Source organism: Vibrio tasmaniensis (genome assembly GCF_024347635.1).
GTDB classification, from domain to species: domain Bacteria; phylum Pseudomonadota; class Gammaproteobacteria; order Enterobacterales; family Vibrionaceae; genus Vibrio; species Vibrio tasmaniensis.
In genome coordinates this window covers 1,152,618-1,267,960 of the sequence record NZ_AP025510.1, presented here as the reverse complement: position 1 = coordinate 1,267,960, position 115,343 = coordinate 1,152,618, and the positions used below count along the sequence as shown (strand labels likewise).

The window sequence follows — 115,343 nt, the reverse complement described above, 5'->3', positions numbered from 1 at the left end:
ACGCAGAGTCTGTGTACCTTGCTAGTTTCTGTGACAGCTTATTAAAGGTTGTCGCTTGCGAAGGCAACACATCAGCACCGCGACTCGCTTCAACTTGAAGTTCAGAAGAAATTTGACGCGCAAAATCGAGAGCTTGCTCATCTTCCATCACGACAGCAGCTTCGAACTGTTGCTTCACGTTAGGTAAAAGAGAATATATTTTCGTCGCATGCTCAAGTGCAGGGTAGTAACTTGACTCTAACTGCTTTAGGCGCTGACTATTATCATTATGAATAAAGACATTTATCGAGATAATGGCAGCTAGGCTAAGAGATATTATTGAGAGCAGTACAATAAACTGTACTTTGATGTTGATGTAGCGAGACAATAGCATAAGGTTTTTTCATTAGCGCTGGTTGTGGCTGATGTTAACGTTTGTTCATATTTAATAGCGAACACATTCACTAAACAAATTTACCGTTATGTTCAAAGCCCGCTTATTTAATTTATTTAATTAAGTTCAGCTCTTTAATTCTTCTGTCCCACTCATCTTTCCACTCTAAAAGCTTATCCGCAGGCATTGGGCGAGCAATAAAATACCCCTGAACCAATGTGTCGACATTACTAATTTCACGTATGTCCACCCAAAGTGAATGATCTTCAACCCCTTCAGCGACCGTACTCAGCTCTAGTAAGTGAGCTAAATAGAGAGTAGCGCGGACAATGGCATGGCTAGAACGACTGCTTTGCATATTCTTCACAAAGTCTATATCCAGTTTTAGCGCTGAAAATGGCAGGTCATCGAGTTGCTTAAGTGAAGAGTAACCCGTTCCAAAGTCGTCGATCGCGAGGGGAATCCCACGCATGCATATCCGAGTAGTAGACGCCAAAGCAAGAGCGACACTTTCAACCAAGTCAGATTCTGTTAATTCCAATTTTATCTGTTCAGCCCCAAGTTCACCTTGGTCAATCAAAGCGAAGATATAATCAACAATATCACCGTCAATAATATCTTTAGCTGTTAAGTTTATTGCAAATCTCCGCTCTCCGAGAAATGACTTCTCATTGATCGCTTGATTGATTAAATACTTCATCACCTCTCCCATTTTTCCTGACTCAAGTAACCGAGACAAAAAGAAAAATGGACTGAGCACACCATAGCGAGGGTGCTGCCATCGAATTAACGATTCACTTTCTCGCCATTCACCACTATGGATACACACTATCGGCTGGTAATGAAACATGAACTCTTGATTGCTTACCGCTTTTGTTATGTCTTCGTCCGTAATAACGATTTCGCTGTTAGGATTAGCCGTTGCTACTTCTTTTGTAGAGTTAAGGTTAATTAACTTTGACAAAGAATCTTTTGCTATTGGCTTTTCAAGAACACCAAGTAGATTCAAGTTAAACGCTTTACACATCTTTCTTGCGGCATCGAGTACTGTTTTGCTTTCCGCACTCGTGATGATGATATTGCCTTGAAAGTCTGACTCTGCAAGGCGTTTTAGGAGTTCGATGCCATCGATCATCGGCATATTCAGATCACATAAGATCAAATCGACAGAAGAGGCCTCGATAAACTCTAGAGCCTTACACCCACATTCAAAGGGCTGGACATTCTCCATGCCTAAACTCTTTAAAACCATCACCATTACATTCAATTGAAAAGGGTGGTCTTCTATCACTACAACATGTTGGCTCATGATAGCTCCTTAACTGGTTTGATTGATTCTGAACAATAAGCTTTTAATTGGTTCGTCAACTCTTCGAGTCTGTTGTAATGCGCTTGAATACCATCTAAGTCACTTAAGGAGACCAATTCCATTGTTTGCAATTGATTGGCAATGTCCTCTGTCCCTACCATTTTTGCCGCTCCCTTCATCTTATGGGCTACCTGTTTAATGGCCTCGAGCTCTCTCTGCTCACATGCCGCATGAAGCAAAGGCATGTCGGCTGAATGGCTTTTGATAAAGTCTGCGATGATCTGAGCGACGAGATCTTGGTCACCAAACAATTCGGTTAAATTGGCTAGATCAATCGGGGCTAAGTCCTGGTCATCCTTAGGTTCCGAAATGCCAGTACAAGGCTTATCGACAACTGATTGCACCTTGTCAAGATGCTTGATAATAGTGTCGCCGATCACCCTTAATTTGGTTGGTTTTGATAAGAAGTCATCCATACCAATCTCAAAACACTTATCGTTCTCACCTTGTACAGCGTTCGCGGTCAACGCAATGATCGGAAGCCGAGGTTGGTTTTGGCTCTGCTCTTTGGCTCGGATCTGCCTTGTTAACTCGTACCCATCCATTTCAGGCATGTGACAATCGGTAATCAGCAGTCCATAATCTTCATTATCTAAGGCAATTAATGCTTCCTTGCCGTTATCTACCATATCGGCATGAAAACCTAACTGCTCAATTTGTTGAAGAATGATCTGTTGATTGATCGGGTGATCCTCCGCAATTAGGATAAGCCTTTGATTTTGCTTGGCCGACTCGCGAGACTCAGTGCTCAGTTTGACGTTGCTATCATCTTTGACAACATCCTCCACAAACGCTGGACTGTTGTGCAAACAGTGCGTCAACTGTGAAGGCAGCAATGGGTTTGCAGATAAATTCCAACCCAATTTACATGGCGCAGGTGAAAGCATTCCTTGTTCACTGACACAAATAAACCGTACGTTTTCGGTGAACGAGTCAATACTCTGATCGAGTTCATGAGCAACAAACACGAAATCAGGCTCAATGGTGTCGATCCAATGTGCGAGCTCTTTAGTCGCATGAACATTCTTTGAGATAACCTTAATACCCCAAGACGTTAGGTAATTCTCTAACTCGCTTTGCTGCATGAAAGTTTTGGTTAGTAGTGCCACTTTTCCATTCATGCCCACTTTGTTATTTTCAGCTAACGTTTTAAGCGGCAGTGAAATAGAGAACGTTGAACCGATATTGATCTTACTCGTGACATTGAGGCTGCCACCCATTTGCTCAATAAGTTGTTTAGAGATAGTCAAACCAAGACCTGAACCACCATATTTCCTCGTGGTTCCTTCGTCAGCTTGAACAAAAGGTTGGAACAGATTTCGAATATGTTCTTCACTGATACCGATACCACTGTCAAACACTTCAAAACAAATTTGTTGCTGATCACCTTTTAGACTGATCAGCTTTGCCGTTAAACCAACGGTTCCATATTCAGTAAATTTAATGGCGTTACTCAACAAGTTATTTAAAACCTGTCCAATACGAATATCATCCATTAGCACCGAATCAATCAACTCTGGGTCTAACCAAAATTTAAACTGTAACCCTTTGGCATGAGCTTGCCTTGCCTGTAACTGAGTCACTCTAAGCGTCAATGTATCAAGGCTTGCAGGCTGATAATCTAGTGTCAACTTGCCTGCTTCAATTTTTGAGAAATCGAGAATGTCGTTAACAATATGCAGTAGGTTATTTGCAGATTGACTCAGCGTTGTATGGATTTTTTGAACTTCATAACCCACTTCATATTGCTCAGACAATTCCAACAAGCTAACAATCCCCCCCAGTGGAGTGCGGATTTCATGACTCATATTTGCCAAAAATCGAGACTTTGCCTCAGTGGCTGCGATAGCACTTTGTCTTGCTTGTGTTAACTCTTCTTGCTGCAATTTGAGTTCGGTAATATCAGTCAGTACCGAATCCCATTCATAATATTCACCCAAATCAGAAATCTTACTCTGCAAGTTGAGCCATCGATTCTGGTTATCAATATTCACACCGATATCGAGGCTCAGTTTCCCCTCTTTATTACCACTACGAACTTTCTTAATTAAGGTTCGACGATCTTGAGCATTAAGCGGTGAGAAAAAACTAATTGGAGAGCGGCGCAGTTGCGCAGGCGTAAGGCCTAAAAGCTCCTCTACCCCATTACTAATAAACACGAATTCAATGTCATGAAGACTTCGTTTAGGCTGAATATGCTGTATAACTGCGCCATGCAAATTGTTTGCAAGTTTCTGAACTCGGTCATCGGCACTTTTAGCAATTTTTTTCGCTTCGTAAAGCTCAGTAAGATCATCCAGAATGGTCACTGAACCTTCGATATTCCCATTAGAGATATACGGACATTTCCAATACGCGTAGTGTTTACTGCCTTGTGGCGAAGCGACTTCTTTTTCTAAGCGAGGTAAAACAACCCCGTGGTGGATCATTGTATCTTCATCGGAGTTATTAACGATGGTTCTTTCGATCAGCTCAAAACCAGTAAGCTGCTGCGCGGCACTGTTCAAGCTGATTATCTGGTTATCTAAGTTACGCACAACAATAGGAAACGGCATTGCGTCTAACAATGAACGCTCGAACTCCACTTGATATTTGAGGGCGGATTCAGCTCGCTTTCGATCTTCAACTTCACGTCTTAGTTTCCAGCTCCACGCCATCACAAGCATAATAAGAACCGATGCTACAGAGATTAAGATTGCAGCACCCAAGATAACATCTACCGTATCGACACCTGACTCATAAGACACATCTAACCAGTGCTTCTTAATCTGCTGATACTTGTGATGAGGTATGGCGAACAGTGCTTTATTGATAATATTGTTCAGCACTTCTTGGTCTGCTTCAACACTGTAAGCTACAGGTACATCGTTGTCTTTGGACAGTAAGCTGGTTACACGTAGATACCCAGAATACTGCCCTTGTAACAGAGGTGATGCTAAATAAAGCGAAAGCATCGCTGAATCTATCTCGCCTTTATCCACTGCATCTAATAAAAGTAAATCAGAGCCATAAGTCTTGATTGGACACGCCTCGCAATAACGCTTCACAAGCTGTATGCCGACACTGTCGTTGATGGTTCCAATAATAGAGCTCTTCGTTAATTCACCGAACACCGCCAATTTGCTCGTATCACTTTTGCCAATCAGAGCCCACGGCTCAACCATGTAAGGTTTAGAATAGAGGTGATGCTCGTCGTCACCAGCTGAAGGCGTCGCCTTAGTATGAATGACTGGTAGAGAGACAGGGTGAGCTTGGTTGCCCTGTAAATCGAGGTCGTTTTCGTAAATAAAGTTTAACCCCGTAAGTCGGGATATTTCGTTCAGTATGTCAATTGAAATACCATCAGGCTGGTCTTTAGTGTTCACGAAGGAAATAGGTTTAGAATCGACCGTGGGTGATACATATATGTTCGGATTGAGAAGGAGGAACTGCTGTTCTTTTTCAGTTAATAGCAGCTTATTTTTACTCACAACTAAAAGCAGACGTCTTTGTATTTCATTCAGCCACTTCTTGCGGATATTAACCAGTTTGTTTGAGTTATCTTGGCTTATAGCTGTGTTGATACTACCTAATAACTTCCTATTTTTAGGCGTATCCAACAAGGCAATAACATAATTATTTAACGGTAAACCGTCATGCAAGTTAACGGACAAAAATAATTCATACGGACTATTCATTAGCTTGCTGTGTAGCAATACCCCATCGTCAACAATAGCTAGCGCTTTCTCTCTAGCAACATCAGCAATTGCACTTTGATAAGATGAATATGACTCAAAAGAAGAGAATGGCAGGAGTGATTTTACAGAGGTAGCGTTACTTGAGTCCTCAAAATAAGCGAGATCTCGCCCCTTCATTAATAAGTGACTTTCAATAGGCTCACTACTTAGGCTAACCATTCGACTCGATAAGATAGGTTTGGAATAAATAACACCGCTACTAGCAACATTTTGCTCTGCCGTAATGATGGCATCAACTTGCTCAGTATTAAGTACGTTGTTTAGATCAGACGGCGAATGAAAACCGACAAACTCCAAGTCATTCAGTTCATCTTTTGCATAGAAATTGGTTAATTCAGGTAACAGTCCCGAAACCTCCCCGCCCTGCACAACTACATACGGAGAAAAGTCTGAGGTTTGAACTCCGATTGTAATAGAGCCGCTGGCCTTAGCGTAAAGGGATACGGTAAAAGCAACAATAAGGAGAGAAAGTAGATTAAAAGCGCGGAACATGAATAACCTAGAGTTTTATTAATTAATGCACCTTATATCTTATTCACAGTCTCGACTCACCAATTTGCACTGAACAATATTGAATTTCTGTTTAACGCAATCGGTTGCCCCATTTCGGCAGTATGAATTATAAAATGAATTGTAAGCAGTTGATACAAAGCTTAATAACCCAATCAGCTACTAGGTTGGTCTCCCCGATGTTATATGAGGTTCCATAACAATGATTAAATTTCTACATATCAGCGCAATTATATTACCCATAGCATTAATCGGTTGTGGAGGGGATAGTTCTAATAAATCAACAACCACTTCAAAGCCTAAGACCCAACAAGTGACTGCGACTAAATCTACTCTAGATCAAAAACTGGGCAAGGTTGATTTGCAATCCAAAAAGCTTAGCTCTGAGGGCGTTGACACGATTATGAACTTGCCTGTCGGAAAGACGAGCCTATCTATTTCTACACCGACTAAATTCAGTCAAGTTAAACAATAGATCTTGAAGGATTAGTATTATGAAAAAAACAGTTTTAGCTTCAACCATTTGTATAAGCCTATTCTCTTCATCTATCGTTAACGCCCACTACAATGGTGCACATGAAGTCGGCAAGAACATGCGTGATAGCGTAGATGAGATGATTACAACTAAGCTTAAAGCCTCATTTTTTGACTCTGCTGCACTGTATATGGACGCAACAAATGTTAAGCAATTAAAAACATCCCCAACTGCGTTGCTGACTTCTTTGACTACGGGCTCCCAGAACACTCAACTGCCACTGGAAACAAGACAAGAGTTGATCGACGCATCTCAAGAAGTCGGCTTTGTCGTTGACTACTTGAAGAAAAATCCTAAGACGCAAGGTGTCGATAAAGAGGTGATGGATTTTTGTATTGCCGAAAACATAGAAGCAAAAAATTGGCCGGGTATTGATTACGTTATCGATCAATACGGCTCAACGAACGGTATTTCCACATTACCGGTCTCTATTATCTATTTTGCTCAGAAAGGGGTATGCCAAGACCCAAGTGACTGGGCAACAAAATTAACTAAAGACACAACAAAAACTGAGTTTGAATCTTCTATCCCTTCCGAAATTATTGCTTACAGCTCTAGCGTAGGTAATAGTGGTGGCGAGTTAGTCTACATTCTTGAAAACAGTTATAACTTTACTGATGAACCTGAAGAACAATATGAGTCTTTTACTTTCTATCAAACATCAAGTGACGACACTCCAGGGACAGGCCTGTTTAGACGTGCTCAAGTTAAAAAAGATTCCTCAGATCCTGCGCAAGCGTATTCAAAATTTGTCAACGTAGTATGTCAGGACTGCAATAGTGATAACGAGAAATTTAAAGTTGAGAGCAAATTAGAGTTAGGTCACGGCGCAATTTCAGTCGCTTCAAGTGCGGTGGAATCCGGTGGTAAGTTAATCCCTGGCTTTGTGAGCGAAGATTCAAAAGAAGCCGAGTTTTTTGTTCAAGTAAACTACCAAGCAAAGACTCCCGATACAGTTTCATCTTTGTATATTGATGCTTTCAAATTCGAAGACTCGTTGATCCATGGTCGTTATTATCATGATGGGATTAAAGGAATTAAATTCAGCGCAGACCAACTAAAAGCAACAAACCTAGTTGGCGAATTTTCTCTTTCAAAATCACTGTATCAAAATAACGTCTATTCATCTCTGGAAGTTAAAGCAACTTTAACCAATGATTCCTACGCAATACACAAACAAGGTGACAACTCAGAAGTTATTGCCCCTATCACAGTAACAGATGCAGAAGACATTCAACTGTTAGATGAAATATCTAAGGTTACTGCAGAAGCTATCAATTACGACAATAGCGATGTGACTCTTTCTGATTGGAATAAAATATACTAATCCAGTCATCGAATACGATTAATCGCAAGACACTGCCTTAAAGTCCTGCCCCAAGCCACTCATTAGAGTGGCTTTTTTTGTACGTCTGTAACTGCGCACTTAAATACCCAATCACCCATACGCGTATAGACCCAAGCACCTAAGGAATAGTCCTGTGGAGCTAATAAAAATCCGAGAGCCTCACAGCCCTCGGATTTCTCAGTGTTCGATTTTGACTCTAAGTCGACTACAAATCGCTGCCATAGATATCAAAAGTGAAGTACTTAGAGGCAATCTTGTCGTAGGTACCGTTTGCTCTGATCTCTTCAATCGCAGCATTGAATTTTTTCGCCAGCTTTGAATCCTGCTTTCTTAGTGCTAAAGCCGTACCCTCACCAATGTAGGTTTTGTCTGTTACCGCTTTACCTTTAAATTCAAAGCCCTCTCCTTCTTTCTTGTCTAAGAAAGCGAGTGACAATTGATCCGAGTTGCCAAACGTTAAATCTAAACGACCATTCTGCATATCAAGGTAGACTTCGTCTTGTCCTGTGTAACGCTTGATGTCTACGATATCGCCAAACTTATCAGTGACGTAACGGTCGTGAATCGTGCCTTGCTGAACACCAATGGTTTTGCCTGCTAAGCCTTTTTCATCAACGCTGAACTTCGCGCTTTTGGCAGCAACAAACACAGCTGGGGTTTGGTAGTACTTATCAGTAAACAAAATCTTGCGCTTACGCTCTTCGGTGATACGCATTGACGCCATGATCACATCTGACTTTCTCGCCAATAGACTTGGAATCAACGAATCCCAGCTTTGTGATACCCAAGTACAATCCAACTTCGCTTGCTCACACAAGGCGTCTGCTATCTCAATATCAAATCCAACCGGTTTACCTTCGCTGTTTTTGTAGTTGAATGGCGGATAGGTAAAGTCTGACGCTAGACGGATTTCTTTCGCCTGTACTGTGGTACCAAGTAAAGCAGCTGCACAAGCGAGTCCTAGTATTATCTTTTTCATCATTGCCATCCTAGATATGATTTTTATCGAGTTGAGATTGAGTTTCTTTATGTTGAGATTGTTGAATTTGTTTGTCTTGTTGATTCTTTTCTAATTCGGTTTGGTAGCGTGAAAGTGACGCTATCACTTCCGCCATACTCTCTTGGCTACCAATACTGATGCGCACGCAATTACGCAAAGCAGGCTCATGGCTCTGATTTCTGGTCACAATGCCATCTTTCGTCAATACGCTAAACAGTTCATGCCCCGATTTTTGACGCAGCAAAATAAAGTTGGTCGATGACGGATAAACATGTTCAATGAAGTCGAACTGGGTTAACGAAGCTGCAAACTGATTACGAATCTCCACCAGTTTAGCGGTCGCCTGTTTCATCACCGCAATACGCTCATCAGATAACGCTTCTAACACAATCTGAGAAGAACAATCTGGCATTGGGTATGGAGGAATCAACTTAGATACGTATTGCATCACGTTGGGGCTAGCCAAGATAAAGCCACAGCGTACAGCCGCTAGTCCAAACGCTTTAGATAAAGTACGAATCACGACTAGATGCGGATAACGCTCAATAAGGTTCACAGCCGATGTTTGAGGTTCAAATTCAATATACGCTTCATCGACCACGACTAGCGATTTACCCACCGTTCCTTCCAGTACCTCAATGAGCTCAGCTTTTGGAATCACGTTGCCCGTAGGGTTGTTTGGTGAGCAAAGAAACACGATATTAGCCAATTCCGCTTTATTCACTATATCAGCGACGTTAAGGCTGAAGTCTTCCTGCAATTGGGAGTCCAAGGTATTTATCGCCAATGCATCGGCGCAAAACTCATACATAGCATACGTTGGAGAACAGATAAGTATGTTGTCGCTCGCCGGCTTACAGAATGTTCTAATCAGCAAATCAATCGCTTCATCTGCACCACGGACAGCAACCGTCGCGGCATCAGTGCCACAGTAACCTTGGTAAGCCTTAGCAATATCTTGTGGTAAGAAGTCTGGGTATCGATTGTGACTCGCTTCTCCTTGAAACAACGAGCTTTCCAATTCATTGGCGTTTAGCCAGACACGTCCATCACCACCAATTCTTCTTGCCGATTGATAAGGTATTAATTTTTTTACAGCCTGAGGTACTAAGCTATCAATAAAAGATGTCAAGAAGCTATCCCTTTCACAAAATCATAATGCATTCACCATTGCGTTCATATTCAAAAAATACAGCATATAAACATATTAAATCACAAATGATGACTAAGTATTTACATTCAAACAGAACACTGTTGGTAAATGAATCGAAATAATCGCATAATAGCCATGATAAAAAATCATGGGTATAGATATGAATCGCACACTTCCTTCAACCAAAACCTTGCTCGCGTTCTTGTCGACGGCGAGGCATCTCAACTTTACACGAGCGGCACATGAGCTCAATGTTACGCAAGGCGCAGTGAGTCGTCAGGTATTGTCGTTTGAAGAAAACCTTGGTTGTGATCTCTTCTATCGCCATGCTCGTGGTTTGTCATTAACGCCTAAAGGCGAAGAACTGGTTCCTCTGATACAAGGAACGATTAATCAACTGCAATCGGCTCTCAATCAAGTCGCAAGTTCTCCCTCTAAGATCAAACTCAACGCGCCCAGCTGTATTACCTCTTGGCTGCTACCCAAGTTGATGTCTTTTCAGCAAGCCTACCCTGAAATTGATGTCGAGCTCACATCGACCATTAAGCACGTTTTTGAACCTAGCTTTGACCCGTTTGACGCCGTAATTACCTATGGTAAGAAGCCAAACCAGCAATCGATTATCAGCCAATTATTGTTTAACGAGCAGCTAGCGCCCGTTTGCCAAGCGCAAAGCATTATGCAGAGTCATCTTGTCAAAGAGGCGTCGAGCATCATCAAGCCACACAAGCTTGCTCGATACACTTGGTTGCACGCCAACAATGAACAAAGTGACTGGCGACTTTGGTTAGAACACATCGGCAGCCATGATCTTTCAAGTAAGAACAACCAGCAATTCGCCACGCTTGATCAGGCCATGAATGCGGCCATTCAAGGGTTTGGAATAGCGATCGGCGATATCACGCTGGCCAAGCAAGATATCGATTTGGGTAGATTGGTGAAAGTGAGTGAAGGTAGTGTCTTTTCTGGGAATGGATACTTCCTATTACAACCCAAGAACCGTCAGAATGCCTCGCTATCAACCTTAGTCGATTGGCTTATCGATTAACTGATTTCAAAATGAGAATCTCGTCATTCCTAAAATGATGCCGAAAATTCATTCTCAAAATAAAACTATTCTTCGATTGGTACGTATTGTTTTAGTGAAAATAGAACGGGCTGCCTTTTAACTAATTGAAAATACAATTGATTGTTTTTTTGAGTTAGAAGTTCTACTCCGAGGGAATAAATGGCATTCGAATTGCTTTGTCATAGATAACCCAACCAATATACAGCAAGTTGCACTAGTTTCACTGCAGCTTGTTACGGAGGATAGGCTATGACCTTACAAAGACATACGTATTACGGCTTGATTCACCATGGCATTAAAACTCTTTTAATGGACAGAATAGGCCACTTCACAGAGCGTGAATACCACGAGTATCTCGACCTAACGACCGGAAAATCAACTTGTTTCGCCATGAGCGAGCAAGAACTCGAGAACACTTTGGACAGTTTAAAGAGCGAAGGTTACCTTGAAGATATCAAGAAGCTAATACCTCGCTACCAAACCACATCAATGCGATAACGATCTTGAACTCGATTAAGCGCTTCAATTCTTTAATGGGTTAAATTCGATAAGCGGTCAGATTCGCCAAAACGGTTAGATGTAATTAATTAGCACCCAATTGTCTCGGGCTATTTAGCATCGAGACAGTTTTGGTTAGACTGTCTGCAACTCAACTAACTGGATAGTCAGTGTCTCATGAAGCAAATCCTTGATTTCATTCCTCTCATTATTTTCTTTGCGCTTTATAAGATGTACGACATCTATACCGCGACCGGTGCTTTGATCGTTGCCTCTGCGGTTCAAATTATTTTGACTTATTTCATCTACAAGAAAGTCGAAAAAATGCAGGTCATCACCTTTCTAATGGTTGCCGTATTTGGTGGCATGACCATCTTTTTGCATGATGACAACTTCATAAAATGGAAAGTAACCATCGTTTATGCATTGTTCGCGATCGGCCTGACTGTCAGTCACCTAATGGGCAAATCAGCGATTAAAGGCATGTTGGGTAAAGAGATCTCTCTTCCTGAAGCGGTATGGGGCAAGATCAACTGGGCATGGACTCTGTTCTTTATTCTATGTGCCATTCTCAACGTTTACGTTGCTTTCAGCCTACCGTTGGATGTGTGGGTTAACTTCAAAGTGTTTGGCCTTCTCATCGCAACCTTTGCATTTACCTTGCTAACGGGCGTTTATATCTATAAACATTTACCAAAAGACACGCTTCCGTCAAAAGATCAAGAAACACAAGACGATAAGCAACAAGAGCTCTCAGGTAAAAATACCGACGAGAAATAACTCTTAGGGATGAGTCCTCATCCCCTATTTGATACAATTATTATCAATATGCGATTGGCCAATGATACTCGAGATCATGGGCCACTGATTATTTGTGTTCGGTGGCGACATTAAAAATTCGACCGCCGCGAGTCTCGTAAACACATCTATTTTTATATAAAACAATCAATACCATTAAGAGTACGACAATGACTATTCAATCAACTTTGAACCCGATTGGTTCTTTACTTCTTCGCACTTTAGCGATGCCTTCTGATACCAATGCGGCAGGGCAAATATTCGGTGGTTGGATAATGTCTCAGCTTGACCTTGCTGGCGGCATACTGGCGAAAGAGATCTCTAACGGCAAGATAGTCACTGTTTCAGTATCGAGTATCGAGTTCAAACAGCCTGTTTCAGTGGGCGATGTGGTGTGTGTTTATGGTGACTGTACTAAGATTGGTCGTAGCTCGATGAATATCGATCTAGAAGTATGGGTTAAGCCTGTACTTGATCATGGTATCGGAGATCGTTACAAAGTTTGTGGCGCGACATTCAACTACGTTGCCGTTGATGAAAGTGGTAAGCCTCGCCAAATCAACAAATAGCACCTTTATTAAGCGTGTGGTATCGATGGTCTTTAGTTTGTATAAATGAAATTACTAGGGCGCGTTGATCTTTCGAGCTGATTTTTGCAGCGAGTTGCTGGGTATTTATACAAGGCAGAGGCGTCGATGTGTAGCTAGCCTACATGAGAAGCCGATAACGTAGTAGAAATGACCAGCAAACGCTGCCCGAAGGGTTCGGCTAAAAGCGTTTTACTCTTTGTTGAGGGAGATTTGCTTAGAATGACTAGGCGACTTCCCCCTCGCCGCGATTAAAACGCTTTTATCTCGAACAAAATTTAACCACGAAAGGTCAACACGCCCTAACGACCATACAATCCTCTCGCACCAATTCACAATTTCTTATCATTGGCTCTTCCAATACCGATTAGTTCGCGTAAATTAGCAAGATAGCGAATTAAAACGCCCTCAATTTAGTGAAGTAAAATAAGGATATCTCAACATGTGGTACGTGATTTTTTCTCAAGACGTCGAAAACTCATTAGAAAAACGCCTAAGTGTTCGCCCACAACATCTAGAACGCCTACAAACACTTCACGACGAAGGCCGACTGTTAACAGCAGGTCCAATGCCAGCCATTGATTCAGATAACCCTGGTGAAGCGGGGTTCACAGGTTCTACTGTAATTGCTGAGTTTAATTCTTTAGAAGATGCACAAGCATGGGCAGACGCAGACCCGTACATTGATGCTGGTGTCTACCAGAATGTGATTGTTAAACCATTCAAGAAAGTATTTTAACGTGAAAAAATGGATTATTGGGTCACTGGCTATTGCCCTACTCGCAGGCTGTAGCTCATCAAGTGAACAAGACAAACAAAGACAGTTAGAGATGATGGCTCACCATCGAGCCGGTGTACTTTCAGCTGGCTTGCCTATTGAGTATGGGCCTCTGTCCATCATGCGTGTGCTCGCAAAAAATACTGTCGTCGAAATCATGATGATCTACAACCAAGATGCCAAAGGTGCTAAGCCTTTAAACCAAGTTGTAGATATGAGTGTAAATAGCTACTGCACCAACTCTGAAGTAAGAGCTAACCTTGATATGGGCTTAGCTTACAACATCAAGATTCGCAATACGCGCGGGCAACTGATGGTTGAAAAGCTGATCAGCAAAGAGACGTGTCAGAGCAGCTAGATTCGAGATTCGAGATTCGAGATTCGAGATTCGAACAAGTATAAAACTAGAAGGCCTCGTAAATGCGAGGCCTTTTTTGTGGTTCATCGTGGATTGACCAATCAATCAAATCTTAGACTGAATTATGCCTCAGCTGATTCCCACTCTTTACGCAGTGTCTTCGTCGCCGAAACTAAATTAGTGAGTGCCGCTTCTGTCTCAGCCCAGTTACGCGTCTTCAACCCACAATCAGGGTTTGCCCACAAACGTTCTGCCGGAATTTTCTCTGCCGCTTTCTTGAGTAAATCAACTATCCACTCTTCTGAAGGGATGTTTGGCGAGTGAATGTCATAGACACCGGGGCCGATCGCATTCGGATAGTTAAAGTCTTCAAACGCTTTCAGTAGCTCCATGTTCGAGCGAGAAGTCTCAATGGTAATCACATCGGCATCTAGCGCCGCCACTGAATCAATGATCTCATTGAATTCGCTGTAACACATGTGAGTATGAATCTGAGTTTCCGGTTTAGCGCTCGCCGCTGAAATCTTAAAGGCATCCACTGCCCACTCTAAGTATTCTGCATGGTCACGTTTTTTCAGAGGTAAACCTTCGCGAATAGCAGGTTCATCGATTTGGATAATATTGATGCCAGCGTCTTGTAAATCAGATACCTCATCACGCAAAGCAAATGCCAGCTGGTTGGTGATCTCTTTACGCGAGATATCTTCACGCGGGAACGTCCAACACAGAATTGTCACAGGCCCAGTCAACATGCCTTTCATCTGCTTTGAAGTTAGAGATTGAGCATAAGTCGACCATTCTACTGTCATCGGTTTTTCACGCTCAATATCCGCAACCACAATCGCCGGTTTCACGCAACGAGAGCCATAGCTTTGTACCCAACCAAACTTAGTGGTTTGGAAGCCTGCTAGGTTTTCTGCAAAGTACTCCACCATGTCGTTACGCTCGGCTTCACCATGCACAAGTACATCCAAATCTAGCGCTTCTTGTCGTTTAACGGCATCTGCGATGTGGCCTTTCAATGCGGTTGTGTATTCCGCTTCATTCAGTTTACCAGTTCGGTAAGCACTACGCTGAAGACGAATCTCCCCTGTCTGTGGGAACGAACCAATGGTTGTCGTTGGTAACAGCGGTAACCCGAGAACTTCAGACTGATGCGCTGCGCGCTCTGCGTATGGAGCACTTCGCTCTGCCAGTGCTTTGGTAATGGTATTGAGTCGAGCCTGAACTTGCGGCTTGTTTACATGAGTCGCGCTCTTACGAGCAACAATAGGTTGGCTGTAAGTCTCACACGCTAAAATGGCATTTTGATCGCCGTCTAACGCCGCCCCCAACAAGCTCACCTCGGTCACTTTCTGTTTTGCGAAGGCAAACCAACTTTTCACTTCTTCGCTGAGCGTTTCTTCTAACTCCAAATCAACAGGGCTATGCAGCAATGAACATGAACTTGCGATCCAAAGCTTATCTCCTAGCTTGTCTTTCACAGGTTGCAGTAACTCAAGCTGCGCGGCTAAGTCAGCTCGCCACACATTGCGTCCATTGATTGCGCCTGCCGAAAGCACCCAGTCTTGTGGTAGCTTGTTCACCACTTCATTGAGTTGCTGCGGTGCTGCAGCCAAGTCGATGTGTAAACCGTTGACAGGCAGTTCTACGATTTTGTCTAACGTGTCTGTTACCGAATCAAAGTAAGTGGTAAGCAATAGTTTCACATCGCCTTGAATCACTTGATACGCCAGTTTGAATGCATCTGCCCATGTTTTTTCAAGTTCCAGAGAAAGGATAGGTTCATCGATTTGAACCCACTCAACACCCAACTTGGATAGCTTTGCCAGAATCGCTTGGTAAGCGGTAAGAAGGCGCGGAAGTAAAGATAAGCGGTCAAAGCCCTCTTCTACTTCTTTGCCTAAGTATAAGTAAGACAGAGGGCCTAATAGAACTGGCTTCACCTTATGCCCGGCTTTAATCGCTTCACTCACTTCGTCAAACAGCTGCGGCCAACTTACTTCGAATGAATCATCTTTACTGAATTCAGGCACAATGTAGTGGTAGTTAGTGTTGAACCACTTGGTCATATCAGACGCAGCTGTACTGTCTTTAGTGCCATCATTAGCAGTATGCGTACGACCGCAGCAAGTAGATTGAACTTGAGACTGGCCGCGACCGACACGGAATAAGGTATCTAAATCAGGAAAGGCTTTTTCATCTTCAGAGCCACCAGCATGGCGCTTGGGAACGTGGCCTAGAAGTAGAGTCGTAGTTAGTACATGGTCATACCATGCGAAGTCACCCGCAGTTGCAAAGCTTAGATTCGCCTCAGCTTGTACATTCCAGTTACGATTTCTTAGCTCGCTACCGAGCTGCTTAAGTTCTGATTGGTCAATCTCACCACGCCAGTATTTCTCTAGTGTAAATTTGAGTTCGCGTTTTTCACCGATACGTGGGTAGCCAAGAATATGCGTTGTTGTCGTCATGAGTCTGTTCCTTATTCGATAATTTTAATTTCCGGTCAGGCTACCTTTGGTGATTTTGCTCTCTCACAAAGGCGTCTGGATGGCTAAACTATCTACCCAATCTGTTCGATGAACAAGGTCCAAATATTCATCTTGTTTATTAATAATTTTCATCTTTAATAATCTAGTCGCTAATTTATCAAATCCATCTGGACATCTAGACGTTTACAAACGAAAGAAAACACCGTAGGGTGATTATTAAGAAATATTGAATTGGCTTAGGGAATATGAGGAATACTCATGATAGAGCTTAAACACCTTCGAACATTGACCACCTTGAGAGATAGCGGCTCGCTGACGGCGACCGCAACTTCTCTTCATCTGACGCAGTCGGCACTTTCTCACCAGTTGAAAGACCTTGAGGCCCGTATTGGCGGTCAGCTTTTTTTGCGTAAAACAAGGCCGGTTAAATTTACCTCGGAAGGCGAAATCTTGTTAAAACTGGCTGATGAGATACAGCCACAAATCGCCAAAGCTGAAAACGAACTCGCAAGCCTAAAAGAAGATGTGAATGGTCGATTGCACATGGCGATCGAGTGTCACTCATGCTTCCAATGGTTAATGCCCGCTTTGAAGGAGTACCAAGTTGCTTGGCCAAGTGTAACCCTTGATTTCTCATCAGGGTTTGGCTTCGAACCCCTACCCGCACTCATGGCTGGCGAACTCGACTTAGTGATCACCTCAGACATTCAGCCGCGTTCAGAGGTTCACTACGAACCACTCTTTGATTTTGAGATGCGTTTGATCACCGCAATCAACTCACCTTTGGCAGAAAAACAGAGCATCGAACCGCAAGATCTTAGCGATATCACCATGCTCTCTTACCCGGTTCAAAAACAGCGCCTCGATGTAGTGAAGCACTTTTTGCAACCCGCAGGCGTTGAACCAAAGAAATGGAAACAAGCAGACAACACATTGATGCTGGTGCAAATGGTGTCGGCAGGACTTGGGGTTGCTGCGTTACCAAACTGGGCAATCAGTGAGTTCTCGAGACAAGGCTTGATAGCCAGCAAACCGTTAGGTAAAGGGCTTTCAAGAAGACTGTTTGCAGCGGTAAGAAACTCTGAGAAAGACAAACGTTATCTGCAGGCTTTCTTTAGTACGGCAAGGCAACAGAGTAAGAGCCACCTAGATGGGATTGAGGTTGTTTAAGAGACTCGTTGTTGGGTTAATTTATGCATGCGTTGAACCTGATATGTATGCGCCAGAAACAAAAAAGTCACAGATTATCTGTGACTTTTTTATTACCAAGACCGACAACAGGCAATGAGTATTAATTCGCGATAGAAGAAACTCTCATTGTGAGCTTATCTTGGGTAAGACTTGAACTGATTAGTCAATGGGTCGTATTGATAGCCCAACATATCAAGCTTGCCCACGACACTTTCTATATCCATTTCATACATACTGATCAGCTCTTCAAAGCTATCGCACTCTAGGCGAAGTTTTTCATTCACGATTCCAAGCAAGATAATGCTATCGAAACCTTTGACGTTGCTTAAATCCATCTCGTACTCCTTACGAACACACCGACTAGAATTAAGTTTAGAACGCTTACCAACGCCATGCTAAAAAACTGATCACACTTCTTAATGAGAGTTACTGATAAATGAAAGTACATGATTAATGAGCGTACGTAATGAATGAAAGTGCACGACTAAAGCGCCCAAACTGGCATTAAACCAACAGCCGCCGCCAATAACATCAACAGTGAAATCGTTAGCTGAAGCTTTTCTGGGGTTTTAACGAACAACAAATGCCAACACCACACCACGATAGCTGAGATTAGCAAAGCAAAGCTAAACAGCAGAGTTGAAATCATTGGCTCTAATTGAGCTTCAGACAGAGAGTAAACATTGATGACCGTCGCCAAAACCACCAGCATGCCGGTTAATACGCCCACAACGGGCAGAACACGGTGAAACGCCTGTAAGCGCGTTCTTGCAATCGTCAGTAGTAAATGACCAAACGCAGCCCCCAATAAGGCCACTAATAATAAAGTAGTAATAATACCGACAGTGGTTACTTGTTCCGTCGCTTGAATAGCAACGTATGACAGCGCTAAACCACTAGCTAAGTACATCACCCAAATAGGGCCAGAATCTCGAGTCTTCTTGGTTTGAACTTGAGAGTAGAAATAAAAGATCGCGAACACGACCAGAAAGGCTTCAATTCTTAATGAGGCAACAGCAAGCCAAAGCACGCCAATCGCAGGCAACATCTTGTGAATGCGGCCACGTTGTCCCGGGCAAATATCCCCTTTCACTAAGATGAGGGTTAAGATCAGTTGGGCTCCTAATAGCATAGGAGCAAATTGTACTAATAACGTTTCGACCATTGTGGATCTACTTCTTCAGACTTATTTTCGCGAATAATATCAAAAACTGGTGCGAACACTAATCAAAATCACAAATTAGCAACGTTATTCGAGGCTTCAACTATGCTGTTGTATGGCTCTTTTGTCAGTTGTATGGTCAAAATGACGAAAGACATCAAAACTAACAGGGGCATGTTCTACTGGCTAGTCTAGTCTCATGTCGCTATAATTCCCGCCTCAAAAATCAGAGGTTGAAATATGTACAGCGATATCACTCCTATTCACGAACACAAAAAATACTGGGCCGAGTGCTACGGAACTGCACCCTTTTTGCCTACCAGTAGAAAGGAGATGGATGCTCTTGGATGGGATAGCTGTGACATTATTATTGTAACTGGTGACGCTTATGTCGATCACCCGAGCTTTGGTATGGCTATCATTGGCCGCCTTCTTGAAGCTCAGGGTTTCCGCGTGGGCATTATTGCGCAACCAAAGTGGGACAATAAAGATGCCTTCATGAAGCTAGGTAAACCTAACCTATTCTTCGGCATTACAGCGGGTAACATGGACTCCATGATCAACCGCTACACCTCTGATCGCAAATTGCGTCACGATGATGCTTATACGCCAAATAACGAAGGTGGTAAGCGTCCTGACCGTGCAACTCTGATTTATTCTCAACGTTGTCGTGAAGCCTACAAAGGCACACCAATTGTTCTTGGTGGTATTGAAGCGAGCTTGCGTCGCGTTGCGCACTACGATTACTGGTCTGATAAAGTTCGTCGCTCTGTACTGTTTGATGCAAAAGCAGACATTCTTCTATTCGGTAACGCTGAGCGCGCACTGGTTGAAGTCGCACACCGCCTTGCTGATGGTGAAGAGATCAAAAATCTAACTAACATTCGTGGTACCGCAATTAACTTGCCAGCGGCACCCGAAGGTTTCAAGATCATTGACTCTTCTCGTATTGAAAAACCGAATAAAGCGTATGTTCCGGTTAACCCATACGAAATTGAAACGCAGTGTGAGACAAAGAAAGACGAGGAGCCAAAAGCAGAACCAATCGTCATTCGTCCATCTCGCCACGATTCAAAAACAACCGCTATTCGTATACCTGCGTTTGAAAAGCTAAACAATGACCGTATTTTGTACGCTCATGCTAGCCGTATTTTACACCTAGAAACGAACCCACACTCAGGACGCGCACTTATCCAGCGCCATGGCGACCGTGAGTTATGGGTGAACCAAGCACCAATCCCTCTTGCAACAGAAGAGATGGACTACGTATTTGGCCTACCTTACGCTCGAGTTCCGCACCCTATGTACGGCAAAGCGAAAATTCCTGCGTACGACATGATCAAAACATCAATTAACATCATGCGTGGTTGTTTTGGTGGGTGCTCATTCTGTTCAATCACAGAGCACGAAGGTCGTATCATTCAAAACCGTTCGAAAGAATCGATTTTAGAAGAGATTGAGGACATCAAAGAGAAAGTGCCAGGATTCACCGGTACAATTTCTGATCTTGGTGGTCCAACCGCAAACATGTATCGCTTAGGTTGTTCGATCCCTAAAGCAGAAGCAACGTGCCGTCGACCTTCATGTGTATTCCCTAAGATTTGTGACAAATTAAACACCGATCATAAACACACGATCGACCTGTACCGCTCAGCGAGAAAAGTACCGGGCGTTAAGAAGATCATGATCGCTTCTGGTGTTCGTTACGACCTCGCGATTGAATCTCCAGAATACGTTCGTGAGCTTGTGACTCACCACGTTGGTGGTTACTTAAAGATTGCTCCAGAGCATACTGAAAAAGGCCCACTGGATCTGATGATGAAACCAGGTATGGGCACGTACGATCGTTTCAAAGAGATGTTCGAGAAGTACAGCGCTGAAGCCGGTAAGAAACAGTACCTAATTCCTTACTTCATCTCAGCTCACCCGGGTACAGAAGATGAAGACATGCTTAACCTTGCTATGTGGCTGAAAAAGCACAACTACGAGTGTGACCAAGTACAGAACTTCTACCCATCGCCAATGTGTAATGCAACGTCGATGTACTACTCAGAGACTAACCCTCTGAAACGCGTGAAATATAAAAAGCGTGAAGATGTTCCAGTGCCTAAAGGCGATCGTCAACGTCGTCTGCATAAAGCATTGCTTCGTTACCATGATCCGGAAAACTGGAAGATCATCCGTGAAGCGCTGATAAGCATGGGTAAAAAGCACCTAATTGGTGACAAAGCAAACTGTCTAGTCCCAGAAGAAGATTTTGAAGCTCAGACACCGGCACAGCGTCGTAAATCTGGCCGTCACGGTTCACAGCGCTTTGCGACTAAACACAGTAAGTCTCAACCGGGCCTTGGCGGCGAAAGCCCACGTAACCATTCTAAGCCAGGTGGCAATAAACCAGGTAGCAATAAGCCTAAACCGGGTGGTAAGAAGCCAACAGGTAGCCAAAGCAACGGCAATCAGGGCAACGGAAAGCAGAACGGTAATGGTAATAAACCAGCAACTGGCTTCATCAAAAAAGCCCCTGCTAGCCAGCAATCGCAAGGCAATGGCGGCGGAAATGGCAAGCCAAACCGCAGCAAAGCGGGCAATGGTCAAGGTGGTAAACCTGCGGCTAACGGAAAGAATCGCCAACGCGCAGCACAACGTTAATATAGCGAGCCCATTGACTTCGCTATGGTAAAGACACAAAGCGCAGCTATTTAGCTGCGCTTTTTTGTGTCTGCTATTAATGACTAATCAAAGTTTTCACTTGGTTGTGTGATTACAAGGGAGTCTAACGCGTAAACACCCAATACTGACTAAATAGGTAATTGGTGACCATTCCGACCAGAGTTCCCACTGCCATTGCGATAAAAACAGCTCCTATAAATATAGGGAGCACTTCCGTCATCAGCTTAAAGCACAGTAAATTAGGTATCGCAGATATCGATGCGGAAAACATAAACTTTTGCCACTGAATCAACTTGTCACTCCAGTGACCTAGCCCTTTGAACTCAAAGGTCAGCACTCGATTGCCAAACCAGGTTGTCGTTGCAGCAGCAATGAAGGAGCCAATTCGCGCAGTCATTAAAGGCAGTCCAATAACGTAATGCAGCAATGCAAACACTAAGCAATCAACAACAAACCCAACAACACCAACCACAGCAAATCTAATCAGCTTGTGATGAGATTGAAGCCTTTGGCTGTGTGTCTGAATCTTATCGTTGAACATTCGTAGCCTTGAGTTAACGTTGAACATCATTTTCACTTTGAATATGACTCAACGAAAAATTAGGTGTGATACTGAGGTTATGACAGCTGAACAGAGCACGCTTAATCTTGACCGTCGGTTCCAGAATGCACGTTAACGCGTTCTCTTTAATCTTAGTTTCTACTTCCGCTTTATGGCCGATCAAATAGAACTTATCGATGCCATTTAGCTGCTCGATATCAAGAAGCTTTTTCGCTTGCCCATGACTATAAAACTGCCCAGAGAATGGTCGTTTACCCACATAAAAGCTTGGCGCAGAATCTGTAATCTGTTCAAAGATAATACGGTCACTCTTCTCATTCGCTTTACCTAGGTTCAGGTATACCATCGCAATCATCAGCAATACAGGCAGAACCAAAGCCACGCTTGAGAACCACTTTTTATCTTTTTCCACTACGAGTATAGCAATCAACAGGCCAAGCGCTGGGATACCTGGGAGCACATAAGCTGGAAGAATATTACCCGCCATAGTGAAAAGAATCAGTGGTGAAATCAACCAACAAACAAGAAATGAAAACAACCCGCGATTTTCGGCGTTAACTTCTAAGATTTTCTTACGACGGGCGATAGCCAAAATAGGCAACACAATCGACCAAGGCGCAGCGGCTTGAATCCAGAACACCCAAATCATACCTCTGGTTTCATCATGAGCAGATCCGTAAAGATCCCCTTCCCAACCGCTCACAACAAAACGGTTAAAGTGCTCGCCTACGATGAAGTAATCAATAAATCCCGGCGTTGCCATTTCAGCCATCATGTACCAAGGCAAGGCAATCGCCAGCATCACACCTAAGCCCGACAGCAGTGGAAAGCGTTGCCACAACACTTTAAAAGCGCCAAAGAAGCCATGCTGTAAGATTAACCAAGGGAAAACGGCAATCCCCATGATCACAATCGCAACGGGTCCTTTTGCAAGTAACCCCAGAGCTAAGCCAATAAAACCGATGTACCCCCAGTTTCTGTTCGTCTTAACACTTCCTTCAGCTTGCCAGCATAAGTAAAAGCCTAACATGGCGATTGTCATAGCTAAGGTCAACGCCATGTCAGTCATCACGGCACCCGCCGCGATAGAAAAAATACCGCACGTCGCTAATACAACAGCCGCCACTAAGGCACTTTGCCCCGTGCGCTTCGCCATATACGCGACCAATAGAATCGTCACAAAGCCTGCTAGCCAATGTGGCGCACGCACCGCAAATTCACTCAAACCAAACAGCTCAATCCCCGCTGCACTCATCCATGTAAACAACGGCGGTTTACCCCAAAAAGGAACGCCATAATCAAACTGAGGAGTTAACCAGTTCCCCGTTTCCACCATCAAGCGTGCCATTTCTCCGTAGCGCGCTTCAGTGGTGTCCATTAATGGGTAACTCGCCAAAGATAAGAGCCTTAAAACCAATGCAAAAGCCAGCAAATACCATAGGTGCGTTCTGTTCAGGCTCATGCTGACTCCTCTAATTTAAAATGTGTTTTCAATGCGGGTGTATCGACGACTGATTGGATCAGATACAGAGGCCGATTCTTGGTTTCTATGAAAATCCGACCTATGTACTCACCCATCAAACCAATACTTAAAAGTTGGATGCCACCAAGGGCAAGTTGAACGACCATCATTGACGGGTAACCCGTGATAGGCTCACCGAACATCATGGTTTTGAACACGATAAAAATGCCATACACGAAGGCACTAAAAGCCACTAAACCACCCATGGCCGTCGCAATACGCAGTGGCCGAATCGAGAACGAGGTAATGCCATCCATCGCCAATCCAATGAGTTTGAGGTAATTCCACTTGGTCTCACCACAGAAACGAGCGTCACGCTTAAATTGGAGTGTCGCTTGTCTAAAACCCGGCCATGAAAATATGCCTTTCATGTAACGGTTACGTTCCGGTAATTGATTGATATGGTCGACAACTTCTCGGCTTAACAGTCTAAAATCGCCGACATTTTCAGGGACATCTATCTTCGCAGCCAGGTTCATGACTTTGTAAAAGCTTGCCGCTGAAAATTTCTTGAACCATGTTTCACCATCACGTTGGCTGCGCTGCATGTTGATCACGTCATAACCTTCGCGCCACTTAGCGATCATTTGCGGGATAAGCTCGGGGGGATCTTGTAAGTCAGCGTCTAACAAGATCACAGCTTGTCCACGACAATGCTCGAGGCCTGCGCTCATGGCTGACTCTTTACCAAAGTTGCGACTTAAACCAATAACAGAAATTGAGCTATTAATTGAAGTGAATGAGCTCACCAAATCCAAGCTGTGATCTTTGCTGCCATCGTCAACATAAATAATCTCACTGGTGATAGATAAGCTATCTAGCACCTTAGTGAGGCGAGAGTGAAACTCTTCTAAAACCTCTTGTTCATCGTAAAAAGGCACAATGATAGATAATGAGATAGCGGGATTGATCCGCGCTGTGGAGACTTTAGGTCGGCTAATATGAAGTTCGGACATAATATGTTCTTCTATTTTTTATCTGAATCCAATCTACCTCCCCATAAGTGAAAGTTATGTTGTTGACATATTTTTCACGCTCAATCAGGATAATGTTAGCGTCTATTTCTGTATGAGAATCAAAATGAAACGAGTTCTATTAGTCGAAGATAATCGTGAAATCGCAGGTGTCTTATTTGATTATTTTGAGTGTATTGGCATGGAACTCGATTATGCGGACAACGGTGAGCTTGGCCTGCAGCTCGCATTGGAAAACTCATTTGATATCATCATATTGGATCTTATGTTGCCACGAATGGACGGCTTAACGGTTTGTAATAAACTACGAGACCAAGGCAACACAACGCCTATTTTGATGCTGACGGCGCTAGATAGCCGCGAAGATATGTTGAAAGGCTTTGAGCATGGTGCTGACGATTACCTAACTAAGCCTTTTGATTTTGATATATTAGAAGCGAGAATGAATGCACTTATTCGTCGTTACCGCGGAAAAGTGGCATCCTCTAATCTTCAGTTTGATGAACTCACCATCGACCAAAAAACGCGTAAAGCCTACCGTAAAGATAAACTTCTCGCGCTAAACCCAACCACTTACACCATACTAGAGATGCTTTGCCAAAATGCGCCTGAAGTGGTTACGCGTGAAGATATTTCCTACAAATTATGGGAAGAAGACGAACCCAACAATGATGTGTTACGCAGTCATATATATCAATTACGAAATCAACTCGACAAGCCTTTTGACAGCCAGATGTTGATTACGGTTCCTAAAATAGGATTCCGCTTGGAGTCATCAAATTGATTTTAAATGTGCTTACCAGTACCAAAACCTTAACCGGTCGCTTAGCCGTTTTCTTTGGACTAATGGCCGTGATTGTGTCTGCGTTCGTCTATGTCGTTTTTGTTGCCGCGCTCTACATGTCTGAAGACCGAGTAGGTGAAAGACGCATCCTGATTGACCGCAATTACGCCATCGGATTATTCCAAGCAGGAGAAAGTGGTGAGCTAAGAATTGATGACCTGACCGTCGCCTATAACAACCTGTCATTCGTACCTCCCGAATATTATAAACTCATTGCAAATAAAGAGAGCTTTCTCGGAGAGATCGGCGAAGAGCCAGAGTCACGAATGGTCTATGTAGGCGAGTATTCTGACAAAGGGAAAACCCACCCAATCATCCTACTTTCCGAAATAGACCGTGTTGAATTTGCTATTTCCGAACTGGTGTACGCGACCGCCTTTGTGCTCACGTTGCTTTCAATCTTAATTTTTAGCTTTGGTGCTCTGCTCTATCGACTGTCAAAACGACTGATTGAACCTTTCAACTCTCTATCTGAGCAGCTTGAGTCAAATAAGCTCAACCTCAATGAAGAGTTTGGTGTGAGTGATGATGCGGCAATTGAATTTCGTCAGCTAACAGATCAACTGAATCAGTATCGTCGAGAAATCAATTCCTTGGTCAAGCGAGAACAAGCCTTTGCTCGGTACTCAAGTCATGAGTTAAGAACGCCACTAACGGTTGCTCGAGGTGCGAATAAGTTACTATTAAGAAGCGAAACAACCGAGTTTCAGTCTCGTCAGATTGAGCGTATTGATGAAGCTATTGTTCAGATGTCGGAGATGGTCGATGCCTTGCTTGGCCTAGTGCGTTATGAACGAAACAGTGACGATGCGCCACTACGCCTTTTCAGCCAGCAAGAATTAGAGGCCATCGTTTCAAAAAATGCGTTACAGGCGGATGAGAAAGATGTCGAAATATCCGTGCTCGTCCAGTCAGAGCCAATCATTCAAGCCACCAGCGCGATAATGAACATGTTGGTTGGCAACTTATTGAGGAATGCGATTGCAGCGACCAACAGTGGCACTGTTACGGTTACTCTGTCTCAAGACAGTATTGTGATTGAAGACCAAGGTGAAGGTCTTCAGGAACAATACAATCCGAATGGTCATGGATTAGGTCTATTGATTGTCGATGACTTATGCCAGCGCTTTCAGTGGAGTTTTGAATTAGAGAATCGCAACTGTGGCGGATGTAGCGCCCAAATCATCTTTCAGACAGATTCAGCTTAACCTATATAAACACCAACAAGATCAGAGTCTAATAAACTCGTCACTCTGAGGGCAATATCCGATGAAAAGTTGATTTAGTTGGTTTACAGCACTGGCTAGCTACTAGATACTCGGTAGTCCTATTTGATTTGAAAATGCTGGCTCTTGAGTCAGCATTTTGTCTAAGTGCGATGAAACTAAATAATAGCCCTGTAACTCAGCATCAATACAACGATCACACCTTTTTTTTAAAGCGAGACGATCAGCTTCACTCCCACTTTTGCGGCAATAAAGCCAGAAAATTCATGAAGCTACTGGAAGACGATCACCCAAACACCACCACTCTAATAAGCTATGGGTCCGCTCAAGCTAACTCCTTGTTCTCGCTCGCAGCACTTGCAAAAATCAAAGGCTGGACGATGGAATTTTACGTCGATCACCTGCCTCAATGGTTGCAAGAGCGCCCAATCGGAAATTACCGTGGCGCCATCGACCTCGGCGCTAAGGTGATCTCAGTAAAAGAGACAGGTTCTGAACTTCATCCACAACAATATATCGAGCAAGTAAGACAGCCTGACTCTCAGTGCATTGTGTTACCAGAAGGTGGACGTTCTCAGCTTTCTGAATATGGCGTAAAACAACTGGCTATGGAGATACTCAGCTGGACTCGCTTCGAAAATAAACACGATTTTGTGGTTGCACTGCCCGCAGGTACAGGCAGCACAGCGCTGTATCTTCATAAGTACTTAAAGTTACACAACATCCCGGTTTTAACCTGTGCGTGTGTTGGTGGTAATGACTACCTAACGCAACAGTTCAATGAACTTGGTGAAACCGATCACCCGCAGATTTTACCACTCAAAACCAAGCACCACTTTGGTAAGCTATATCAGCAGGACTATCAGACTTGGTTGAGGCTACAAGAGCAAACAGACATTGAATTTGACCTGCTGTATGACCCATTGATGTGGCAATGCCTAGAGCAATGGCAAGAAGACAACCCCACTAAAACCATCATCTATATCCATCAAGGCGGCATCTTGGGTAATGAGTCGATGTTGCCGCGCTATCAACGTAAATACCCAGATATGTGTATCAGCAAAACCAACGCATCTTGGTAATCGCCAATTTCAATATAGAACCTTAACTTCAAATCAAACAAAGGAATCTGGCGAGAATCATCACGTTATCTATACTTTCGATTGAAACTCAATTGTCATCGAAAGGAACAACGCATGCGAAAACTCACTACACTCGGCCTGTTTTCAGTTTTACTGCCCTTCTCTGCGATTTCAGGAGAAAACGTCACTTACCAAGTCGACGGTGTGGATTACGAAGGTTACTGGAGTGAAGCTAGCGACCAAGCGCCGTTAGTGCTACTAGTACATGATTGGGATGGCTTAACCGATTACGAGAAGAAACGTTCTGAGATGCTCAACGAACTCGGTTACAACGTGTTCGCCATCGACCTATTTGGTAAAGGCATTCGCCCGACCGAAGTGAAAGACAAAAAACAGCACACAGGCGAGTTGTATAAAGACAGAGAAAAAATGCGTGCACTACTTAATGCGGGAGCAATGGAAGCGAAAAGGCTTGGTGGTAACTTAGATAACAACGTAATGATGGGTTACTGCTTTGGCGGCGCAGCCGTTTTAGAGGCCGCTCGTGCGGGCATCCCTTCGAAAGCTTATGTTACCTTCCATGGCGGTTTATCGACACCGAATGGGCAAGACTACGCTGAGACTAAAGCCCCGGTTGTCGTGTTCCATGGTACAGCCGACGCAATGATCTCAATGGAAGATTTTGGCAGCCTTGCCGCTCAACTGGAAACAACCAAGGTTCCGCATGAGATGATCACCTATAGTGGTGCGCCACATGCCTTTACCGTATTCGGCTCAAACAACTACCAACAAGAAGCAGACCAAAAATCCTGGGATAGATTTACCCATGTGTTAGAAACCACTACCCGATAAGCAGCAACCCTAAACTCAATCAGCCCATGCTTAATGATAAACATGGGCTGATTTATATGAACAAGCATTTTGATGAGCTACATGTAGCGATGAATACTCAAGTCGTCTGATTTAATATCACTATCAGAGCCACTAACCACACTCGCTAACAGCTTTCCTGACCCACAAGCCATCGTCCAACCCAATGTTCCATGACCCGTATTAATAAAGAGGTTCTTGATTGGTGTCTTACCGATTATAGGCGTGCCATCGGGAGTCATTGGCCTTAACCCAGTCCAGTATTCAGCTTTTGAAAAGTCACCGCCCTGTGGGAATAGATCTTTTATCACCATATCAATCGTGGCTTTACGTTTTTCTGGGATTAGGAAGTCAAAACCAGCGAGCTCTGCCGTACCGGCAATACGAATACGATCATCAAAACGTGTCATCGCCACTTTGTAAGTCTCATCCATAACAGTTGAGGTTGGTGACTTATCTGCATTCACAATCGGCAGTGTTAGCGAATACCCTTTCACTGGGTACACAGGAATAGACAAGTCCACTTGCTTGAGCAAGTCTCTAGAATAGCTACCCGATGCGACCACGTAAGCATCCGCTTTGAATTCACCTTGAGTCGTTGTAATACTCTCGATGGTTTGATTCTGATGATTCAAACTGACCACTTCAGTATCAAACACGAACCTAACACCGAGTTGCTTGGCTTTCTCAGTCAAGGTTAAACAGAACTGATAGCAATCACCGGTTTCATCATGAGGTAAGTAGAGCCCACCCACCAACTTCTCTTTGACGTCAGCTAAACCGGGTTCAATGGATAGGCACTGCTCAACGTCAAACAACGAGTGCTCGATCCCACTCTCTTTCAACAGCTTCATATCTTGCTGAATAAAATCCAATTGCTTCTCGCTTCGAAACACTTGTAGCGTCCCTTTCTGCCTACCTTCATAAGCCAATTGCTCACGGGTTCTTAGCTCAGTCAGGCAATCTCGGCTATAGTTTGCGATTCTCAACATACGCGATTTGTTCTTTGCATATTTGGCTTCATTGCAGTTGGCGAGCATCTTAGTCGCCCAAGACACCAATTCAGGAGAAAGTGAAGGCTTCACTTTAAGTGGCGCATGCTCTTGGGTTAACCATTTCATCGCTTTTAATGGAATACCCGGTGCTGCCCATGGTGAGGAATAGCCGTAAGAAATCTGCCCTGCATTCGCAAAACTGGTTTCTTTGCCACTGTTGTCTTGACGATCAATAACCGTCACTGAATGACCTTCTTTCGCCAGATACCAAGCGCTGGTCAACCCAATAACACCGCTGCCAATTACAATAACTTCCATTCTCTTCTCCTAATGCCCGACAAAGCCAAACCTATCGAACACAGCTGTCAGTCAAAATTCGTTTCGTTAATGATTTGTAACTTATTCTGCACGTGTTGACTTAACAATAACGAGAGCGTTGATAAAAAATCAATTCAAGTTAGAAACGAATTCGGAAGTTTGGAACTGTGATATTGGCGGTATTTGGAAGCTTGGGAGGGATGGTTAGATAAACCGATTAAGCCTAGATATTGTAGGCGTCATGACTCAAGAAAGTGGCATTTTCAAGTAAGAAATCTAACAAGGTTTCTGCCTGTAGCGTGAGTGCACGACCTTTCAAAGATTGAACCTTAACCGTCGCCTTCGATAGCATCTCCAACTCGGTCGCAACCACTTCGATCTGTCCTGACTTTATCTCATCAATCACGGTGAGTTTGGGCATAAAGGTCACGCCTAATCCTGCTGAGACAAAGTTAGTAAGTGCGGTTACCGAATTGGTTTGAAGCTTTGGCTGCAAGATAAGATGGGAAATTTGTTCGGCCTGCTTTACCAGCCTCCCCATCCCGGTCGAGTTATCGATTAAGGCGAGAGAAGCGCCTTTAATATCTCGCAGTGTCACTGGTGCACTTTTCATCGTAAGGAAGTGCCCTTTGGGAGCAATCAATTCCAGCGGATGGCTGCGTTCAACGTGGGAGTGTAGTTTGGGGTGCGGTGCTGAAGCATAGGTTATTGCAAAGTCTATCTGTTGATCTTCCAACATCTTGACCGCGTCCAATGCACCAGCAATCTCTATAGATAGGTTAATATCAGGATAACGTGCCATGAAGGTTTGCATCGGCTTTGACACCAAGTTGGTAATAAACCCTTCACCGATGGCAATACTAACATTGCCTCCTTTAAGGTTTTTGAGCTTGGTTAGCCGAGCAAGCACTACGGCTTCTCCACGAACAATAGAACGGTAGTAATTCAACAGCTCATTACCCGCTTCAGTTAACAGTGATTGGCGGTTGTTACGCTCCCACACTTTCATTTCCGCTTGCGCTTCGAGCTGTGTCAGCATTCTACTCATCGCAGCAGGGTCAACATTCATCATCTTGGATGCCTTACGCAGTGAGCCATACTTAGACAACGCGTTTAAATACTCAAGAGCGCGGATATTAAAGTGATGCATTCAACTTCCTTGTGATTCGACTGACACTAAATCAAGCGTCTCACAAATTGGCGGTTAACATGTATCCCAATTTATCAAGAACGTGCTTACACTCGCTAACTTGTGCACCGAGTCACTTCAAGGCTGTTGAAGGCTCATGCTCGTTCATTCGATCTACTCTTGATAAACAGATGGAAAGAGCTTACAGAATCCTAATTTATACCAAGCGCAGTAAGTAACCAGAAATAGCCAAAAGACTTTGGGATAGAGATAGAGATAGAGATAGAGATAGAGATAAAATATAGATGCTCTTAAACGAGAAAACCCCAGCATTTCTGCTAGGGTTTTGAATAGTGGTGGAAGGATGGGGATTTGAACCCCAGATACGCTATAAACGTATACTCGCTTTCCAGGCGAGCGCCTTAAGCCACTCAGCCATCCTTCCACAAATTTTGTGTTGAGCTTGTCACTCAACGAGGCGCTACTTTATTGATTCTGCTTGCTTTGGTCAAGAGGCATTATCAAAAAAAGTGCCTTTTTCAGTTTGTTCGATTACAAATTAACTCATTAGATCAAAAACAAACCACATTTCATTATTTCGCTGTATTTATGCTTGTTGGTAATAGCCCGGAACTCGGAACCATTTTCGGCACATATCTAAGAAGTAACCGTACAGCACGCCCATACCGCATGAGATAACCGCATTACTAGTTACAGCCGTAACAATCTGGTCGCTTGAAGCACCAACCGCCAATAAGATACCGGCATACACAGGTGACTGGAATAACACGTACGCCACCAAGTCAGACAAGTTTTTCATCAATGAGCTTTGTGAAAGCTTTGCACCATTGCGCAGGAACCAATCACGAAAGACTCCATAAGGCCATGCGATAGCGATGTTTACCGGAATAGATAACGTTCGAGAGGCAAGAGACTGCTCAAATGTCATACCAGAAATAAACACTTCTACGATCATGCCAGAAATAAAACAGAAAACGACCATAGCAAATGTATCCGCAGCGGCGTTTCGAATACAAAATGGACCACGAGACTTCATTGATGATAAACCTAAAATATATCACTGCTTAATTAGTGATTTAACAACACATAAACAAGGCACATAAGCACCTTGCCAGATAATATCGCTATTAAATCACAAGATTAGTAGTCATACATTCCAAATTAAAAATAAAGTCGTAAATTAACAACCAAAAACCACTTTGAAAGCAGTCATTTCCACCAAAAAAACACACACCGGTCAAATTTCAATCATATAGCCACTGCATTTATGTAATTAAACAACACCTATGCCATAGGAAGATTTACAGTAATGGTATTAATGATCTCTTGTTCAGGAGTAGAACCTAAAGAAACCTGTTCTAAGGCTTTATCAACTTGAGATGTAAGTTCTGCGTTATTCATAGGTTCAGCATGAACACGCAAGCTCTCTAAGGCAGACTTAATCAGCGATAGGTTATTATCTTCGAGCGCTACGTACAGCGTGACAAGTAGCTCTTCGGTGTTATCTTTGTTTCGCAGATCAGGTTTAGGTAATGACTCGCTGTTACTTTTCGAATCATGTTTTTCAACATCCGGGCTATCAAGATCATGAGCTTTAACTTCATGGTATTGGTAAAGCTTGTTCGAATAGCGGAACAACGCATCATCCAACTCACGCTCATCAATCGGCTTGGCAATAATATAATCCACCCCCGCACCAAGCATACGTTCGCGAGTCTCTTTAAAAACATCAGCCGTACAACCAAACACCAGTACCGATGATATCTCGCCGATCAAAGCACGAATAGCCGTGGTTGATTCAACACCGTCCATCACTGGCATATGGTTATCCATCAGAATCAAATCAAAGCGTTCGGCCACCACGGCTTGTATCGCAAGTTCACCATTTTCGACACTCTTACAAGTAAAGCCTTTACTGCTCATAAAGGTTTCAATGATGACGGTATTGGTTCTGTTATCCTCGACAATCAGTACCTTCAAGCCAGAGTAATCTAACTTCTTATGTGGCAAGCTCTCTATTTCGCCAGGCTGGCAAGGCTTAATCTTCAAGCGAACATCGAAGCTGGTACCTATCCCTTCTTCGCTGGTGACGCTAATACTGCCCTCCATCAACTGGGCAATTTTCTTCACAATCGCTAACCCGAGACCAGTACCGCCGAAGCGCCTCGTGGTCGAAGACTCCGCTTGTTCAAACGGTTTAAAAATACGTTTTTGTGCTTCTTTAGATATACCAATACCTGTGTCGCGAACTCGAATACTAAGGTAGGTATCACTCCCTTCTACGACTTCTTTAAGGTACACCTCGACAAAGCCTCGAGAGGTGAACTTAACGGCGTTGTTTAAGAGGTTAAACAGAATTTGGCGAAGACGTGCTTTGTCTGAGAAGTACCAACGGTCAGAAGGCACTTCGGAGTAAACTTTGAATTGAAGCCCTTTCTCGGAAGACAAGGTGTAATAGACACTGTTGATACTACCTATGATTGAATCAAGCGGGAATCGAGTCTCATCCAGATCTAACCTGCCTTGCTCTATCTTTGAAAAATCCAAGATCTCATTGAGTAACGTCATCATATGATCACCCGAATCATACAGGCTCTTTAGATGCTTCTCTTGCTCAGTGCTCAAAGGGGTTTTCAGTAAGATCTGGGCCGTCCCTAATACACCATTCATCGGGGTACGAATTTCGTGTGACAAGGTCGCAAGAAAGGCCGTTTTGGCATTGGTTGATGCTTGAGCTTTAACCTTCTCAGCTTCGAGATAGATGGTTTTTTCGTTGAAGGTTTTGATTAAGTGACCAATTTCATCATCACTTGAGTAGTCAACATCGATGATCTCACCCGCTTTAGAACTATCAACTTGGGCGGCAATCGTTGTGATTGGGCTTATCAAATAGCGGTTCAATAAGTAATAACCGGCCATCACACACAATAACAACAGCGGCACAATACCGCCTTCAACGCTCATTACCTGACGAAACACTTCGTCAGCGACCCGTGATTTTGAGTTGACGACATCCACTTGCCACCCAAACTCTCCAAATTGATTACTACTAATATAGATCCCTTCAACGAGATTGAAGTTATGAGAAACCAACACTTGGTTGAGTTTGTCTCTTAGAGTAATACCAAGGTTGTACACTTCCGCATGGTTCTTAATAAAGCCAAGCAACTCTTCAAGCGAGAGGTCCACCGTCGCAACACCTGCAAAGGTGCCATCGTAATAGTAAGGTGAAGATGCGGTGATCATTTGAACATGTGTATATGGGTCAATATACACATTGCTCCATGCAATAGTTCCCTGTTCTTTATTTACTACCGATGTATACCAATATTCGTTTTGATAAGGCGCATTTTTGGGGTTGTTATAAGAAAAGAGCTGGTCAATCTCACCATCATCAGCTTTGTTGAAAAAATAACTGTTTAGAATTTTATTCGAATCCAATGTATGCGGTTCTGGCCAAATACCTGCGCTGACGATCGTATCATCACTCGCCGCCAACATTGACTTAATAAATAACGGTATAACATCAGTATCGCGACGTTGTGCCTGAGCGAAGCCAACCAAGCTATCTACAAAACCTTGAGAGCTACTGAGGGGCTCTGTAATCAATTCCGATAACAGTTGTGTACGTAAGTCGAGGTTTTGTTGCAGCTTAGCGCGTACAGGAGATTCTACGACGTAATACGTCACACTACCGACAATGGCAATGAACATCGCGAGGTACACACCAAGCGCTACCATACTTTTTTTCTTAAGAGACGACCGTATTTGCATAATTATCTTGTTATTTTCTTTTGTGTTTAACCTAGTGTTTATTACTAATGACATCAAGCGTTTTTAGATTGAAGCTTGATTGGCGCAAGTTCATTGGTACTATAAGCGCAAATATGTTCCCTTTTACGGTACCTCACTTTGACTTTACAAGATATTCTTGCGCTTCCAGAGTTGGAAGGAAAGCTAATCACAGAACACAAAACCATGGGCTTTGTCACTGCAATGGCAGCCGCTCCAAATGTGTTAACCCCTCATGAATGGCTTCCGTTCCTTTGGGGTGGCGAAGAAGTCGCGCCTTTTACCGACGGTGAACAACTGGAAAGCTACATTGAAGTTATCATCGCGCTTTGGAACAAAACCCGCCCAGAGCTGATCGAAGGTACGTGGGTATGGCCTGAAGCTTGCCAATTAGATGATGCAGAAGTTGTAAATACAGCAGCTCGCGATTTTTGTGAAGGCTTACTTCAAGGCTGGCAGATTGCCCGTGATGATTGGGAAACACTGATGCCAGAAGACAGCGAAGACAACGCACTGGTCGGCGGCGTGTTGCTTTCACTAAGCATGCTTTACGATCCAGAAACGTCCATTGCTACGCTTGCAGAACAAGGCATCGAAGGCCTTGAGCAATTTGAAGAGATCTTTAACGCTGTGCCTGTGATGCTTTGCGGGTTAACGCAACGCGGTATCGCATTAGCCGAAGCTCAATAATTTTCTATTATCTTTAATGCTAGAGATATAAAAGAAATAAGAGAAATAAGCTACGCTATATCGAACGATAGTAAGAAGGCCTCACAATGAGGCCTTCTTTCGTTTCAGGTGACACAAACTAACCGTCTAAAAGCCTTTCCAATCGAAATGATCAATTCGCTCATCGGCAATGTAAAACAACTTAGTGCCGCTGCTGACAACTTGATCTAACTCCGGATTAAGCTCTATACCACTTCCCGTATCAATCGCGATCAGCGTTGCTTTGTACTTCTCTTTAAATACAGAGAAAATAGGTGCGACGGTTACAGGTTCGGCATCTTTAGGGTAATACGTCGAATACTGTGTCATACCTCTGGTTGAGCTTAAGAGCTCTTGATGAAGCGCACTTGAGCCAGGGTCAACCGCAGCTTTTGCTAGCATTTCGGCACCCACTGCCGGAATACATTCAGAATTTGGGCAATGTTGATGCAATAAATCGCTCAACGCCTCGTCTTTAAAGTAAACCAAAAGGTGGGCTTTAGGGTTTCGGTTCGCACAATAGAGCGCTGCTGATAGCGTGATGTCGTCTTCTGGGTTATCAATCAGAATACAGCTGGCTGACTCAATACCCGTTTTCTCCATCTCTTTGCCATCGGTGTAGCTGTTTACCTTAACGAAATTGATCTCACCGGGTAACGGATTTTCGATATCAGAACGCGTACATAATACGATTGGTCGCTTGCCCGTTTCTTCATGTTGCAGCATACGGATAAGATGAATTGTTCTTTGTTCATTCCACCCCAACATCAAAATGTGGTTTTCCACTCTCACTCTCCTTTTACCTAACAAGCCCGCTCGCCAATATTCAACACCTTCTGTTGCCACTTTACCCAGTAAAGCAGCGAAAAGGCTGAGTCCTCCTGGAATAACAAACAGAATAACAATCCATCGCCCCGCTTCCGTCGTCGGTGACAAATCGCCATAACCAACTGTAGAAGCCGTCACGACTAAATAGTATGCAAATGTAGTAAACGAGTTAGTTAAGTCCGTCTCACCCGCTAAATACAATGTCGACCACGATAAAAACACGTAGCCGAGGAAAGTAAACAGTAGGTTTTTACCATTCAAAACAAAGATATTCGCTTTGACCCAACGTTTGAGTTGTAACCAGATTATCATTAGAGCCTCTAATCCATTTCTCTTAGTTACATGCTAAAAAAAATAAATGATATCAACAAGATGTATCTTAAGAAAAAGGCACATGAACCCAAAATAATACCAATAGTCGACAATTAGGTGCAAAAAGACTTAGAAATATATGCAAACAATTTCCACGGATTTAATCAAGCCTGACAAAAAAGTCATGTTAGTGACTTCCCCAGAGGCACAATCAATGGAGTATGACTTACAGGATCATCAATAATAACGCTATCTAAGCCAAAGACTTGCTTAACGAGTTTGGCGTCAATTAAAGACTTAGGTTCGCCTTGTGCGACAATTTCGCCACCAGCAAATGCAATCAGGTGATCCGCATAGCGACAGGCTTGATTCAAATCATGCAGCACGGCAACAATAGTGTGTTTGTTTTTTCGATTAAGACGACGAAACAACTCCAACAAATCGATCTGGTGTGCGACGTCCAAATAAGTTGTCGGCTCATCAAGCAATACTATCGGTGTCTTTTGTGCTAATACCATGGCGATCCAAACTCGTTGTTTCTGACCTCCTGAGAGTTCATCGACCTGCCTCTCGGCCAAATCGGTGACACCAGTATCCTCCATCGCTTGGAAGACCGCTTCTTGGTCATCTAAGCTCCACTGCTTAAACAGTTTTTGATGCGGGTAGCGACCTCTTGCCACCAAATCAACAACTCGAATCCCTTCTGGAGCTTGTGAACTTTGCGGAAGTAACCCCAACTCTCTCGCCAACTCTTTAGCCGGTACCTTTTGAATATTCTGACCATCTAGACAAATTTGGCCTTTATAAGGTTTCAACAAACGGCATAAGCTTCTCAATAAGGTCGACTTTCCGCATCCATTAGGTCCGACAATGACCGTAAATTTACCTTCAGGAATATGAAGTTCTAGATTTTCACAAATAACGCGATTCTCGTACGCAAGTTTAAGATGACTTCCATTTAGTCGAGAGGTAATGTTGGATTCAACCGGTGTCGATAGGTTCATAAACTTCTGATTTCATTTAAGTTAAACAATATCCCCTAAGTAACCTGTAGCTATTTTCTTATTTTGCTATTTACTTATTTAGCTCTTTGATTACTTAGCTAATTAGCTCTAGCTATTCAGTTACTTGGGAAAGCGCAGCATCAAGAATAGACTTATTGCTGCTCAAGGTTACGTTTGGTTTCTTCGGGGCTAACATAGGTAGCGTTACACGATTTCAAGTTCAGCTGAGTACCCCATAACCAATTGGATCAACTTGTCACTTTTTAGGTACTGAACCCACTCTGTAAAAGGAGTCTCGGTGGATCACCCAAACCATGGACAAACTTAAGACGTATCGCTCTCATTAGTCATGTGTGTATCTATGCTTAAAACTGACGAGATCGGGTCAATAGCCAAATTAAATATATGCCACCAACAATACCCGTCATCCTGCCTATGGGCACGCTTGCTTGAAAAGGCAACCATTGAATTAAAACGTCCGCAGTTAAGACCAACAACGCGCCCATAAGAGCCGAAGAGAACAAGGATAATGCTCGCGACTTTCTCAATCGACCGACTAATTGAGGAGCAGCAAGGGCAATAAAGGCAATAGGCCCAGCAGCACCTGTCGCGAATGCGGCTAACACCACAGCAAAGAAAATCATAGAAAGACGGACTTGCTCGACTCGAATACCCAGCTGGGTTGCGATGTCATCCCCCATCTCGATCATGGCAAGTGCGCGCTTTAACATCATCATAAAAGGAAGGAGAATAAATACCCCAATGAGTACAGGATAAACATGTGTCCATGTTCTAGCATGCAGTGATCCTGCAAGCCATAGATTCGCCAAAATGGCATTGTCCAAATTACCCTTAACTAACATCAGGCTGTTCAGCGCACTCAAAATGGACCCGATCCCAATACCAGTGAGTATTAAGCGATACCCTCCAACCACTCCTGCTTTTACCGCAAGTAAGTAAACGATAACGGCCGTGATTACTCCGCCGACTATCGCTGCGATTGCAACTTCTATTGCCCCTTGCTCAAACAAAACTATTTGAGCAATTGCACCGGTCGCAGCCCCCGTAGTGAAACCAATGACATCTGGAGAACCAAGAGCATTTCTTGATACCGATTGAAATACCGCACCGGAAATGCCTAACGCCGCCCCAACAAAGACCGCAGTAAGAACCTTAGGTAGCCTTATGTTAAGAATTATTCGATCTTTTACGCCCCCCTCTCCAATCCCAAGAATGATATCGACGACTTGAGGCAACGAGATATTAAACTTACCCAATGTCATGGAATAAGTTGCAATAGCACAAACTGATATCAACAAAATCGAAGCGACAAGTATATGAGATGGTTGATAACAGAAAGAGAACTGGCCGAAGCGTACAACACTTCCCGAGCCAGAGTTTTGAAGAGTGTAAGGCTCTATCATCATAGGAGAGATATCTTCCAACGTTTCACTAAGAATACAAAGAATGGCCCACCGATTAGAGCAATCATAATGCCTACACTGATCTCATTGGGATACCCAACGATCCGGCCTAGAACATCAGCGACAACGGCCAGAATAGATGCAATCAGTAAAGAGAAAGGCATCAACCATTTATGATCCGGCCCCGCCACCATTCTCGCAATATGAGGGGCAGTAAGACCAACAAAGCTGATGGGACCAGCCGCCGCAGTTGACGTCCCGGCTAAAACAACAATAGCGATAGAAGCAAAACACCATATTTTGATCGGGTTAACACCTAAGGCGTGACCAATATCGTCCCCTAACGAGACAGTATCTAAGGCTTTACTTAATGAAAATGCGATAGCTAATCCAATGGCTATTAACACGGTAGCAGGAATCAAAACATCGTAGCCTCGTCCTTGAAATGACCCCACAGCCCAGTGTCTATATTGTTCGAACACCATTTCGTCGCTGTTTATTGTGATCATATGAGTCAGTGCAAGCAACACTACCGACAAAGCTGTTCCCGCCAATACAACTCTTACAGGGTTAACCCCTTTATTTACCCCTGCTAGGGCAAAAACGCCCGCTCCGGAAACAGCAGCCCCAAGTAAGCCAAACCACATCACATAGGCCATATCATGGATACCCAGAAAGGCTATCGCTGAGACTATGGCAACTGTCGCCCCCGCATTAACACCGAGTATCCCAGGGTCTGCTAATGGGTTACGAGTTAAGCCTTGCATGATAACGCCTGCAACACCAAGCGCACCGCCAACAACTAAAGCTAACAAGGTGCGTGGAATTCGAAGATGGACAACCAATAGATGATCACTGTTGGTTGAATCAAAAGAAAAAATCGCATCCAAAGTAACTACCGGCGATATGTAATGCGTGCCGATGAAAAGGCTAAAACACGAGGCCAAAAATAACAGCACGACTCCCGCCATCAACCATCGTCGTCTTTGTTCATGTCTTATCTGTTCAAGTGCTTCTGCAGGACCAGCAATACTTGTCATCATGGACATCCTTTACCTATTTACCGTAACCATTAACCATTAACCATTGGCATTAGCCATTAACCATTGGCATTAGCCATTAGCCATTAGCCATTAGCCATTAGCCTGCGTTTGTATCGCGCTCAAAAAGCTGAACAATGTCGTTAACGATTTCAGTGGCACTATACATATCGATACGAAAGGAATTCTCACCTAGGCCAAAGACTTGTTTATTCTGGACGGACGGAAGGTTGATCAAGATTGGGTCATGCATGAATCGATTAGCGCTGTCGTCACCCGCTTCTAGCAAAAATGTCGTATCGGCTTTAAGTTGAGTCAGCAGTTCAAAGTGGACGCGCATAAAGTCTGATAAAGGCACTGTGTTGTCATGCCACTGACGATTTTGCACTTCCATTTTGAAACCGAGGTCAGTGAGCAAATTCGCATGGACACCGTCCTCTAAAGCGATAGCATTGGTAGCTCCAGGTCCAAAATACGCCACAATATTGGTTTCGCCTTCTGGTATCTGTAGCTTGTTTTTACTCTGGTTAACGAACAACTCAAACTGGCTAATTTTTTGTTGGGCTTGTTCTTCTAACCCTGTCGCCTGTCCAAGCCTCAAAGCCAAGTCTTGCCATGATTGTGCGGTGTAATCCAAAATAATGGTTGGTGCTATTTGCTTAAATTCAGCGATTTGATCTCTCGCCGAATCACCACCGCGCCATGCTACAACAATCAAATCAGGTTCATAGATATAGGCAGACTCTAAATCAACGCTGCCGGCAGGCCATGCCTTTTCCACGCTTCTCTGTTCAGCAATATCTGCCCATTGACTAAAAAACTTCCCTTCATAAGTGAGTGCTGTTGCGGCTAAAGGAGCATCAATAGCCAGTAGCGTCCCACTAATTGTCACCGAGGTAGACAGGATTCGAGTCGGTTTAGATGGGATCACTGTCTGTGACCCATCCGCATTGACGAAAGTCTTGGGATAAGTATTTTGAGATGTCATTTCGGTTTCTGCGAAAACAGAAGTCGAAGCTGAAACCAAAAAAATAATAATGATTTTAAAAATCATATTGATTCTCATATATTTGTTGCACTTCATTTAGTCTAGGTTTAGTAAATTGAAATGGACTTACCGTGGTAATTGCTAAGCCAGTAAAATCATGGCCGAAACATCTGTCGAATAAATTCAATAAAACCAGCCTCTGTGAGGCCGGCTTTTAGTCAACAAAGCGGATTAGTACTCTTCATCCATAACTTCATGACGTTCATCATGATATGCTTCTTCATCCTTACCTCGTTTCCAGTAAGGAATCGCATACATATCTTTTCTAGACAGCTTGTACTCTTGTTTAAGTACTTTCCTACACGCAATCACGCTTTCATTTTCACCAGCAATGAAAGCAGAAAGCGAGTGAGACTCATTAGGTGCAATTAAGCCGGAGATGGCTTTACTCAATAGGTATTGCTCGCTCGTATCGTCTCTCACTAGCCACTTCAAAACCATACCTTGCGGATGCTGAATGTTATGTTCATCAGCAGCATCATCTATCTCGATAAATACATAGCCTTGAGTGTCAGAGGGAAGGTCCTCCAAAATCGCACTAATTGCAGGCACTGCTGTTAGGTCTCCCGCAATAATATGCCAACCTGCGGGTTCAATTAACGGCTCAGGCCCTGCAGGCCCGACAAGACCAATTTGGAAACCTTGCTCAGCTTTGATCGCCCACCCACTGCCGGGGGAACCGGTACCGTGGGTCACGAAATCAATATCAAGCTCATTCACATCGGCTCGATACTTTCTGACGGTATAGGCTCGAGGGACAGGTTTATGCTCAGGCCAAATAACAGTTTCACCTTCTCGGTAAGGTAACTGCAAAATCCCACTTTCCCGATTGGGGAAAAACACTTTTATGTGGCTACCATTTTGGTCTTCAGGAAACCCTATTAAAGAGTCACCTGTAACGGTAACTCGCAGTAGATGCTTTGAAATCTGCTCCTTACGAACAAAGTCCAACAGCATTGGATGTAAACGTACCGGTTGATCGTTCATCAATTTACCTCTTAAAGAGATCGACAGTATTGAATAGAAGCATGACTTTGATGGGAGTCTCTCCCAATGATCAGAAGGTTAGAATTAATACCTTCCCCACTTTCCATGCCAATGAATTTCAAAATAAACGCCTCGCTTTGAGCAAGGCGTTTTATTCTATCTAACCGATTAGAAGTACAATTCCACTGAACCACCAATTTGGCGAGGTGCTTGCTTCGTAATATCGTCTCCACCGAAATTGAATGTTTCTTTCTGAGAATCAAACAAGTTTGTAGCAAATAGAGACATACGTCCGTTAGTAAACACGTAGGCAACTTGGGCATTTGCAACCCAGTAAGCATCAATACTCTGATTCGCTGAGTTTTCAACGTCACTGAAGTAATCTCCAGTGTAATTCGCATTACCACTCAATTCGAAATTCTCAGCAAACATGTATAAAGCACCGAAGCTTGCCGTCAAAGAAGGGGCACGAGCGAGTTCTTTTGAGCTATTAGCATGATCTTTGTAGCTTGTTTTCAACAAACCAAGTGAAGCCAATAGCTCTAGGTTAGATGTGGCTAACCAACGGCTTCCTAGTTCTGCACCGTAAGTATATGCTTCATCAACATTATCAACTTTCACATCGCCTTTTGATGAAGTCTCCAATACTTGGAAATTATCATAGTCGTTGTAGAAGACGTTGGTTGTTAACTCAAGCTCATTATCTAGCAGGCTATGGCGGGTGAAGAATTCATAGTTCCAAACGTATTCGTCTTCATACGTATATGAAGAAAATGCCCACGTTTTGTTATTGAAGCCAACACCGCCACCTCCGGAGTTAAAGCCCTTAGCGGCTCGGATACCCACGGTTTGATCGGATTGAGGTTTATAGGCAACTTCAAGCTTAGGAAGGAATACATTTGATGTTTCATCATAATCTAAGCCGAAACGACCTGGGGCAACATAGCGTTTTTTGTTTTCGCGTTCGAATCGCCCTGCCGCTACCACTTCGATGCTCGGCATCACCAAGTAAGTCACTTCAGCGAATGCCGACATAGCGCGGTTTTTGCCTTCCATCGGTATAGATGAGCCAGTCTGTTCAAATACGTCATCATCTTCAGATTTGAAGTAGCGCAAACCGAACAAACCAGACAGATCTTCACTGAGGGAATTAAATCGAACTAAAGGCTCTATTTGGAACTCGTTACCCTTCGATTTGAAGTCCTGTTTTCTTCCTGCTGGATCTGTGCTTCGGTCGTAAGTACGGTCGGTATAAATCAAATTATTTTCAAACACTAACGTATCTGAGATGTCATAAGATACATCCCAAATGCCGCTTGTTGACTGAGTTTCATAAACAGCTCTATTGATCTTTGTTTGCTGAGATTCAGATTGAGGTCCAACGGTATCCATATGGGCAATCGTTAACGTGGTTTTGAATCCAGGAAGGCCTGCTGGCTCTAGCAAAAATTTACCACGAGCTGTCGTCATCTCAATGCGATTAGGGTCACCGACAGGTTCATAAGCAGTAAGGTCTGCATAACTACTGCGCTTTTGTTGATCAACACTCAATCTAAAGGCCAATTGATCTTCAAGTATTGGCGCCGAGATAACCGCTGCGGTTTGAGAGTAGTCTTGCTGACCAATAGCAGCCTTAACTTTGGTCTCAAAATCGTAAGTCGGATCATTGGATTTTAAAACGATAGCACCCGCAGACGCATTTCGACCTTGAACATAGCTTTGTGGTCCAAGATAAATTTCTGCTTGCTGCATATCCCATAAAGAACGGGGGCCGAACGCGACTTCAGAATAGCTGAGTGAACGTCCATCAATTGAAAGGTTCAACCTTGGCACGGAGCCACCAAAGGCAGCAAGACCACCGAATGAAGGACCTGAACCATCAACACCACGAATCGATGGTAGGTTATTACCCTGACCTGAATCCACAATGTTTGGTGTTAGCTGCAGCAAGTCATCGACCTCAGATGCGCCAGGAGTAGTCGCGATACGATCTTCATCATACACATGCACGCTTGAGCCCGTATCATAAATTGAACGCTCTATTTTCTCGCCATACACGGTGACTTCAAAAGTAGTTTTGGCTTCGTTAGCGGTAGTTTCATTATTATTTGTCGCTGCAAAAGCTTGACCACTTACGCAAAGTCCCATGATGATTGCAGATAAAGTGCGTAGTTTGAATCTGCTATTTCCTAGCTCATTCACTGCCGCGGGGCGTAATGCTGTCATTTAAAATTCTCCTTGATTAAGCATTAACTTTAGGTGGGCTCATGTAACGGCGTTTATAAGGAAAACGAGGGAAGACATTCAAAAGGTGTTGAAACGCGACAACTCAAAACGAGTATAGGCTGTGCTTCCTTAGCCCCTTATTGACCACTGCTTTATACATGAGCCAAAATTCCGACTGAAAACCGTCACATTGAACAAACCCTAAAATCACTCAACGAATAAATTGAAAAATGATCTTCCTTTCAATGACCTGACGAATTTTCAACCGTACCTTATCGGTTGCATATTTAAATGTAAAGCATTCTCATTTAATATTGATAATGATTATCAATATTAATAGTTACTTAAATTTGGCACTCTGATTTTTTGACAGTAAGAGCACCTAACGAGATGCCCTATTCATGAAGGTAGGTTGAAACAAAAATTTAAAAAATAAGACAGGGCTAAGAACTTTAGAGAGGGACTTTAGTTAATGATGAGCGTGCTGATTAAGAAACCCTACTCGGCTCTTGAACAACTAAGCGATAACCTACAATACTGCCTTCACTGGAATCACGTCGGGCATGAAGCTAATCTTCAGATACAAAAAAACCAGCACTGCGGCTGGTTTTTTAATGATGATAAATGCACCACGTTATAAAGACTGCAGAGTTATAAATATTGGATTATTTATAACCTCACATCATTAAATTAAGCGTTGCCTTTCACTTGAACGTTAAGCTGCTCAGCAAAATCTAGCATGCGGTTCAATGGGATAAGGGACTTCACACGAAGCTCGTCAGAAACGAAGATCTCGTGTTGCTCGCCACCATTCTCAAGCGCATTTTCAATCGCTTCAAGGCCGTTCATTGCCATCCAAGGGCAATGCGCGCAGCTACGACAAGTTGCACCAGCACCTGCTGTCGGCGCTTCAATTAGCTCTTTTTCAGGAACCAATTGTTGCATCTTGAAGAAGATACCTTTGTCAGTCGCGACAATCATCTGTGGATGAGGCAACTCTTTTGCTTTCTTGATCAGTTGACTTGTTGAACCTACAGCATCAGCCAGTTCTACCACACTTGCTGGTGATTCTGGGTGAACCAAAATAGCCGCTTCTGGGTAGACCGATTTCATTTTTTTCAAAGCATCAGCTGAGAACTCATCATGAACGATACACTCACCTTGCCAAAGCAACATGTCAGCGCCCGTTTGATTTGCAATGTAAGAACCTAAGTGACGATCTGGGCCCCAAATAATCGGTTTGCCTTCAGCGTCTAGGCTTTCAACGATCTCTAGAGCGATACTCGACGTAACTACCCAGTCTGCACGAGCCTTAACAGCCGCAGAGGTATTCGCGTAGACAACCACTGTGTGATCAGGGTGAGCATCACAAAACTCTGTGAATTTGTCTGCAGGACAGCCAAGATCAAGAGAACATTCGGCTTCTAGTGTTGGCATTAGAATGCGTTTTTCGGGAGTAAGAATCTTTGCAGACTCACCCATAAAACGAACACCAGCGATGATCAAAGTGCTTGCCGAGTGGCGGTTACCAAACTTAGCCATTTCTAATGAATCGCCAACAAAACCACCAGTTGCTTCAGCCAGAGCCTGAATTTCAGGATCCGTATAGTAGTGTGCAATTAGAACTGCATCTTTTTCTTGAAGTAGTGTTTTGATGTTTGCGATGTGGGCCTGCTTCTGAGCGTCGCTCAATGGAACTGGCTTAGGCGGAAACGGGTAAACTGTATCGATTTTATCTAGTATATGACTCATTGCTCTTGCTCTACGCAACTTCTTCCGAGAATTAGAGCATTCTACACAGGACAGCGATTGGGATCAAAAAGGATTGGTTGCAAACGATGACTAACTAATGCTTAAAACGCATAAACAAAGCGATGCGTTGACATCACGAAGAAGATAAGTCGACACTAAACTGAAGTTATCAGGTATAAAAAAGAGGTACCTGAGCACCCCTATTTTGTTTTACAAGTGGGTTTTAGCCACTTTAGCCGAAGCACTGTTTGGGTACTCGGTTACGACTTGTTGGTAATATTTCTTAGCTTGCGTCGCGTTATTGTTACGCGTAGCTATGTCACCAAGCTTAACCAGAGCATCAGAGCGCTTGTTAGAGTCTTTGTATGACACAACAGCGGCAAAGCTCTTCACAGCTTCCTTATCTTGCTTTTTAGCGAAATAAAGCTGACCTAACCAATAATGGGTGTTAGGCGTGAAGGTAGAATCTGGGAAGTCTTTTTGAAACTTTTGGAATGCTGCGATCGCACCCGTATAGTCTCGCTGCTTTAGAATCATATCTACAGCATTTTGATAAGCGGTTTGCTCATCAACATCAGTACTGAACGTACCAGAAGCGTCTTTTGAGCCTTCGCTCGCTGCTACTGCTACCGTTGCTGTTCCTGCTGCTTTCACCTCGCCTCTCACACGATCCAGTTCAATGAACAGTTCACGCTGGCGCTCTAGCATTTGTTTCATATCGTAGCTGTTTCGTTCCAACTCACCACGAAGCTCACTGATCTCCAGTGCCATGTCGTCGATTTGCTGCTGCATTTGAAGCTGAACGAGATTACGATTTTGAAGCAAGCGCTCTAAACGCTCAATATCTGATTCGTTAGATGCTGAACGAGAGGAAGATGTTGAATTTGTTGCGGTGCTATTGAGATCGGATACTGGAGCTGGTGCAGCGAACGTAGTGTTCGCTGCACTTGCCAGTAACGAAAGCAAAATGACTCGCTTTGTGTTACTGAACATGAGGCAATTCCTCAATTATATAGCCTACTAAAATTAGTAAACTAGTACTGCACGACGGTTTTTAGCGTACACATCTTCAGATTGACCTAGAAGAAGTGGCTTCTCTTCACCGTAGCTTACGATAGAGATTTGGTCTGCTTGAACACCTAGAGCTTGTAGGTATTTCGCTACAGCTTGTGCACGACGCTCACCAAGTGCGATGTTGTACTCAGGAGTACCGCGCTCATCAGCGTGACCTTCAACAGTAACGTTCATATCAACGTTCTTAACTAGGTATGCTGCGTGAGCTGCAAGCATTTCTTCGTAGTCGCCTGCGATAGTAGAGTTATCGAATGCGAAGTAGATTGTTTGAGTTTCGCGTAGCGCTTGCTCTTTAAGCTCTTGCTCAGACAGTTGACCGTTAGCGTCAATTGGCGTTACAACAGTTGTATCTACGTTGCCTTCTGAACCAGAAGTAGTTTGGTTGCTTTCTGTGCCAGATGTTGCAGAAGTTGCTTCATCAGTTGAGCTACATGCCGTTACTGCCATCACTGGTAGTGCAATCATCAAGCCTTTAAGAACTTTGTTAAGTTGCATCTTTTTTTCCTTACGTTATCAAACTTAGTTTCTACAGCGACTAAGTGCTATAGATAGTTATACGCCACAATAGTTAATACTATCAATAGCTAAAAGAATGTATCAAATAAACTAGAGAAACGGTGACCACGAAGGTGCTCTTACGCGCCCGTTCGTTGCCGGTAATCTAGCTTTAAAACGACCATCGATAGAAACCATCGATAGTACATTTGTTTTGTTGTAAATAGAGCTATAGATAACCATACCTCCATTCGGTGCAATACTTGGAGATTCATCTAACAATGTTTTTGTTAGCACCTGAACCGCACCGGTTTCCAAATCTTGTTTAGCCAAGTTAAAACCCGAGTTGCTACGATTGACCATGATCAGGAATCGTCCGTCAGGGGTGATCTGGCCACCTAAGTTTTGGCTACCTTGCCAAGTAATACGAGATGTCGAATTATTTGACAAATTTACATTATAAATCTGTGGTTTACCACCACGATCCGATGTGAAAATAAGAGACTTGCCATCTGGGTGCCAGAACGGTTCAGTATTATTAGAACGGCCGCGGGTAATTTGAGTCAACTTACGGCTAGCAAGGTCAAGTGTGTACACCTGAAGGCTGCCTGTTTTCGACAATACCAACGCCAATGTTTTACCATCTGGCGAGAATCTTGGCGCACCATTATGACGAGGGTATGACGTCACTTTCTCGCGCTCACCCGTGTAAATATTCATAATGAATATTTCAGCTTGGCCATTTTGGAAACTCACATACGCAAGCTTCTTACCATCCGGAGACCATGCCGGTGACATAAGTGGTTGCTTAGAACGAAGCACCAAGCGCTCGTTAAAGCCATCGTAGTCAGCAACGCGAAGCTGGTACGGGTACTTGTCTTTGTCGTTCACAACTACGTAAGAGATACGCGTTAGAAACGCCCCTTTTTCACCCGTTAGCTCTTCATACACTAAGTCAGAGATGCGGTGAGCATATTCTCTCAAGCGTTTACCAGGCACTGTCGCTTTCTTGTTGAACAGCACATGATCTTTAGAAAGTACCAATTGGCCTTCATCGCTTAATGCACGGCTTTGACCTTTAGTCAGTTGACCACGAACAATGTCGATCAGTTGGTAGTTCACCACATACTGCCCTTCGGCATTTTTAGTGATGCTACCTGTTAGCAAGGAATCAACGCCTAGGTTAGTCCAAGCATCAAAGTTCACCTCGGTTTCACTGTAAGGCGTTTGAGGCATTTTACTTGTCGCTACTGGGCTGAATTTACCACTGCGTTGCAAGTCAGAAGCGATAACTGCTGATACATCGTGTGGCAATGGTCCTGCGCCTTCCCAACGGAAAGGGACAATAGCGATAGGTCGTGCAGAGTTAATACCGTCTGTAATAACAATTTCTAATTTTGCAAAAGCAGAGCTAGAAAAAAGACATGCCATAACAAACAGGCTCTTGAAGAAGTTACCTTTAAGCATAAGTTATCCATTTCTCATTATGGGATGAACCGAAAGTCAAAATCTCGGAATATTTGTTGTAACGATGAGTCTTGAGGAAAATCGAACTCTCTCGCTTTCACTGTAGCAGCCTGTGCTGCTGAGCAAAGCTGGCGATTTCCGCTAACTACCGAGACCCTTCTCACTACAGCTTTGTTACCACCAGTTGGTGTCAACTGAATGTTAAGAACACACTCTTGACCACGGAAGGAGTCTTCCATCAAGAGGTTTCGTTGCACAGTTTGTTGGTAAATTGATATATATCGAGCCTTTTCATCTTCTAAATGCTGATTCAAAGCAGTATTGTTATTACTTTGTTCAGTTTCAAGCCCAGCAAAGATATCGTTCAATGCCGCCTCTTGTTGTTTGCGCTCTTTCTCGGCTCTTGCTGCAGCTTCTTTTGCTTTACGGGCTTTCTCCGCTGCGGCTGCCGCTTCTTTCTCTTTCGCTATACGTTGTTTCTCAGCACGCTCAGCGGCTTCTTTTTCTTTACGGGCTTTTTCAGCGGCCTCTTTCGCGGCTTTTTCTTTCGCCACGCGTTCTTGTTCAGCTTTAGCAATGGCCGCTTCTTTTGCCTTGCGTTCTTTCTCTGCTTTCACAACTGCGGCTTCTTTCAATTTACGATCAGCTTCTGCTTTAGCGGCTTTCTTTTGTTCTTGCTTTAAACGAGCCTCTTCAACTTTACGTTGTTTTTCATTCTCAACTCGACGCTTTTCCGCTTCGCGAGCGGCTTTCGCTTCTTTAGCCTGCTTTTCTTTCAGCTTTCGAATGTTCTCTTCTTCAGCTTTACGATTTTTTTCAAGTCGTTCGCTTTCACGTCTTAGTTTGTCTAGACGCTCTTGCTCTTTTTTGCTCGCCGCTTCTCTTTGTTGACGAATCTGTTGAGCTTGCTGGCGAACCAACTGAGGATCAATCACCACAGCTTGAACCATCTGCCCTGTCGGCTTTGGTTCTGACATAGTGAAATCCGCTCCCCAAATGAGCGCAACGAATAGCATGACGTGCAGCCCAAGAGAAATAAGAAGCGGTGACCTAAAATTATTGGATTTTTTATTATTCGCTTTCATGAATGCTACGGAGCTATTCCCTTATATCCGTTAAAAGGCCAACCTTTGGCACACCTGCACGGCTTAATTCATCAAGTAATATAACCACTTCAGCGTAAGGCGTTGCGGCATCACCGCCAACTGCCACTGGAGAATTTGGCTTTAGAGACAGTTCAGCTTTCACTCGGACGATAATATCTTCCAGAGACAAGCCTCGCTGAACCTCTTCGTTATTCACACTCAAACCAAGTTCGCCGTCTTTGTTCACTTCAACGATAATGAAACTCGCGTTGTCGTCACCTAAGAGATCTTGTGCCGACTTAGCCGTTGAAGCCTGAGGCAATTCAACATCTACGCCTTGAGTGACAAACGGAGAAGTCACCATAAAAATGATCAGCAAAACAAGCATAACGTCGATGTAAGGTACAACGTTAATCTCTGCTGTCATTTTGCGTTTTTTAGGTTGGTATCCGGCCATCGGTTATTCCCTGCCAGCCATCGCTTGACGGTGAAGAATGCTATGGAACTCTTCAGAGAAAGTCGCGTAATTATGCTCTAACTTACCCACACGGCTGCTAAAACGGTTATACGCCATTACAGCTGGAATAGCAGCAAACAGGCCCATTGCTGTCGCGATCAGTGCTTCTGCAATACCAGGAGCAACCATTGCTAATGTCGCTTGCTTAACTTCACCTAATGCGATGAATGAGTGCATGATGCCCCAAACCGTACCAAACAATCCGATGTATGGACTGATAGAACCGACCGTTGCTAGGAAAGGTAAGTTGGTTTCTAGCTCGTCTACTTCACGGGCAACCGCTACGCGCATTGCACGTCCAGTGCCTTCCATAATGAAGTCTGGAGACGCTGCATTTGATTTACGTAGGCGAGCGAACTCAGTAAAGCCTGCGTAGAAAATCTCTTCAGTACCAGAGAGTTCGTCTTTGCGCTTGTTGCTCTCTTGATACAATTTAGCGAGATCAACGCCTGACCAGAACTTATCTTCAAACACGTCAGTTTGTTTAGTAGCTTGAGATAATACTTTGCTTCGTTTAATTATCATCGCCCAAGATACAACAGACATGCCCATGAGAATTAGCATGACCATCTTAACTAGTAAGCTAGCTTCTAAAATTAGGCCTAAGATTGAGATTTCAGCAGTCACTATTCGTTAGCTCCGTGAGAATAAATGTTGGCATTGCTTTGGGTTTCATTTTTTGATTGTCGATACATGCTACCTTAACCATTGCTTTACACAATGCTTTGCCATCAGGATTTACGATCTCTTGACAGAAGACCAAGGTAGCTCGCTTCAACTCGTAAATATTTGTAATGACTTGTAAAGAATCATCCAGGCGCGCACCTTGAATAAAATCGATGTCCATATGTCGGACTACAAAACCGATATTTTGTTCTAACAAGACTTGCTGAGAGACGCCAATTGAGCGCAACATCTCAGTTCGAGCGCGTTCGAAAAACTTAAGATAGTTTGAATGGTATACAACACCACCGGCATCGGTGTCTTCGTAATACACTGTCACTGGCCACGTAAATAGCTTAGATAATCCCTGCAATTTGATACCACAATTCAAAACGATAAAGATCTCACTATAACCTAACTCCTTATCATTAATAGTATATCGCTGTGAATTTTTTGATTTAACAGACGAAAAAAAAGGCCATCTGTATAAGATGACCTCTTTTTGGCTAAAAACCCAACAAGCATAAAGGTTCACGTCGTTCTGAACCTAAATCCTTTGCCTTTTATAAAAGGCGCAGCACCGTTAGGTAGAGCAAAATTGAGAGTGAAACATACGGACTAAACAGTAGCTGCCACATCCAAGCTCTTGGTTTAAATCCAATACCGTAAACCATGCTTGAGCATACTGCCCAAATGAACATAGGCCCGATGATCGCGTTAAAGCCACCGATGCTTGTCGCATACGCTTCAGGTTCCCACATCACTAAACCTACATGCATGAAACCCAATACTAGAGATAAAGCTCTTAAAAGAGTTTTATCCATTGGTTGATGCAGTTTAGCGATTTGCTCTGCGAGATTACTCACTGTCTTTATCCATCATTTCTGAATGCTCTAACCATAGAGCATTAATGATGCCGAATGCACATGCTAGAAGTACACCCAAAATCCATGCGAAATACCACATAAAATTTCTCCTAAGTTATTTAACTTCTAGCTTAGTAAGCTGAAACGTCGTTATCTTCGATGTGTTTCTTATCTAGACGACCGAACATTTTGTAGTATGTCCACGTTGTGTAGCCAAGAATCACAGGAACCATTACCGCCGCAACTCCAGTCATAAGACCAAGCGTTAGCTCACTTGCTGTTGAATCCCACATAGTCAAACTATGGTTAGGGTTCAGGCTTGATGGCATTACGAATGGGAACATTGCAAAACCAGCCGTTAAAATAACACCAGCGTTAGATAGGCTTGAGAACAAGAATGCGAAACCACCACGCTCAAAGCGAGATGCAATTACAGCAAGCAGTGGCATTGCTACACCAAGAATCGGCGCAGCCCACATTGCTGGATACGTTTCGAAGTTTGTCATCCAAGCACCAACTTGAAGTGATACTTCTTTGTTTAGTGGGTTTGAATCAGCAAACGTGTCTATCGTGCTTGTGATTACATAGCCTTCAATAGACTGAACCCAGAAGCCACCGATAACGAATAGAGCAATAGCAATTAGGCCAGTGATCTGAGCAACGTTTCGAGCGCGACTATGTAGCTCTTCTGTTGTCTTCATTTGAAGCCATGTTGCACCTTGCATCACGAACAACATCAGCGCCAACACACCACAAAGCAATGCAAATGGGTTAAGCAAAGCGAAGAACGTACCATGGTACTTAGACATCATCAGGTAGTTCAGTTCGAATGGAACACCTTGCAGTAAGTTACCAAATGCTACACCAAAGATGATTGGTGGTACTGTGCCACTAAAGCAAAGTGCGTAGTCCCAAGCTTTACGCCATTTTGGCTCTTCAATCTTAGAGCGGTAATCAAGAGCAAGCGGACGTAACCAAAGTGCAGCTAACGTCACGTACATTGCAAAGTAGAAACCAGAAAACGACGTCGCGTAAACCAAAGGCCATGCAGCAAACAATGCACCACCCGCAGTGATAAGCCAAACTTGGTTGCCATCCCAGTGAGGGGCAATCGTGTTTAGCATAATACGACGTTCAGTGTCGCTCTTACCGATAACAGGTGAAAGGGCTGCAACACCCATATCGAAGCCATCAGTTACGGCGAAACCAACCAGTAGAACACCGATCAATACCCACCAAATAAGTCGTAAGCTTTCGTAATCAAACATAATATTCCCTCACTTATACTTCGACTGAACGGCTAACTTTGTCTTCAACAGAGTTATCGTTTTGTTCGAAGTGGTAACGGCCTGTCTTTAAGCTACTTGGACCTTTACGTGCGAATTTCAGCATTAGGTAAACTTCAGCAATCAAGAACACTGTGTACAGTGCCAGAATCGCGAATAGAGAAGTCCAAAGCTGTTCAATAGTCAGTGCTGATGCAGCAACGTTAACCGGTAGGATTTCACCAACCGCCCATGGTTGACGACCAAATTCAGCAACGAACCAACCAGCTTCAATCGCAATCCAAGGTAGTGGGATTGAGAATAGCGCCGCTTTAAGTACCCATGGTTTCTGTTCGATCTTCTGACGACACGTTTGAACAAACGCCGCACCGAATACAAACAGCATGATGAAGCCACAAGCAACCATCAAACGGAATGACCAGAATAGAGGCCAAACTGTTGGGATAGAATCATCCGCAGCCATTTGGATTTGGTCTTCTGTTGCATCTACAACGTCGTCTGTATAGCGCTTAAGAAGCAGTCCGTAACCTAGATCACCTTTTACTTCATCAAATGCTGCTTTGTTCTCTTCTGAACGATCACCACCACGTAGCTTTTCAAGCAACTCATACGCATACATACCGGTACGAATACGATCAACGTGATCGTCGCGCAAGTCACGTAGTCCTGTTACTTCTGTATCAAAAGAACGTGTCGCAATAATACCCATAACGTAAGGGATCTTAATTGCGTAGTCTGTGTGCATGGTTTCTTGGTTTGGAACACCAAATACAGTGAACGCGGCCGGGGCTTCTTCAGTGTGCCACTCAGCTTCAATAGCTGCTAGCTTCACTTTTTGGACTTCACCAAGCTCGTAACCAGATTCATCACCTAGCACGATTACTGACAAGATTGCCGCCATGCCGAAAGATGCTGCAATCGCAAAAGAGCGACGAGCAAAGGCAAGGTCACGACCTTTAAGAATGTAGTATGAGCTGATACCAAGGATGAACATTGCACCCGTTGTGTAACCAGACGCTACTGTGTGTACGAATTTAACCTGTGCTACTGGATTTAGTACAACTTCAGCGAAGCTCACCATTTCCATACGCATAGTTTCAAAGTTAAATTCCGCACCCACTGGGTTTTGCATCCAGCCGTTAGCTACCAAGATCCAAAGCGCAGAGAAGTTAGAACCAAGTGCTACTAACCACGTTACCGCTAAGTGTTGACGCTTTGACAATCTGTCCCAACCGAAGAAGAAAAGACCAACAAAAGTAGACTCTAGGAAGAATGCAACAAGCGCTTCGATAGCCAGCGGAGCACCAAAGATGTCGCCAACATAGTGAGAATAGTATGACCAGTTAGTACCGAACTGGAACTCCATGGTTAAGCCTGTCGCTACACCAAGAGCAAAGTTAATACCAAACAATTTACCCCAGAACTTAGTCATGTCCTTGTAAATTTGCTTGCCAGTCATTACATAAACTGACTCCATAATGGCAAGTAGAAATGCCATACCTAAAGTCAGTGGAACAAATAGGAAGTGATACATCGCTGTAAATGCAAATTGCAATCGCGACAGATCAACAACATCAATCATGGTAACTCCTTTGTGTCGGCTGAATGACACTTGTGTGATTATTCACCGCAAAGATCCGTGTTAAAACAATTCGTGAGATTGTTATTACAAATTGAAACTTGTAGTAAAAACGTACCGTTATAGTTAGATTATTGTTAAGCATGAGCTAATATAGCTGCCGCTAATATTACTGGTAAAATCAGTATGTTTCAAAAGGTTTATAGGAGAACCTTGCGTTGATTTGTATCAATTTTATTCAAGCAAATTAGAGTTATTTTTGAACAGTTATGATTAAAATCACACCAATTATGTCTCTATTAATAGCAGCATATGATATCTGTGACAAAAGCTCAGCACCGCATCAACATATGAATTACAACTACCCATAAAGTATTAACAAAAAACATGACAGCTTATTTCATTTTTTGTTACTCAATTCAAACATGAAATCAAAGTTTTCATTTTTGAGGGAGCCATTCAGCTTTTTTATCGACTCGCTCAAAGAGTTGTTATTCAATAGAAAGCAAAAAATCCCAGCGCTTATGCAACTGGGATCTTTAAAAATGAATAAATTAACGATTAGATGGTTTATCGATGCCGAAGTGTAAATACGCTCTGTCGGTCGCGATTCGACCTCTTGGCGTTCTTTGTAGATAACCTTGCTGAATCAAGTAAGGCTCTAACACATCTTCAATGGTATCTCTCTCTTCACCAATCGCCGCAGCCATGTTGTCTATACCAACCGGGCCACCACCAAACTTCTCCATAATCGCAAGCAAAAGCTTCCTATCCATGTAGTCGAAACCTTTAGCATCGACATCCAACATGTTTAGCGCTTTATCAGCAACCTCTGGGCAAATATGTCCATCGCCTTTCACTTCCGCATAGTCACGAACACGGCGCAGTAAACGGTTAGCAATACGTGGCGTACCACGAGCTCGACGAGCAACTTCTAACGCCCCTTGCGATTCCATAGAAAGACCAAGACAATCAGCACTTCGTTGAACGATGTTTTGTAAATCTTCAACTTTGTAATACTCAAGACGCTGAGTAATACCGAAACGGTCACGCAACGGTGATGTCAGTGAACCAGCTCGAGTGGTTGCACCAATCAAAGTGAAAGGAGGAAGGTCGATCTTGATAGAACGTGCCGCTGGGCCTTCGCCAATCATGATATCTAGTTGGTAGTCTTCCATTGCTGGATACAACACCTCTTCAACCACAGGGCTTAGACGGTGAATCTCATCAATGAATAGAACATCATTTTCTTCAAGGTTGGTCAGCAGCGCCGCTAGGTCACCTGCTTTTTCTAATACTGGCCCTGAAGTGGTACGAATGTTCACATCCATTTCATTGGCAACAATGTTTGCCAATGTGGTTTTACCCAAGCCTGGAGGACCAAATATCAACAGATGATCGAGCGCCTCATTACGCATTTGTGCTGCTTTGATGAAAATTTCCATCTGACCACGAACGTGATCCTGACCTTGATAGTCAGCCAGTGCTTTTGGGCGTATTGCACGATCAATGACATCTTCATCTTTGAATACTGGGTTGTCCGGTGCAATAAGGCGATCGGCTTCAATCATAAATTCTGATATTCCTAACTATGCGCTTCTTGACTCTGCGCTTCTCGACTCTGTGTAAGGGCAAAGTGAATGAATCTGTTTTGTAGAACAAGTATATGAGGTATTAAACCATCGATTTCAGAGCTTCGCGAATCAACTGTTCGCTAGTCATGCCATCTTTAGCCACTTGAGAAACCACCTTAGAAGCTTGCGTCGGCTTGTAACCTAATGCAAGTAGTGCACTTACCGCTTCTTCTTCAGCGTCGTGGACTGTCGGCATAGAGTCAATAGGTGCAGCATCTGTCGCTGGAGTAAACAGGTCACCTGCGCCCCATCCTTTCAGACGGTCTTTCATTTCAACAACCAAACGCTCAGCCGTTTTCTTACCTACACCCGGCAGTTTAACCAATGTTGAGATATCTTCACGTTCAACACTCTGAACAAACTGGCTAGCCGTCATGCCTGAAAGTATGCCAAGTCCGAGCTTAGGACCCACACCGTTTGCTTTGATGACTTCACGGAACAAGGCACGCTCTTTAACTGTATTGAAACCATAAAGCAGCTGCGCATCTTCACGAACGACAAAGTGAGTGTAGATGATCGCCTCTTCGCCCACGTTTGGTAATTCATAAAAACAGCTCATTGGCATTTGAACTTCATAGCCAACACCACTCACTTCTATTAGTAACTCTGGTGGCTGTTTTTCTATTAATGTACCGCGTAAACGTCCGATCACAATTCACTCTCTTGATGGAATATTATTTGGGGAACAGAATATAAAAGAACTGGATACTTATCCAGTTCTTTGTGTTTTTTGAAGTGAATTATTTGGGCTTGGGGAGCTACATGCTTGGAAAACTATAAGCTTGGAAAACACATGGCCCAGGGTTTTAGAAAACGCCACGACCTAGATTAACGGTAACGCCCTTTTCTTGCGCCAGTTGCTTTACCTGCCAATGCAACCAAGGTTTTATTGGTGTTAGCGTGAGTGATCGCTACGCCTAGCGCATCGGCAGCATCAGCCTGTGGTTTGGCAGGTAACTTAAGCATGCTCATCACCATGTTCTGAACCATCGACTTATCAGCACCGCCATTTCCTGTCACAGCTTGCTTAATTAAACGAGCCGCATATTCATGTACAGGTAAATCCGCATTCACCGCTGCCACTATCGCGCTACCACGAGCTTGTCCAAGCTTAAGTGCAGAGTCAGCGTTCTTCGACATGAAAACTTGCTCGATCGCAAACACATCCGGCTGAAACTGGGTGATGATTTCGCTTACGCCGGCGTAAATCTGTTTTAGTCGACCCGGTAGCTCTTTTTCTGACATACGAATACAGCCGCTACCTAAATAATATAGGTGGCGACCATTTTGACGAATCACGCCATAGCCGGTAATACGCGAGCCAGGGTCAATCCCTAAGATAATAGACATAACTTCAATACTGATTATTTATACATGCTTTTCAGCTTAGTATATCGAACGCAAAAAAAAATGCCCGTCAAATTAACGGGCATTTTCTAATTTAATCACAAATCTTGGCTAATTAATTCAGAGCTCTCTATCAACTAGGAGCTCTTCATCAACGATGAAAAATAACAGGCTTACGCTTGCTCTTTCTTCTCTGCCAATTTAACAGCGATTGCTAGCTCTTCCAGTGATGCTGGGTTTGCTAGGCTTGGCGCGTCTGTTAGTAGACATGCTGCAGCTGTTGTTTTCGGGAATGCGATAACGTCACGGATGTTCTCTGTACCACAAAGAAGCATAGCTAGACGGTCAAGACCGAATGCTAGACCTGCGTGTGGTGGCGTACCGTACTTAAGCGCTTCAAGTAGGAAACCGAACTTCTCTTGTTGTTCTTTAGCTTCGATACCTAGGATACCGAATACAGCCGTTTGCATTTCTGCGCTGTGGATTCGTACAGAACCGCCGCCTACTTCGTAGCCGTTGATTACCATGTCGTATGCATCAGAGTTAGCTGCTGCTGGGTTCGCTTTTAGCTCTTCTGCGCTCACACCAAGTGGTGATGTGAATGGATGGTGCATAGCGTGTAGGTTGCCTTCGCCATCTTCTTCGAACATTGGGAAATCAATAACCCAAAGTGGAGCCCACGCTTTCTTGTCCGTTAGCTCTAGGTCATCGCCTAGCTTAATACGAAGTGCGCCCATTGCTTCAGCAACGATGCCCGCTTTGTCTGCGCCGAATAGAATGATATCGCCAGATTCAGCTTGAGTGCGCTCAAGAATACCGTTGATTACGTCTTCGCTTAGGAACTTAGCAACTGGAGATTGAATACCTTCCATGCCTGCAGCACGGTCGTTCACCTTCATCCAAGCTAGGCCTTTCGCGCCGTAGATGTTTACGTGTTCAGCGTAACCGTCGATTTGCTTACGAGTTAGCTTAGCACCACCTGGGACACGGATAACCGCTACGCGACCTTTTTCGTCGTTAGCTGGGCCAGAGAATACTTTGAACTCAACGTCTTTAACCAAGTCAGCAACGTCAACTAGCTCTAGTGGGTTACGTAGATCTGGCTTATCAGAACCGAAACGACGAATCGCTTCAGAGAAAGGCATTACTGGGAATTGACCTAATTCAACATCTAGAAGTTCTTTCCACATATCGTGAACAAGCTTCTCAGTCACGTTACGCACTTCTTGAGAAGTCATGAAAGATGTTTCGATATCGATTTGAGTAAATTCAGGCTGACGGTCAGCACGTAAATCTTCATCACGGAAACATTTAACGATTTGGTAGTAACGGTCAAAACCAGACATCATCAGCAGTTGCTTGAACAGCTGAGGAGATTGAGGAAGTGCGTAGAAGCTACCTTTGTGAACACGGCTTGGTACTAGGTAGTCACGAGCGCCTTCAGGTGTCGCTTTCGTTAGTACTGGCGTTTCGATGTCTAGGAATAGGTTCTCGTCTAGGAAACGACGAACGAAGCTAGAAGCACGCGCACGAAGCTTGATACGGTCGCTCATTTCTGGACGACGAAGATCGATGTAACGGTACTTAAGACGCTGCTCTTCAGAGTTCGTTTGGTTGAAGTCTAGTGGAAGCGCTTCTGAACGGTTGATGATCTCTAGACCAGTCGCGTAAAGTTCTACTTCACCCGTTGCCATATCTTTATTTACTTGGCTGTCCGGACGAACGCGTACTTCACCAGTAAACTTGATACAGAATTCATTACGCAGTTGGTTAGCGATCGGGAAGATATCTTTCATATCTGGATCGACAACAACCTGAACGACGCCTTCACGATCTCGCATATCGATAAAGATAAGACCGCCTAAATCACGGCGACGGTTTACCCAGCCGCACAATTCTACAGTTTGTCCCGCCAGGGACTTGTTCAGGTTACCACAGTAATGGGTACGCATAATGAATTTCCCAATCTCTTAATTATTTACTAATTTCCAAGCTGTCAGTGGTCATTCCACACAACAGAGCAAAGGAACATTTATACGCGGAAACTCGCTTAAAATCGACCTTCCACATTCGAATTTATTGTGTTTTATCTGGCTTTGCTGCTTTTTAGCCCATCAAGTGCGCAAAGATTCATCAAAACCGAAAAAATTGCGCTAATTATATCTCGAAAGTACCTTAATCAGCAAAACTCTCGTAAAGTAGATTTTCGTTTCAACTTAAAAACTTTTTGTGATGACTAGTGGCGTAACGACTAACGGTGTAATGACGATGGAAACTTTACCTTTAAGACTTGGATTAACCATGTGGTCTCACTCTGAGTGGCAAAGTCAGTTCTATGGCAGAGGCACCAAGCCTGCTGAACGCTTAGAAAGGTATACACAAGTTTTTCATACCGTTGAGGGCAACACGACCTTTTACGCTACGCCAAGTATGTCGACAGTTCATAACTGGAAAGCCGCCAGTCACGATGATTTCAGGTTCACTTTTAAGTTACCCAAGTTCATCACCCACCAGCAACAACTCAGACATTGCCAAGGGGAACTCAAAGAGTTCTTGATGACTATGTCTCCACTGCATAGCCGTATTGGTCAATGGACAATTCAATTGCCCCATAGCTTCGAACCCAGCATGCTCCCTGCCCTGCAAAAATTTTGTACATTATTCCCGAAAGATATGCAGCTTGGCGTCGAAGTTCGACACTTGGGTTTCTTTGATAAAGGCGATGCTGAAAAGCGCTTCAACCAATGGCTTATTGAGGAAGGCATTAATCGTATTATCATGGATAGTCGCCCTGTTTTCTCTGCACCACCAACCACAGAAGCGGTGATCGATGCGCATCAGAAAAAGCCGCGCGTTCCCGTTCATGCCATTGCGACGGCAAACAATCCGATGGTTCGTTTTATTGGTCATCCAGATCAAGAACCCAATCTGGCCTTCTTTAAACCTTGGTTCGCGAAATTACCAACTTGGTTAAATGAAGGTAAGCAGCCTTATTTAATGATTCACACACCAGACAACAATCACGCCCCTGAGTTGGCTATTGCTATCTATAAGCAGCTGCAAAAGCAAGTGTCTGAAAATACGTCATTATTTTTACCCGATCTGGCTCAGTTTCCGGCACAAAAAGGCAATCACCAAATCTCGATGTTTTAATCCCTCATCGATAAGTAACTTCGAACCTTGAGCTAAATCTCAGTTTTCGTGACAGCCGCACTTTTTTTACGTAAAATACGTCCCCTTTTATTTGGTACGAATTTTGTGCCAATTACGCTGACTGTCGAGAGAAAATGCCATGAGCAACACAGACAATATCTTTTCCGCTCCTATTGATAAAATTGGAGACTTCACCTTTGACGCAAGGGTTGCTGAAGTATTTCCGGATATGATTCAACGCTCAGTGCCTGGCTATAGCAATATCATCTCTGCAATCGGCATGTTAGCTGAACGCTTTGTAAAACCGCATTCCAATATTTATGACCTTGGTTGCTCTCTTGGCGCGGCTACGCTTTCAATGCGTCGTCACATTCAACAAGAAGGCTGCACGATTTTCGCTATCGATAATTCAGAAGCCATGGTTGAGCGCTGCAAATTACATGTTAACGCTTACCGCAGTGACACTCCGGTAGAGGTGATTGAAGCCGACATCCGTGAAGTGGAAATCAAAGACGCCTCTGTTGTGGTGCTTAACTTTACGCTGCAATTTCTGTCTCCTGACGACCGATACGCATTACTTGAAAAAATTCATGCCGGCTTACGCCCGGGCGGCATCTTAATCCTTTCTGAAAAGTACGTATTCGAAGACGAAAGCTCAAATGAACTGCTTATCGACCTGCACCATGATTTCAAACGTGCGAACGGATACAGCGAATTAGAAGTGAGCCAAAAGCGTAGCGCGATTGAAAACGTGATGCGTCCTGACTCCATCTCTGTTCATAAAGAACGCTTTAATAAGATTGGATTCTCAAGCAGCGAAGTGTGGTTCCAATGCTTCAACTTTGGTTCGATGTTTGCGATAAAGTAGATATTTTCGATTAAGTAACAGTCGCCACACAGTTAGCACGTACTAGAACGTCATCCTCAGAGTGAGGAACACGCAAGTTGGGAAACTCTTATCAAACACGATAAACCGAGATTCTCTACCATGTTCGTCCCTCACTGCAGGGAATGACAAATTTAATTTTTATTTTAGGGTTTAGTGACCCTATTAACTCAGTGAAAAACTATGTTTAATTTTGCCAATTTTTATCAACTCATTGCCCAAGACACTCGCCTTCAGCCTTGGCTCAATGTTCTTCCTCAACAGCTGACAGATTGGCAAAATGCAGAGCATGGTGACTTCGACCGTTGGATACGTGCACTAAACAAGATCCCAGAAAGTGTGCCAGACCAAGTTGACCTGAAAAACTCAGTAACGATTGGCAGCTCTACACCGTTTCACACTGGCGAGCTTAAAAAACTAGAAAGCTTACTGAAGACTTTCCACCCTTGGAGAAAAGGCCCTTACACCGTTCACGACATTCACATCGATACAGAATGGCGCAGTGACTGGAAATGGGACCGTGTACTTCCACATATCTCTCCATTGAAAAACCGTTCGGTTCTCGATGTAGGTTGTGGCAACGGCTACCACATGTGGCGCATGCTAGGTGAAGGCGCTCGCTTGACGGTGGGTATCGACCCTTCTCACTTATTCTTGGTTCAGTTTGAAGCCATTCGTAAATTGATGGGCGACGACCAACGCGCTCACCTATTACCTCTAGGTATTGAGCAACTACCAAAACTGGAAGCTTACGACACTGTATTCAGCATGGGCGTGCTTTACCACCGCCGTTCACCGCTTGATCATTTGATTCAACTAAAAGACCAATTGGTCTCTGGTGGCGAACTGGTACTTGAAACGTTAGTGATTGAAGGTGACGAAAACGCTGTACTTGTGCCTGTGGATCGCTACGCGCAAATGAGAAACGTGTACTTCTTCCCATCTGCACGCGCACTGAAACGCTGGCTTGAACAGGTCGGCTTTGAAGACGTGCGTATCGTTGATGAAAATGTCACAACGATTGGCGAACAACGCACAACAGAATGGATGACACACAACTCTCTGCCAGATTACTTAGACCCGAATGATCCAAGTAAAACCGTAGAAGGTCACCCAGCACCAAGACGTGCGATTCTAGTAGCGACAAAGCCTTAAGCTCTGCTACACAAAACCATAAGCTCTGTCGTCATCCAGCCACCGTTATTTATATGTGGGAGTTTTTATAAAAAAGAGAATGAATTGTACAAAAGTCGCGCTCACGCTTAATAAGTGAGCGTCCTTAAGTGGCAATAATTTTCGTAGCGCTCACATTGCGATTCAATATGACCAGACTCTTACAATAGGATGCTTCACGCATCCTTTTTTGTGGGATAAACTTCTAAATAGTCTGAACTATTCTCTAATTTTCAAAGGTTTTTATATGTTTAAGCGATTATCGCCTATCGTGGCGGTTGGTTTGCTCTCTGGTTGCACCCTCACGAGCGGTGCTACCTACCATCAAGAAACTCTCGACGCTATTTCCCGCTCAGAGACAAACATCGCAAACAAGGTTCAAAATCTTGAACTGCAGCTAAGTAATCAAAGTGACTATATTGAAAGCTTAGAAGACGAAATCACGAACCTTTCTAGCCAATTAGATGTCCACCTAACCAGCATGGAACACAGAGTTATTGATGAACTAAAAGAAGCTGACCCTGTTGCAGTTGTAGCCGCACCTATCGCTCCAACCTCACAACCAACTATTCTGGGCGGTATTGAAAAAGTATCGATCGACTCTATCAAGCAAAGCTTCGATGCTCGTGTTGATACTGGCGCAACCACCTCTTCTTTAAATGCTGTCGACATCAAAGAATTCGAACGTAATGGTAAAGATTGGGTTAAGTTTCATTTGGCAGATAAAGCACAAGCAAAAGAAGACCAAAAATGGATTGAAGCACCCGTTGTACGTTTTGTGAAAATTCGCCAATCAACCAATGATCAGACAGAACGTAGAGCTGTGATTGAATTATGGGTGAAAGTTGGAAAAATCCATGAAAAAGCGCAATTTACATTGGCGGATCGCTCTCAAATGAGTCACCCTGTATTACTAGGGCGCGAATTTATCAAAGACATAGCGCTAGTAGATGTAAGTAAAAAATACGTACAAACGGAAGTTAAATAACAATAGTAGGGTAAGCTATGACGTCAAGAATTCCATTTTATATCTCAATTTTCCTGCTCATCGTAGCGGGTATAACACTGAGTATGTTCAGACATACAACCTACGGTGTACCCTGGACTCCAGGTGAAACTAATCAGGTTTGGGACATTGAAGCTCGTATCGAATTCAATGCAGTGGGCAAAGAAGCAAAAATTTCACTAGCCGCACCTCACACACAGTCTAACTTTACTCTTATCGGCGAATCAGCTTCATCACCAGGCTACGGCATTTCATACTTGAATACAGATTCAGGTCGCCGAGCTGAATGGTCAATTCGTCATGCAGATGGTCCGCAAACTATCTACTACAAAACACAATTCTTAGTCGATAGCCAAGCGAACGTTACCTCAATACCTCCAGAAGGCGATGTGACTCAACCAAGCTTTGACGGCCCTGAAGAGGCTGCAGCCCTTGCTTTGATTGACAGAGCAACCAAGCGCTCGGCAGACAACATCACCTTTACTCGTGAGTTAATTAAAACGCTTAACGATCCAGACAGCCAAAACTCAGCGCTGATTCTGAATAACATGACCAAAGTGGAAGCGACACACAAGCTACTTTCTGCCGCTAACATCCACAACAAAGTCGTCGGTGTTATTGAACTGGAAGACGGACGTCGTCGCCAATCAATCCAGCATATGAACCAAATTTGGGATAATAACCACTGGGTTCTATTCTCTCCTGAATCTAGCGAGCAGCAAGTTCAACCAAACCTACTCATCTGGGACGAATCAAATGTCTCTCTATTAGATGTAGTGGGGGGTCAGAACAGTAAAGTGCACTTCTCGATGATAGCTCAGGAAATCTCACCGACAGAAGCAACCAGCAGTAAAGTCTCTGCCGATCAACTATTGAACCTTTCGATCCACAGCCTACCGTTAGAAGAGCAAGCGATGTTTAAAACCATCATGCTGATTCCAATTGGTGCGCTTATCGTTGTGTTCCTACGAGTTATCATAGGTCTGAAAACGTCAGGTACATTCATGCCCGTTCTGATTGCGGTGGCATTCGTTCAAACGCAGTTGGTGACTGGTATTGTTGGCTTCCTATTGATTGTTGGTACTGGTCTTGTAATTCGAAGTTACTTGTCCAAACTCAACTTGTTACTGGTCGCCAGGATATCTGCCGTAATTATTACAGTAATTATGATTATTTCGATATTTACTGTAGTCGCATTTAAAATCGGACTTACAGAAGGCCTATCAATTACGTTCTTCCCAATGATTATCTTGTCTTGGACTATCGAACGTATGTCTATCCTTTGGGAAGAAGAAGGCGCGAAAGAAGTTGTACTTCAAGGTGGCGGCTCTCTATTTACCGCAGTGCTTGTTTACTTAGGTATGACTAACCCGTTCATTCAACACTTAACGTTCAACTTTATTGGTTTACAGCTTGTTATTCTAGCGACCATCTTGTTACTAGGTAACTACACAGGCTACCGTCTAACCGAGCTTCGTCGCTTTAAACCGCTAGCGGAGGACTAAGTTATGTTTGATCAATTTACTTCACCGTTTAAGTTGAAAGACAAAGGCATAATGGGGATGAACAAGCGTAACCATAGTTATATTGGTCGCTATAATGATCGTTCCAAGTATCCACTCGTTGATGACAAGCTTAAGACTAAGATTATTGCTGAACAGGCTGGTGCAACCGTACCAAAATTGATTGGCGTAATTGGTCACCAAGCTGAAGTAAAAACAATCCATAAAATGGTTAAAGAGTGGCCTGGCTTTGTTATTAAGCCAGCGCAAGGAAGTGGCGGTAAAGGCATCCTTGTTGTGGTCTCGCATAAAGATGGGGTTTACACCAAACCATCGGGCTCAACCATTAACGAAGAAGACGTAGAGCGTCACATCAGTAATGCTCTAGCCGGTCTTTTCTCACTAGGTGGTAAGAACGACGTAGCTGTAGTTGAAAACCTCATCAAGTTTGACGAGTGTTTCGAAGGCTTCAGTTACGAAGGCGTGCCAGATGTACGAATCATCGTATTTAAAGGCTACCCTGTGATGGCGATGATGCGTCTGTCCACTTCAGATTCAGATGGTAAAGCTAACTTGCACCAAGGTGCTGTTGGTGTGGGTATAGACATTGCGACAGGTAAAGCGGTTCGAGCGGTTCAGTTCGATCAGCCTGTTACACACCATCCAGATACAGGTAAAGAACTCGCGTTATTACAAGTTCCTCACTGGGAAAAGCTGTTAACTCTAGCATCAAGTGCTTGGGAAATGACGGGCTTAGGCTATATGGGTACTGACATGGTATTAGACCAAGAAGAAGGCCCTATGGTACTAGAACTTAATGCTCGACCTGGTTTAGCTATCCAAATCGCGAACGGCGCGGGGCTACTTCCTAGACTGCATCATATTGAAAACCTTGGCACGCCTGCTGAATATCCAAAACCTGCGGAGCGTGTTGCTTACGCTGCAAAACAGTTCGGTCACAACTAGTCAAAATTTTGTCACTCAAATTTTAGGCCAAAATTTGGGGTGTTTGGGGTTATCTCCCCTTACATCCCAATCCTTTCTATACGCTTACTTCAGCAACATATTCACGCCAGAAATCGATTGAAAGGTACTTATTTGTGCTAATTTCGCCTAGGAAGTAGAAAAATACGCACCATCAAAATCAATTAAAACCCATCAAATTTGTGTAGATACCCTACTCACTGTAAATCCCACGCATAAGTATTCACACAGCCTATTTGTAACGACTTTCCCTTACAAAACGACCAACAAATAAATTGTAACCCTATGTTAGCATACAGATAATTTAGTCAATAAAATAAGCAACAACTGTTAAGGAAATGCTCTGATGACCGTCAAAAATAAGATTATGCTAACAATTAGCGGCCTAATCTGTTTAACGATTTTAGTTATATCTACGATAGGATATTTCGAATTTAAGTCTGCCACCACGGATGACTACCGTCATAACTTGTCTACGAAATCGTTTCTTGTAGCCAAAGCTGTCGAAGGGAAAATGGAAGCGTATTTCGGCGCTTTGGAAAGCATTTCAACCAGTATCCATACTGATAGATCCGGTAACATCATGATCAACCCGATGCTGTTGAAAATGATGACGAACAGTAAAGAATCTCTTGGTGTTCTTAATATTTACATCGGTCTTCCTGATGGCAAAACTTACGACGTTAAAAATCAAGGTATCATTCCCAACTTTAATGCTAAACAAAAACAGCGTGAGTGGTTCAATCTCGGCTTTTCTGGCGCAAAGCGCTCAGTAACCAACCCTTACCTAGCAACAACAGGGCATTTAACTATGTCAGTTGTTATCCCTTTCAAAGCCAGAGGTGAAACAAAAGCTGTTATTGGTCTTAGTCTTAAAATGAGTGACATCACAGACTACATAAACGAGTTATCTGATGTTCCAAATTTATTTGTCTCTCGCCAAGATGGTTTCCTTGTTGCCGCTAGCTATGAAGATTTTATTGGTAAAAATATCTACGATCTTCGACCATCATACCGTGAACACGGTAGTAAGATGACCAGTGAGCACTCTTACAATGTTCCAGATAAAGGCGACTTTTATGTCGTTTCGTCTCAAATTGAGTCATTAGGTTGGAATATTTGGGCTTGGGCAAGTTGGGACGACATTGAAGCGCCTTCAAATGCCATGGTGAAAATCAATACCATCGTTGGTCTGATTTTCGCGGTTCTGGCAACCGGAATAACATTCTTGTTAGTCACCCGATTGATGTATCGCCCTATTGGTGGAGAGCCACAATACATAGAAGCACTTGTTAGCCGAATTTCGGCAGGAGACCTAACAAACATCCCTAAGTTAGCTGGTAATGAAACGGGTATCTACCGTTCGACTCTTGAAATGGCAGGGAACCTACAAGGTATTATTGGTAATATTGAGAAATCTTCAAACTCTCTCTCATCGCAGTCTTCTTCTCTTGAGACGTCCTCAAATCAGTTGAGCACTTCATCAGAAGAGCAAATGATGCAGCTGGAACAAGTTGCAACAGCAATGAATCAGATGACCGCTACTGTTGCAGAAGTGGCTCAAAATGCGATGCAGGCATCATCATCATCCAATGAGGCAAGCCTTTCGTCTCAGTCAGGTCTTGAGACTGTGGGTAACATGAACCAACAAATCAGCTTACTTGTAACGAATATTGAGCAGGTTCAAGATTCGATTCTTGGTGTTGAAAAAGAAACTCAAAATGTAGGTAGCATACTTGATGTTATCCGAGGTATTGCTGAGCAAACAAACTTGCTGGCATTAAACGCAGCAATTGAAGCTGCTCGAGCGGGTGAACAAGGTCGCGGCTTCGCCGTCGTGGCTGACGAGGTGCGCAACCTCGCTAACAAGACACAAGAAAGCACGAACGAAATACAAACCATGATTTCATCACTTCAAACTCAAGCGAAACAATCTGTTGAACTAATGGTTGAAAACGCAGAGACAGCTAAAGCGACCCGTGAGAAGTCAGATCAAGCGAGTGAAATGCTTAATACGATTCAGCTCGAAATTGGCAACATTCAAGATATGAACAACCAGATTGCCGCTGCTGCAGAAGAACAATCGCAAGTGGCTGTTGAAATCAACGAGAATGTAGTGAATGTAAATGATTTGGCGCGAGCGACTGTCGATGACGTCCAGCAAAATGTTCAAACAGCGCAAAATGTTAATAATGTTTCGGACGAACTGCATCAAACGATAAAGATGTTTAAAATCTAATCTTAGATAAGCTAAACGTACCGACAACTCATACGTTAAAGCCCAAGTATCAAAACCTTCGGCTTAAAAAAAGATAACGTAAGTAAAAACCGCCTTCTCTTCTGAGAAGGCGGTTTTTTATATGGTAATAAGCTCTGTTTGAATCATGCCAATCACAGTCAGTGATTATAAATAGCTCAGGAATACACCCTCACCCTCACCCTCACCCTCACCCTCACCCTCACCCTCACCAAAAGAATACGAGATCCGAGAAGCTGCCAAACAAAAAAAGCCCCGAAGTGTATACTTCGAGGCCATTAATTTACGGTAGATAGATCACGCTTCTAAGGTGTTTCAATCAACTCTTGAACTGGAGATACCGGTTTGTTTTGAGCAAAACCACGCAGACCAACAACGTGTACGTGTTCGTGGTCTTTGAAGACCTTACGTACCAGTTTGTAGGTTGTACCTTTCTCTGGGCTAATGTTCTCTGGCGCAGCAATCAAAAGTTGCATACCTAAACGGTCACACAGTTCAAACAGCGTAGAGATCGACTTAGAATCCAGACGTGCGGCTTCATCAAGGAACAACAAACGACATGGAACAATGTCTTTACTACGAAGTCGACGTGATTCCTCTTCCCAGCTCTGGATAACCATCAATAGGATTGATTGACCAGTACCGATCGCCTCACCCGTAGACAATGCGCCCGATTCCGCTTGTAACCAACCGTCTGAACCACGGTTAACTTCAACACTTAACTCTAGATAGTTGCGGTAATCCAGTAACTCTTCACCAAGAACTTGCGGAGAACGTTGACCCATATCGATATGTGGGTTCACTCGTTGGAACAACTTCGCCATTGCTTCAGAGAAGGTAAAGCGCGTTGATTCGAACAAGTCTTTATGCTGCTCTTGTTGAGTCGCTAAGCCTGATAGTAAAATCTCGTGGCTTTCACGGATCTTAACGTTCAGACGTACGCCTTTAACCTGACCAAAGTAAATGTTAGACAAACCTTGGTTGAGCATACGAATACGGTTCTGCTCGCGCTGAATCGTCTTCTTGATGATGCTTGCTACCGATTCAGAGCTGATCGCTAAGCGGTTTTCACGCTGCGTCAGTTCTTCTGTAAGACGAGCAAGCTCAACTTCCATCTCTTCGATCGCTTCAACCGGATCATCCGTATGAATGATATCTTGGCGAATACGCTCACGAAGGTGTTGGTAAACCGCAATGTAGAACAGAACTTTACGCTCTGGATGCGCGTTATCTTCAGATAGACGCAGCGAATCACGTAGGTCTTCATTATCAGACACAGCCAAACGCAGTGCACCCAGTGATTTATCCGACATAGAGCGAAGCTCGCCTGCCGTTAGGTAAGCCAACTCACGCTTATGAAGACGACGTTCAACGTCATTTTCACGAGCCAAGCGAAGTACTGAACACCAACCTGCTTTTGCTGCAACCACGAAGGTACGAAGCTCTGTGTACTCTTTCTGAACTTTCTTAAGACGCTTAGCTAGGGCTTTCATCTCAAGTTCTGTTGACGTAATCGTACGCTCGTATTCACTTTTACGGCTGCGAGATGTGTGTAGACGCTCTTGAAGCTCGTCACGACGACGCACAGCGCGCTCTTCAGCGCCTTCATCAGCATTTACGCCAAACTCTTGTAGCTCTTGTTTGAACTCTTGAACCGTTTCCTGTTTCGCTTGATGTGAGCTCTTCAGTGCTGCCAATACTTGGTTGTACTGGTTCATCTGTTCACGAGCTTGCTTCAAGCCATCACGGCCTTTGGTTCTTGCTTGTTCTGCTTGAACCAACTTCGCTTTCAATTGCTCGCTTAGTTCGCTGCTCTTGTTGAGCAAATCAACAGAGTCTGCGTAAGCAAAATAGTGACGACGCTCAATCAAATCAGACAGCGCGAACACTTTGCCTTTTAGGCTTTGTAGCGCGTTGTCTGCTTGACGATATTCGGCTTCCAAAGCTTCGAACTGCTCTGGATCAGCGTCTAGTGCAGATACGATTTGCTCTAGAGAAGTAAGCGCTTTGCCATGAGTATTCAAGTAAGACTTGGCTTCACTTAAACGCTCTAGTTGCGCTTCCAATTCAGCTAAGCGCTCAGCTAATGTTTCGTCTTCAAGAATACGAACCATTGGTGCCAGTTTGTCCAGTGCACCAAGTGCCTGCTTACTTTGCAGAAGTTGGCTACGTTGCTGCTGCTCTTTAGAGTCAAGCTCAGCCAGAGAACGAACAATTTGATTACGCTTATCACGAACAGCAACCAGTGCTTGCTCTGGGTCTGCGTTAAACGCAACATGCAGGTGCTTAGCAACAAAACTGTTGAATGCTTGGTATAGGCGATTCAGTTTCTGAGAATCGAACGCGGCTTTGGCGTGGTTTTCCACAACAACATCACGCTCTTCACGCAATATCTCTAGGCGCTGTTCACGAGCCGCACGGCCAAACAATGGAATCTCTGGGAAACGAGAATAACGCATTTGACGATCGTTCAACTGAACACAGACCGCACCTTCAAGCTCATCGGCATTGAATGAGCTGTCATCAAACGCGTCTACATCGCCTTCAAGGATGTAAAGGTCTTCTGGACAATCATCAAGATCCACCAGCTTCTCTTTAATGCCATCAAGGTCCGAAACCACAATTGCGTGACGAGCTGGGCCATACATCGCACTAAAGTACGGTGCATCACCAATGGTAATGTCATCGTAGATCTCAGAAAGCAGCACGCCACCCAGTGTATCCGCTAAGCCTTTCAAGCGAGGATCGTTAGAACCACCTGGAGACGCTAAACGTTCAATTTCTTGCTCAAGTTCAGCTCGGCGCGTTGCCAACTGATCTTTTGCTACCGCTTGAGATTTCTCGTTTTCAAGCACTTGCTGCATTTGAGTCATAACTGCTTGGCTATCTTCTAGCTCAGCGTCTGTTTGATCTCTGAGTGCTTCAAGTGCGTCATTAGCTGTAATCCACGCAGGAGCAATAGCCTCGAGTTTTTGAATCTCTTGGTCATGGTTTTGTTGCACACGACGTTGCTCACTCTTCGCTTCACGCAGCTCTTCTTGAGCGTACTCAAGAGACTCGATCTGCATAGCATGGCGTTCACGTTCTTCATCGAAAACCGCTTCGTCAGTCAGTGAGATGTTGTGTTGCTTTTGGTATTCAGTCGCCAGCTCTTTTGCTTGACGCTGCTGCGCCACATCACGAGCCATGTCGCGGTGTTGAGCACGCCACTGTTGTTCGTTTTCAACAACGTGTTTTGCGTTACGGCCTTTCTCTAACGCTTGTTTAGCGCTGTGAGAAGCGTCTTTACGCTCAACATCGCCAACAATACTTTTAACAAGAGACAGCGCTTTGTCGAACTGCGCAGAGGCAGCAGAAGACATGTCGAGCTTATGTTTAGTAGACAGTAGCGTTTGAGTGCTTGATTCTTCTTGTGCTTTTAGCTCAGAAACCAGAGTTAATGCGCTCTCTGCGGTAATAGATTCATCACCGAGTAGCTGCTTAGTTTTCTCTAATGCTTGAACCGCTTGCTGGTATTGAAGCGCACGAGTCTGCTGAACATCCAACGCTTGTTGGTAGTCAGCAAGCTGAGTTTTCAGGCTATCCACTTCTTCTTCAGTAATGGTTGCCTGCTCTTCAGCAAGAAGTACTCGCTCTTGAGCTTCTTCAACCACCATCATCTGCTCTTCTAGACGCTCATTAAGCTCTTCTAGGTCTTCGCTGTAGCGAGCAATTTTCTCTTGCTGACGAAGTGCAGTTTGAACCAATTGAAGGTGATCCGAAGCCGCTTGGTAATCTTGCTCCAGTGCCGATTCTTGATCGACCAACAGCTCAAGCTCTTCTTGAACGCGGTTCAACAAGTTGTTTTGATCAAGCAAGGTTTCACGAGAACCAAACAGTTCGCCACGGAACTTCATGGTTTGATCAAGCTTGTTACGACGATCGTTGGCATGGCGCATGTAATCTGCTGCCACGTAATTCGTAGATTCAGTGATCAAGTGCTTGAACAGGTCACGATCCGACTGAGTCGTTTTGATCGCTTCTAGCGTCATGCGGTTTTCACGCAGTGCTGATTCCATATCTTGGAATGCTTTCTTCACACCGCCATTTTGCGGCAGAAGGTAATCACGCAGAGAACGTGTAATCGCACTTGAGATACCGCCGTAAAGTGATGCTTCAATCAAACGGTAGAACTTAGAACGGTCACTGCTGTTACGCAGTTTCTTTGGAACCACACCGTATTCAAACATCTGTGAGTGGTAATCAACAATCGAAGAAAAGGCTTTAAAATGCGCGCCTTCGTATTGTGCAACCGCCGCTTTCACGTCGCTCAACTGACATACACGTGCGTGGCTGTCTGAAACGTTCTGAATCAATACATCCGTTGGTTTCACGTGGCTTGGTAGGCCTTGGATAACAAATGGTTTGATGTCTACTTTCTTATCACGACCCGCAACTTGCTGCAGTTTTACCGCAAACAGTAGGCGTTGATTACGAGAGTTCACCACATCTAGCGCGGCATAACATGCGCCAGGTTGAAGCTTACCGTAAAGACCTTTGTCACGAGAAGACTGCGAACTACCCGCTTCCGTTGTGTTACGGAAGTGCAGAAGGCTTTGGTCAGGAATAAGTGCGGTGATGAATGCCGCCATTGTGGTCGACTTACCCGCACCGTTACCGCCAGAAAGCGTTGTAACCAATCCATCGATATCAAAAGTACGTGCAAAGAAGCCGTTCCAGTTGATCATGGTTAATGATTGATACTTACCTCTTTCAATCATACTTCACCTTCTACTTTTGTTTGTTCGCCATCGTTTGACTCAAGGTCAAAGTCAGCTTGATCGTTAAATATGTCTTGTTGACCGTTTTCGTCTACGTCTAGCTCTACTTCTAATGCGGCTTCCGCTTGTTCTTCATTCAACAAGCTACCTTGATTAGGTTCTTGGGTATGAACAACCGCTTCACCATCACGAATAAGACGTAATTGCGCTTCTTTCATATCGTCGCCAACACGAACGTCCGCACCAAAACGGAACACCGCTTCACTGATACGGAATTTACCTGTTTCACCAATCACAATCAGCATGCCGATACGACGTAAACGACGTAAAGAAGTACGTACTTTTTCAAACAGCTTTTCTTTGTCTAAGTCAGAACCAGACGCACGGTTGGTCGCTAGCTTCATGAGTTTTTTCTCATCCGCTAACGACATCAGTTCATCAAACAGCTCTTGATTAGTAAAGATACCTTCATGAGCCAAACGCTCTGGGCTTAGATATAAGAAACACAATACTTTGCCAACCAGCATATCTAGCTCAGACAACACACTACGACCTATCAGAGACGTAGAACGTGGACGCAAGTAAAAGAAACCTTCAGGCGCTTTTACCAGTTCCGTATTGTAGCGTTGGTAAAAATGCTGAAGCTCAACTTCGAAATCAGAAAGCAACGCATGGTTATCTAGGTCTTCTGTTGAAACATGCTTGCCTGAACGCAGCATGCTGTCTAGCGCAGGGAACAATGGGTTCGCTATCGCTTTTACCAGTTTCTCTGGCATGTAATCATCAGTACTTGTTAATGACATTTGCTTGTACCTTTGCACCGAAATCGTTGATTGCCTGCCAATCTGGCTGAATAGCCTGATAGTCAGACTCTGAGTAACCTAAGCGAACGGCTTGGTCGACAACAATTCTGGCTAAATCAAAATGGTGTGTGCGAGGGTGCGCTGCGAGGTAATCACGCAGCACAAGGCCAAGATCAATTGGCGCGCCTTGCTGTTTGTGAGCTTTCAACATATCTGCGATTCGTTCTGAAAGTAGATCGTTCACTTGCTCAAACTCTTCGTATTCTACGTCGATTGGGGCTTGCCCCATCACTTCGTCATCACGGAGCACAAGTGCTTCATCGCGAAGATCCGTGAGTTTTTCTGCGTCTGCGTAGGTCAATAACCAAGGCGCATCAAAGTAGTCAGTGACTGACTGACGCAAGCGTTGGCTAAAGGCACGGTTTTTATCCATATCGATCGCGGTACGGATAAATTTATGCACGTGGCGGTCGTAACCGATCCACAAATCAATCGCTTGTTGGCCCCAACTGGTGATTCGGTCTAGCTTCATCTGCAAACCAAATAGGGTTTCACCTACAAACTCGAGTTCATCGTCACCGTAAACAATTTCTTGAATATCAAGTATCTGGGTTTGCAGTTCATCACCCGCCGCTTGCAAGGTGTCTTGCAACTCTTTTAGCGTGGCTGAGGTTTCCGATAGCAAAGACTCACAGTTATTAATTGCTTCTCGCCAATCTTTATTTAAAAGATCCGCAATTTGCTGTTTGACGGTTTGTTGCTGCTCATCCATAACACGTTGGTTAAGATCGATCTGATCAAAAATTTCACCAACAGAATATTTGAGCACGCCGTAAACATTCCTTCTCCAATGTCCCGGAGTTCCACCTTTCTGAGCGGCTTCAATGGCTTTTGCCATCTCATCTGCAACCATAGAAAGCTGGATAGACAGTTTCAATTTGGAAAACTGGCGGTGACGTAAGTAATAATCTGAGATACCAATCGCCAATGGAGATAAGCGATAAATGCTTGCACCATCCGTGATTTCGCTGGTAAAGCGGCTGATCAACTTCTGTTTAACCAACTCATTGATAGCATTGTTGGCACGAAACGCAGAGGCTTCGCCAGTATCTTCAAACAGTCGAGTGACAATGGTAAATGCATCGTGCAGTTCACCCTCGCCCAACTCTTCATCGAACCGTTCATTGCTTAGTACTGCGATAGCAATCAAAAATGCTAAGCGCTCTGGTGGCAAGTTTAATGAAAAATCATGCTGCTTGACCCAGCCCACCAACTCATCAATTGGCTGCTCTTCGGCAGTTTGAGTCATTTCACTCATTGTGGTTCCTGTTACTGTTCTTCGTCATATCAAATGTATTAGATATGAAGCCTATTTCTTTATAACGCGGGCTTGTTACGATTGCGCAGCGCATGTTGTGGCTTCTTTTACCACATTCATCGCTGTTATTGCGCAGGTTTTTGAGCCCAAACGTGAATATAACGACCTAGCGACAGATATGGCTCTTGGCGACATAGCTGTTTCTCTAGTTCCAACACATCTTCGAACTGGTAATCGCCCATGTACTCCATATTACCTATGTAGTCACTGAAAGAGCGAATGCCTGATTTACCACAGATATCTAAACCAGCGTCTTCTATCCATTGATAAACCTCTTCAGGCCTCAAGCCTTTTTGTGGTTGCAGCTTAAACCTTTTTCGATGTGGCATCCCATTCAATACATGAGGAATGTTGCCACAAATCACATTTTTCAGGACTAAACCATGGTGGTTGTAAAACATTATCGAGGCAATGCCACCGGGTTTTACTTGTCCCAACAACAAATCAAGAGCCTGTTTAGGGTCTGCTAACCATTCCATTACGGCATGAAACATCACAAAATCGACTTTCTCTTCGAGATGCTCTGCCACTTTTTGTACCGGAGAATGGATAAAACGATACTGCTCGAGTAAACCTGCTTCTGCGATGCTTTCTTCCGCTAGCTTCAACATTTCAGAAGAGAGGTCGCACAGAGAAACGTTGTGCCCTAGTGTCGCAATTTTTTGCGACATTTGAGCAAGCCCACCTCCGGCATCAAGTATATGCAGCGGCGAAGCGGATTGTTCAAATTTGCTCAAAGCTTGTTCTAAATCTTCCCATACGATGCACTGACGGATCTCTCCTTTGTCAGAGCCGTATATGTTTTTTGCAAATTTGTGGGCAATATCGTCGAAATTACGGTCTTCAGTCACGGCTACTTGAGTTATTATGTCCTATCGTGCCTGCTATTCTGTCACAGGAATTTCAGGAATAAAGAGGCGATGTCTCTTTTTACTACTAAGTGATGTTTTTTCGGACTATTCGGATATGTTTGAGCTGAAAAAAGTAGTGTCTTCGTTACTGATGCCACTGCCAGCAATGTTAATTCTCGCTTTTCTGGGTTTAGCCCTAGTGATGTTTACTGCAAAAAGGAAGACAGGTTGCCTAATTACCCTTTCAGCCCTCTGTGGTATTTTCCTAATCGCTTTCCAGCCTGTTTCTAGTCAACTTTTAATGCCAATGGAAAGGCAACACACCGCTTTTTTACCTATCGATGATACCGTCGATTACATTATGGTTCTTGGAAGTGGTCACGTTGTTGATGACCAAATCCCACCAACATCAGAACTTAGCCGCACCGGTCTGATGCGCTTAAGTGAAGGGATTCGTATCTTACGTCTTTACCCCGGAGCTAAACTCATTTTGTCTGGTTATGGCGCAGGCACTGAGGTGAGCAACGCAAAAATGATGGCTAAAGTAGCGCTAGCACTCGGCGTGGCAAAACCCGATATCATTCTGCTTGAAACTGCGAAAGATACGTGGGAAGAAGCTCGCCAAGCCGCTGCATTCGTTAAGAATAAGAAAATGGTGCTCGTGACATCAGCGAGCCATATGACTCGCGCCCTTAATGAATTCAATGCCGCGGGCATGAAACCATTACCAGCACCAACCAACTACCTTGCACAAGAAGGCATTGTTGAACCATGGAATAAGTATATGCCTAAGGCTATCTATCTCGAGCAGACTGAGCGCTATTGGCATGAGACGATGGGATTAGTTTGGCAAAGCTTGCGAGATTGGCTAGACACAAGTAATGACCCTGTCGAGAGCAGTACTCCGATGATAAACAATTAAAAAGTTCAGTAACAAAAAAACCGAGGCATCATTGATGTCTCGGTTTTTTTTACTTTCAAGTATCGTTACTGACTATAGTCGGTATCCAAAGGAAAGTTAGTCACCAGCGAACATGTAACCTTCACCGTGAACCGTCACAAAAATTTGTGGGTTCTTAGGATCAAACTCCATTTTTGCACGCATACGGCGAATTAATACATCGATAGTGCGGTCATTCGGCGCGTCCACTCGATGGCTGATCATATTCAAGATACGTTCACGACTTAAAACTTGGTTAGGGTAAGAAGAGAGCGCAACCAACAGTTCATATTCCGCTTTGGTCAATTTCACCGGCTCGTTATTCTTACTTAATGCACGGCGAGGTATATCAAACGTCCACTCACCAAAACGAACCACAGATTCGTCTCCTGCTTCTTCTACCGCAACCGCTGCTGTCTTACGAGCCGCCGAAATGCGCCACAAGAGGTTTTTAACTCGAACCAACAACTCGCGAAGTTCGAAAGGTTTAGTAACGTAATCATCAGCGCCCATTTCAAGGCCAACGATCTTGTCAATGCTATCCGTGCGTCCAGTAACTAAAATTATGCCAATGTCTGATTGACTGCGTAATTCGCGAGTTAGCATCAATCCATCTTCGCCTGGCAAGTTGATGTCTAACATAATGAGGTCAACGTTATTTTCTTCTAACATTTTTCTCATTTGAGCACCGCTTTCAGCTTCGCTCACTGTGTAACCTTCATTCTGGAAATATCCAACCAGTTTACTGCGGGTTACCACATCATCTTCTACGACTAATACGTGATAGCTCATCTACACCACTTTTCTTATTTAATAGTTTCATTGACCATTCTATTCATAACTCGTAACAATTCTAGTACTACAGAAGATAAAAGCCAGAAACATGATTTTTTTTTGATACAAGACAATCTTAAACCTTGCTATTTGTCGCCCATCGCAATTCAATATAGGTATTACTACTAACGAGTCACTTTGCGTTTCGCAAATAACCTTGTTATTCAGCCTTGGTGTACCTATACCCAAATCACTTGACGATGCTCGGTATACACACACCACAAGACTCAATCAGGATCTAAGAAATGAAAGATACGAAAGCGTTCAACGAGCAAAGAGCAGAAATATACTGGTGGCTATCACGCTTGTTCGCTAAAGAGCTCACTCAAGAAGAACTTGATCACTACCACTCTGTTGAAATTCGTTCTTTCCTTACAGGCTTAGGCGAAAATGAAACACTAAAGCCGGCGATTGATAGCTTAGTGGATGCACTAAACCGTCTACAAACACGTGAAGATGCTCAATTAGAATTGTCTGCTGACTTCTGTGACTTGTTCTTAAAAACAGATAAACATGGCGCACTTCCTTACGCTTCTATGTATATCGGCAAGACTGGCCTTTTAAACGATAAGCCAGCAAAAGATATGGAAGAGATCATGGCTAAACACAACTTAGTGGTTAACCAAGACCTAAAAGAGCCAGCTGATCACATTGCTATCGAACTCGACTTTCTAGGTAATCTCATCATTCGTTCGAACGAAACCGAGCTTGAAGAAGAACTAGAAAAATCCTTCGCAGTTCAACAACAATTTATCGAACAGCAACTGCTTACTTGGGTACCAAAGTTCAACGTTAAATGTCATGACGTTGACCCATTCGGTTTCTACGCTTCAGTCTCATCTCTGCTATTGGCATTCTGTAAACTGGACACTCAATACCTAGCTGGCGAATAAGCTTTTTTGACGAATCGATAAATAAATTCAATAGAATTGTGACCATTCACCCGGATTTCTGGGTGAATTTTATTGCGAGTAATTTCTAGTCAGTCTAAAATTGTGACCGCAAACGATAAAATATGAAACATTCACGAAATGCTACACTTAGTAAAGTTCAGAGCATTTTGGTGTTAATACAAGCCGCTCAATAGCGGTTTTTTGTTTTTTAGCACTTTAGTACCCAAAGAGCCCTACAAATTTAAGCTCTTAGTTAGGTAGCTTAACGGCTACTTCATTCCGTACTTTGGGAAAGTAGCTTCTAATTAGGATAAAAACATGGCCACTATAAAAGATGTCGCACGCTTAGCCGGCGTATCAACAACAACCGTTTCTCACGTAATCAACAAAACTCGCTTTGTTGCTGAAGCGACTCAAGAAAAAGTTAATAAAGCCGTAGACGAACTTAACTATGCGCCAAGTGCCGTTGCTCGTAGTCTGAAGTGCAATACAACACGCACTATCGGTATGTTAGTGACTCAATCAACCAATCTGTTCTTCTCTGAAGTTATTGATGGTGTTGAGAGCTACTGCTACCGTCAAGGTTACACTTTGATTTTGTGTAATACGGGCGGTATCTACGAAAAGCAACGTGACTACATTCGCATGCTTGCAGAGAAACGTGTAGATGGCATCTTAGTTATGTGTTCTGACCTAACTGAAGAACTAAGAGAGATGTTAGACCGTCACGCAGACATCCCTAAAGTTATCATGGACTGGGGCCCTGAAAGCTCTCAGGCTGATAAGATCATCGATAACTCTGAAGAAGGTGGCTACCTAGCAACCAAATACCTTATTGAGCGCGGTCACTCCAAGATCGCATGTTTAAGTGGCCACTTAGACAAAGCAGCATGTGTTGAGCGCATCGCCGGTTACAAACGCGCACTCAATGAAGCAAAGATTGCCGGTGATGATAATATGATCATTGAAGGCAACTTTGAGTGTGACACAGCTGTAATTGCTGCCGACCAAATCATCGAGATGGAAGATCGCCCTACTGCTGTATTCTGTTTTAACGACACCATGGCATTAGGCTTGATGAGCCGATTGCAAGAAAAAGGAATTCGTATTCCTGAAGATATCTCAGTGATCGGTTACGACAACATAGAATTGGCTGAATACTTCTCTCCACCGTTAACGACGGTTCACCAACCTAAGCGCCGTGTTGGTAAAAATGCATTCGAAATACTACTAGAGCGTATAAAAGACAAAGACCACGAAAAACGCGTCTTCGAAATGCACCCTGAAATTGTTGAGCGAAGTACAGTTAAAACGTTAAATTAATTGATGTAATGAGTTTAGTTTAATCAAGCGCACCTTTAGGTGCGTTTTTTTTCTCAACAAACAAAGTGCACTTGCATGCATAATTCAAAGATCATTAATTGAAGCAACGTCACATTTTGAAATAAGAAGTGTGAGCCTAATTCAACAAAAACTTTATTCTAATAACCCAGTCACGCACAGGGCAAACCACTTGAAAAAGTGGGACGCAAAGCTTCCGGCCTAAACCACTCGTTGGTATGGTAGCGGGGTTACCGATGGCAAAATGCAGTAACTACTAATACTTTAGTAATTTACAGCCTATTGACAATTTAATTGCAACATTTTGCTAATCTCTCGGACCTGCTTATTTGGTGGCGTAGTTCAAATACACCGAGATAAATAACATGGATAAACCGATACTAAAGGACTCAATGAAATTATTTGAGCCCCTAGGAAAAATTAAGTCACGCTCAATGTTTGGTGGATTCGGGCTTTTTGCTGATGACACAATGTTTGCCCTGGTTGTGAATGACCAGTTGCATATACGAGCTGACAAATGCACAACACAACAATTCGAACAACAAGGGTTTCAACCTTACGTCTACAAAAAACGTGGTTTCCCTGTCGTTACTAAATATTTCGCTTTACCTGAGAGCTTATGGCAAGACCAAGAAAAAATCTTGCAGCTTGCGACTACGTCTCTAGGTTTTGCTAAAGAAGAGAAAGCTGAACAATCTTCTGCTAAACCAACTCGACTCAAAGATCTGCCTAATCTTCGACTCGCCACTGAGCGGATGTTGAAAAAGGCAGGAATTGATTCTGTAGAACGTTTATATGAATCTGGCTCTGTAAACGCATTTAACGCCATCAAAGAATCGCATGCGTCTTCTGTCAGTATTGAACTGCTGTGGGCACTAGAAGGCGCGATCAATGGTACACATTGGTCTGTTATACCGCAGCAACGTCGTGAAGAGCTTATCAATAGCGTCAACTAACATTGTCAGTGCAAATTATCTAGATAACTAAGCCGCATTTTTGCGGCTTTTTTTATATCTGGTGAAAGTTATCCTATGCTTTGCCTGTCTATCTATACTAATGGTATACATTGAAAAACTAATGGTATGCATTGAAAATTTAGAGGAAGTACCAATGAGTAAGAAAATGATATTGGGTGTTGTGTTGGTCATAACCATCGTCTTGTTAGGCGTCAATTTTGGCCAGTACCTCACGCTTGAAAATGCAAAAGCCCAACAAGCTGTTTTAAATGACTACATCGAGAGCAATTTCATTGCCGCTGCCGCTATTTACTTTGTCGCGTATGTCATGATTACGGCTTTCTCAATTCCTGGCGCTGCCGTTGTTACGCTGTTAGGGGCTGCGCTGTTTGGTTTCTGGAACAGCTTACTACTGGTGTCTTTCGCGAGTGCCATTGGTGCAACCCTCGCCTTCTTAAGTAGCCGTTACTTGTTACGTGACTGGATCCAAACCAAGTTTGGTGACAAGCTAGCCACCATCAATAAAGGCGTTGAAAAAGACGGCGCATTTTACTTGTTTTCTCTGCGTCTAATTCCCGTATTCCCATTCTTCCTTATTAATCTGTTGATGGGTCTAACACCGATGTCGGTGAGTCGTTACTACATTACAAGTCAAATCGGGATGTTGCCGGGTACTGCCGTTTTCTTGAATGCCGGAACTCAACTCGCAGAAATTGATTCACTTTCGGGTATCGTGTCTCCCTCAGTACTGTTGTCATTTGCCTTGCTGGGTGTGTTCCCAATTATTGCCAAATGGTTGATGAATAAATTTCGCTCAGCACCTGTCGCTGAGTAGCGAATATAACTAAATAACTTATATAGCTAAATAATGCATGCAGCCAAATAAGGTTCTATTTCAATGAAAATCTTCAGTGCATCGAATCCGACAGAAGCTCATATCATCTGTGGATTGTTAGAAAGTGAGAATATTGCGTGTGAAGTCCGTGGTGAGGGTTTGTTTGGTTTAAAAGGGGAAATCCCATTTACTGAGGATACAGACCCTTACGTATGGTTATATGAGCCAGAGCTCGCTAGCAAAGCCCGTACGATCGTCAATGACTACCAAAAACAGCAAGATTCGATCATCTATGAAGAGTGGCGTTGTGGAAAGTGTCATGAAGTTAATGAAGCCCAATTTGGCTCTTGTTGGCAGTGTGGTGCTGCTTCACCTGAATAGGGAAGCTCTAAAGACCATAAACCATTCGGTTAGATACCTCCTCCTACAAAAAACGGGAAGCTATTATTAGCTTCCCGTTTTTATTTCAATTCTATTCAAGTATGTTCTGATCAAGGACCTAGAGAATCACTGAATTTGCTTTTGAATAAAAGCGATAGATTGTTGATTGAATTCTTCAGGGTTTTCTACATTACATACATGCCCACAGTTGGCAATTTCTACCAACTCGCTCGACTCGTGCGCTTCGACCATTTCTTTAACCGGCTTGATGAACATGTAATCGCGCTCCCCCATCAAATACAAAGTCGGAATCGGCAACTCTCTGTCTTTAAAATACTTCATCAATGGATTGACATCAGCCGTGAGAATAAACCAGCGTTTAAATTCTTTTTGGCACAGCTTTTTAGCTTCGCGGATAAATAGGTGACGTGATTCTTTCTGACTTTTTTGCGGCATCACAACATAAGCAAAAAGGCTATATAACCACATATAAGGAATGATGTGCTTACTCAAGTTTCCTAATTTGATTAAGACTTGAGAACGAGTGTTAAGTTTAGTAACGGCACCACCAAGCACCATAGAACGTACTCGGCTTGCCGCCAATTCAGCCACGTTGCGAACGATAATCGTACCCAAAGACATGCCTACAAAGTGTGCGGATCGGATTTTTAGATGATCTAACACTTTAAGTATATCGAGCGTTACTGATTTGAACGTATAACGGTTCGAAATCAGATCTTTAAGTATATTGTCTGATTTACCATGCCCTCTCAAGTCAATGAGAAGCAAGTTGAAATGCTGTTTATAGGCTTTGATCTGCTTAAACCAAATGGAGGAACTGCCTCCGGCGCCATGCACAAACACAACCCACTCATCGCTCGTAGGGTGAGTAAATGTTTTATGAAATAATAAACTCTCAGACATACCTATCGCTTAATTTATTTATGGAGCTAAGCCTCATCACAAGGCGATGACTAAGGATATCACGCAATGAAGAATTTTAAGTGATAATAGTGTCAAACCCAACACTAGTCATGTGAATACCTGACCACATTTTCTACCTGACTAAAATGAGTTTGCAAGCTTTCTCTTCGTAAACGTGATGTGATCTGACCAGGAAACAAAAAGGCACTCTACAATTAGAGCGCCTTCATTTATTACGAGCTGTTGTTGTCCGCCAGCTAATTTTAAAGCTAAGTCAACAAGTTAAAATGCTGAATGGTACATGGCCAAGTATTCTTTGGCCGCATCTTCCCAACTAAAGTCTTGTTGCATCGCGTAAAGTTGAACCCGCTTAATTTCAGATGGATTTTGAGCATAAAGTAGTAATGAACGATGCAATACCGATAGCAATGCTTGCGGTGTTGGCTCTTCAAAAGCAAACCCAGTCGCGACTTCTGGATCCTGATCGTAATCATTCACACTGTCTTTTAAACCGCCAACAGAGCGCACAATAGGCAAAGTGCCGTAAGCCATGCTGTAGATTTGGTTCAAGCCACAAGGCTCAAATTCAGAAGGCATCAAGAAGAAATCAGAACCCGCTTCAACCAAATGCGCCAACTCATTATTGTAGGCTTCTACGAATGAGAACTTGTCTGAATGAAGTGCGGATAGCTCTTTCAATTGACTCGCCAAAACCGGGTCACCAGTACCGACAATCACGATCTGCAATTCGTTTTTCAAGAACTGCTCGATGATAGGCAGTAAGTAATGAACGCCTTTTTGGTTGGTCAGACGACAAACCATGCCATAAACCGCACAATCGGTAACGGGTAAGCCAACATCTTGTTGCAGTTTTTGCTTACAAGCTGATTTCCCACGAGTCATGCTGTGTTTCGTCGCTTTGAATTTACGAGGAAGGAAAGCGTCTGTTTCCGGGTTCCAAGCTCCATAATCACAACCGTTGAGAATACCAAATAAGTCTGCCGAACGATGTTGGAACTCTGCTGCCATGCCATGGCTACCTAACTCCGTTTTCAGCTCTTCTGCATACGTTGGGCTTACTGCATTGATCTTATCGGCACACATCACCCCTGCTTTTAGCATGGTGACATGCGTGTCACTTACAGATGCTTCAGGCACATTGTAATTGTGCATCTCTGGCAGACATTGCAGTTCATCGTATGCGAACACCCCTTTGAAAACTGCATTGTGAACCGAGAGAACACTGCGCGTATTTTCAAAGAAATCGTGTTGTTGATAACGTGATTTCAGCAAGAAAGGCACAAACCCTGTGTGCCAGTCATTTGCATGAATGATATCAGGTTGGAACGTGAGCTTAGGAAGCATATCCAAACAAGCCGTACTGAAGAACGAGAAGCGCTCTCCGTTATCGGCATACGCTTGATTGTTCTCTGCGTACATTTCAGGGCGATCGAAATACTTGGAACATTCAATAGCGAAGATTTGAACACCTTCGACACTCAACTTTTTGACTTGATAAGCAGTATGAGGCCAATGATCGAGCTCGGTCGACAAAATAACTTCAGCAGAACCAATGTTCGGAATGTTTCTATAAGCAGGGATGGTCACTCGAACATCTTGTTCGAGTGTTTGTAACGCTTTTGGCAGTGCCTTGGCTACGTCAGCCAAGCCACCACTTTTAATCAAGCCTTCAACTTCAGACGCTACAAAAAGTACCGAGAGAGTCTTAGTAACCAACTCGAGCTCCTTTGGAAATAACTACTACACCATCGTCAGAGACATGGTAATGCTTTTTATCTTCTTTCAGATTTACGCCAATCTGTGTTCCAGGTGCGATATCTGCATCTTTATCGACGATAACACGACGAAGTACGCAACCTTCACCCACTTTCACGTCGCCGAGTAAGATACTCTCACTAATATCACACGCTGATGCGATATTACTGCGGAAACCCAATACACACTTCTCAATGCGAGAACCACGTACATAGCTGCCGTTACACACTAAGCTATCGATGATCTGAACACGGCCGTTTGCCGAATCAGTAAACGTAGCCGGCGGTAATGGCGGGTAGTAGGTATGTAGTGGCCACTTGCGGTTGTATAGCGAGAATGGCGCATCTTTCTCAAGAAGGTCCATATGAGCTTGCCAGTACGCGTCAATCGTACCTACATCGCGCCAATAAACTTCTTCTTTCTCACCAGTAATACGGTTCGTACTGAAGTCATAAACAAACACATCACCACGCGGAACCATGTTTGGAATGATGTCTTTACCGAAATCATGAGTTGAATCTTCTTTATCTGCATCTTCGACAAGTTCTGCGAACAGCTCGTTAGCTTCAAATACGTAGTTACCCATAGACACAAGCGCAGACTCCGGGTCACCTGGAATTGGTTTCGGGTTAGCAGGTTTCTCTTCAAAACCAATCATACGTCCTTCAGCATCCACTTCGATAACGCCGAAATCAGATGCTTCAGCAAGCGGCATACGCAATGCAGAAACGGTCAGAGCCGCTTTCTTCTCTTTATGGAAATTAAGCATCTGCTTAATGTCCATTTTGTAAATATGATCTGAGCCAAAAATACAAACTTGATCAGGTTCTTCCAACTGCATGAAGCGAAGATTTTGATAGATGGCATCTGCAGTACCTTCATACCAACGCTTACCTGTACGCATTTGTGCAGGAATTGGGTCGATAAAGCGGTCTGTTATGCCACTGATATTCCAACCCTTTTTCATGTGGTGGAACAGTGATTGTGACTTAAACTGTGTTAATACGTAGATCTTCATTAGATCAGCATTAACGAAGTTGTTCAAAGCGAAATCAATTAAGCGGTAGCTACCACCGAAAGGAACCGAGGGTTTGCTGCGAGATTCAGTTAAAGGTCTTAAGCGAGAGCCTTCACCACCAGCAAGAATCATTCCTAATACACCAGCCATTTTATTCTCCATATATTTATAGCTTGTCGATGTCAGTGCTCTTAGAGGTATCTTCCTCTGGGGGATGAGCACCAACACTTATTTCGGTACTTAACGAATATCCATTCACATGCAGTGATAATATCCTAAGCCAAACGTTGTTAGGTGTGCACTATTCTTTGCACTTGTTTTTATATACGTTATCGACTTTCCGGCCGATTTCAATTTTTAATACGCCATTCTGTGTTACGTAAGCCGATTGCTTTCCTAAGACTTAAAGCAGCTCACATTACACTGTTTTTGCGAAACATTACGTTAACACTCCGCACACATCGGATATACAACTAAAACTCAATCTGTAACTTACAATATTTTAATTAAGTTACAATCACGTTAAAGTTGCATAATTAGAAATTATTATCCATCTCATTTATTTCATGACCTGAATTTAACAAATTGACACGGGAAAGGCTGACGTTCGAGAAATCGCATAATTAGTCATATTTAGATCAAAAAAAGCAGCCTAATGGCTGCTTTTTAGTCAATCAAATGTCAGAACGGGTCAAACATTCAGTTACTTTTCTTTAGGCTTTTTACGTTTATCCGTAACTTCCCATTTACCGTCGATGTACAAAGCAGTCCAACCTGAAGGTTTACCGTCCACTTCAGTACGAACGTAGTTCTCTTTTGTCTTACGACTAAAACGAACCACTGTCGGCTTACCATCAGGATCAGCAACCGGTGCTGAAGCCAGATACTGGAATTTAGGTGAGATACGGTCTTTAAAACGAACCAGCTCTTCCACTAATGGTGCACGTGTTTCACGTGATTTAGGGAAGTTACTTGCAGCCATAAACAGACCAGAAGCACCGTCACGAAGTACAAAGTACGCATCTGAGTTTTCACACGGAAGTTCAGGGAAATGTACCGGATCTTCTTTCGGTGGCGCTACTTCGCCATTTTTCAGAATCTTACGAGTGTTCTTACAATCTTCACTCGTACAATCCATGTATTTACCGAAACGACCATTCTTCAGAACCATGTCAGAACTACATTTGTCACACTCAACAAGTGGACCATCGTAACCTTTCACTTTGAATTCGCCGTGTTCAACCACATAACCTTCACAGTTAGGGTTATTACCACACACGTGCATCTTGCGCTTATCATCGATCAGATAAGCATCCATTGCCGTTTCACAAATCGGACAACGCTTTTTAGCTCGAAGGGCTGCTGTTTCAACGTCTTCTTCAAGAACGTTGATAATGCCGTCTTCATCACCAAGGTTAATGGTTGTCTTACAACGCTCTTTTGGTGGAAGTGCATAACCAGAACAACCTAGGAATACGCCGGTTGAAGCGGTACGAATACCCATTTTACGGCTACAAGTTGGACACTCAATATCGGTTTCAACGATATGATTTGGCTTCATGCCACCAGCGTCTTCATCTAAATCCGCTTTTTCCAAATCGCCTGTAAAGTCTTCAAAGAAGTTGTCTAGCACGCCTTTCCAGCTTGCTTCGCCTTCTGCAATTTGATCTAACTTCTGCTCCATACGAGCCGTGAAGTCATAGTTCATTAGATCATTGAAACTGCCATCTAGACGGTCAGTAACAATTTCACCCATTTTCTCAGCATAGAAACGACGCTGTTCAACTTTTACATAACCACGATCTTGAATCGTAGAGATGATTGATGCGTACGTTGAAGGGCGACCAATGCCACGCTTCTCAAGCTCTTTAACTAGCGCGGCTTCAGTGAAACGTGCCGGTGGCTTAGTGAAGTGCTGTTTAGGGTCTAATGCGATGAGATCTAGCTTTTCGCCAACCTGTACGGCAGGAAGAATCGTATCTTCATTTTTACCCATTGGACGTTGAACGCGAGTCCAACCATCAAACTTAAGAATACGACCTTTCGCTTTTAACGTGTACTCATCAGCTTTAACGCTTACCGTCGTTGAATCGTATTGCGCAGGTGTCATTTGACATGCAACGAATTGATTCCAAATCAGCGAGTAAAGCTTGTGTGCGTCTGCGTCTACGCCGTTTAGGTCTTCAGACTTAACATCTACACTTGAAGGACGAATCGCTTCGTGAGCCTCTTGTGCGCCCTCTTTGCTGCCGTATACAAGCGCCTTCGGTGGAAGATATTGTGCGCCAAACTCAGAACCAATGTATTCACGTGCGGCTTCTACAGCTTCTGAACTCAAGTTGGTTGAGTCAGTACGCATATAAGTGATGTAACCCGCTTCATACAAACGTTGAGCCAACATCATGGTTTTCTTTACGCCGTAACCAAGACGTGTGCTCGCCGCTTGTTGCAGAGTCGACGTGATGTAAGGTGCAGACGGCTTACTCTTCGTTGGGCGGTCTTCACGTTTACATACTTCGTATTGCGCTTTTTCTAAAACGCTTACTGCAGCTTGTGTTTGCGCTTCATTATCAGGTTTAAACGCAACACCGTCTTTTTGAGCAACTTGCAGTCTGAAATCTGTTTTCTCTGCCGTTTTGGTATCAGCATGCACATCCCAGAACTCTTCAGGGATAAAAGCGTTAATCTCGCGCTCACGTTCAACCAGTAGTTTTACAGCTACAGATTGAACACGGCCAGCGGATAGGCCTCGTGCTACTTTTTTCCAAAGCAATGGTGACACCATAAAGCCAACAACACGGTCCATAAAACGTCGTGCTTGTTGTGCGTTTACGCCATCGATATTTAGCTCACCTGGAGTTTCGAAAGCTTGTTGAATAGCATTTTTGGTGATTTCGTTAAAAACCACTCGTTTGTATCGCGTTTCATCACCACCGATGATCTCACGAAGGTGCCATGCGATAGCTTCTCCTTCGCGGTCCAAATCGGTTGCGAGATAAACATGGTCTGCGTTCTCAGCCAGTTTTTGCAATTCAGCAACGACTTTTTCTTTACCAGGTAGAATTTGGTAGTTCGCTTCCCACTCTTGATATGGGTTGATACCCATCTTTTTAATCAGAGCTTTGCGATCTTTTTCTTTCTTGATACGAGCTTTATCTTCTGGGCTCATACCCTTGGTTGAAACTGCAGCAGCCTTTTGACCAGTACTTTGACCTGCCGTTGGTAAATCACGAACGTGACCTACACTCGACTTAACGACAAAGTCTTTGCCAAGATATTTATTGATAGTTTTAGCCTTGGCTGGCGACTCCACTATAACGAGCGATTTACCCATATTGACTCTAACGTCCTTAATCACGATGCTTCAGCACCAACAATTTAGCTTGTGGGCTTTTACGCATGATATTCTAAATTCATTGCTTCTTTTTTTACTATTGTGCGAGATTACTAGAAGATCAACCGCTTTTTTCAAAATTGGATCTGATCGCTCGACAATTCGACGACTCATAAAGAAAAGAACCACAATATAAAGAAGCTATACAGTACTCACTAAGAATACTTGCAAGAGCCTATTCATCAGGCATTACGTCTAAACGCGCTCATACTAAGCTTGTCGGCGAATCTAACGCGAGCCCCATTCAATTATTTTTGTCATAAATCACAAAATAAATGGTGGATGTTTAAAAAGACTCTCTTAATCGGTTGTGAAATCATTGAATTTCTAGTTCGACACCATAAACTCAACGTTATATTCAGTTATCAGAGATAAACTCATGACAAAGAAAGTAATAGCAGAATTTGATTTACTGCTTATCGCAAACCAAATTATCCAATCACATGATGACTACATTGAAGGCATGCGCGCAAACAGCGTAGTAGAAAAAGACGATGTGCTCATTTTCAAAGGTGAATACTTCTTAGACAACAATGGTATGCCGACAGAAAATACAACCGCGGTATTTAACATGTTTAAATACTTAGCGCATCACCTTTCGAAAGAATTTACAATTCAGTAATAATTAAAAAGCTTGCCATTTAGGCAAGCTTTTTTAGTTTCTGAACCTTTATATCCTAATTTTTTATATACTTAGCGCCTTTACAGGCTTAACATTTTCAACTTATCGAAGTAATCAGGGAATGTCTTTGAGGTACAACCTGGGTCATTAATCGTCACTGGCGTGTCACTCAAGGCAACCAGCGAAAAACACATCGCCATACGGTGATCATCGTAAGTATCAATCGCCGCGTGTGTCAGTTCTGCCACAGGGTTAACAATGATGTAATCTTCGCCCTCTTCCACTTCAGCACCAACTTTACGCAGCTCTGTTGCCATTGCAGCCAAGCGGTCAGTCTCTTTTACACGCCAGTTATAAACATTGCGGATTGCTGTTGTTCCTTTAGCAAACAGAGCTGTCGTTGCGATTGTCATCGCCGCATCTGGAATATGGTTATAGTCCATATCAATGCCTTTTAGCTCACCACAACGAGAGATAACGTAATCATCACCCCATTCGATTTCTGCACCCATTTTCTCAAGCGCATCAGCGAATTGGATATCACCTTGAATACTGTTTTTACCGATACCAGTAACCTTAATCTCGCCACCTTTAATAGCGGCAGCGGCAAGGAAATATGACGCCGATGATGCATCCCCTTCAACCAAGAAATCACCGGGTGCTGTGTAAGATTGCCCAGTAGGAATCACAAATTCTTGGTAGTCATTGTTGATAACATTCACACCAAATTGCTTCATGATATGCAGCGTAATATCGATGTAAGGCTTAGAAACCAATTCACCCTCAATTTTGATGGTCACTTCGCCTTCAGCTAAAGGGGCTGACATCAAAAATGCCGTCAAGAATTGACTAGAGATAGAGCCATCGATAGAAACGGTACCACTCTTTAGCCCAGTACCCGTGATCTTCAGCGGTGGGTAATTTTCGTTCTCTAAGTATTCGACGTTAGCGCCAGCCTCTTGCAGTGCCGTCACTAAGTGGCCAATTGGGCGCTCTTTCATACGAGGCTCGCCAGTCAGAACGTATTCACCGCGACCTAAACAAAGTGCAGCAGCCAATGGACGCATCGCTGTACCCGCGTTACCTAAGAAAAGCTCTAGGGCTTTGTCACTTGAGAATGCACCACCAACACCGGTCACTTCACAAACTGTTTTGTCTGCAGACAACTGATAATCAACACCTAACTGTGTTAATGCATTCAACATATGACGAATGTCATCACTGTCTAATAAGTTTGTTAGGCGAGTGGTTCCCGTTGAAAGTGCAGCCAAAAGAAGCGCACGGTTGGAAACACTTTTTGAGCCAGGTAGGTTAACTTCCCCGCTCACTTTCTGAATTGGTTGTAACGTAAGGCTTTCCATTAGATCTCATAGTCCTTGTACCACCCGAAGCCACTGGCGCGTATTTATTTTCGGGTGATGAATAATTCTTCGTACTTGCAGACTAACGAACTTTTCCAACGAACTCCAGAGCTAATCCCCTCGATAAAGACGATTAATTAACCAACCAAACACATTTGCATACTAGTACGCGAGATCGACTCGGACGCCATCTGAAAAATAGAGAATTCGCACATCATCACCTCTATTGAACAACATCGAATTGTCAACGTCTTGAATGATGTTAACCAGATTGTCGTCCTTGGTTTTAACCAATAATTCAACGAGCTTATATTCCACTCGGTATTGCGTATTGCCGCGATTACGAGCGATCCCCGCACCCGCTACAGCACCAACCGCCGTTGCGACTTCTTTACCTGTACCGCCACCAAACTGATTACCAACCAAACCACCAATTGCCGCGCCCAACAAGGTTTCCCAACCATTCGCTTTCGACTCTACGATCTCCTGTTGGGTAATGTATCTGACCGTATCAATTTCACCGTAAACGACCTCATTCACTGGTCTGGCTTGATTTCTGTTGTAAGCTGCATTTGCCAACATGGGCAAAACAAGTAAAATCCAAAGTAACTTCTTCATGGTAAAACCCCTAAAGACCTCTTGGTCAGTGATTAATCTGTAATGCGGTACTTATGACTATATACCTAACCGAACTTGATACTACTAGTATAGAGTTTCCTTCGCCCTTCGGCGCGCTTGATGAACCCAACGGTCTACTCGCGTTCGGTGGTGATTTGTCACCCATACGAATTTTGAACGCTTATAGCCAAGGTATATTCCCATGGTATGGCCCAGGAGAGCCTATACTTTGGTGGAGCCCTGCACCAAGAGCGGTATTTAATCCTAAGACATTCGAACCATCAAAAAGTCTTAAAAAGTTTCAAAGAAAACATCATTATCGTGTCAGCATCAACCAAGCGACGGACAGGGTGATTGGTTATTGCTCTTCACTGAGACCCGAAGAGGAAACTTGGCTCAACAGTGATATGCAGGCAGCCTACCGTGAACTTGCTTCATTAGGGTTCTGCCACTCGGTTGAGGTTTGGCAAGGCGACGAGCTGATTGGTGGACTTTACGGCTTACAAAGAGGCCAAGTCTTTTGCGGTGAATCGATGTTCAGCCTGAAGACCAATGCCTCTAAAATTGCGCTATGGTATTTCTGCAGACACTTTAAGCAATTTGGAGGAAAGCTCATCGATTGCCAAGTCATGAACCCACACTTGGAATCCTTAGGCGCTATCGAGATTGATAGGGATGAATTCCTAAGTTCTCTTCAATTATTAAAAGAAACGTCCGTTAACGATGCATGTTTTAAAAAACAATGGCTAAAGGAAACGCCTTAATGAATCCAGATTTACAACAAATCAAAATTGGATTAACAGACAATCACCCTTGCAGTTACTTACCTCATCTCGAAGAAAGAGTCGCGGTCACGCTTGATGAACACATGCACACCTCAGATAACTATGAAGTTTTACTAGCAAATGGATTTCGTCGTAGTGGAGCAACCATTTATAAGCCGCATTGCGATAGTTGCTCTGCGTGTCATGCGATTCGACTGTCGATTCCCGAGGTCAAGTTTTCCAAGAGCCAACGACGAATACTCAACAAAGCCAAAGCACTGCGTTGGGAGCTGAAAGACGAAATGGATGACAACTGGTTTGACTTGTATAGCCGTTACATCACCGCTCGCCACCGTTCGGGAACCATGTATCCACCGAAGAAAGAAGAGTTTCTGCATTTCTCTAAAAATGAATGGCTTGCTACAAAGTTCATGCACATCTATGATGAAGGCCAGTTAGTCGGCATTGCCGTTACAGACATCATGTCTCACTGTACGAGCGCGTTTTATACCTTCTTCGACCCTGATATCGACATTTCCATGGGAACTCTTGGCGTTCTATTCCAGATCCAACACGCCCAGAACGAACAAAAACAATGGTTATATTTGGGTTATCAAATCGATGAATGCCCTGCGATGAACTATAAAGTACGATTTCAACGTCATCAAAGGCTAGTAAATCAGCGGTGGCAAGGGTAGAATACGCGACAACTTTACATATTTTGATTTTAACGGCACAATCAAGCCGTTGAAAACCGCCAAATTTCGAAAGAGGATTAGATGGCTAAAGAAGACGTAATCGAGATGCAAGGCACTGTCCTTGATACTCTACCAAACACGATGTTCCGTGTTGAGCTTGAAAACGGTCACGTAGTGACAGCACACATCTCTGGTAAAATGCGCAAGAACTACATCCGTATTCTTACTGGTGATAAAGTAACTGTTGAGATGACTCCATACGACCTTTCTAAAGGCCGCATCGTCTTCCGTGCTCGTTAATTTTTAATTATCGACTACGATAAGAAGCGGAGCTTGATGCTCCGTTTTTTATCGCCTGAACTTTTTAATCACTCCAGCAACGTCAACCTCGCATCTCGCATCTCGCATCTCGCATCTCGCATCTCGCATCTCGCATCTCGCATCTCGCATCTCGCAAGCATAAAAAAAACGCACAACCGAAGTCATGCGTTTATTATCGTTATTAACTGTACCTAAGCGCTCTTGATAAGCCGTTAGTGTTTAAGAAGTATGCCTAATGCATAACCTCTTCTTTCGCACCAACATAGATGAAATCCAGTTCGTCTTTTTTCAGAGATACTTTAACCGTACCGCCGTCAACCAAACTTCCGAACAGCAACTCATTAGCAAGTGGCTTTTTAAGCTTCTCTTGAATCACACGTCCCATAGGACGAGCGCCCATAGTCTTGTCGTAGCCTCTTTCAGCTAACCAATGACGAGCATCCTCAGAAACCTCTAAAGACACACCACGAGCGTCCAGTTGGACTTGAAGTTCAACAATGAACTTATCAACAACTTGGCTTATCACACTTGGATCAAGGCTGTTGAACCAAATGATATTATCAAGACGGTTACGGAACTCAGGAGTAAATACCTTCTTGATTTCGCCCATCGCATCTGGCGCATGATCTTGTTGGATCAAACCGATCGATTTCTTCTCGGTTTCAGCGACACCAGCGTTGGTCGTCATCACTAGGATCACATTACGGAAATCCGCTTTACGACCGTTGTTGTCGGTTAGCGTGCCGTTGTCCATCACCTGTAATAACAAGTTGAAGATATCTGGGTGAGCCTTCTCGATCTCATCAAGTAGCACAACAGAGTGTGGGTTCTTGATGACAGCATCGGTCAACAGACCACCTTGATCATAACCAACATAACCAGGAGGAGCACCGATCAAGCGACTCACAGAGTGACGCTCACCGTATTCAGACATATCAAAACGTAACAGCTCAATACCCATCAACTTAGACAGTTGAACCGTCACCTCTGTTTTACCCACACCAGTAGGACCTGCAAACAAGAATGAACCAACCGGTTTATTATCTGCACCAAGTCCTGCACGAGTTAGCTTAATCGCTTCACTCAATACATCGATCGCTGGGTCTTGCCCGAATACCAACATTTTCATGCGATCATCGAGTTTTTGTAGCGTATCTTTGTCTGAAGATGATACTGATTTTTCAGGAATACGAGCCATTTTCGCAACCATTGACTCAATGTCAGCCACGCTTACCGTTTTCTTACGACGGCTTGCTGGCGCCAAACGGCTACGAGCGCCCGCTTCATCGATGACATCAATCGCCTTATCAGGAAGGTGACGTTCATTAATGTACTTAGCTGATAATTCCACTGCAGCACGCAACGCTTTATTGGTGTAACGCACTTCGTGGTGAGCTTCGTATTTTGGCTTCAAACCAATCAAAATCTTGGTTGTATCGTCTAGCGATGGTTCAATAATATCAATTTTCTGGAAGCGACGAGCTAAAGCACGCTCCTTTTCAAAAATACTGCTGTACTCTTGGTATGTGGTTGAACCGATACAGCGCAATTTACCGCTACTTAATAGCGGTTTAATTAGGTTTGCCGCATCCACCTGGCCACCCGATGCTGCACCAGCACCAATAATGGTATGGATCTCATCAATGAACAGGATCGCGTCTTCTTCTTTCTCTAGTTGCTTGAGAATCCCTTTAAAGCGTTTCTCAAAGTCACCACGATATTTTGTTCCCGCAAGCAGTGAACCAATATCCAAAGAGTAAATCACGCTGCTCTGAATAATTTCAGGTACTTGGCCTTCAACGATGCGCCATGCAAGACCTTCAGCGATAGCAGTTTTACCCACACCCGCCTCTCCCACTAACAGAGGGTTGTTCTTGCGACGACGACACAGAACTTGAACGGTACGTTCTAGCTCTTTGTCACGACCGATGAGTGGGTCAATGTTACCTTGCTTCGCTACTTCGTTAAGGTTGGTCGCAAAATTTTCTAGACGATCTTCTGAGTTAGCTTCTTCGGCATTCTCTGCACCACCAAATGAATCAGGAGATGAACCGCTATCGCCTTCATTACTGCCTTTGGTAATACCGTGTGAAATGAAGTTCACTATGTCTAAGCGGCTGATGTCGTTTTTCTTAAGAAGATACGCCGCATGAGACTCTTGCTCACTAAAAATAGCCACAAGTACATTTGCACCTGTTACTTCACTGCGACCTGAAGATTGAACGTGAAAAACAGCGCGCTGAAGTACTCGTTGAAAACTTAGCGTGGGCTGGGTTTCACGAGTCTCGTCGCTTTCAGGGATAAGTGGGGTCGTTTGGTCGATAAAAATATCGAGCTCATTGCGAAGAGCATCGAGATCAGCCTGACAAGCTTGGAGCGCTTCCTTGGCCGCATCATTTTCTAATAATGCTAGTAGGAGGTGTTCGACAGTCATGAATTCATGTCGCTTGTCTCGCGCACGAGAAAATGCGCCATTTAAACTCGTCTCTAATTCTTTATTTAGCATAAGTACCTCCTAAGGGAACAACAGTGTTGTTCGAGCAATTTATACTTGCTCCATTGTACATAGTAGCGGATGCTCATTTTCCTTTGAGTACATCGTTACCTGCGCTACCTTTGTTTCCGCTATTTCAGCACTGTATGTGCCGCAAATAGCTTTACCTTCATAATGAACCTTGAGCATCACTTCCGTTGCTTTTTCGATATCTAGTGAGAAAAATCGCTCTAGGATCTCGATTACAAAGTCCATAGGCGTGTAGTCATCGTTATGTAATACAACGTTATACATTGCCGGTGGCTTTACTTTCGTTCTCTCTTTCTCCAGTAAATCTGAGCCTGGAGATGCCCATTCAAAGTTTCTACTCATATTAGCTTTGCTAAGGGTTATTTTTTGGAAGTCGTGGATGTTTAGTTGACTCAAACTTACCACATTCACGCATTACGGTGTACTAAGAAACTGCACCAAGAAACAGTACCAAAAAATATTCCTCTATACTGAGCCTAATCCACCATTTCCATCGCTGCAAATAAAAGATCTCGATTAACAGGATTAACATATGTGATTGATTAAAAAGACACCACAACTATTGATGGTGCCGATAAGATCATCGTTAAGTTACTATTTAGTTAATAGTATGCCTTCAATCTCGAATGTGATTTGTTATTAAAATTGATCATTTTTATACCAATTTGCTATTGACTGTACTCAATCATTAGCTACATTGGAGCTAAAAGGTTTTTCTGATACAAATTCGTAACACGATTCTAAATCTAGTAATACGCGTTAAAAATTAATAATAAGGAATAATTACGCAGGGTAGCGTTAATTTCCGTAAGCAATGTACGAGATTCAAGCTATTAGCTGAAATTCTTTAGTTGATAGGAATAATATCAATCGAACTTACATTGATTTGATATAACAACGTTAGTAACAAAATGCATGAGGGATGTATAGCATGGCTACAGGTACAGTAAAATGGTTTAACAATGCCAAAGGGTTTGGCTTTATTTGTCCAGAAGGTGAAGACGGCGATATTTTCGCGCACTACTCCACAATACAAATGGAAGGTTATCGAACCTTAAAGGCAGGTCAGCAGGTCGACTATGAAGTAGAAAGTGGACCTAAAGGCTCCCATGCTAGCTCCGTTGTTCCTGTAGAGGGTAGCGCCGTAAAATAGGCGATTGCCAAACATGTAGACCTCTATCAGTCTTAATTGACGACTGTCAGGTAAGCAGAACATTGAAACCGCTCATTTGATACCTGTAATACAGGCTTAAATGAGCGGTTTTTCGATCTAGAAGCTAAAAACTTGCTCACAGTACAATTTTCTCACAGTACAATTCGCGCGAGCGATGTTTACACCCCCAAGATACTTCTGGGTCTAGGTCTAGGTCTAAGTCTAGGTCTAAGTCTAAGTCTAAGTCTAGGTAAGTATTATGAATAAAAAAAGACGCTTTAACGTTATCGTTAAAGCGTCTTTCGTTTTGACTTAACTGTCAGATCAAGCAGCTCGTTAGCAACCCATGTCGATGACTTGCTAACGGCCAGTCCTAATCACTATGCGTCAATGAATGCGTTCAATGTTGAACTTGGACGCATTAGTGATGAAACCAGTGCATCATCAAGTAGGTAATAACCACCTAAATCACCTGCTGGACCTTGAGCATTGTTTAGCTCAGCAACAATCGCTTCTTCGCTTTCAGCCAGTTGACTTGCCACACCTGCAAACTCAGCAGCTAGGTCAGCATCAACGGTTTGCTCAGCAAGCGCTTTAGCCCAGTATGTTGCTAGGTAGTAATGGCTACCACGGTTATCAAGCTCACCCACTCGGCGTGAAGGAGATTTGTTTTTATCTAGGAACTCACCCGTCGCTTTATCAAGCGCGTCAGCGAGAACTTGTGCCTTAGCGTTGCCAGTTACTACGCTTAGGTGTTCTAGAGATGCCGCTAACGCCAAGAATTCACCTAAAGAATCCCAACGTAGGTGGTTTTCTTTCTCTACTTGTTGCACGTGCTTAGGAGCAGAACCGCCAGCACCTGTTTCAAACAGACCTCCACCGTTCATTAGCGGAACAATCGACAGCATTTTAGCTGATGTACCAAGCTCTAGAATTGGGAACAAATCCGTTAGGTAATCACGTAATACGTTACCTGTAACAGAAATAGTATCTAGACCTTCTTTGATACGAACCAGTGAGTATTGAGTTGCTTCAAGTGGAGCAAGGATCTTAATTTCAAGACCATCAGTATCGTATTCAGGAAGGTAAGCTTCTACTTTCTCAATAAGCTGAGCGTCATGTGCGCGAGAAGCGTCTAGCCAAAATACCGCAGGAACACCCGATGCACGAGCACGAGTAACCGCTAACTTAACCCAATCTTGAATTGGTGCATCTTTAACCTGACACATACGGAAGATATCGCCTTCCTCTACGTCTTGCTCAAGAAGAACAGAACCTGAAGCGTCAACAACTTGAACCTGACCAGCAGCTTCTAGGATGAAAGTCTTATCGTGAGAACCGTATTCTTCAGCTTTTTGAGCCATTAAGCCAACGTTTGGCACGCTACCCATCGTTGTTGGGTCGAAAGCACCGTTCTCTTTACAGAAATCAATAACTGCTTGGTAGATGCTTGCGTAGCTGCGATCTGGGATCATTGCTTTCGTGTCTTTTTGCTTACCTTCTGGATCCCACATTTGACCTGAAGAACGTAGCATTGCAGGCATAGATGCATCAACAATGATGTCGCTTGGAACGTGTAGGTTAGTAATACCACGGTCCGAATCAACCATCGCCAGTGGAGGCTGAGTTTCGTATACTGCTTGTAGGTCAGCTTCAATAGTTTGCTTCTGATCTTGAGGAAGTGATGCAATCTTTGCGTATACATCACCGATGCCGTTGTTTACATCAACACCTAACTCGTTGAACAGTTGACCGTGCTTTGCGAATACATCTTTGTAGTAAACCTTAACCGCGTGACCAAAAATCACTGGGTCAGATACTTTCATCATCGTCGCTTTCATGTGAAGAGAAAGCAATACGCCTTGCTCTTTAGCAGATGCGATCTCTTTCTCGAAGAACGCAACCAAAGCGGCCTTGTTCATCACTGATGCATCAATGATCTCTTTATCTTGTAATGCAAAAGCTGGCTTCAGAGTTTTCTTCGTACCATCTTTGCCAACGAATTCAATGCTAACTTCTGTAGCACCTTCAATTGTTACTGATTTTTCGCTACCGAAGAAGTCTTTGTCGTCCATACTTGAAACGTGCGACTTAGAATCTGCAGACCAAGCACCCATTGAATGTGGGTTTTTCTTCGCGTAGTTCTTAACAGAAAGTGGAGCACGGCGATCCGAGTTACCTTCACGTAATACAGGGTTTACTGCACTGCCTTTGATTTTATCGTAAGTCGCTTTAACGGCTTTCTCTTCGTCAGTGTTTGCTTCTTCTGGGTAATTAGGAAGTGCGTAACCTTTTGACTGAAGCTCTTTGATTGTGGCTTGAAGTTGAGGTACAGATGCAGAGATGTTCGGAAGCTTGATGATGTTCGCTTCTGGTGTCTTAGCCAATTCACCAAGTTCTGCTAATGCATCACCAATACGTTGCTCTACGTTCAAATAGTCAGGGAAGTTGGCAATAATGCGCCCTGCAAGTGAAATGTCGCGAGTATCAACGTTAATACCAGAAGAAGCCGTAAAAGATTGAATGATAGGCAGCAGAGAGTAAGTTGCTAGCGCCGGAGCTTCATCAGTAATGGTATAGATGATCGTTGGTTTTTCAGTAGGCATGAAATTTCCCTATAGTTCTTACAAGCTCACTTAAAGCAGTGAGAGTGTTATAAATTGACCAGTAAGCCACTCTAAGAGTGAAAACTGCTTACTCGATAGTCGTACTCTATCTTATTTTTCACGCAATCTTGACGACAGCATGAGCCAAATCCGTGAGTGCATTGTTTTAATAAAAGAGCCAGTTATAATAAAACACGAAGATATAATTAAACAAATCAGGCTTAAGAGTCCATCAACTTGTTCTATTTTGTGTCTTTTAGGCGCGCAAATGATAGCTCAATTCCGTTTCCGTGAAAACTTTTCGGCACACTTCGTTTACATTTTTGCAAGGTAGTTAACATGTCTACTCGCTCACGCAGCGCATCTCGTTCAGACAAACCAGCTCGTTCTGGTGCAACATTAAAACAAAGCGGTAATAGACAAAGTCGAAGCAGTGATAAGAATAACACTGGCAATTCGCACAAAAAGCCGCACTCCAGTAAGCACCGATATAAAGACAAACCTACCAACGCAAAGCCTAAGGTAGCACCCGAAGATCGCAAAGTAATTCTATTCAACAAGCCTTTTGATACTCTCAGCCAGTTCACTGATGGCGAAGGTAGAAAAACGCTCGCAGATTTTATTCCAGTAAAAGATGTTTATGCTGCAGGACGCTTAGATCGCGATAGTGAAGGGTTATTGGTCTTGACCAATGATGGCGTCTTTCAAGCGAAATTGACTCAGCCAAACTCAAAGTCGCCAAAGACTTACTGGGTACAGGTTGAAGGCGCGCCTTCTGAGAAAGATTTAGATAAATTGAGAAAAGGTGTTGAGCTCAAGGATGGCGTGACATTACCTGCAGAAATAGAAGTGATGCAAGAACCTGAGGTTTGGGACAGAACTCCACCAGTGCGCTTCAGAGCAGCTATCCCTACAACATGGTTAGCGATTACCATCATTGAAGGACGCAACCGTCAGGTAAGACGTATGACGGCAAACATAGGCTTCCCTACCCTGCGTCTCATTCGCTACTCAATGGGCAACATGAGCGTGGGGCAACTTCAGCCTGGAGAGTGGAAAGAGATTTAGCTGTTGCTGATACAGAAAAGTACCGAGACAGAAAAAGTACCAAAATAGCAAAAGCGAGACTCTTATTAGTCTCGCTTTTTTTGTAGATGAAGATTGATTACTCTTGGTCAATCATCCATTTACGGAATTCTTTGCGTTCTTGCTTAGATGCTTTGATATACCAAGCCTGCAATTGCTCAACATTCTGAGTCTCAGCCAGTTTCACTGGTTTCTGAGCTTTGCCACTTGTCTGTGCTGTCGTATTGTCTACCACAGGAGCTAATACCACTGCTTCCGCTGGTTTATCAAGTAACACGCCATCTTTAAAATAAACTGCCTTACTTGCATTATGCTCAGCCAGTCGAGACTCTAGACCGCCAAACGGTGCAAAACCGGGCTTACGTTCAATGACATCCTGTTGATATTTAATGGCGACATCATCTTGCAAAACGACCCATGATGGATTCACAGCTTCAAAGATCTTCTCAGCTTCCATATAGCTACGTACTTTTGGAGACTTAATTTCAACCTCTTCACCAGTCACATCAAAATTCAATACATAAGGTGCCGAAGAGTAAACACCGCTGCTACCAAATTTTTTATCAAAGCGAACTAAAACCTGGTTAAAACCCTCATTAATCTGGTTTTCACTGATTTTACTTTGAGCAGCTTGACCATTAATGTACAGAATTGACACGCCTTTCTGAGGCGTTAAAGTTGCCGCACTTACACTGCCAATAACAGTTGTAAATAAACCTAAAGCTAACAATACTTTCTTCATCATGTCTCTCTTTAAAATCGAATAAAGTGTTCTTTATCCTAACAAAAAAGCCACCCTAAGGTGGCTTTTTTTCTAAAACTCGATTACGAGGTCATTAGAATGATGCTTCAACACCAATTGCTAGACCGTTATCAGCTTTGTATGTTGCTTTGTCGTCTGAATCGATACCACCAACTTCCGCGTACACTTTAGTGTTTGGCGCGATTGCGTAAGTTGAGTTAACGAACCAACGATCTTCGTCTTTAAGATCTACATCGTGGTCACCGATTGAGTAACCAGTGTTGAAGCCCCAAAGACCCATAGTGTAACCAGCAGCAAATGCGATTGTTGCGTTGTCATCGTTCGCAGTATCAGAGTTTACACCGTAGTATGCTGTAGATAGGTAAACGTTCTCGATACCAGAGAATACTAGCTCAGCACCGTAACCTTGGTGATCGCCTTTTGCTTTGGTAGAGTCGAAATCAGCAACGAACGCAGAAACGTCGAAATCAGCGAAACGGTAGCCCATACGCGCATCGAAGTAATTAGAGTTAGTACCTTCAACGCCGTCAGCTGCTAGTTTGTCTTGTACGTAGCCTAATGTCGCGTATAGAGCGCCATTGTCGTAATCGTAACGAACTGCTTCGTCAGCACACTCGTTAGTTGCGTTGTCTAGAAGTGTAGAGATGCCGTAAGCTTCATCTTTACCGATACCTAGATCATCAACAGCAGTACATAGGCGACCAAACTTGATTGAACCTAGAGTGTCGTTGTATGCCGCTACGTATGTATCGCCATTTTTGGTAGCTGTAGCGTTTGCGTCTGAAGAACCGTTGAATTCCCAGTAAGCGCCAACTTTCCACTCTTCGTTTACCATGTACTTGATATCAAAACCGAAGTCAGCATCTTCGATTTTTTGTTCCATTGAAGAACCTTTTTTGTACTCGTTGCTGTATACAACTTCGATGTCGCCTTTAAGGTCAACAGAAACGCCGTCTTGGTTGTAAATTTCGATTGCTGCGTTTGCAGAACCAGCTGCTGTCATAACTGCTAGAGCTAATAGAGTCTTTTTCATAATAAATCCACTGCCTTTTCTAAGAATGGGAGATCCTTGCCCGGTTCCCTTTTATTTTTTATGACTGGTCATTACTACTCTTTGGTAGTTAATCACCGCCACTAAATTTCGTGGTCTAGATTGCAAAAGATTATCCTGCGTGTCAAATAAACTAAAAACAAACCTAAAAAAAACAAAAACACATAAAAATCATAGGTTTACATTTTTTTTCATCATTTTACGAGCAACTCACCCTTAAATTTAAAGGGAAATATAATAGCCCAAATAAAGAACAATTCAGTACAATACTCCACTAATTTAGGCTTAAAGCGCGATCAACAGAACTTAACGTCTGCATTGTGCGATTTTTTAATATATATATTTCGTAACATAAATAAAATCGTTAAGTTCCTGAAGGTTCAGTTTTTTTTTGTGAACGAGATCTACCTTTGATTCAAAAGCAAGCTATTTTGCGGTAAATGTACCTACTAGTGATATGTGCTACTATCCTCGCTCCGTTACGTAGGTCACAGTATGCTAACTACTAAAATTCAAAATTCGATTCGCACCAGTTACCAAAACCTCCAAAATCAGTTGGATAATTTTGTACCTCGACGTGCTCAAAATTACCTTGTTGCAGAAATAGCGAAGACACTTTGTGGTCAATACCACAAAAGTAACCGCATGATTGTTGCAGAGGCGGGAACCGGGATCGGGAAATCGCTGGCTTATTTAATGGCAACTATTCCTGTCGCCGTACTCAACAATCGAAAAATAGTCATTTCAACAGCGACGGTTGCGCTACAAGAACAACTCGTCAATAAAGATCTCCCTCTATATAGACGACTTACGGATAGAGAGTTTTCTTTTATCTTGGCGAAAGGAAGACAGCGTTATTGTTGTACCGAAAAGTTAGCTGCTGCGTGTGGGGTTGATGGTGGTCAAATGGCCATGTTCGAATCCAAACCAAAAAAGAAAGATATCGAACAACTACAGACTATGTACCGTAGTTTGACCCAAGGTAAATGGGATGGCGATCGTGATTCATGGCCAAAACCTATCGACAATATGATTTGGCAGATGATCGTCAGCGACAAGCACAGTTGCAACAACAGTATGCCTACGCATAGAGACTGCCCTTTCCAAAAAGCTCGCTCAGAGCTAGATAAAGCAGACGTGATTATCGCCAATCACAGTTTAGTGATGGCTGATGCTGACCTAGGCGGCGGTGTAATACTGCCTGAACCTGAAAATAGCATCTATATATTCGATGAAGCTCACCACTTACCACACGTAGCGAGAGATCACTCCTCTGCTGCCGCAAGCTTAAAAGGTGCGGCGTCGTGGTTAGAGCGTTTGAATCAATCGATCACTAAGCTTTCGGGGTTAGCAGACGAGAAACGTGTTCATCGGTTTAGAAATGAGTTGCAGGACTCAGTACAACAACTGATCCCAACTCTAAGTCAAATGAGTAAACAGTTTGACGCTAGTCACTTTGAAGATGGCTTGTATCGCTTCGAGCATGGCGACTTACCGGAATGGTTAGAAAGCGAATCGAAAGATCTCAAGCAATTAACTCAAAAGGCGAGCCAAGCCGTTGCAAAGATCGCAGACTTGATTGCAGAACGAGTTAAAGACGGAGAGCTTTCAGCAAAGCTAGCAGAGCCTGCGCTTGCAGAAATTGGCTTTTATATACAAAGAACAGAAAACCTCGCTCAAGTTTGGCGTTTGATGGCTGAACCTAAGAGAGAAAAAGGGGCGCCGTTGGCACGCTGGCTTGAATTGAGCAAAGAAAACGAAGGGGACTTTGTTGTTAATGTTTCTCCGTTAGAAGTGGGTTGGCAGTTAGACCAACAGATTTGGAGCCGTTGTGTAGGTGCAGTGTTAGTATCTGCGACCATGAGGGCGCTCAACTCTTTCAGCTTTTTTTGTCATCAATCAGGAATCAGCCAAAAAGCAGAAGATGGCGTGCAATTTCTAGCTTTGGCATCGCCGTTTGATTATCAGAACCAAGCTGAATTAGTGGTGCCTGCAATGAAGTACGAACCACAAGCACCTCAGTTTACCGAATATCTTATTGAAATATTGCCTAAGGTAATAGAAGACAACAAAGCCAATCTCGTTCTATTCTCTTCTTATTGGCAAATGAACCAAGTGGCCGAGGCTTTGGCAACAGATTTCGTTAAAAAGTCGTGGGCGTTACAGGTTCAAGGTGATACTTCACGAACTGAAATCCTAAAAAAACATAAAAAGCTAATTGACCAAGGTAAAACCAGCGTTCTCTTTGGAACGGGCAGCTTTTCTGAGGGTCTGGATCTGCCTGGCGAGCTTCTTGAAAACCTCGTTATTACCAAGATTCCTTTTGGGGTTCCTACCTCACCTGTAGAGCGGGCACATTCAGAATATATTGAATCTCGTGGCGGTAATCCTTTTATGCAGATTACTGTTCCAGAAGCGAGTAAAAAGCTTATTCAATCTGTGGGTAGATTGCTGCGTAAGGAACGAGATTCTGGTAAAGTCACGATCCTTGATAGACGCATAGTCACGAAGCGATACGGAAAGTCCCTACTCGATTCGCTACCGCCTTTTAAAAGAACAATAAAATACTAATTTTCCTACCCTCGTGGTAGTTATGGGCCTGCCATCGCTAGGCCCTTGCATTCATAACCCAACATGACTAATCCTTGATTCTTCATGTGGCTGCCCGGACAGCCGATAACGAGAACACTAGCTATTTATGGAAATGATCGAGCCAACCATGTTGGTCATACTTGCCTTGGTTGCATTTGCTGCAGGCTTTATTGATGCTGTCGCCGGTGGCGGAGGGATGTTAACAGTCCCAGCTTTGCTATCGCTTGGTTTACCACCACACATTGCACTCGGCACTAATAAGCTGGCCGCAACGTTCGCCTCATCAACAGCCGCTTTTACTTACTATCGCAAGAAGCTATTCAAACCTGAATGTTGGGTCAATGCATTCATATCGACTTTAATAGGTGCAACAATTGGCACCCTGACTGTTGATGCCATAAGCACTGAGTGGTTAGAGAAGGTATTGCCGCTAGTCATTCTAGCAGCAGCGGTCTATACCATTTTTCATAAGACTCCAGATGTGAGCCATAATGTGTCTCCTAAACCTTGTCCAGTACTTAAGAGAAAACAAAAATACCAAGGGTTCATTCTCGGTTTTTATGATGGTGTTGCTGGCCCAGGAACCGGCGCTTTTTGGACTGTGAGCTCGATGGCGCTTTATCGTCTCAATATCTTACTGGCTTCTGGTCTATCTAAAGCCATGAACTTTACCAGTAACTTTACGTCTTTGGTGACCTTCGCGATTCTTGGTCATATTGATTGGGTTCTTGGTTTAACCATGGGTCTTTGCTTGATGGCTGGTGCATTTGTTGGAGCACATTCTGCTATTCGTTTCGGCGCTACATTTATACGACCTGTTTTTGTTACTGTTGTAAGCGTACTTGCAATTAAACTGGCTTACGAAGCGTGGTTTGTAAACTTATAACCACCAGCAAACGGGAAGCAAAATGAATCATTTTTCAAAGCTCAAAAGTGTTATTGATACCTTGATTGGCCATTGCTCTCAAGTTGACAAATCGCGTGGTGCTTATCATCAAGCTTTGTTTGATCGCACTTTATTTAAGTGCAGCTCTTCTATTTTACTGCCCTACGCACTCGAAACTCAGGCAACGTACAACACTATTGTTCGAGAACAAGCGACAAATCAACTTACCGCATCTCGGGCCAACTACCTGACAGAAAAACTCACTAATCAGATAGCTGCAATCCAAAGAGAACTAGCCAACCATGATTTACGGTTAGATCGAAAAAGTAAGTCAGGGAAAAACCTTAACGACCTATACAACGAGCTCGCTCAGCACCAAGATTGGCAAAAGCGACTGGTCGATTTAGTACGAGTACGAAAGTTAGCATTTGATTCTGCGCCTCGCCACAGTAAGAAAAAAGCGGATGAGGCTTGGCAATTAGCAAAAGAACGATTAGAACGCTGTGAAGACTCAATGAAAAATATTGAGAGACTGATTAACTTAGAGAACCCCAAGCGAAATGAACACTGATAACCCATCATCACCACTGGATAATGCGCCGGAAGAAGTTAAGTTAGCTGTCGACCTGATCTATCTGCTCGAAAGCAACGAAATCGACCCAAAGGTTGCGTTAGAAGCAATTAAGATTGTCCAACAAGATTTACAAGCCAAACTAGCATCTAGCATCTAGCATCTAGCATCTAGCATAAAAACATACAGGATTCACATGTACCAACTTAGCTTTTCTATGCCCGAGTTTCTTGAAAACTACTGGCATAAAAAACCAACCATCTTGAAAGGTGGCTTCCAAAACTTCATCGACCCAATTTCGCCGGAAGAACTTGCTGGTTTATCGATGGAAGAAGAAGTGGATTCTCGCTTTGTCTCTAACCTCAACAACCAATGGACTGCAGAACATGGTCCATTCACAGAAGAGAAATTTGGCGAACTCACTGAAACACATTGGCAATTGATCGTTCAAGCAGCTAACCACTGGCATCAAGGAGCCAATCAGCTGACTGAAGCGTTCCAAGCGTTACCAAACTGGTTATTCGACGATCTAATGATCTGCTATTCAGCACCAGAAGGTGGCGTAGGCCCCCATATTGATCAATACGATGTATTCATCATTCAAGGCCAAGGTAAACGCCAGTGGAAAGTCGGCGCAAAAGATGTGGGTCAATATAAAGAGACCGTTCAAGCTTCTGCACTTCGTCAAATCGAAGGTTTTGACCCGATCATTGATGAAACTTTAGAGCCGGGCGATATCCTTTATATCCCACCAGGTTTCCCGCATGAAGGGAACACTTTAGAGCCATCAATGAGCTACTCTATTGGCTACCGCTCCCCTAAAGAACAAGAGCTTATCAGCAACTTTGCCGACTTTGTACTTGCTCATGATATGGGTGACGTTCACCTGCATGATCCAGAATTCAAAACGCAAGATGGTTACGGCAAAATTCGTTCATCGGATTTAAGCAATCTCACTGACATGTTGAAATCTGCACTAGAGCAACCTGAAAGCATCAGTGAATTCATGGGGGGCCTGCTAAGCCAATCACGCCACCAGCTAGATATCGTCGCTCCAGAGCCGTTATGGACAGAAGAAGAGATCGCCCAACACTTAGAGTCAGAAGGCGAGATCTGTCGAGTATCGGGGTTAAAGGCGCTATACCATGAGAATGAAAGCAACACAGCTTACATCAATGGGGAAGTCGTTAAAGTTGAGCAAGCTGATTCTTCGCTACTAAACGTACTGTGTGATGATTCGGTAATTAACTCAGCAACCAAACTTTCGCCTTCAGGTGTAACTGTCGTGACTGAATTGGTGAATAAAGGTTACTGGTTTATCGAAGACTAACTTGGTTAATCGGTTTCGCGGATATCAACGAGATCTAAAGCCTTAGAACCTAAGAAAAACAAAAGGGACAAATGAAATCTTCATTTGTCCCTTTTTCTATTCCAACGTTTAATAAATTTAGCTTACTAAACTGCAAACAACTAGAGCTTGAATGACTAAACCTTAAACTGCTAGACCTTGAATTGATTCACCAATTTCTGCTGCTGTTGGGACAGTTGGTCAATTTCGCTACCCACTTGTTCAGAAGCTGCGGCTTGATCCAAGATCTTCGCACTCAAATCACGGATATTAACGACACTTTGGTTCACTTCACCGGAAACCGATTGTTGCTCTTCTGCCGCTCTCACGATCTGGTTGTTCATATCACTGATAGCTTCTATAGAAGTAAAGATAGAACCCAGGTCTTCGACCGCTTTTTGAACATGTAACGCGGTGTCGTTAGCGAGAATATTACCTTCTTGTATCGCTTCAACGACATCTTGAGTGCCCGCGTGAACCTTGTCGATCACAGCTCTGATTTCACCAACCGATGACTGTGTGCGGCTTGCGAGGTTTCTTACCTCATCAGCTACGACGGCAAAACCTCGACCTTGTTCGCCAGCACGAGCCGCTTCAATCGCAGCATTCAATGCTAACAAGTTGGTTTGCTCAGAGATCCCTTCAATAACACTTAAGATCTCAGTGATGTTACCGTTATTTTTAGCCAACTCTTCAACGATAGGCACGGCGCTCGACATACGATCCACTAGCTTTCTCATCTCGCCGGCAGAAAGTTCGATAACCTGCTGGCCTTGCTGAGCAGAACGATTCGCTTCACAAGCGGCATCAACGGCTATTTCTGCGTTCTGTACCACTAATCCCGAAGTCTGAGTCATCTCTTCGGCAGCGGTCGCCACTAAATCTACTTCTTTGAATTGAGACTCACTGCTTTCACGAGTACTTGATGCAGAGGCCTTCGCTTGGCTTGTCGTGCTCGCCACCTGCTCCGTGGTCTGAATCACTTCTTTAATTGTTTGCTGCAGCTTATCTAAGAATAAATTGAATCCTTGAGACAACTGACCAATTTCATCTTGAGATTTGACGTCCAAACGCTGCGTTAAATCGCCTTCACCAGAAGCAATATCATTCAACCTCTCAACCACCTGTCGAATAGGCTTAACAATAGACAATGAAGCAAAAGCGATGATCGCTAGCCCGAAAAGAATAAAGGTAATACCCGTAATCACTTCGGTCTTAATACCTTCACTTAGTTTAGTGCTAATGATAGCGTCCAATTGATTCGCATCAGCGACTACACTCTCCCTTGGGATCTCAAACAAAACACCCCAAGTTTGATTAGCAGCGACAACAGGTGCAAATGCGAGTAACCACTCACCATCCTCACTCCATTGGGTTGTGACTTCACCACCGAAGATAAAGTCAGTCATTAAATCGCTACTTGTATTGTTACTTTGAAAACTCGAACCCACCGCAATACTTGAATCGTCCGAAGCGATAACCGAGCCGTCTAAGCTAACAACGTAAACCGCACCGACACCATCGAACAAACTCTGGTCTGATTGAGTTACAACATTGGTCAAGCCATCTAACCTTAGGTCGATACCCAAGAAACCAATCGCAATATCATCAACTATAATAGGCACTGAAATTGAAGACGTCAGTAGCGCTGTTCCGCCGCTGTTCACGACTCTTGGCGTACTAATACACGTTTGTCCAGACGACAAAGGACAGAAAAAACGTTCGCTATTACTGTTATCACTCAATGTTGATTCTGATATCACGTTCGGAAGAACATTTTCGCCATTATCTGAAACCTTCCAATAAGGAGCAAAGCGCCCTACTTCATTCGAGCCGACATAATCCGCATCGACATAATTCGCATCTTCAGCATCAAGTAAATCAGGCTTGAAGACTAAGTAAGCCCCTTGAATAGAATCAAAGTTCAAAACGGAACGGCGAACCATTTCATCTAACGCGGTACGAAGCTCTTCACTTGGGGTAAAGTTTTCATCCGCATTATTCTTTAGAAACTGAGCACTAGAGGCTAACATTTCTGCTCGATAAACAGCTTCGTCGACATAACGTTGAGTTTCTTGAGCATTGAGTTGAGAAACGGATGCCAACAACTGTTGGGTTTTATTAATCACCGATTCTGAACTTTGAGATTTTATGACCTGTTGGTTGCTCGTCGCGTTGTAGATCGAGAAACCAATGAGAGACAGTGAAGTAATGATTAAACAACAACCTGCTAAGAGGGTTATTTTCCACTGTACTGATAGAGAGCGCATTTAATATCCTTATTTAAGCCAAAAGACTTCCATAACCGTAACCATCACATTGATAGCAAACTGCTATGCACAATATGAATGAGTTAGACGAATAGCTTAGCGGATAATTACAGCACAAATTACGTGCATATAAAACGAAAGTTTACAAAAATGTTAATAAGAGGTGTGTTCTATCTATTATTTATGTGATTTCAAGAGCTTTAAGCTTGTCACACCAGTTAAATGATTAAAGCCAGAGCGCCCAACTTTCGATGCTTATGAACTAGAGTTACACCGTCAACTACCATCACTTAAGGGAATGCAGCCCTATAAATGCAACCTCGTATTTACCTCATCTTCACTCTGATATAAGTCGGTATACTTCCCTTCAGCTAGCGAAACCCTTCTATTTAATCGTCTTTGCACCGACGCTTCAGGTCACGAATAACGCAAGTTGATTCAAAGTGATTGTGATATGTCAAAGCAGCCTATTACTCCTTTTTATTTTAAAACCCCCAACATTTTCAGATTAGTTTTTTTAATCTAAGCTATAGATTTTTATCTTGATCAACTTCACGCTTTTCGATTGCCAAGTAGTCCCTCAATCTCTAATATCTCGCGCCTAGATTCCCTAGTTACTTTATTCACTTAGCTCTCCTTAATGGAGCGCTAAGACTTTTTACGTCCTAATTTTTAGAGAGATACGCAAATGTCCGCCTCGTTTCCATTAGCGAAACTTACCTTTTTAATCGCAATTCTGACTGCCGTAGGTCAAATGACTCAAACGATGTACGTGCCTTCTATCGGTCATATGGCGGGTGAGTTCTTAGTTTCGGCATCTTCACTTCAAGCGGTAATGGCGTGCTACCTGATCCCTTACGGTCTGTCGCAATTTGTCTACGGACCGCTTTCTGATCGCCTAGGTCGAAAACCCATCATCGTTGCAGGTTTGATCATCTACATCATCGGTACTTTGGTGGCATTGTTCGCTCATGAATATGAATGGTTCTTAGCGGGAAGCTTTATACAAGGTTTAGGTATCGGTTGTGGCGGTGCGATGTCTCGTACATTGACTCGCGACTGTTTTGAGGACGCAGAACTGCACCGCGCGAACAGCTTAATCAGCATGTGTGTGATTTTCTCACCATTGATGGCTCCTGTTTTAGGTGGCTACTTAACAGAAGCTTTCGGCTGGCGTTCTAGCTACTTGTTCCTTGCACTGTTTGGTATCGCAGTTGTGATCACCATGATGACGAGCATGATGGAAACTCTGCCAAAAGAGCGACGCAAACATGAATCAGTTGCAAACAGCTACAAATTCGTTTTATCTGACAAACGCTTCCAAGGTTTCTTGCTGATACTGATGGCAACATTCGCGGGCGTAGCGGTATTTGAAGCGGCAGCTGGGGTGTTACTTGGTGGCGTGCTTGGTTTACCTGCAACCACAGTAAGCTTGCTGTTTGTGTTACCCATTCCTGGTTACTTAGTCGGTGCTGGCCTATCTAGTTACATCGCACAACGTCGCACTGAGCGCCGCGCACTGAATGTTGGTCTAGTTTCTATCTTGGTTGGCTCAGCGGTGGTATTGATACCGGGTCTGTTTGGTCAAACGACAGCATTAACTCTGATTGGCGGTGCAACTATTTACTTCTTGGGCGCTGGTATATTATTCCCGGCAGCAACAACGGGAGCACTTTCGCCGTTCCCATACCACGCAGGTACTGGAGGTGCGATTTTGGGTGGTATGCAAAACTTAGGCGCTGGCATCGCTACACTATTGGCATCGTTCTTCCCAGCTCAAGATCAACTGCCACTCGGTTGCCTGATGATTGCCATGTCATTTATCGTTATGCTTGGTTTACGTTGGGTCAATCGTAAACATGACCATTCAAACGAAGTGCCATTGGCAATCTAAAGTAAAAATCTATTTATGCCCATACAAAGAAAGGGGACATACTGACAAGTGTGTCCCTTTTTTACTGCACGTTTCACCCCGCCTCACGTCTATCATCAATTTCATTTAACATTACTTTGATTTATTGAAAACAATAACAGACACTTACGTTGAAAGCGCCTATTCAGAATCCAATTATAATAATACCAATCACAGTAAGTAAGTGATCAAAAATAGCGTAGGAAAAAAGCTTGAGAACAAGGCAGCATTTTCGGTAAGTAGTTATTCTACAATCAAAAATTCTAACGAAGTTATCGAGGTTTTTAACAAGCTAGGGTGAACAGTTATTTACTACGATTGGTATAACATCACTGGAAGAACCCAAGTTCAGATTACAAAGGATGCTGGTATCAAAACAAGTAAGGTGCACACTAAGGATATACAGATGCGTTTCGCTTTAACCACATTAGCCGTATCGGTCGCACTTGTCGCCGGATGCAGCAATCAAGGAATAACAACCATGGACCACAACTCTCCATCGCAACTCGTCGCTCAGCAAACCCAAGCTCCCGTTGCTAAGAAAGTCCCTCATGCCATGACGATTCATGGTGATACCCGAATCGATGATTATTACTGGATGCGTGATGATGAGCGCCAAGACCCAGAGATCTTGCAGCATCTTGAGCAAGAGAATCAGTATGCAGAGGCTGTGCTGAAACATACAGAATCAACACAAGAACAGTTATTTGAAGAGATCAAAGGCCGAATCGCAAAAGACGACCATTCGGTTCCAGTTCGCAAAGGCAGTTACTACTACTCAAATGAAGTTACTGGTGACAATGAATATCCAGTTCACTTACGTGAAAATGACTTTTTAGGTTCAGACAAGCAAGTCATCTTAGATGTTAACGAACTAGCAAAAGAGCATGAATTTTTCAGTATTGGTGGCTTAACGATCAGCCCAAGCGAAAACTTGTTGGCCTATGGCGAAGACACGCTGAGCCGCCGCATTTACACAATCAAGATTAAAGACCTCACGACAGGTGATTATCTAAAAGATGAAATTGAAGGTGCTTCAAGCGCTATTGCGTGGCAAAACGACAACCAAGCCTTCTACTACATCAAAAAAGATTCGCAAACATTATTGGGTTACCAAGTTTTACGACATGTATTGGGCACTCCTCAGACAAGCGATGAGCTAATCTACGAAGAAACCGACAGCGCTTACTACACCTCCTTGAGTAAAAGCAAAGATGGTGAGCAGGTCTACATTTGGCATTCAAGTACAGAAACCAGCGGTGTTTCCGTCATCGATGCCAACACCCCGAACGCTAAAGCTGAACCTTTCTACCCACGAGAAACGGGCATTGAGTACAGCATCGCTAAGCTAGGTGATTGGTACTACATCTACACCAACTACCAAGCGGTCAACTTCCGTTTAATGAAAGTCACAGCCGAAGAGATGCATGACCGCTCAAAATGGGTCGATGTCATTGCTGCTGACGATAACACTCAACTTGTTGATTTCGAGTTGTTTGATGACCATCTTGTTTACGAGCAACGTGCAAATGGCTTGTCTACAGTGACAGTTCGCCAACTCTCAACAGGCAACGAGTTCCCACTGGAATTTAACGACACCGCTTTTGCCGCTTACCTAACAAGTAACTATGAATTAGATAATTCAAAAGTTCGTGTCTATTACAGCAGCTTAACCACGCCTGGCACTTACTATGATTTCGACCTAAGTTCCGGTGAATCCGAGATAATGAAGCAAACACCCGTATTAGGTGATTTCAAAGCGGATAACTACCAGTCAGAGCGAATCATGGTAACGGCTCGCGATGGCAAGCAAGTACCCGTATCTCTGGTTTATCGCAAAGACTTAT

General features: G+C 43.5%; 95 protein-coding genes, 1 tRNA gene and 1 riboswitch (2 of these 97 cut by a window edge). Of the genes, 40 read left to right on the top strand and 56 right to left on the bottom strand.

Annotated elements, in window-relative coordinates:
- From OCV44_RS05885 to OCV44_RS05875, 3 genes are all read right to left on the bottom strand, one after another.
- Positions 1–373, bottom strand: the 5' portion of a protein-coding gene (locus tag OCV44_RS05885) for a methyl-accepting chemotaxis protein (protein WP_139684669.1). Its footprint begins 1,247 nt before the window's first position; only the first 373 of its 1,620 coding nucleotides appear in the window; its start codon is at positions 371–373; the stop codon falls past the left edge of the window.
- A gap of 112 nt (positions 374–485) precedes the next feature.
- Positions 486–1,682, bottom strand: coding sequence for an EAL domain-containing response regulator (locus OCV44_RS05880; RefSeq protein WP_139684670.1), 1,197 nt, complete (start codon positions 1,680–1,682; stop codon positions 486–488).
- Positions 1,679–5,971, bottom strand: a complete 4,293-nt coding sequence (locus OCV44_RS05875) for an ATP-binding protein (protein ID WP_139684671.1) — start codon at positions 5,969–5,971, stop codon at positions 1,679–1,681. The genes OCV44_RS05880 and OCV44_RS05875 overlap by 4 nt, the downstream gene beginning before the upstream one ends.
- Before the next feature lie 512 nt (positions 5,972–6,483).
- On the opposite strand from OCV44_RS05875, the gene OCV44_RS05870 reads away from it, so the two are divergent.
- Positions 6,484–7,851, top strand: a complete 1,368-nt coding sequence (locus OCV44_RS05870) for a hypothetical protein (RefSeq protein WP_139684673.1) — start codon at positions 6,484–6,486, stop codon at positions 7,849–7,851.
- Positions 7,852–8,077: 226 nt separating this feature from the next.
- Here the strand turns inward: OCV44_RS05870 and OCV44_RS05865 are convergent, their stop codons facing one another.
- Together OCV44_RS05865 and hisC are read right to left on the bottom strand one after the other, a co-directional pair.
- Positions 8,078–8,851 (bottom strand): ABC transporter substrate-binding protein, encoded by a 774-nt coding sequence (locus tag OCV44_RS05865; RefSeq protein WP_139684674.1) that lies wholly within the window; start codon positions 8,849–8,851, stop codon positions 8,078–8,080.
- A gap of 10 nt (positions 8,852–8,861) precedes the next feature.
- Positions 8,862–10,004, bottom strand: coding sequence for a histidinol-phosphate transaminase (gene hisC, locus OCV44_RS05860; RefSeq protein WP_139684675.1), 1,143 nt, complete (start codon positions 10,002–10,004; stop codon positions 8,862–8,864).
- A gap of 181 nt (positions 10,005–10,185) precedes the next feature.
- Here hisC and OCV44_RS05855 point away from each other — a divergent pair, with 181 nt between their 5' ends.
- From OCV44_RS05855 to gspS2, 6 genes are all read left to right on the top strand, one after another.
- Positions 10,186–11,073, top strand: a complete 888-nt coding sequence (locus tag OCV44_RS05855; protein WP_139684676.1) for a LysR substrate-binding domain-containing protein — start codon at positions 10,186–10,188, stop codon at positions 11,071–11,073.
- A gap of 270 nt (positions 11,074–11,343) precedes the next feature.
- Complete coding sequence (locus OCV44_RS05850) at positions 11,344–11,592, top strand: hypothetical protein (RefSeq protein ID WP_004736516.1); 249 nt, start codon at positions 11,344–11,346, stop codon at positions 11,590–11,592.
- A 177-nt stretch (positions 11,593–11,769) separates the two neighbouring features.
- Positions 11,770–12,372, top strand: coding sequence for a septation protein A (locus OCV44_RS05845; RefSeq protein WP_139684677.1), 603 nt, complete (start codon positions 11,770–11,772; stop codon positions 12,370–12,372).
- Positions 12,373–12,560: 188 nt separating this feature from the next.
- Positions 12,561–12,959 (top strand): acyl-CoA thioester hydrolase YciA, encoded by a 399-nt coding sequence (yciA, locus tag OCV44_RS05840; RefSeq protein ID WP_086049158.1) that lies wholly within the window; start codon positions 12,561–12,563, stop codon positions 12,957–12,959.
- Between the two features lie 460 nt (positions 12,960–13,419).
- On the top strand, positions 13,420–13,716 hold the full coding sequence (locus OCV44_RS05835; RefSeq protein WP_004741234.1) for a YciI family protein: 297 nt from the start codon (positions 13,420–13,422) through the stop codon (positions 13,714–13,716).
- A 1-nt stretch (position 13,717) separates the two neighbouring features.
- Positions 13,718–14,113: a GspS/AspS pilotin family protein gene (gspS2, locus tag OCV44_RS05830; RefSeq protein ID WP_086049157.1), complete on the top strand. Its 396-nt coding sequence runs from the start codon at positions 13,718–13,720 to the stop codon at positions 14,111–14,113.
- A 122-nt stretch (positions 14,114–14,235) separates the two neighbouring features.
- On the opposite strand, the gene metE is transcribed toward gspS2, so the two are convergent.
- A complete protein-coding gene (metE, locus tag OCV44_RS05825; protein ID WP_139684678.1) occupies positions 14,236–16,584 on the bottom strand; it encodes a 5-methyltetrahydropteroyltriglutamate--homocysteine S-methyltransferase in 2,349 nt (782 codons plus the stop codon).
- 279 nt (positions 16,585–16,863) lie between these two features.
- Between metE and OCV44_RS05820 the strand changes: the two genes are divergently transcribed.
- Positions 16,864–17,775: a LysR substrate-binding domain-containing protein gene (locus OCV44_RS05820; RefSeq protein WP_102250059.1), complete on the top strand. Its 912-nt coding sequence runs from the start codon at positions 16,864–16,866 to the stop codon at positions 17,773–17,775.
- Between the two features lie 155 nt (positions 17,776–17,930).
- Here the strand turns inward: OCV44_RS05820 and OCV44_RS05815 are convergent, their stop codons facing one another.
- Positions 17,931–18,131 carry a DUF4250 domain-containing protein gene (locus OCV44_RS05815; RefSeq protein WP_004736508.1) on the bottom strand — a complete coding sequence of 67 codons (201 nt, stop codon included), beginning with the start codon at positions 18,129–18,131 and terminating at the stop codon, positions 17,931–17,933.
- A gap of 149 nt (positions 18,132–18,280) precedes the next feature.
- Positions 18,281–18,961 carry a hypothetical protein gene (locus OCV44_RS05810; protein ID WP_139684679.1) on the bottom strand — a complete coding sequence of 227 codons (681 nt, stop codon included), beginning with the start codon at positions 18,959–18,961 and terminating at the stop codon, positions 18,281–18,283.
- A 330-nt stretch (positions 18,962–19,291) separates the two neighbouring features.
- On the opposite strand from OCV44_RS05810, the gene OCV44_RS05805 reads away from it, so the two are divergent.
- Positions 19,292–21,607, top strand: coding sequence for a YgiQ family radical SAM protein (locus OCV44_RS05805; RefSeq protein ID WP_261900932.1), 2,316 nt, complete (start codon positions 19,292–19,294; stop codon positions 21,605–21,607).
- A 124-nt stretch (positions 21,608–21,731) separates the two neighbouring features.
- Here the strand turns inward: OCV44_RS05805 and OCV44_RS05800 are convergent, their stop codons facing one another.
- The 3 genes from OCV44_RS05800 to OCV44_RS05790 are packed head-to-tail and all read right to left on the bottom strand — an operon-like array spanning position 21,732 to position 24,668.
- Positions 21,732–22,196 (bottom strand): GtrA family protein, encoded by a 465-nt coding sequence (locus tag OCV44_RS05800; protein ID WP_139684681.1) that lies wholly within the window; start codon positions 22,194–22,196, stop codon positions 21,732–21,734.
- Positions 22,183–23,652, bottom strand: a complete 1,470-nt coding sequence (locus OCV44_RS05795; RefSeq protein WP_139684682.1) for an ArnT family glycosyltransferase — start codon at positions 23,650–23,652, stop codon at positions 22,183–22,185. Before OCV44_RS05795 ends, OCV44_RS05800 begins: the two co-directional genes overlap by 14 nt.
- A complete protein-coding gene (locus OCV44_RS05790; RefSeq protein ID WP_139684683.1) occupies positions 23,649–24,668 on the bottom strand; it encodes a glycosyltransferase family 2 protein in 1,020 nt (339 codons plus the stop codon). The genes OCV44_RS05795 and OCV44_RS05790 overlap by 4 nt, the downstream gene beginning before the upstream one ends.
- A 124-nt stretch (positions 24,669–24,792) precedes the next feature.
- Between OCV44_RS05790 and OCV44_RS05785 the strand changes: the two genes are divergently transcribed.
- From OCV44_RS05785 to OCV44_RS05770, 4 genes are all read left to right on the top strand, one after another.
- A complete protein-coding gene (locus tag OCV44_RS05785) occupies positions 24,793–25,470 on the top strand; it encodes a response regulator transcription factor (RefSeq protein ID WP_139684684.1) in 678 nt (225 codons plus the stop codon).
- Positions 25,467–26,738, top strand: coding sequence for a sensor histidine kinase (locus OCV44_RS05780; RefSeq protein WP_139684685.1), 1,272 nt, complete (start codon positions 25,467–25,469; stop codon positions 26,736–26,738). Before OCV44_RS05785 ends, OCV44_RS05780 begins: the two co-directional genes overlap by 4 nt.
- 170 nt (positions 26,739–26,908) lie before the next feature.
- Positions 26,909–27,838 carry a pyridoxal-phosphate dependent enzyme gene (locus OCV44_RS05775; RefSeq protein ID WP_139684686.1) on the top strand — a complete coding sequence of 310 codons (930 nt, stop codon included), beginning with the start codon at positions 26,909–26,911 and terminating at the stop codon, positions 27,836–27,838.
- A 114-nt stretch (positions 27,839–27,952) separates the two neighbouring features.
- Complete coding sequence (locus OCV44_RS05770) at positions 27,953–28,690, top strand: dienelactone hydrolase family protein (protein WP_139684687.1); 738 nt, start codon at positions 27,953–27,955, stop codon at positions 28,688–28,690.
- Positions 28,691–28,767: 77 nt separating this feature from the next.
- Here OCV44_RS05770 and OCV44_RS05765 read toward each other — a convergent pair whose 3' ends face one another.
- The 5 genes from OCV44_RS05765 to OCV44_RS05745 form a co-directional block, all read right to left on the bottom strand.
- On the bottom strand, positions 28,768–30,021 hold the full coding sequence (locus tag OCV44_RS05765) for a D-amino acid dehydrogenase (RefSeq protein ID WP_139684688.1): 1,254 nt from the start codon (positions 30,019–30,021) through the stop codon (positions 28,768–28,770).
- Positions 30,022–30,244: 223 nt separating this feature from the next.
- On the bottom strand, positions 30,245–31,171 hold the full coding sequence (locus OCV44_RS05760; protein ID WP_139684689.1) for a LysR family transcriptional regulator: 927 nt from the start codon (positions 31,169–31,171) through the stop codon (positions 30,245–30,247).
- A 333-nt stretch (positions 31,172–31,504) separates the two neighbouring features.
- Positions 31,505–31,595, bottom strand: a tRNA-Ser gene (locus OCV44_RS05755).
- 162 nt (positions 31,596–31,757) lie between these two features.
- Positions 31,758–32,207, bottom strand: coding sequence for an L-alanine exporter AlaE (locus OCV44_RS05750; RefSeq protein ID WP_009846408.1), 450 nt, complete (start codon positions 32,205–32,207; stop codon positions 31,758–31,760).
- A 248-nt stretch (positions 32,208–32,455) separates the two neighbouring features.
- Positions 32,456–34,945 carry an ATP-binding protein gene (locus OCV44_RS05745; protein WP_449365393.1) on the bottom strand — a complete coding sequence of 830 codons (2,490 nt, stop codon included), beginning with the start codon at positions 34,943–34,945 and terminating at the stop codon, positions 32,456–32,458.
- Positions 34,946–35,083: 138 nt separating this feature from the next.
- On the opposite strand from OCV44_RS05745, the gene OCV44_RS05740 reads away from it, so the two are divergent.
- The gene (locus OCV44_RS05740) at positions 35,084–35,653 is read left to right on the top strand and encodes a UPF0149 family protein (protein WP_009846406.1); all 570 of its coding nucleotides are present in this window, start codon (positions 35,084–35,086) and stop codon (positions 35,651–35,653) included.
- A 126-nt stretch (positions 35,654–35,779) separates the two neighbouring features.
- Here OCV44_RS05740 and OCV44_RS05735 read toward each other — a convergent pair whose 3' ends face one another.
- The 23 genes from OCV44_RS05735 to aspS all read right to left on the bottom strand — a co-directional run bounded on the left by OCV44_RS05735 (position 35,780) and on the right by aspS (position 60,257).
- Positions 35,780–36,811: a potassium channel protein gene (locus OCV44_RS05735; RefSeq protein ID WP_009846405.1), complete on the bottom strand. Its 1,032-nt coding sequence runs from the start codon at positions 36,809–36,811 to the stop codon at positions 35,780–35,782.
- A gap of 182 nt (positions 36,812–36,993) precedes the next feature.
- Positions 36,994–37,815, bottom strand: coding sequence for an ABC transporter ATP-binding protein (locus OCV44_RS05730; RefSeq protein ID WP_139684691.1), 822 nt, complete (start codon positions 37,813–37,815; stop codon positions 36,994–36,996).
- A 365-nt stretch (positions 37,816–38,180) separates the two neighbouring features.
- Positions 38,181–39,242 carry a FecCD family ABC transporter permease gene (locus OCV44_RS05725; RefSeq protein ID WP_139684721.1) on the bottom strand — a complete coding sequence of 354 codons (1,062 nt, stop codon included), beginning with the start codon at positions 39,240–39,242 and terminating at the stop codon, positions 38,181–38,183.
- Positions 39,239–40,279 carry a FecCD family ABC transporter permease gene (locus OCV44_RS05720; protein ID WP_139684722.1) on the bottom strand — a complete coding sequence of 347 codons (1,041 nt, stop codon included), beginning with the start codon at positions 40,277–40,279 and terminating at the stop codon, positions 39,239–39,241. Before OCV44_RS05720 ends, OCV44_RS05725 begins: the two co-directional genes overlap by 4 nt.
- A gap of 100 nt (positions 40,280–40,379) precedes the next feature.
- Complete coding sequence (gene fepB, locus OCV44_RS05715; RefSeq protein ID WP_139684692.1) at positions 40,380–41,345, bottom strand: Fe2+-enterobactin ABC transporter substrate-binding protein; 966 nt, start codon at positions 41,343–41,345, stop codon at positions 40,380–40,382.
- Positions 41,346–41,498: 153 nt separating this feature from the next.
- Positions 41,499–42,314, bottom strand: coding sequence for a siderophore-interacting protein (locus tag OCV44_RS05710; protein WP_139684693.1), 816 nt, complete (start codon positions 42,312–42,314; stop codon positions 41,499–41,501).
- A gap of 168 nt (positions 42,315–42,482) precedes the next feature.
- Positions 42,483–44,540, bottom strand: coding sequence for a TonB-dependent receptor (locus OCV44_RS05705; RefSeq protein WP_139684694.1), 2,058 nt, complete (start codon positions 44,538–44,540; stop codon positions 42,483–42,485).
- Positions 44,541–45,230: 690 nt separating this feature from the next.
- Entirely contained in the window at positions 45,231–46,292 is a 1,062-nt protein-coding gene (gene nadA, locus OCV44_RS05700; protein ID WP_009846384.1) for a quinolinate synthase NadA, read from the bottom strand.
- A gap of 210 nt (positions 46,293–46,502) precedes the next feature.
- Positions 46,503–47,285 carry a tol-pal system protein YbgF gene (ybgF, locus tag OCV44_RS05695; RefSeq protein WP_086049136.1) on the bottom strand — a complete coding sequence of 261 codons (783 nt, stop codon included), beginning with the start codon at positions 47,283–47,285 and terminating at the stop codon, positions 46,503–46,505.
- Between the two features lie 33 nt (positions 47,286–47,318).
- Positions 47,319–47,861 carry a peptidoglycan-associated lipoprotein Pal gene (pal, locus tag OCV44_RS05690; RefSeq protein ID WP_009846381.1) on the bottom strand — a complete coding sequence of 181 codons (543 nt, stop codon included), beginning with the start codon at positions 47,859–47,861 and terminating at the stop codon, positions 47,319–47,321.
- A 111-nt stretch (positions 47,862–47,972) separates the two neighbouring features.
- Positions 47,973–49,328, bottom strand: a complete 1,356-nt coding sequence (tolB, locus tag OCV44_RS05685; RefSeq protein WP_139684695.1) for a Tol-Pal system beta propeller repeat protein TolB — start codon at positions 49,326–49,328, stop codon at positions 47,973–47,975.
- Positions 49,329–49,345: 17 nt separating this feature from the next.
- A complete protein-coding gene (gene tolA, locus OCV44_RS05680; RefSeq protein ID WP_139684696.1) occupies positions 49,346–50,413 on the bottom strand; it encodes a cell envelope integrity protein TolA in 1,068 nt (355 codons plus the stop codon).
- 13 nt (positions 50,414–50,426) lie between these two features.
- Positions 50,427–50,870: a protein TolR gene (gene tolR / locus OCV44_RS05675; protein ID WP_086049134.1), complete on the bottom strand. Its 444-nt coding sequence runs from the start codon at positions 50,868–50,870 to the stop codon at positions 50,427–50,429.
- Between the two features lie 3 nt (positions 50,871–50,873).
- On the bottom strand, positions 50,874–51,557 hold the full coding sequence (gene tolQ, locus OCV44_RS05670; protein ID WP_009846377.1) for a protein TolQ: 684 nt from the start codon (positions 51,555–51,557) through the stop codon (positions 50,874–50,876).
- A complete protein-coding gene (gene ybgC / locus OCV44_RS05665) occupies positions 51,547–51,984 on the bottom strand; it encodes a tol-pal system-associated acyl-CoA thioesterase (protein WP_139684723.1) in 438 nt (145 codons plus the stop codon). Before ybgC ends, tolQ begins: the two co-directional genes overlap by 11 nt.
- Positions 51,985–52,156: 172 nt before the next feature.
- On the bottom strand, positions 52,157–52,459 hold the full coding sequence (gene ybgE, locus OCV44_RS05660) for a cyd operon protein YbgE (protein WP_139684697.1): 303 nt from the start codon (positions 52,457–52,459) through the stop codon (positions 52,157–52,159).
- On the bottom strand, positions 52,452–52,559 hold the full coding sequence (gene cydX, locus OCV44_RS05655) for a cytochrome bd-I oxidase subunit CydX (RefSeq protein ID WP_000270284.1): 108 nt from the start codon (positions 52,557–52,559) through the stop codon (positions 52,452–52,454). The genes ybgE and cydX overlap by 8 nt, the downstream gene beginning before the upstream one ends.
- A 31-nt stretch (positions 52,560–52,590) precedes the next feature.
- Positions 52,591–53,727, bottom strand: coding sequence for a cytochrome d ubiquinol oxidase subunit II (gene cydB, locus OCV44_RS05650; protein ID WP_122046858.1), 1,137 nt, complete (start codon positions 53,725–53,727; stop codon positions 52,591–52,593).
- 13 nt (positions 53,728–53,740) lie between these two features.
- Positions 53,741–55,327, bottom strand: a complete 1,587-nt coding sequence (cydA, locus tag OCV44_RS05645) for a cytochrome ubiquinol oxidase subunit I (RefSeq protein ID WP_009846373.1) — start codon at positions 55,325–55,327, stop codon at positions 53,741–53,743.
- Between the two features lie 551 nt (positions 55,328–55,878).
- Positions 55,879–56,895, bottom strand: a complete 1,017-nt coding sequence (ruvB, locus tag OCV44_RS05640) for a Holliday junction branch migration DNA helicase RuvB (RefSeq protein ID WP_009846372.1) — start codon at positions 56,893–56,895, stop codon at positions 55,879–55,881.
- Between the two features lie 103 nt (positions 56,896–56,998).
- Entirely contained in the window at positions 56,999–57,610 is a 612-nt protein-coding gene (gene ruvA / locus OCV44_RS05635; protein WP_017062079.1) for a Holliday junction branch migration protein RuvA, read from the bottom strand.
- A gap of 176 nt (positions 57,611–57,786) precedes the next feature.
- Positions 57,787–58,308, bottom strand: coding sequence for a crossover junction endodeoxyribonuclease RuvC (gene ruvC / locus OCV44_RS05630; RefSeq protein WP_139684698.1), 522 nt, complete (start codon positions 58,306–58,308; stop codon positions 57,787–57,789).
- Positions 58,309–58,478: 170 nt separating this feature from the next.
- On the bottom strand, positions 58,479–60,257 hold the full coding sequence (aspS, locus tag OCV44_RS05625) for an aspartate--tRNA ligase (RefSeq protein WP_086049131.1): 1,779 nt from the start codon (positions 60,255–60,257) through the stop codon (positions 58,479–58,481).
- Between the two features lie 316 nt (positions 60,258–60,573).
- On the opposite strand from aspS, the gene OCV44_RS05620 reads away from it, so the two are divergent.
- The 7 genes from OCV44_RS05620 to OCV44_RS05590 all read left to right on the top strand — a co-directional run bounded on the left by OCV44_RS05620 (position 60,574) and on the right by OCV44_RS05590 (position 69,248).
- Positions 60,574–61,458, top strand: coding sequence for a DUF72 domain-containing protein (locus OCV44_RS05620; protein ID WP_139684699.1), 885 nt, complete (start codon positions 60,574–60,576; stop codon positions 61,456–61,458).
- Positions 61,459–61,597: 139 nt separating this feature from the next.
- On the top strand, positions 61,598–62,326 hold the full coding sequence (gene cmoA / locus OCV44_RS05615) for a carboxy-S-adenosyl-L-methionine synthase CmoA (protein ID WP_139684700.1): 729 nt from the start codon (positions 61,598–61,600) through the stop codon (positions 62,324–62,326).
- A 201-nt stretch (positions 62,327–62,527) separates the two neighbouring features.
- The gene (gene cmoB / locus OCV44_RS05610) at positions 62,528–63,499 is read left to right on the top strand and encodes a tRNA 5-methoxyuridine(34)/uridine 5-oxyacetic acid(34) synthase CmoB (RefSeq protein ID WP_139684701.1); all 972 of its coding nucleotides are present in this window, start codon (positions 62,528–62,530) and stop codon (positions 63,497–63,499) included.
- A 265-nt stretch (positions 63,500–63,764) separates the two neighbouring features.
- Entirely contained in the window at positions 63,765–64,505 is a 741-nt protein-coding gene (locus OCV44_RS05605; RefSeq protein WP_139684702.1) for an ATP-dependent zinc protease family protein, read from the top strand.
- A gap of 17 nt (positions 64,506–64,522) precedes the next feature.
- Positions 64,523–66,028 (top strand): inactive transglutaminase family protein, encoded by a 1,506-nt coding sequence (locus tag OCV44_RS05600; RefSeq protein ID WP_139684703.1) that lies wholly within the window; start codon positions 64,523–64,525, stop codon positions 66,026–66,028.
- Positions 66,029–66,031: 3 nt separating this feature from the next.
- Complete coding sequence (locus OCV44_RS05595) at positions 66,032–66,991, top strand: alpha-L-glutamate ligase-like protein (protein ID WP_139684704.1); 960 nt, start codon at positions 66,032–66,034, stop codon at positions 66,989–66,991.
- A gap of 364 nt (positions 66,992–67,355) precedes the next feature.
- A complete protein-coding gene (locus OCV44_RS05590) occupies positions 67,356–69,248 on the top strand; it encodes a methyl-accepting chemotaxis protein (RefSeq protein ID WP_139684705.1) in 1,893 nt (630 codons plus the stop codon).
- Positions 69,249–69,571: 323 nt separating this feature from the next.
- On the opposite strand, the gene mukB is transcribed toward OCV44_RS05590, so the two are convergent.
- The 4 genes from mukB to cmoM form a co-directional block, all read right to left on the bottom strand.
- Positions 69,572–74,026, bottom strand: a complete 4,455-nt coding sequence (gene mukB, locus OCV44_RS05585; RefSeq protein ID WP_139684706.1) for a chromosome partition protein MukB — start codon at positions 74,024–74,026, stop codon at positions 69,572–69,574.
- The gene (gene mukE / locus OCV44_RS05580; protein WP_139684707.1) at positions 74,023–74,829 is read right to left on the bottom strand and encodes a chromosome partition protein MukE; all 807 of its coding nucleotides are present in this window, start codon (positions 74,827–74,829) and stop codon (positions 74,023–74,025) included. Before mukE ends, mukB begins: the two co-directional genes overlap by 4 nt.
- Entirely contained in the window at positions 74,810–76,147 is a 1,338-nt protein-coding gene (mukF, locus tag OCV44_RS05575; RefSeq protein WP_009846358.1) for a chromosome partition protein MukF, read from the bottom strand. The genes mukE and mukF overlap by 20 nt, the downstream gene beginning before the upstream one ends.
- 125 nt (positions 76,148–76,272) lie before the next feature.
- Positions 76,273–77,058: a tRNA uridine 5-oxyacetic acid(34) methyltransferase CmoM gene (gene cmoM, locus OCV44_RS05570; protein ID WP_139684708.1), complete on the bottom strand. Its 786-nt coding sequence runs from the start codon at positions 77,056–77,058 to the stop codon at positions 76,273–76,275.
- Positions 77,059–77,173: 115 nt separating this feature from the next.
- Here cmoM and elyC point away from each other — a divergent pair, with 115 nt between their 5' ends.
- The gene (gene elyC / locus OCV44_RS05565; RefSeq protein WP_086049120.1) at positions 77,174–77,980 is read left to right on the top strand and encodes an envelope biogenesis factor ElyC; all 807 of its coding nucleotides are present in this window, start codon (positions 77,174–77,176) and stop codon (positions 77,978–77,980) included.
- Between the two features lie 96 nt (positions 77,981–78,076).
- Here the strand turns inward: elyC and torR are convergent, their stop codons facing one another.
- The gene (gene torR / locus OCV44_RS05560; protein ID WP_086049119.1) at positions 78,077–78,790 is read right to left on the bottom strand and encodes a two-component system response regulator TorR; all 714 of its coding nucleotides are present in this window, start codon (positions 78,788–78,790) and stop codon (positions 78,077–78,079) included.
- 287 nt (positions 78,791–79,077) lie between these two features.
- Between torR and torD the strand changes: the two genes are divergently transcribed.
- The 5 genes from torD (at position 79,078) to OCV44_RS05535 (ending at position 83,238) form a co-directional block, all read left to right on the top strand.
- On the top strand, positions 79,078–79,725 hold the full coding sequence (gene torD / locus OCV44_RS05555; protein WP_139684709.1) for a molecular chaperone TorD: 648 nt from the start codon (positions 79,078–79,080) through the stop codon (positions 79,723–79,725).
- Positions 79,726–80,043: 318 nt separating this feature from the next.
- Positions 80,044–81,048, top strand: a complete 1,005-nt coding sequence (gene purR / locus OCV44_RS05550; RefSeq protein ID WP_139684710.1) for an HTH-type transcriptional repressor PurR — start codon at positions 80,044–80,046, stop codon at positions 81,046–81,048.
- A gap of 170 nt (positions 81,049–81,218) precedes the next feature.
- Positions 81,219–81,304, top strand: a riboswitch (cyclic di-GMP riboswitch).
- 127 nt (positions 81,305–81,431) lie between these two features.
- Positions 81,432–82,022 carry a TfoX/Sxy family DNA transformation protein gene (locus tag OCV44_RS05545; RefSeq protein WP_139684711.1) on the top strand — a complete coding sequence of 197 codons (591 nt, stop codon included), beginning with the start codon at positions 81,432–81,434 and terminating at the stop codon, positions 82,020–82,022.
- Positions 82,023–82,176: 154 nt separating this feature from the next.
- Complete coding sequence (locus OCV44_RS05540) at positions 82,177–82,857, top strand: TVP38/TMEM64 family protein (protein WP_139684712.1); 681 nt, start codon at positions 82,177–82,179, stop codon at positions 82,855–82,857.
- Positions 82,858–82,920: 63 nt separating this feature from the next.
- A complete protein-coding gene (locus OCV44_RS05535; protein ID WP_139684713.1) occupies positions 82,921–83,238 on the top strand; it encodes a putative signal transducing protein in 318 nt (105 codons plus the stop codon).
- A gap of 126 nt (positions 83,239–83,364) precedes the next feature.
- Here OCV44_RS05535 and OCV44_RS05530 read toward each other — a convergent pair whose 3' ends face one another.
- The 4 genes from OCV44_RS05530 to topA all read right to left on the bottom strand — a co-directional run bounded on the left by OCV44_RS05530 (position 83,365) and on the right by topA (position 90,290).
- A complete protein-coding gene (locus tag OCV44_RS05530; protein ID WP_009846349.1) occupies positions 83,365–84,162 on the bottom strand; it encodes an alpha/beta fold hydrolase in 798 nt (265 codons plus the stop codon).
- 282 nt (positions 84,163–84,444) lie between these two features.
- Complete coding sequence (gene glgA / locus OCV44_RS05525; protein ID WP_139684714.1) at positions 84,445–85,899, bottom strand: glycogen synthase GlgA; 1,455 nt, start codon at positions 85,897–85,899, stop codon at positions 84,445–84,447.
- Positions 85,889–87,106, bottom strand: a complete 1,218-nt coding sequence (glgC, locus tag OCV44_RS05520; protein WP_246091731.1) for a glucose-1-phosphate adenylyltransferase — start codon at positions 87,104–87,106, stop codon at positions 85,889–85,891. Before glgC ends, glgA begins: the two co-directional genes overlap by 11 nt.
- Before the next feature lie 553 nt (positions 87,107–87,659).
- Positions 87,660–90,290: a type I DNA topoisomerase gene (topA, locus tag OCV44_RS05515; RefSeq protein WP_012603610.1), complete on the bottom strand. Its 2,631-nt coding sequence runs from the start codon at positions 90,288–90,290 to the stop codon at positions 87,660–87,662.
- 439 nt (positions 90,291–90,729) lie between these two features.
- Between topA and OCV44_RS05510 the strand changes: the two genes are divergently transcribed.
- Positions 90,730–90,972, top strand: a complete 243-nt coding sequence (locus OCV44_RS05510) for a YciN family protein (RefSeq protein ID WP_139684716.1) — start codon at positions 90,730–90,732, stop codon at positions 90,970–90,972.
- Between the two features lie 80 nt (positions 90,973–91,052).
- On the opposite strand, the gene aroA is transcribed toward OCV44_RS05510, so the two are convergent.
- Together aroA and OCV44_RS05500 are read right to left on the bottom strand one after the other, a co-directional pair.
- A complete protein-coding gene (gene aroA / locus OCV44_RS05505; protein ID WP_139684717.1) occupies positions 91,053–92,333 on the bottom strand; it encodes a 3-phosphoshikimate 1-carboxyvinyltransferase in 1,281 nt (426 codons plus the stop codon).
- A 162-nt stretch (positions 92,334–92,495) separates the two neighbouring features.
- On the bottom strand, positions 92,496–92,951 hold the full coding sequence (locus OCV44_RS05500; RefSeq protein WP_122046868.1) for an outer membrane lipoprotein: 456 nt from the start codon (positions 92,949–92,951) through the stop codon (positions 92,496–92,498).
- Positions 92,952–93,004: 53 nt separating this feature from the next.
- On the opposite strand from OCV44_RS05500, the gene aat reads away from it, so the two are divergent.
- The 3 genes from aat to infA all read left to right on the top strand — a co-directional run bounded on the left by aat (position 93,005) and on the right by infA (position 94,713).
- Positions 93,005–93,715: a leucyl/phenylalanyl-tRNA--protein transferase gene (gene aat / locus OCV44_RS05495; RefSeq protein WP_139684718.1), complete on the top strand. Its 711-nt coding sequence runs from the start codon at positions 93,005–93,007 to the stop codon at positions 93,713–93,715.
- Positions 93,715–94,413, top strand: coding sequence for an arginyltransferase (locus tag OCV44_RS05490; RefSeq protein WP_139684719.1), 699 nt, complete (start codon positions 93,715–93,717; stop codon positions 94,411–94,413). Before aat ends, OCV44_RS05490 begins: the two co-directional genes overlap by 1 nt.
- A gap of 81 nt (positions 94,414–94,494) precedes the next feature.
- On the top strand, positions 94,495–94,713 hold the full coding sequence (gene infA / locus OCV44_RS05485) for a translation initiation factor IF-1 (RefSeq protein WP_001040192.1): 219 nt from the start codon (positions 94,495–94,497) through the stop codon (positions 94,711–94,713).
- A gap of 253 nt (positions 94,714–94,966) precedes the next feature.
- On the opposite strand, the gene clpA is transcribed toward infA, so the two are convergent.
- Positions 94,967–97,240, bottom strand: coding sequence for an ATP-dependent Clp protease ATP-binding subunit ClpA (clpA, locus tag OCV44_RS05480; protein ID WP_139684724.1), 2,274 nt, complete (start codon positions 97,238–97,240; stop codon positions 94,967–94,969).
- A gap of 39 nt (positions 97,241–97,279) precedes the next feature.
- Positions 97,280–97,600, bottom strand: a complete 321-nt coding sequence (clpS, locus tag OCV44_RS05475) for an ATP-dependent Clp protease adapter ClpS (RefSeq protein ID WP_009846337.1) — start codon at positions 97,598–97,600, stop codon at positions 97,280–97,282.
- Between the two features lie 589 nt (positions 97,601–98,189).
- Between clpS and cspD the strand changes: the two genes are divergently transcribed.
- On the top strand, positions 98,190–98,411 hold the full coding sequence (cspD, locus tag OCV44_RS05470) for a cold shock domain-containing protein CspD (RefSeq protein WP_009846336.1): 222 nt from the start codon (positions 98,190–98,192) through the stop codon (positions 98,409–98,411).
- 380 nt (positions 98,412–98,791) lie between these two features.
- Here cspD and OCV44_RS05465 read toward each other — a convergent pair whose 3' ends face one another.
- Complete coding sequence (locus tag OCV44_RS05465) at positions 98,792–101,017, bottom strand: NADP-dependent isocitrate dehydrogenase (protein ID WP_139684725.1); 2,226 nt, start codon at positions 101,015–101,017, stop codon at positions 98,792–98,794.
- Between the two features lie 339 nt (positions 101,018–101,356).
- On the opposite strand from OCV44_RS05465, the gene OCV44_RS05460 reads away from it, so the two are divergent.
- The gene (locus OCV44_RS05460) at positions 101,357–102,085 is read left to right on the top strand and encodes a pseudouridine synthase (protein ID WP_139684726.1); all 729 of its coding nucleotides are present in this window, start codon (positions 101,357–101,359) and stop codon (positions 102,083–102,085) included.
- Between the two features lie 97 nt (positions 102,086–102,182).
- Here OCV44_RS05460 and OCV44_RS05455 read toward each other — a convergent pair whose 3' ends face one another.
- Together OCV44_RS05455 and OCV44_RS05450 are read right to left on the bottom strand one after the other, a co-directional pair.
- Positions 102,183–102,848 carry a YccT family protein gene (locus OCV44_RS05455; RefSeq protein ID WP_246091737.1) on the bottom strand — a complete coding sequence of 222 codons (666 nt, stop codon included), beginning with the start codon at positions 102,846–102,848 and terminating at the stop codon, positions 102,183–102,185.
- 91 nt (positions 102,849–102,939) lie between these two features.
- Positions 102,940–103,899: a porin gene (locus OCV44_RS05450; protein WP_122053535.1), complete on the bottom strand. Its 960-nt coding sequence runs from the start codon at positions 103,897–103,899 to the stop codon at positions 102,940–102,942.
- 513 nt (positions 103,900–104,412) lie between these two features.
- On the opposite strand from OCV44_RS05450, the gene dinG reads away from it, so the two are divergent.
- From dinG to OCV44_RS05425, 5 genes are all read left to right on the top strand, one after another.
- A complete protein-coding gene (gene dinG, locus OCV44_RS05445) occupies positions 104,413–106,488 on the top strand; it encodes an ATP-dependent DNA helicase DinG (protein ID WP_139684727.1) in 2,076 nt (691 codons plus the stop codon).
- A 127-nt stretch (positions 106,489–106,615) separates the two neighbouring features.
- On the top strand, positions 106,616–107,395 hold the full coding sequence (locus OCV44_RS05440) for a sulfite exporter TauE/SafE family protein (RefSeq protein ID WP_017062114.1): 780 nt from the start codon (positions 106,616–106,618) through the stop codon (positions 107,393–107,395).
- A 22-nt stretch (positions 107,396–107,417) separates the two neighbouring features.
- Entirely contained in the window at positions 107,418–107,966 is a 549-nt protein-coding gene (locus OCV44_RS05435) for a primosomal replication protein (RefSeq protein ID WP_009846329.1), read from the top strand.
- Positions 107,956–108,126 carry a pleiotropic regulatory protein RsmS gene (gene rsmS / locus OCV44_RS05430; protein ID WP_009846328.1) on the top strand — a complete coding sequence of 57 codons (171 nt, stop codon included), beginning with the start codon at positions 107,956–107,958 and terminating at the stop codon, positions 108,124–108,126. Before OCV44_RS05435 ends, rsmS begins: the two co-directional genes overlap by 11 nt.
- A gap of 36 nt (positions 108,127–108,162) precedes the next feature.
- Complete coding sequence (locus tag OCV44_RS05425) at positions 108,163–109,296, top strand: ribosomal protein uL16 3-hydroxylase (protein WP_139684728.1); 1,134 nt, start codon at positions 108,163–108,165, stop codon at positions 109,294–109,296.
- 170 nt (positions 109,297–109,466) lie between these two features.
- On the opposite strand, the gene OCV44_RS05420 is transcribed toward OCV44_RS05425, so the two are convergent.
- On the bottom strand, positions 109,467–111,584 hold the full coding sequence (locus tag OCV44_RS05420) for a methyl-accepting chemotaxis protein (RefSeq protein WP_139684729.1): 2,118 nt from the start codon (positions 111,582–111,584) through the stop codon (positions 109,467–109,469).
- 688 nt (positions 111,585–112,272) lie between these two features.
- Here OCV44_RS05420 and emrD point away from each other — a divergent pair.
- Complete coding sequence (gene emrD / locus OCV44_RS05415) at positions 112,273–113,478, top strand: multidrug efflux MFS transporter EmrD (RefSeq protein WP_139684730.1); 1,206 nt, start codon at positions 112,273–112,275, stop codon at positions 113,476–113,478.
- A 499-nt stretch (positions 113,479–113,977) separates the two neighbouring features.
- Positions 113,978–115,343, top strand: the 5' portion of a protein-coding gene (locus OCV44_RS05410) for a S9 family peptidase (RefSeq protein WP_170213719.1). The gene runs 725 nt beyond the window's last position; 1,366 of the gene's 2,091 nt are visible here — the first part of the coding sequence; it begins with the start codon at positions 113,978–113,980; its stop codon lies off the right edge, out of view.

What these genes read in the sequence shown, in the direction of transcription:
- OCV44_RS05880 (WP_139684670.1), bottom strand. Translation starts at nt 1,682, where the DNA reads ATGAGCCAACATGTTGTAGTGATAGAAGACCACCCTTTTCAATTGAAT.
- OCV44_RS05875 (WP_139684671.1), bottom strand. Translation starts at nt 5,971, where the DNA reads ATGTTCCGCGCTTTTAATCTACTTTCTCTCCTTATTGTTGCTTTTACC.
- OCV44_RS05870 (WP_139684673.1), top strand. Translation starts at nt 6,484, where the DNA reads ATGAAAAAAACAGTTTTAGCTTCAACCATTTGTATAAGCCTATTCTCT.
- OCV44_RS05865 (WP_139684674.1), bottom strand. Translation starts at nt 8,851, where the DNA reads ATGAAAAAGATAATACTAGGACTCGCTTGTGCAGCTGCTTTACTTGGT.
- OCV44_RS05855 (WP_139684676.1), top strand. Translation starts at nt 10,186, where the DNA reads ATGAATCGCACACTTCCTTCAACCAAAACCTTGCTCGCGTTCTTGTCG.
- OCV44_RS05850 (WP_004736516.1), top strand. Translation starts at nt 11,344, where the DNA reads ATGACCTTACAAAGACATACGTATTACGGCTTGATTCACCATGGCATT.
- OCV44_RS05845 (WP_139684677.1), top strand. Translation starts at nt 11,770, where the DNA reads ATGAAGCAAATCCTTGATTTCATTCCTCTCATTATTTTCTTTGCGCTT.
- yciA (WP_086049158.1), top strand. Translation starts at nt 12,561, where the DNA reads ATGACTATTCAATCAACTTTGAACCCGATTGGTTCTTTACTTCTTCGC.
- OCV44_RS05835 (WP_004741234.1), top strand. Translation starts at nt 13,420, where the DNA reads ATGTGGTACGTGATTTTTTCTCAAGACGTCGAAAACTCATTAGAAAAA.
- metE (WP_139684678.1), bottom strand. Translation starts at nt 16,584, where the DNA reads ATGACGACAACAACGCATATTCTTGGCTACCCACGTATCGGTGAAAAA.
- OCV44_RS05820 (WP_102250059.1), top strand. Translation starts at nt 16,864, where the DNA reads ATGATAGAGCTTAAACACCTTCGAACATTGACCACCTTGAGAGATAGC.
- OCV44_RS05815 (WP_004736508.1), bottom strand. Translation starts at nt 18,131, where the DNA reads ATGGATTTAAGCAACGTCAAAGGTTTCGATAGCATTATCTTGCTTGGA.
- OCV44_RS05810 (WP_139684679.1), bottom strand. Translation starts at nt 18,961, where the DNA reads ATGGTCGAAACGTTATTAGTACAATTTGCTCCTATGCTATTAGGAGCC.
- OCV44_RS05805 (WP_261900932.1), top strand. Translation starts at nt 19,292, where the DNA reads ATGGATGCTCTTGGATGGGATAGCTGTGACATTATTATTGTAACTGGT.
- OCV44_RS05800 (WP_139684681.1), bottom strand. Translation starts at nt 22,196, where the DNA reads ATGTTCAACGTTAACTCAAGGCTACGAATGTTCAACGATAAGATTCAG.
- OCV44_RS05795 (WP_139684682.1), bottom strand. Translation starts at nt 23,652, where the DNA reads ATGAGCCTGAACAGAACGCACCTATGGTATTTGCTGGCTTTTGCATTG.
- OCV44_RS05790 (WP_139684683.1), bottom strand. Translation starts at nt 24,668, where the DNA reads ATGTCCGAACTTCATATTAGCCGACCTAAAGTCTCCACAGCGCGGATC.
- OCV44_RS05785 (WP_139684684.1), top strand. Translation starts at nt 24,793, where the DNA reads ATGAAACGAGTTCTATTAGTCGAAGATAATCGTGAAATCGCAGGTGTC.
- OCV44_RS05775 (WP_139684686.1), top strand. Translation starts at nt 26,909, where the DNA reads ATGAAACTAAATAATAGCCCTGTAACTCAGCATCAATACAACGATCAC.
- OCV44_RS05770 (WP_139684687.1), top strand. Translation starts at nt 27,953, where the DNA reads ATGCGAAAACTCACTACACTCGGCCTGTTTTCAGTTTTACTGCCCTTC.
- OCV44_RS05765 (WP_139684688.1), bottom strand. Translation starts at nt 30,021, where the DNA reads ATGGAAGTTATTGTAATTGGCAGCGGTGTTATTGGGTTGACCAGCGCT.
- OCV44_RS05760 (WP_139684689.1), bottom strand. Translation starts at nt 31,171, where the DNA reads ATGCATCACTTTAATATCCGCGCTCTTGAGTATTTAAACGCGTTGTCT.
- OCV44_RS05750 (WP_009846408.1), bottom strand. Translation starts at nt 32,207, where the DNA reads ATGAAGTCTCGTGGTCCATTTTGTATTCGAAACGCCGCTGCGGATACA.
- OCV44_RS05745 (WP_449365393.1), bottom strand. Translation starts at nt 34,945, where the DNA reads ATGCAAATACGGTCGTCTCTTAAGAAAAAAAGTATGGTAGCGCTTGGT.
- OCV44_RS05735 (WP_009846405.1), bottom strand. Translation starts at nt 36,811, where the DNA reads ATGATAATCTGGTTACAACTCAAACGTTGGGTCAAAGCGAATATCTTT.
- OCV44_RS05730 (WP_139684691.1), bottom strand. Translation starts at nt 37,815, where the DNA reads ATGAACCTATCGACACCGGTTGAATCCAACATTACCTCTCGACTAAAT.
- OCV44_RS05725 (WP_139684721.1), bottom strand. Translation starts at nt 39,242, where the DNA reads ATGATGATAGAGCCTTACACTCTTCAAAACTCTGGCTCGGGAAGTGTT.
- OCV44_RS05720 (WP_139684722.1), bottom strand. Translation starts at nt 40,279, where the DNA reads ATGACAAGTATTGCTGGTCCTGCAGAAGCACTTGAACAGATAAGACAT.
- fepB (WP_139684692.1), bottom strand. Translation starts at nt 41,345, where the DNA reads ATGAGAATCAATATGATTTTTAAAATCATTATTATTTTTTTGGTTTCA.
- OCV44_RS05710 (WP_139684693.1), bottom strand. Translation starts at nt 42,314, where the DNA reads ATGAACGATCAACCGGTACGTTTACATCCAATGCTGTTGGACTTTGTT.
- OCV44_RS05705 (WP_139684694.1), bottom strand. Translation starts at nt 44,540, where the DNA reads ATGACAGCATTACGCCCCGCGGCAGTGAATGAGCTAGGAAATAGCAGA.
- nadA (WP_009846384.1), bottom strand. Translation starts at nt 46,292, where the DNA reads ATGAGTCATATACTAGATAAAATCGATACAGTTTACCCGTTTCCGCCT.
- ybgF (WP_086049136.1), bottom strand. Translation starts at nt 47,285, where the DNA reads ATGTTCAGTAACACAAAGCGAGTCATTTTGCTTTCGTTACTGGCAAGT.
- pal (WP_009846381.1), bottom strand. Translation starts at nt 47,861, where the DNA reads ATGCAACTTAACAAAGTTCTTAAAGGCTTGATGATTGCACTACCAGTG.
- tolB (WP_139684695.1), bottom strand. Translation starts at nt 49,328, where the DNA reads ATGCTTAAAGGTAACTTCTTCAAGAGCCTGTTTGTTATGGCATGTCTT.
- tolA (WP_139684696.1), bottom strand. Translation starts at nt 50,413, where the DNA reads ATGAAAGCGAATAATAAAAAATCCAATAATTTTAGGTCACCGCTTCTT.
- tolR (WP_086049134.1), bottom strand. Translation starts at nt 50,870, where the DNA reads ATGGCCGGATACCAACCTAAAAAACGCAAAATGACAGCAGAGATTAAC.
- cydX (WP_000270284.1), bottom strand. Translation starts at nt 52,559, where the DNA reads ATGTGGTATTTCGCATGGATTTTGGGTGTACTTCTAGCATGTGCATTC.
- cydB (WP_122046858.1), bottom strand. Translation starts at nt 53,727, where the DNA reads ATGTTTGATTACGAAAGCTTACGACTTATTTGGTGGGTATTGATCGGT.
- cydA (WP_009846373.1), bottom strand. Translation starts at nt 55,327, where the DNA reads ATGATTGATGTTGTTGATCTGTCGCGATTGCAATTTGCATTTACAGCG.
- ruvB (WP_009846372.1), bottom strand. Translation starts at nt 56,895, where the DNA reads ATGATTGAAGCCGATCGCCTTATTGCACCGGACAACCCAGTATTCAAA.
- ruvC (WP_139684698.1), bottom strand. Translation starts at nt 58,308, where the DNA reads ATGTCTATTATCTTAGGGATTGACCCTGGCTCGCGTATTACCGGCTAT.
- aspS (WP_086049131.1), bottom strand. Translation starts at nt 60,257, where the DNA reads ATGCGTACCCATTACTGTGGTAACCTGAACAAGTCCCTGGCGGGACAA.
- OCV44_RS05620 (WP_139684699.1), top strand. Translation starts at nt 60,574, where the DNA reads ATGGAAACTTTACCTTTAAGACTTGGATTAACCATGTGGTCTCACTCT.
- cmoA (WP_139684700.1), top strand. Translation starts at nt 61,598, where the DNA reads ATGAGCAACACAGACAATATCTTTTCCGCTCCTATTGATAAAATTGGA.
- cmoB (WP_139684701.1), top strand. Translation starts at nt 62,528, where the DNA reads ATGTTTAATTTTGCCAATTTTTATCAACTCATTGCCCAAGACACTCGC.
- OCV44_RS05605 (WP_139684702.1), top strand. Translation starts at nt 63,765, where the DNA reads ATGTTTAAGCGATTATCGCCTATCGTGGCGGTTGGTTTGCTCTCTGGT.
- OCV44_RS05600 (WP_139684703.1), top strand. Translation starts at nt 64,523, where the DNA reads ATGACGTCAAGAATTCCATTTTATATCTCAATTTTCCTGCTCATCGTA.
- OCV44_RS05595 (WP_139684704.1), top strand. Translation starts at nt 66,032, where the DNA reads ATGTTTGATCAATTTACTTCACCGTTTAAGTTGAAAGACAAAGGCATA.
- OCV44_RS05590 (WP_139684705.1), top strand. Translation starts at nt 67,356, where the DNA reads ATGACCGTCAAAAATAAGATTATGCTAACAATTAGCGGCCTAATCTGT.
- mukB (WP_139684706.1), bottom strand. Translation starts at nt 74,026, where the DNA reads ATGATTGAAAGAGGTAAGTATCAATCATTAACCATGATCAACTGGAAC.
- mukE (WP_139684707.1), bottom strand. Translation starts at nt 74,829, where the DNA reads ATGTCATTAACAAGTACTGATGATTACATGCCAGAGAAACTGGTAAAA.
- mukF (WP_009846358.1), bottom strand. Translation starts at nt 76,147, where the DNA reads ATGAGTGAAATGACTCAAACTGCCGAAGAGCAGCCAATTGATGAGTTG.
- elyC (WP_086049120.1), top strand. Translation starts at nt 77,174, where the DNA reads ATGTTTGAGCTGAAAAAAGTAGTGTCTTCGTTACTGATGCCACTGCCA.
- torR (WP_086049119.1), bottom strand. Translation starts at nt 78,790, where the DNA reads ATGAGCTATCACGTATTAGTCGTAGAAGATGATGTGGTAACCCGCAGT.
- torD (WP_139684709.1), top strand. Translation starts at nt 79,078, where the DNA reads ATGAAAGATACGAAAGCGTTCAACGAGCAAAGAGCAGAAATATACTGG.
- purR (WP_139684710.1), top strand. Translation starts at nt 80,044, where the DNA reads ATGGCCACTATAAAAGATGTCGCACGCTTAGCCGGCGTATCAACAACA.
- OCV44_RS05545 (WP_139684711.1), top strand. Translation starts at nt 81,432, where the DNA reads ATGGATAAACCGATACTAAAGGACTCAATGAAATTATTTGAGCCCCTA.
- OCV44_RS05540 (WP_139684712.1), top strand. Translation starts at nt 82,177, where the DNA reads ATGAGTAAGAAAATGATATTGGGTGTTGTGTTGGTCATAACCATCGTC.
- OCV44_RS05535 (WP_139684713.1), top strand. Translation starts at nt 82,921, where the DNA reads ATGAAAATCTTCAGTGCATCGAATCCGACAGAAGCTCATATCATCTGT.
- OCV44_RS05530 (WP_009846349.1), bottom strand. Translation starts at nt 84,162, where the DNA reads ATGTCTGAGAGTTTATTATTTCATAAAACATTTACTCACCCTACGAGC.
- glgC (WP_246091731.1), bottom strand. Translation starts at nt 87,106, where the DNA reads ATGGCTGGTGTATTAGGAATGATTCTTGCTGGTGGTGAAGGCTCTCGC.
- topA (WP_012603610.1), bottom strand. Translation starts at nt 90,290, where the DNA reads ATGGGTAAATCGCTCGTTATAGTGGAGTCGCCAGCCAAGGCTAAAACT.
- OCV44_RS05510 (WP_139684716.1), top strand. Translation starts at nt 90,730, where the DNA reads ATGACAAAGAAAGTAATAGCAGAATTTGATTTACTGCTTATCGCAAAC.
- aroA (WP_139684717.1), bottom strand. Translation starts at nt 92,333, where the DNA reads ATGGAAAGCCTTACGTTACAACCAATTCAGAAAGTGAGCGGGGAAGTT.
- OCV44_RS05500 (WP_122046868.1), bottom strand. Translation starts at nt 92,951, where the DNA reads ATGAAGAAGTTACTTTGGATTTTACTTGTTTTGCCCATGTTGGCAAAT.
- aat (WP_139684718.1), top strand. Translation starts at nt 93,005, where the DNA reads ATGACTATATACCTAACCGAACTTGATACTACTAGTATAGAGTTTCCT.
- OCV44_RS05490 (WP_139684719.1), top strand. Translation starts at nt 93,715, where the DNA reads ATGAATCCAGATTTACAACAAATCAAAATTGGATTAACAGACAATCAC.
- infA (WP_001040192.1), top strand. Translation starts at nt 94,495, where the DNA reads ATGGCTAAAGAAGACGTAATCGAGATGCAAGGCACTGTCCTTGATACT.
- clpA (WP_139684724.1), bottom strand. Translation starts at nt 97,240, where the DNA reads ATGCTAAATAAAGAATTAGAGACGAGTTTAAATGGCGCATTTTCTCGT.
- clpS (WP_009846337.1), bottom strand. Translation starts at nt 97,600, where the DNA reads ATGAGTAGAAACTTTGAATGGGCATCTCCAGGCTCAGATTTACTGGAG.
- cspD (WP_009846336.1), top strand. Translation starts at nt 98,190, where the DNA reads ATGGCTACAGGTACAGTAAAATGGTTTAACAATGCCAAAGGGTTTGGC.
- OCV44_RS05465 (WP_139684725.1), bottom strand. Translation starts at nt 101,017, where the DNA reads ATGCCTACTGAAAAACCAACGATCATCTATACCATTACTGATGAAGCT.
- OCV44_RS05460 (WP_139684726.1), top strand. Translation starts at nt 101,357, where the DNA reads ATGTCTACTCGCTCACGCAGCGCATCTCGTTCAGACAAACCAGCTCGT.
- OCV44_RS05455 (WP_246091737.1), bottom strand. Translation starts at nt 102,848, where the DNA reads ATGATGAAGAAAGTATTGTTAGCTTTAGGTTTATTTACAACTGTTATT.
- OCV44_RS05450 (WP_122053535.1), bottom strand. Translation starts at nt 103,899, where the DNA reads ATGAAAAAGACTCTATTAGCTCTAGCAGTTATGACAGCAGCTGGTTCT.
- dinG (WP_139684727.1), top strand. Translation starts at nt 104,413, where the DNA reads ATGCTAACTACTAAAATTCAAAATTCGATTCGCACCAGTTACCAAAAC.
- OCV44_RS05440 (WP_017062114.1), top strand. Translation starts at nt 106,616, where the DNA reads ATGGAAATGATCGAGCCAACCATGTTGGTCATACTTGCCTTGGTTGCA.
- OCV44_RS05435 (WP_009846329.1), top strand. Translation starts at nt 107,418, where the DNA reads ATGAATCATTTTTCAAAGCTCAAAAGTGTTATTGATACCTTGATTGGC.
- rsmS (WP_009846328.1), top strand. Translation starts at nt 107,956, where the DNA reads ATGAACACTGATAACCCATCATCACCACTGGATAATGCGCCGGAAGAA.
- OCV44_RS05425 (WP_139684728.1), top strand. Translation starts at nt 108,163, where the DNA reads ATGTACCAACTTAGCTTTTCTATGCCCGAGTTTCTTGAAAACTACTGG.
- OCV44_RS05420 (WP_139684729.1), bottom strand. Translation starts at nt 111,584, where the DNA reads ATGCGCTCTCTATCAGTACAGTGGAAAATAACCCTCTTAGCAGGTTGT.
- emrD (WP_139684730.1), top strand. Translation starts at nt 112,273, where the DNA reads ATGTCCGCCTCGTTTCCATTAGCGAAACTTACCTTTTTAATCGCAATT.